We start from the raw sequence: 115343 nt of genomic DNA on the forward strand, positions 1-115343 counted from the left end.
CAGGGCGTGTCCTTCCAGATCGCCGACCTCGCCGTCATGGTCGAGGCGTCGCGCCAGCTGACCTACAGGGCCGCCTGGCTCAAGGACGAGCTCGAGCACGGCCGCCGCTCGGTCAAGGAGGTCAAGCAGGCAGCTGCGATCTGCAAGCTCTACTCCACCGAGGCTGCCGTCACCGCGACCCGCATCGCCACCCAGGTCTTCGGCGGCAACGGCTTCATGGAGGAGTACCCCGTGGCCCGCTTCTACCGCGACGCCAAGATCCTCGAGATCGGCGAGGGCACCTCCGAGGTGCAGCGCATGGTCATCGCCCGCCACCTCGGCCTGCCGAGCGCCTGAGCCCCATGCCTGCTGACCGCCTGTCCACTGATGAGCCAAGCGCCGCAGAGTTCGGCGCCGACCTGCGAGAGGGTATGCCGGTGACCTCCACCTCGCCGTCCGTCCCGTCCACGTCCACGCAGCCCCCGTTCGCCGTGGGCGGCGACAGCGGCTCCGACCCCAAGGTGACCGACGTCCGGGAGCGGCTCGCGGCGGCATACCTGGCCTCGGCGGTCGCGCCGGAGAAGGCGCAGGCCAAGCTGGACTCGCAGGGCAAGCTCTATGTCCGCGACCGGATCGCGATGCTGTTCGACGAGGGGAGCTTCGTCGAGGACGCGAGGTATGCCAACGCCACGGCGAAGGGCCTCCCGGCCGATGGCGTCGTCACGGGACGCGGCACGGTCGACGGGCGACCCGCGATCGTCATCGCCAACGACCCGACGGTCAAGGCCGGGTCGTGGGGGGCGCGGACGGTCGAGAAGATCGTGCGGGCCACCGAGATGGCGCTGCGCGAGGAGCTGCCCGTCTTCTGGTTCGTCGACTCCGCGGGTGCCCGGATCACCGACCAGGTCGAGATGTTCCCCGGACGCCGCGGCGCCGGTCGCATCTTCCACAACCAGGTCGCGCTGTCGGGCAAGGTGCCCCAGATCTGCTGCCTGTTCGGGCCGAGCGCTGCGGGCGGTGCCTACATCCCGTCCTTCACCGACCTGATCATCATGGTCGAGGGCAACGCGTCGATGTACCTCGGCAGCCCGCGCATGGCGGAAATGGTTGTGGGAGAGAAGGTTTCGCTCGAGGACATGGGTGGTGCGCGGATGCACTGCACGGTCTCCGGTGTGGGTGACCTACTCGTCGCCGACGACACCGAGGCCATCGAGATGGCGCGGCTGTACTTCTCCTACCTGCCCGCCAACTGGCGCTCGGACCTGCCGTCGTACGCGCCGGAGGAGCCCTCGACGCCGCTCACGCGGCATACCGTGCCCGAGCGCGAGAGCCAGCCGTTCGACATCCACGAGGTCATCGACGGCCTGGTCGACGACGAGTCGTTCTTCGAGGTCAAGCCGCTGTTCGCCCCCGAGCTGGTCATCGGGTTCGGCCGGATGGCGGGTGAGACCGTCGGCATCGTCGCCAACAACTCCATGGTCAAGGGCGGGGTGCTGTTCACCGACAGCGCCGACAAGGCCACGCGGTTCATCTGGCTGTGCGACGCCTACTCGATCCCGCTGATCTACCTCGCCGACGTCCCGGGCTTCATGATCGGGTCGGAGGTCGAGCGCGGGGGCATCATCCGGCACGGCGCCAAGATGGTGCACGCGGTGTCCTCGGCCACCGTGCCGCAGTTCTGCGTGATCGTCCGCAAGGCCTACGGCGCCGGGCTCTACGCCATGGGCGGTCCCGGCTTCGGTCCCGACGCGACCATCGCGCTGCCGACCGCACGGATCGCCGTGATGGGCCCGGAAGCGGCCGTCAATGCCGTCTACGCGAACAAGATCGCGGCGATCGACGACCCGGCCGAGCGCGAGCAGTTCGTGCAGGACATGCGGCGCGAGTACGAAGAGGACGTCGACCTCGAGCGGCTTGCCGCCGACCTGGTGCTCGACCAGATCATCGAGGCCGACGCGCTGCGTGCCGAGCTGCTGCTGCGGCTGCGGTACGCCAAGGCTCGCGGGCGGCACTTCGCCACCAAGCGGCGCGACATCCCCCCGGTCTGACCTGCTCGGCACGAGTTGACCCGCCGAGATCCCAGCTCTCGGGCTTCCGGACCCTCCCGAACGCCGAGAGCTGGGATCTCGGCGGCTGGCTCAGCCGCGCTCGCCCTGGGCGCCCCGGTGGGCTGACGAACGCAGGTCGTGCCACGCGAGCCCGACCTCCATGAGCAGCTCGCGCAGCAGTGGCAGCGAGAGGCCGACGACGTTGCTCGGGTCGCCTTCGATGCCGGTGACGTAGGGCCCGCCGAGCCCGTCGAGGGTGAAGGCCCCGGCCACTCGCAGGGGCTCACCGGTCTCGACGTAGGCCTCGATCTCGTCGTCGGTCAGCTTGGCGAAGTGCACCGTGGTGGACGCGGTGGCCCCGAGCGTGGCGCCGGTCCCGCCGTCGGCCTCTTCGCGGGTGTCGACGACCCAGTGACCGGTGTGCAGGATGCCCGAGCGTCCGCGCATCTGGCGCCACCGCGAGGTCGCCTCCGCCGCGGACGCCGGCTTGCCGTGGATGGCGCCGTCGAGGTCGAGGACCGAGTCACACCCGATGATGATCGCGGCGTCGATCTGGTCGGCCACGTCCTCGGCCTTGGCGCGAGCAAGGACCAGCGCGACGTCCTCGGCGACGAGCTCGCCATAGGTCTCCCGGGCCGCTGCGGTCACTGCTGCCTCGTCGACCGAGCTCACGACGACGCTGGGCTCCAACCCCGCGGCGGCGAGCAGTCGGCGGCGGGCGGGGGAGGCGGAAGCGAGCACAAGGGACGTCACGAGGCGAGGCTACCCACCCCAGGCGCCCCGGCGGCATACCCCGACCCCAGCGCTATCTCATGCAAAAGGCGAGTGAGCGCCGCCCTATCCCGGCGCTCACTCGCCTTTTGCATGAGTGAGCGCCGCCCCCGCGCGCCGCGTCAGCCGAGCTGGTCGTCGACGAAGCACCAGCGCCAGGACTCGCCCGGCTCGAAGCTGCGCATCACGGGGTGGTCGGTCTCGCGGAAGTGGGCTGAGGCGTGCTTGTGGGGCGAGGAGTCGCAGCACCCGACGTGGCCGCAGTCCAGGCACAGCCGCAGGTGCACCCACGTCGTGCCGTCGCGGAGGCACTCCTCGCACCCGTGCGGGCTGGTCGGTGCCACGAACCGGTCGTGGTGGTCGGCGAGGTGCTCGCACTCGTCCTCGGGGCGCTCGGGGGGCAGCAGCGGGTCCTCACGCAGCTCGTCGGAGCGTTCCTCGATCCGGTCGAGCATGGACTCCTCGATGTCGAGCTGGGCGAAGACGTGCGCCAGCACCTCCTGGTCGACGGTGCCCGCGTCGCGGATCCGCAGGAGCTCGGCGCGCTCGGCACCGAGCATGATGAGCCGCACGCGGCGGTAGGTCGCGCTCGGCGTCTCGACCGCGTCGGCTCGCCCCTGGCCGAGCCGTTCCCAGACGATGTTGGTGCGGTTCTCGGCGCGCCTGCGCAGGGTCTCGATGACGTCGTCCTCGACGTCGTGGTGCTCCTCGAGCGCCTTGAGGCCGGCCGCGACCGACGACTGGAGGATGGTCGCCTCCTGCAGCGCGTCCTCCCGCGGATCGGGGCCGCGCACACCGAGAGTGCGCGCGAGCCAGGGCAGCGAGAGTCCTTGCAGGAGCAGGGTTGCCACGGTCACCGTCATAGCGGTCAGCACGAGGGTGGAGCGCTCGGGGGTGCCCTCCGGCAAGGTGAAGGCCGCGGCGAGGGTCACGACACCGCGCATCCCGGCCCACGAGATGACCGCGGCTGCCTTGGGGTGGAACTTGCCCTCGCCCTTGGTGAGCTTGGCCTGCAGCAGCTTGAACGGGAAGACCCAGATCGGGCGCAGGATCACCACCGTGGCGAGGACGGCCAGGCAGACCAGGATGACCCGGCCCCAGCCCGGGCCGGTCTGGCCGGCATCCTCGACCAGCCGACGCATCTGCATGCCGAGCATGAGGAACACGACGTTCTCGAGGATGAACTGGATCGTCGTCCAGTTGATCCGCTCGCTCAGCCGCGACGAGGCGTTCTGGACGATTGGCGACTTGTGCCCCAGGAGCAGGCCCGCGACGACGACGGCCAGCACGCCGGAGCCGTGGTAGTGCTCAGCCGGCAGGTAGGCGAGGTAGGGGACGATGAACGAGATCGACGTGTCGATGGCCGACTCGGTGACCTTGCGCCGGACGAAGGCGATCACGACCGCCACGAGCACGCCGAAGCCCACTCCCAGCACGACCGCGCGGCTGAAGTCGAAGGCCACCGAGCCCATCGTCACCTTGTCGGCGTGCGTGCCGGACGCGACCACGCCCGCGGCGAGCGGGAAGGCCGAAAAGGCAGTGCGCAGCGACACCAGGGCAGTCGCGTCGTTGACCAGCGACTCGCCCTCGAGGATGGTCACGATCCGCCTCGGCAGCCCGATCCGTCTCGCCACTGCTGTCGCGGCGACCGCATCCGGCGGCGCCACGATCGCACCGAGGGCGAACGCCACCGCGAAGGGCACACCGAGCAGCCACCACGTCACGAGGCCGACGCCCGCGGCGGTGAACAGGACGAGCCCGACGGACAGGCCCAGGATGGGTTGCCAGTTGGCGCGGAAGTCCACGAGCGACGTGCGGATCGCCGCGGCATACAGCAGGGGCGGCAGCAGGCCGACCAGCACGACCTCGGAGCTCAGCTCCGGCTCGGGGATGAACGTGACGTAGCTGACCGCGACACCCACGACGAGCAGCGCGAGGGGCGCGGCGACGCGCCACCGCTGCGCGAACCCCGCGACGACGATGACGGTGGCGATGATGGCGACGATCGCGCCGGCAGTTTCCACGGGCACATCCTCGCAGGCAGCCCCGGGTATGCCGGGTGGCGGGCGTGGGCAGGCGGCCCACCACCCGCGGTGGGCCGCCGCTCAGAAACCCTCGCCCGGCGTGCGATCAGCCGAGCTCGCCCAGCACCGCCTCGCGCAGGGTGTCCAGGCCGACACCACCGATGTCGAGGGCACGGCGGTGGAAGTCCTTGAGGGAGAACGACTCTCCCTCGCGCTCCTCGACCTGCTCGCGCAGCTGCATCCACAGCCGCTCGCCGATCTTGTAGGACGGCGCCTGGCCGGGCCAGCCGAGATAGCGGTCGAGCTCGAACCGCAGCCACGCCTCGCCCTGGTTGGCGTGGTCGGTGAGGTACTGCCAGGCCTTGTCGTAGGTCCACTCGCCGCCGCCGACCTCGGCCGGTGCCTCGAACCCGCAGTGCACGCCGATGTCGATCACGACGCGGGCGGCGCGCAGCGACTGGCTGTCGAGGAGCCCCATCTTGGTGCCCGGGTCGTCCATGTAGCCGAGCTCGTCCATGAGCCGCTCGGCATACAGGGCCCAGCCCTCGCCGTGACCGGACGTCCAGGCGAACATCCGCCGCCACTTGTTGAGCAGCTCGGAGCGGAACACCGTCTGGGCGACCTGGAGGTGATGCCCCGGCACGCCCTCGTGGTAGACGGTCGTGAGCTCCTTCCAGGTGCCGAACTCGGTCACGCCCTTGGGAACCGACCACCACATGCGTCCCGGACGGGAGAAGTCCTCGGAGGGGCCGGTGTAGTAGATGCCACCCGTCTGGGTGGGGGCGATGAGGCACTCGATGGTGCGCACCGGGTCGGGGATGTCGAAGTGCGTGGCGGCAAGGTTGGCGATCGCCTCGTCGGCCCGCTCCTGCATCCACGCCTTGAGCTCGTCGGTGCCGTGCAGCTGGTATGCCGGGTCGGCATCGAGCGCGGCGATGGCCTCCTTGACCGTGCTGCCCGGCTTGATCTGGTCGGCGACCTGCTCCATCTGAGCCGTGATCCGCTCGACCTCCTGCTGACCCCAGGCGTAGGTCTCGGCCAGGTCGACCCTGGCGCCGAGGAACGAGCGGGAGAGCAGCGCGTAGCGCTCCTGACCGCAGGCGTCCTCCCTGGGGGCGTCGTCGAGCAGGTGGTCCTTGAGCCAGGTGCCCAGCTCGGCATACGCCGCCGAGGCGCGCTCGGCAGCCGTCGCGAGCGAGTCCCGGGTCGACTCGGCGAGCTCCCCGGCCCCGTCGTCGCCGCTGAGCTTGGCGTCCTCGACGAGCTTGGCGAAGTAGCCGTCGTCCGCGACGAGGTCGACGCACTGCTGGATGCAGGCCTCGACCTGGCGACGCGGCGCGACGTTGCCCTTGGCCGAGGCGGCGAGCAGGCTCTCCTGCCACCCGGCGAGCGCGTCGGGCACGCGCTGCAGGCGGCGGCTGACGACTCCCCAGTCCTCGTCCGTGGCCGTGGGCATCAGGTCGAAGCAGCCGCGGACCTCCTGCAGAGGGGAGGCGATGACGTTGAGGGACATCTCGTCGAGCCCGGCCCGGTGGGTCTCCTCCGCGAGGCCGAGGCGCTCGCGCATGGCGGCCAGGGTGACCCGGTCGATCTCGTCGACGGGGTCCACTCCGTCGAGCTGCGCGAGGGTGTCGGTCCGCAGCGCGGCGTGGGCCTCGTGACCGGCGGGGGAGAAGTCGTCGAGCTCCTCGTCGTGGCCGGCGATGCCGAGGTAGGTCGCCGTGATCGGGCTGAGGGCCACGAACTTCGCCAGGAAGTCGTCGGCGATGCGGTCGATGTCGGTGGCGGGTCGGGCCGCGGGAGTCGTCTCTGTGCTCACGCGAGCGAAGGTACCCCAGCGTCCTGACGGCGGCACCGCAATAACCCGGCGGCGGCGCCCACTCACCTGCTGGCGGCACGGCATACCTCGACGCCACCGCAACAACTCGTTGCCCTCCTCCCTAGGCTGGGCGCATGGCTGCACACCTGCTGTCGCTCAACGTCGGGCGCGCCGAACCCAGCACCGCCAAGAACGTCGGCGTGACCGGCATCGCGAAGCGCCCCGTCGAGTCCGCCCACCTGCGTGCCCCCGGGCCCAAGCACGGCGGGATGGGCAGCGGTGTCGAGGGCGACTTCCTCGGCGACACCCAGCACCACGGCGGCGACTACCAGGCGGTGTATGCCTTCGCCCGTGAGGAGCTCGACTGGTGGGCGGGGCAGCTGGGGCGGGACCTGCCGAACGGCATGTTCGGCGAGAACCTCACGACGAGCGGGCTGGACGTCGACGGGGCGCTCGTCGGGGAGCGCTGGGCCGTCGGCGACGAGGTCGTGCTCGAGGTCTGCGGCCCCCGGATCCCGTGCGCCACGTTCGCCGCGCGGATGGGCGAGCGGGGCTGGGTCAAGCGGTTCAGCCGTGTCGGCCGCACCGGCGCCTATCTGTCCGTCGTGACGGGCGGGACGGTGCGACCGGGGGAGGCGATCGAGCTGGTGTCCCGGCCGGCGCACGACATCACCGTGCCCGACACGTTCCGGGCGTTCATGGGTGACCTCGAGATCGCCGAGCGCGTGCTGGCGGCCAACTGCCTGGTCGAGGTCGAGGCCGCGGAGCTGCGCGAAACCGTCACCCGCCGCCGGGCAGCAGGGTCCGAGCTCGACTGAGCAACCCGACACCTGACCCGTGTCGGTATCCCATGCAAAAGGCGAATTAGCGCCGCCTGACTCCCGTCGCTAACTCGCCTTTTGCATGGGATCGCGCCGTCGCCCATCCCAGCTGGCTGGGCGTGCCACACTTGCAGCTGTGGATAACCGCCGGTCCGCGGTCGGCGCCGGGGCAGAGTCGGGTCATGAAGTCGTTCTTCGACCCGCGACAGCCGTTCACCCACGCTGAGGCACGGGCGGCGGGAGTCAGCGATCGGGCCCTGAGGGGACCCTCCATCCGCAAGATCTTCCCGAATGTGTACGTTGCAGCAACCATTCCCGACACTCTCGTCGTTCGATGTCGAGCAGCCTTGCGGATCCTTCCGTCGGACACGGTCTTCAGCCACTACACGGCCGCCAAGCTCTGGGGTGGAACCGTCCCCGACAATCCCAACGTGCATGTGGCCTTCGCGCGGCCGGTCTCGTGCGCCGTACCGGGGATCAAAGTCCACAGGTTCACCTACCCGTTCGCCACCGATGCGCGAAGGCACGGCCTCGCGGCAACCACTCCGGAGCAGACTCTGCTGCACCTGGCCCGGCCGCTCGACCTGGTCGAACTGGTGGCGTGCGGCGACCAGCTGGTTCGGCGGAGACTCACCACGCCGGCCGATCTGGTCAGAGCCGCGGAGAACTACCTCGGTCAAGGTGGGCAACTTGCCCGCCGAGCGGGGTTGTTGTGTCGCGACCACGTGGACTCCAGCACGGAGACGCGGGTCCGCCTGCTCATGGTTCTCGCAGGGCTTCCTGAGCCAACGGTCAACCACACCATCCGGCGCCCCGACGGCAGCGTCCAGTACCGCTTGGATCTTTCGTTCCCGGAGTACAAGCTCGCGATCGAGTACGACGGTCGCTGGCACGACGACCCCATGCAGCAGGCGCGCGACGAAGCTCGCCGGACAGACCTGCGAGAGCGCGGCTGGCGGATCGTCGTGCTTCATGCCGAGGACCTCTTCGAGACTCCCGAAGCCACCTTGGTGGGTTTGCACGAGGAGCTGGCGCGCTGCGGCATACCAGTGCCTGCCGTGGTGGACGACGGTTGGCGACTGCACTTCCCACTGCGGGGTCTGGTTGCTTGAGCTGCAACCGCGGCGCTAACTCGCCTTTTGCATGGGTTAGCGCCAGGCGGAGGCGCGCCAGGCGCCCCGACCAGGGGTGAGCGGGCGGCGCACCGCCCGAGCGGGGGAGGACCACTGCGAGGTATGCCGCGGGGCCGGCGCCTCGTCGCCGCCCGAGGTCGCGGACAGCACCGCCAACAGCGCTGCCACTTCCTCCGGGGTCGCGTCGCCGCGCACCAGCCGCAGCGGCGGTCGGTCGCGGTCCTCGCCGGCGTCGCCGGTGGTGTCGGAGGCCATCAGAGGGGGATGTTTCCGTGCTTCTTGGGGGGCAGGGTCTCGCGCTTGGTGCGCAGTGCCCTGAGCGCCTTGCTGACGTTCATGCGCGTGTTCGAGGGGGTGATGACGGTGTCGATGTAGCCGCGCTCGGCCGCGATGTAGGGGTTGGCGAGGGTGTCTTCGTACTCGGCGATGAACCGTGCCCGGGCCTCGTCGACGTTCTCGCCGGCCTCGGCCGCCGCGGCGAGCTGCTTGCGGTAGAGGATGTTCACCGCGCCCTGGGCGCCCATGACGGCGATCTGCGCGGTGGGCCACGCGAGGTTGATGTCGGCCCCGAGGTGCTTGGACCCCATCACGTCGTAGGCGCCGCCGTAGGCCTTGCGGGTGATCACGGTGACGAGCGGGACCGTGGCCTCGGCATAGGCGTAGATGAGCTTGGCGCCGCGGCGGATGATGCCGTCCCACTCCTGGTCCGTGCCGGGCAGGAAGCCGGGCACGTCGACGAAGGTCAGCACCGGCACGTTGAACGCGTCGCAGGTGCGCACGAACCGGGCGGCCTTCTCGGACGCGTCGATGTCGAGCGTGCCGGCGAACTGCATCGGCTGGTTGGCCACCACGCCCACAGACCGGCCCTCGACCCGCCCGTAGCCCACGATGAGGTTGGGCGCGAACAGCGGCTGGACCTCGAGGAACTCCCCGTCGTCGAGAACGTGCTCGATGACGGTCAGCATGTCGTAGGGCTGGTTGGCGTTGTCCGGGATCAGCGTGTCGAGCTCACGGTCCTCGTCGGTGACCTCGAGCGAAGGCAGCTCGGCGCCCTCGTCAGAGAACGAGGGCGGCTCCTCCAGGTTGTTCGACGGCAGATAGGACAGCAGCGCCTTGACGTACTCGATGGCGTCTTCCTCGTCGCTGCCCATGTAGTGCGCGACACCGGACTTGGTGTTGTGGGTCCGCGCGCCGCCGAGGTCCTCGAACGACACGTCCTCCCCGGTCACGGTCTTGATGACCTCCGGGCCGGTGATGAACATGTGCGAGGTCTGGTCGACCATCACGGTGAAGTCGGTGACCGCGGGGGAGTAGACGGCCCCGCCCGCGCACGGGCCCATGATCAGCGAGATCTGGGGGATCACACCGGACGCGTGCACGTTGCGGCGGAAGATCTCGCCATAGAGCCCCAGGGAGACCACGCCCTCCTGGATGCGGGCACCGCCGGAGTCGTTGAGACCCACCACCGGACAGCCGACCTTCATCGCGAAGTCCATGACCTTGCAGATCTTCTCCCCGAACACCTCGCCCAGCGAGCCGCCGAACACGGTGAAGTCCTGCGCGAACACCGCCACGGTCCGCCCGTCCACCGTGCCGTAGCCGGTGACGACGCCGTCACCGTAGGGGCGGTTGGCCTCCTGGCCGAACGCCACGGACCGGTGCCGGGCGTACTTGTCCATCTCGATGAACGAGCCCTCGTCGAGCAGCAGCTCGAGCCGCTCGCGAGCCGTCTTCTTGCCCCGCGCGTGCTGCTTCTCGACGGCCCGCTCGGACCCCGCGTGGGCGACCTCGGCGACGCGCCGCTTGAGGTCGGCCAGCTTGCCGGCCGTGGAGTGGATGTCGATCCCCGAGTCGGGGGCGGGAACGTCGGTGCCGCCGACCGAGAGCGGATCAGCGACGGAATCGGTGGTCTGCGCCATGCTGTCGAGCCTAGCCTTGCCTCCATGCGCGAATCGCTCGACCGTGAGGCATTGCACGAGGCGTTGGTCACGCCGCGTCAGCCGTGGACGGGGGTCGACGTCCACCCGGCGCTCGGCTCCACCAACCTCGAGGCGGCCCGCCTCGCCCAGCTCTGGCGCTTGGTGGTGACCGACCACCAGCAGGCGGGCCGAGGGCGACTCGGCCGTTCCTGGGACACCCCGGCCAACACCTCCGTCACGCTCTCGGTGCTGCTGCCCGCCCCCGAGCAGGGGCGCGGCTGGCTGCCGCTGGCCACCGGTCTGGCGGTCCGCGACGCCCTGACCGAGGTCGCCGGCGTCGACAGCACGCTCAAGTGGCCGAACGACGTCCTGCTGCCCGCGGACGACGACCGCAAGGTCTGCGGCATCCTCTGCGAGCTCCAGCCGACCGGGATCGTGGTCGGTCTGGGCATCAACGTCGACCAGGACCGCGACGAGCTCCCGGTCGACACGGCCACCTCGTTGCGCCTCGCGGGTGCCCCCGAGGTGAGCCGGGAGCGCCTCGTCGTGGCCGTGCTGACCCACCTGGCCCGCTGGCACGGTGAGCTCTGCGGTGCCGCGGCGGCGCGCGCCGACGTCCACGCGGCATACCGGAAGGCGTGCGCGACCATCGGGCGCGAGATCGAGCTCCACGTGGCCGGCGGTGACGTGCGTCGCGTGCGGGCCGTCGGCGTGGACGACGAGGGTCGCCTGGTCGTCAGCAGCGCGGGCAGCGAGTATGCCGTGGCGGCAGGTGACGTGGTCCACGTGCGGTCAACCACGCCCTAGGGTGACCGCATGAGCGAGGTTGGCCGGCACCGGGTGGTGCGCCCGGAGGACTTCGCGGCGCTGCGCCCGGACGACCTCGAGGCGCGACTGCTCGGCAAGCCGGCCACCATGGCCCGCCGCGACGTCTCCCGCGGCGCCGAGGTGTCGCTGCTGTCGGCCCGGAAGTTCTGGCACGCGCTGGGCTTCCCGAACGTCGAGGACGACGACGCCATGTTCACCGAGGCCGACCAGATGGCCCTGGTGGCCACCGCGCGACTGGTACGCGAGCAGGAGCTCGACGAGGCGACGGCCCTGGCGATGACCCGGGCCTTCGCCCGCACCACCGACCGTCTCGCCGTCTGGCAGACCCAGCTGATGGCCGAGGCGCTCGCCGATCCCGATCTCGAGGCGGCGCTGGACGAGGCTGACGCCCGAGCCGTGCCCGACCTCGCTGCTGCCGAGGCCGCCGCCCGCAAGCTCACCGACATGGCCGACCAGCTCGAGCCCCTGCTCATCTACGCCTGGCGGCGCCACCTCACCGCCGCCATCTCGCGCATGCTGGCCGATGCCGACCCCCAGCAGTCCTCCCAGGGCGTGCGCCGGGTCGTCGGGTTCGCCGACCTGGTCAACTTCACCTCGCTGGTCCGGCGGATGACCGAGCGCCAGCTGGCCGTGGTGGTGCAGCGGTTCGAGGCGCTGGCGACCGACATCGTCACGGCGCACGGGGGACGCGTCATCAAGACCGTGGGCGACGAGATCCTGTTCGTCACCATCGACGCGGCGCCGGCGGCGGCGGTGGCGCTCGACCTGGTGGAGACGATGGCCGAGGACGACCTGCTGCCCGACGTGAGGGTGGGCATGGCCGTCGGACCGGTCCTGTCGCGCCTCGGCGACGTCTTCGGCACGACGGTCAACCGCGCCAGCCGACTGACCAGCGTGGCACCTGGTGGGGGAGTGCTGGTCGACGATGCCCTCGCCTCGGCACTCGCGGCCCTGTCGGGGTTCGAGACGACCGCGCTGCGTCGTCGCACGCTCCGCGGCATCGGTCCGGTCACCCCCAGCGAACTGCGCCGGGCCGCCGGCGGACGCCAGCCGACCCCGCAGGCCGTCACCACCACCCGAAAGGCGTCCTCATGAGCACAGAGCTCGTCCGTATCGAGCGCCACGGCGACGGCGGCCACGTGGCCGAGCTCGTCCTCGACCGCCCCGAGGCCATGAACGCCGTCTCGACCGCGATGGCACAGGCCCTCGCCGCGGCGACCGCCGAGCTCGCCGAGGACCCCGGCGTCCGCGCGGTCGTGCTGTCGTCCACCCATCCGCGGGCCTTCTGCGTCGGCGCCGACCTCAAGGAGCGCAACTCCTTCACCGACGACGACCTGCGCGCCCAGCGGCCGCTGGCGCAGGCGGCATACCGGGGGGTCCTGGACCTTCCTGTGCCCGCGATCGCCGCGGTGGACGGCTTCGCGCTGGGAGGCGGCTTCGAGATCGCGCTCTCCTGCGACCTGGTCGTGTGCGGTGAGGACGCGGTCGTGGGCCTGCCCGAGGTGAGTGTCGGCGTGATCCCCGGCGGTGGCGGCACCCAGCTGCTGACCCGCCGCGTGGGCTGGTCCCGGGCGGCGCAGATGATCTTCACCGCCCAGCGGTATGCCGCCCACGACGCGTGCCGCCTGGGCGCCGTGGACGAGGTCGTGGCGGCGGGAACTGCGCGTGACCGCGCCCTCGAGCTGGCTACCACGATCGCCTCCCACTCACCCGTCGGCGTGCGCAACGCCAAGGCCGCCATGCGGCGCGGCTTCGACACCGATCTGGACTCCGGCCTGCGCATCGAGGACGAGATGTGGGCGGCCACGGCCTTCTCCGGGGACCGTGCTGAGGGGGTCGCGGCGTTCAACGAGAAACGCCGTCCCGAGTGGCCTGGTCGCTGAGATGGGTCCGTTCTACATAGCATCACCCTCATGACCCGTGTGCTCCTCGCTGAGGACGACCCTGCCATCTCCGAGCCGCTAGCTCGCGCCCTCCGCCGTGAGGGGTATGACGTGGACGTCCGCGCCGACGGACGAGCGGCACTCGAAGCGTCCGCGGAGAACCCAGATCTGGTCGTGCTCGACCTCGGTCTGCCGTACGTCGACGGGCTCGAGGTGTGTCGCCGGATCCGTGCCGAGGGTCGCACCGTGCCCGTGCTGATCCTCACCGCCCGGGCCGACGAGGTCGACACGGTCGTGGGCCTCGATGCGGGGGCCGACGACTACGTCACCAAGCCGTTCCGGCTCGCCGAGCTGCTGGCCCGGGTGCGGGCGCTGTTGCGGCGCAACCCCACCGACGCCCCTTCCGCCCACGAGCTCGTCCGCATCGACCCCGAGGGTCGGCGGGCGTGGTTCAAGGAGGAGGAGCTCCAGCTGACCGCCAAGGAGTTCGACCTCCTGCGCGTGCTGGTGCGTGAGCAGGGCAAGGTCGTCTCGCGTGAGCAGCTGATGCGCGAGATCTGGGAGACCGCCTGGTTCGGGTCGACCAAGACCCTCGACATGCACATCTCCGTCCTGCGCCGAAAGCTCGGTGACGACGCCGCGCAGCCTCGCTACATCGCCACCGTCCGTGGAGTCGGGTTCCGGTTCGAGCGCGGCGACGAGATCTGACCGCTGACGATGCGGCAACAGCTGATCCGCTCGACCGTTCTTGCGGTGGCGCTGGCGATCCTGATCACCATGACCCCGGTGGCGTTCGCCATCTGGAACGCCACGGTCCACGGCAAGGGGATCGTGGCGACCTGGCTCGAGGAGGGCACCCCCGCCTCGACCTCGATGCGGCTGGTCCTCGTGGTCATCGGCCTCGGCGTGGTGGCCCTGGGGGTGGGGGTCCTGGTGGCCATCCGACAGGCGCACAGCATGTCGCGTCCGATGACCCTCCTCGCCGAGCGAGCCGAGCGGCTGGGTGCGGGCGAGTCCCGGATCCAACCCATCAACTCAGGCATCGCCGAGCTTGACCAGGTGTCGGAGGTGCTGTCGCGCAGCGCCCAGCGACTGACCAAGTCACTCGCGTCGGAACGAGACTTCGCCGCGGACGCCTCCCACCAGCTGCGGACGCCGTTGACCGCGCTGTTGATGCGGCTGGAGGAGATCGCCGCCACCGACGACCTCGATGTCGTGCAGGAGGAGGCCAACATCGCGATCGACCAGGTCGAACGCCTCACGCGCGTGGTCGACGACCTGATGTCCCGCACCCGTCGCGGTGGCGACGAGTCCAAGGCCACCGTCTCGCTCGACTCCGTCATCGCGGCTCTCCAGCGGGAGTGGCAACCGGCCTTCGAGCAGGCTCGACGCAGCGTCCGGGTCCACGGTGAACGTGGCCTGGTCGTCCAGGCCAAACCGGTCGACCTGTCGCAGGTGCTCTCGACCCTGCTCGAGAACGCGCTCGCCCACGGCCGGGGCACGGTCGACGTCCATGCCCGGCGGAGCGGCCCGTCGGTCGTCGTCGAGGTGAGCGACCAGGGCGAGGGGGTCCCGTCCTCGATCGCACCCCACATCTTCGAGCGCTCGGTGACCACGACCGGCACCGGCCTCGGGCTGGCGCTCGCGCGCGACCTGGCCGAGTCCAACGGTGGCCGGCTCGAGCTCATCCAGGCCCAGCCGGCGATCTTCGCGCTGTTCCTCAGCGAGTCCGACGCCTGACGGCCGGAGCTGTCGCACCTTTATCGGGTTACCCGATAAAGGCGCCACGGAGCCGAGAATCAGCCCTGGGTCTCGGTCAGGGGTGAGGTGTCGGTGAGGGGCTCCTCGCTGAAGACGAACCTGCGGTAGGCCCAGAACCGGAACAGCGTGCCGAGTGCGATGCCGACGAGCTTGGCGACGTTCTCGGCCACCAGGCTCTCCTGCCCGAGGAAGTGGTGCGAGAAGCCGACGCAGGCCGCCTGGATGAGCAGCGCCACGCCGTTGGTGAGGGCGAAGAGGAGGGCTTCGTAGTGGACGGGCCGGTTGCGGCGGTGCCGGAACGTCCACATCCGGTTGCCGATCCAGGCGACACACGTGGCGACCGCCGCCGAGATGATCGTGGCGACGACCGCGCGGGAGAGGGGCCCGTTGCCGTAGCCCGACAGCACGGTGTTGCGCAAGATGTTGAACAGGCCGAGGTCCACGACGAAGGCCACCGCTCCGACGATCCCGAACTTGATCATCTCGCGGTACAGGACGTCGATCGTGCCGCGCAGGCGGGCGACGACGGAGTGGTTCTCGGACACCAGAGGAGCCTATCGGCGGATGCCCGCGGCCCGTCGGCGACTGCGGCCGATATCCTCGCCGCGTGACGTCACCGCAGCGCGCCCCCGGAGGATTCCCGGTCGTCGGCATCGTCGGCGGCGGGCAGCTGGCGCGGATGTGCGCCGCCCCAGCGGCAGAGCTGGCGATCACCCTCAGCGTCCTGGCCGAGGCGCCGGACGCGGCCGCAGCCCAGGTCATCCCGTCATCACCGGTCGGTGACCACACCGACGTCGACGCGGTGCTGGCCTTCGCCAGGGAGTGTGACGTCGTCACCTTCGACCACGAGCACGTCCCTGCCAATGTGCTGGAAGCCCTTGTCGCAGAGGGCATCCCGCTGCACCCCACGCCCGAGGCCCTGCGTTTCGCCCAGGACAAGCTGGCGATGCGTGAGCGGCTCACCGAGATCGGCGTCGCCTGCCCTGCGTGGGCGAGCGCTCGCACGGCGGCCGAGGTCGAGGCCTTTGCGGAGCGGGTCGGCTGGCCGATCGTCGCCAAGACACCGCGCGGCGGGTATGACGGCAAGGGAGTTCGCGTCATCGACTCCACCGCTGAGGTCGACGACTGGCTGGCCCTCGTCGCGCAGCAGCAGGGGACGACCGGTCTGCTCTCCGACGGGATCCTGGTGGAGGAGAAGGTCGACTTCGTCCGCGAGCTGGCCGTGCTCATCGCCCGCAGCCCCTCCAACCAGGCCGCTGCCTGGCCGGTCGTCGAGACGGTCCAGACCGACAGCATCTGCACCGAGGTGCTGGCGCCCGCCCCGGGCCTCGACCCGGCCCTCGCCGCGGTGGCCACCGAAGCCGGGCTGCGCATCGCCGAGAACCTCGGCGTCACAGGAGTCTTCGCCGTCGAGATGTTCGAGGTGAGGGACCCGGGGACCGGCGCCCCGGCATACGTCGTCAACGAGCTGGCCATGCGCCCGCACAACAGCGGGCACTGGTCGATGGACGGCGCGGTGACCGGTCAGTTCGAGCAGCACCTGCGCGCGGTCCTCGACCTGCCGCTCGGGGCGCCCACCCAGCGTGAGCCGCACACCGTGATGGCCAACGTCCTCGGCGGCGACTACCCCGAGCTCTACCCGGCCTACCGCCACATCATGGCGCGGGACCCCGGGCTCAAGGTGCACCTCTACGGCAAGGGCGTCCGCCCGGGTCGCAAGATCGGCCACGTCAACGTCTCCGGCTCCGACCTCGCGCAGCTGCGCGAGCGCGCCGGCCACGCGGCCGACTACCTCGCAGGAGTGATCACCGAATGAGCGACCCCACCACAGCTCGCACGACCACCGAGACGTCGCCGCTGGTCGGGCTGGTCATGGGCAGCGACAGCGACTGGCCGGTCATGGAGCTGGCCGCGCAGGCGCTCGAGGAGTTCGGCGTCGCCTACGAAGCCGACGTGGTCTCCGCGCACCGGATGCCCGAGGAGATGATCGCCTACGGCCAGAACGCAGCTGGGCGCGGTCTGCGTGTGGTGATCGCAGGTGCCGGCGGTGCGGCGCACCTGCCCGGCATGCTCGCGTCGGTGACGCCGTTGCCGGTGATCGGCGTGCCCGTGCCCCTGAAGTACCTCGACGGCATGGACTCGCTGCTCTCGATCGTCCAGATGCCCGCGGGTGTCCCGGTCGCGACCGTCTCCATCGGCGGGGCCCGCAACGCGGGGCTGCTGGCCGCCCGCATCCTCGCCGCCGGCGAGGGGGAGTATGCCGCGGGGCTGCGTGCGCGGATGACGGCCTTCCAGGCGGCGCTGCGGGACCAGGCCCACGCCAAGGGTGCCGCGTTGCGCGAGCGGCGCGGCGGCTCCTAGCCGGCCATCGCTGGCTCCTAACGGGCCATGCCGGCCGACCGCACCCCTCGCCACTCGATCCGCGGGCAGGTGTCCATGACGACGTCCATCCCGGCGGCGCGAGCGCGGTCGGCGGCGGCCTCGTCCACGACACCGAGCTGCATCCAGATGGCGTCGATCAACAGCCGGTCCTTGTTGGCGATGGCCTCGTCCACCACGGGCCCGACGTGTTCGGAGTTGACGAAGCAGTCGACGACCTTGATGTCCGTGCCGTCGGGGATGTCGGACAGCGACGCGTAACCCTGTTCGCCGTGCACGGTCTCTGCCTTGGGGTGCACGGGGATCAGACCCTTGCCGAGCTCGACCTTGAGCCAGCGGGAGACCCCGAACGCCTCACGCTCCAGGTTGTTCGAGAGGCCGACGACGACCCAGATGCCGGGGTCGATGAGGAGCTCGCGGATGAGGTCGGGATCGTTCTGGTGGCGAAAGCTCATGACCTCAGCATCACACGGTGAGGACGCCTTGGGGAGGGGTGCACGGGAGAGGCAGAGGGAGAGGCAGAGGGAGAGCCAGAGGGAGAGGCAGAGGGGTGTGGCAGCGGAAGGCAGTAACGTCGGCCCCATGAAGTTCGGACTGTTCGTGCCACAGGGCTGGCGCATGGATCTCGTCGGGATCGACCCCAGCCAGCACTGGGGCGTGATGGCGGGTCTGGCGCGCCGAGCCGACGCCAACGATGACTGGTCCTCGATCTGGGTCTTCGACCACTTCCACACCGTGCCGATCCCCAGCGAGGAGGCGACGCACGAGGCGTGGACCCTGATGGCCGCCTTCGCCGCTGTCACCGGGCGGGTGCGGCTGGGACAGATGTGCACCTGCATGGCCTATCGCAACCCGGCCTACCTCGCGAAGGTCGCCGCCACGGTCGACATCATCTCCGAGGGTCGGCTCGAGATGGGCATCGGCGCGGGCTGGTACGAGCATGAGTGGCGCGCCTACGGCTACGGCTTCCCGCGCGCCGGGGAGCGCCTGCGGGCCCTCGACGAGGGCGTCCAGATCTTCCGCCAGATGTGGACGACCGGCACGGCAACCTTCGAGGGCAAGCACTTCCAGGTCGACGGCGCCCGCTGCTATCCGCAGCCGCTCCAGGGCACGACGGCCCCGGGGTCGAAGCACAACGGCATCCCCATGTGGATCGCCGGTGGGGGCGAGAAGAAGACGTTGCGCATTGCTGCCCAGTACGCCGACTACACCAACTTCGACCCCAGCCCCGAGGGCTTCGCCGCCAAGAGCGCGATCCTCAAGGGCCACTGCGACGACGTGGGCCGTGACTTCGGTGAGATCGTCCGCAGCGGCAACCTCAACGTCTTCATCGGCGCCTCCGAGCGCGAGGTCGACGACCGGTTCGCGAGCCTGCGGGCGCGGCTGCTCTCGGTGGGGACGCCGGAGACCCGCGTCGACCACCTCCTCGCGGACTACCGCCATGCCGCGACGGTCGGTACCCCCGAGCAGATCGTGGAGAAGCTCGGCGGCCTGGAGAAGCTCGGGCTGACCTACGCGATCCTCAACTTCCCCGAGGCGGCCTACGACACGACCGGCATGGCGATGTTCGAGCGCGACGTGATGCCCGAGCTGCTCGACCGCGAGGAGCACGGCCACCTCTGGCACCTGCCGCGTCGTCGCTGAGCCGGCTGACGGCGCGTCAGGCGGAGGGCGCGCTGGTCGGCCGCGCCGGGAACAGTGTCTGCCAGACACGGGTGCGGCGCAGGCCCCTGCGTACCGAGGGGTAGTGGCGCTCGATCAGGAACCAGAAGCCGAACGCGACGACGTTGGTGACAAGGAAGCCGAACACGATCGCCGCAGCGGGGTGGGCGCGCACTGAGGGCACGGTCTGCAGGTAGATGAGCAGGCTGAAGTGGACCAGGTAGAGCGAGTACGAGTAGTCCGACACGTACTTGACGATCGTGCGTACGGGAGCGGGGATGTGTGACTGACCGGTCGGCATCACCGCTGCACCGGTCCCACCCTTCGCTGCCGCCGCTGCTGCCGGGCTGGCCGGGCCTGTCGCCGGCGCCGGGCGGCCGAACCCGGCATACAAGGACATCACTGCAACCGACAGTGAGAGCGCGACGAATTCGTCATACACGTTCCAGTGCGTGCGAAGCAGGCACAGGGGGGTCGCCACGAGCCCGACCACGCCCAGAACCTGGTGGAGGCGGCGATGGCTGAACCAGGCGCGCCCATGTCCGATGGCGTAGGCCATGCCCATCACCCATGCCAGGACGAGGCCTTGGCTCGCGACCATCGTCTGGGCCACGACAGCGAGGGAGAAGAGCAGGGCTAGCAGGCCGACAACCCCAATTCGCCGGTCTCGGAACAGTCGCAGCAGGATCAGGCCGAAGGTGATGTAGATCCAGAACTCGATGACCACCGACCAGAACGGGTCGGCGGTCCCGATCGGGCTCGTCCGCAGGGGTAGTCCGGTGAGGTCGCCGACCTCCCGCAGGACTGGGTTGTTGTAGAGCATCGTGACGTTCGTGATGGTGGTCCACACGTCGAGGGGAACCTTCGTGAACGGGTTCGGCCGCCCCTGCAGGACTACCCGGTCCGCGATGGCGACGAGGAGGACCGCAGGGACGAACGGGACGAAGATCCGCGCGAACCGCTCGAGGAAGAACTCGCCGAAGGTGTAGCCCGGGGAGGCCATCTTGGTCAGCGCCGACCGGCTGACGAGGAAGCCGGACAGGACGAAGAACAGCAGCACGCCGAGGCTCTGCATGTAGAACATGCCGGGCATGGTGCGGTAGGTGCCGTTGGAACGCTGGACCATGAAGACGGCGGGCAGGAAGAGGTTGAGGGAGTGCCCGACCACGACCATCTGGGCGGACAGGCCGCGGACCGCGTCGAAGTAGAAGAGCTGGTGCTTGCTCGCCGCCTGCAGGTGTGGGTGGGCGACGGTCGTGCCCGGTTCTACCACGCGGTCCACCCGCCATCCACGGCCACCATCTGACCGGTGACGTATGCCGAGTCGTCGCCGGCCAGCCAGGTCACCACCCCGGCGAAGTCGTGCTCCGTCGCCATCCGTCCGAGGGGGGTGAGCCGGCTGTACCGGTCGAGGAACGCAGGGTCCTGCCCACGTTCGATGCCGCCGGGGGCAAAGCCGTTGACGCGGATGTCGGGCGCCAGAACGGTCGCGAGGTAGCGAGTGAGCTGGACGAGGCCACCCTTGGTGGCGCCGTAGGCCGCAGGGTTGCCCATTCGGGTGCCTTCGTAGAGACCCATGTTGGGCCCGACGAGCCCGTAGATCGAGGACACCGTGATGACGCTGCCGTGCCCACCGGCGCGCAGCAGCGGCGCCAGCCGCCGCGTGAGGGAGAAGGGCACGGTGAGGTTGAGCCAGGTCGCCATCGCGAAGGCCTCGTCGGTCTGCTCGTCGAACGGCACGGCATACCCGGCGATCCCGGAGGTCCCCGTGAAGGCGGCGTTGTGCACCAGGATGTCGCAGGCCCCGAGCTCGGTGACGCGCTGCTCCACTGCCGCGAGTCCTTGGGTGGTCATCAGGTCGGCGGTGACGCCGAGGTGACCATCCCCCAGCGCTGCCACGGTCTCGTCGACGCCTGCACGGTCGACGACGACCACCTTGGCTCCGGCAATGACGAGCGCGCCCGCGAGAACGCGGCCCAGAGGGCCGGCGCCACCGGTGACCACGGCGGTGCGTCCAGCGAGGCTGGCGGTCATGCGTGGTCCTCCATCCAGGGAAAGGTGATCAGCCCGGCGTCGATGAGCGCCTCGATGAGCCGGAACTCGTACTCATCGTCGATCGAGAAGGCCTGGGCCTCGGGGATCTCGATGCCGGCATAGGTCCCTTCATCGAACCACGAGCGCTCCAACGCCCGGGCCGAGGCGGCACGCCAGATGTAGAAGTTGCCGTTGATCCGAAGGTAGCGGCCGGCGTCCTGACGTCGAACCACGCCGGTGCCGCTGGCGAAGTAGCGCTCGAGCGCTCCATTCGCGCCCACTTCCCGGACCCCGACCCACTCCGGCTGGAACGTCGGCTCGGACACCGAGATCACGCCGTCCAGGTCGGGGTTGCTCCAGAGGAGCTCAGCGGCCGCGTCGAGCTGCTGGGGCAGTCGAGCCGGGCTCGTGGGGTCGAGCAGCAGCACTGCGTCGTAGGACTGACCCTCCTCCCGCTCGACCGAAGCCAGCGCGTGGGCCACCACGGGGGCCATCGGCGTGTCGTCACCGGCGAGCTCGACGGGGCGCATGAAGGGGACGTCTCCCCCAAACCGTCTAGCGACGTCGGCGATCTCCTCCGAGTCGGTGGTCAGGATCGTGCGGGTGACGCTGGGCGTCATCGCGGCCGCGCGGATCGCGTGGCCGACCAGGGGGATGCCGCACAGCGGGCGGACGTTCTTGCCCGGCAGTCCGCGCGAGCCGCCTCTGGCGGGGATGACGGCCAGCACTCGGGGTGCAGCGCTCATGGGGACTTCGCTCCTCGTGGGCGGGGACGAAACGTCTCGACGGGGTCGTCCGACCCTCTGGCGTTGTCGCAGATGCGCACGGCGAGGGCGCCCTCGGCGAGGGTCGCGGGCGCCCCTGCGCGCAGGAGCAGCTCAGCATCTGCCGTCGGGGCCAATGCCAGTGCGGCCTGCGCCTGCCGTGCCATCACCCCGTTGCGCTCGAGATCTTCGGGAAAGGCCACCACGTCGACGGACCCGTCGGGCGCCGTGGACGACACCGACCCGGTCACCGGGTCCCACGCGACACTGCCGTCGGCGGTGGTGACCAGAGCCCCTCGGCGAGCGGGGCGAGTCGTGTAGTCCAGCCGGAGCGTGACCGTCGCAGACGGCGTCCGCCAGAGCATCGTTGCCCCTTGTTCGGCGGCGATCTCAAGGGGCCCGTCCCACTCGACGACGGCCTGGATGCTGTCCTCCGCGGGCGGGCCGAAGACCGCGACGGCGTAGTCGATCTCGTGCACGAGGTCGCGCAGCACGCCGCCCTCGTCGGCGCGTGCCGAGTAGGACTGGCGGTAGTCGCGTTCCGGTCGCCAGTCGGGCAGCCAGGACTGCGAGTAGACGTGCGCGCTGGCCGGGGTAGGCAGGGCGAGTGCACGGTCGCGGAACTCGAGGAAGCCGAGGTGCGCTCGCAGGGGGGCCGCCACGAAGACCCTGTGCGCGGCCTCCGGGTGGTGCAAGAGACGCCCTGCGTCATCGGCCGTCGGCGCGACCGGTTTCTCCAGCAGCACCCGCGCCGCGCCCGCGTCGAGTGCGGCGAGTGCGTCGTCGACGTGCCTGGCCGTGTCCGTGGCGATGACCACCAGGTCGGCGCGCCCGCTCAGCTCGGTGCCCTGGATGTCGTCGAGCAGCGGTATGCCGTCCAGGTCGCCTTCGCGTGGGCGAACCGGCCAACCGTGGACGTCGGCGCCGAGATCCCGGAGGACGGCCGCGTGCCGGCGGCCGATGGAGCCCAAGCCCCTGACGACGACGGTGCCGCTCATGGGAGCTCCTCCTCGCCTCGGTGCAACGACTCGAGCAGTCATAGTGCCATGACGTCGGGCCCCGTCACGCACCATGGGGCGTCGGTCGTCCCTCGGGCTGGAGGGCGGGTAGTTTCTCCCCATGACCTCCCCCCCGACGTGGATCGTGCTGGGTGCAGGTGGACACGCGCGCAGCGTCTGCGACGTGATCGAGCGGGCGGGTGGCCTGGTGGTCGCCGTGGCTGGCGACTTCGAGGGTTCGCCCTGGGCGGTTCCGGTGCTTGCCGATGACCACACCGCCATAGCCAGGGCACTGGAGGAGGGGCACCGGGTTGCGCTGGGAGTCGGTGCGAACGCCGCCCGCGCTGCCCTCGTCGAGCTCGTGGTGCAACGTCAGGCGTCCGTGCCTCCGGTGCTCGCGCTCACGGCGTCAATGGCGCGTGATGCCGAGGTCGGCATTGCGTGCGTCATCCACGAGCATGCGCACATCGGACCGTTGGCGCGGGTGGGCCGCGGTGTCATCGTCAACACCGCCGCGGTCGTCGAGCACGACTGCGTCATCGGGGATGCTGCCCACATCGCCCCGGGGGCCGTGCTGCTCGGAGCGGCACGCGTCGGGGCCGGTGCCATGGTCGGTTCGGGTGCGCGCATCCTGCCGGGCCGCACCGTGGGCGCGGGTGCGGTGGTGGGCGCTGGTGCCGTCGTGCGGGACAATGTGGCGGCTGGCCGGACGGTAGCCGGTGTCCCGGCAGTCGAGCTCGGCCAGACGAACCACGGCTAGCACCGACCGACCACGAGCCGACCACCACCACGAGCCCACCGCGAGCTGACCACGACCACGAGGAGAGGGCACTCATGCGCACTGCCGAGATCGCAGGCCGAAGCATTCCCACCGCAGGGGACGTCTTCGTCATCGCCGAGGCGGGGGTCAACCACAACGGCGACCTCCAGCTCGCCCACGAGCTGATCGACGTGGCGGCCGAGTCCGGCGCGGATGCGGTCAAGTTCCAGACCTTCGACCCCGCCATGCTCGTGTCGAGCACTGCGTCGTCGACGCCCTACCAGCGCGCCCGCGGGGGCGCACAGGACCAGCGCTCGCTGCTCGAGGCGCTCACCCTGCCGCAGACGGCGTGGGCCGAGCTCCAGGCTCACGCCGCGGAGCGCAGCATCACCTTCCTCAGCACGCCGTTCGACACCGCCAGTGCGGAGATGCTCGTCGCCCTCGGCCTTCCCGCCCTCAAGGTGTCGTCGGGGGAGCTCACCAACATTCCCTACCTGCGCGCACTGGCCTCGCTCGGCGTCACCCTGCTCGTCTCGACGGGGATGGGCACGGCGCAGGAGGTCGCGGATGCCGTGAGCGCCTGCGAGCAGGCGCCCGGCCTGATCCTCTTCCACTGCGTCTCGGCCTATCCCGCGCCGATCGAGGAGTGCAACCTCCGGGCCATCCCCGCGATGCAGGAAGCACACGGCATACCGGTGGGTTGGTCCGATCACACACCCGGCCTGACCACCGCGTTGGGCGCGGTTGCGCTCGGGGCGAGCATCCTCGAGAAGCACTACACGACTGACCGCACCCTGCCCGGCCCGGACCACCGGGCCTCGCTCGAGCCCGCGGAGCTGACCGACTACGTGACCCAGACCAAGGTGCTGGCGCTCGGGCTCGGCGACGGGATCAAGCGGAGGATGCCGTCGGAGGAGGAGAATGCGGCGCTGGTTCGGCGCAGCTGGCACGCGGCCGCAGACCTGCCGGAGGGCACCGTCCTCGGTGACGAGCACCTGCTCCTGCTGCGGCCAGAGGGTGGCGTCAGCCCTGCCGTCGACATCCGAGGCCGTGGTCTCGGCCGGTCGGTGCCGGCGGGCGCTCCCATCGGCGAGGACGACCTGTCACCCGCGGGAGCCCGATGACCGCCACGCGGCAACGGCTGCGCGTAGCAGTCTTCGTCGGCACACGGGCAGACCTCGGACCGCTGTCGCCCGTGATCACGGCGCTCGCCGACGCGGCGGACATCGATCTGCACTTGTTCACCGGTGTGGCCTACGCCGGTGACGAGCTCGCCGCCGCGCTCCCGGCCACCAGCCGGGTGGACGGCTGGCGCGACGCCGTCCACGAGCTCGCCGAGCCGATCGGCACGATCACCGTCGAGGCGATGCTCGAGCACGGTCCGCGGCTGGCGGCCGGCGCATCCCGGCTGCTGCGCGAGGTCGCGCCTGACGTTTTCGTCGTGCTCGGCGACCGGTGGGAGCTGTTGTATGCCGTGCCGCCAGCTTTCTTTGCCGGCGTCCCCATCGTGCACCTGCACGGGGGCGAGGTGACCGAGGGCGCTCTGGACGAACGCGTCCGGCACGCTGTCAGCAAGCTCGCCGACCAGCATTGCGTCGCCTCCGAGGACGCGGCCGCGAGACTGCGCCAGATGGGTGAGCCCGCCGACCGGGTGCACGTGACCGGCGCGCCCGGGCTGGACCGGCTGGCCAGGGCCGAGCCGTACTCCGACGCCGAGCTGGGTGAGCAGCTGGGTGTGCCCGTGCGCCGCCCTGTCGCGCTCTTCACCTACCACCCTCCGACCGCCGAGGCGGGCGCGCCGGTGGGCGCGTGGGCGGCCGAGGCGCTGGCGGCGACTCTCGAGCACTGCGGCACCGTGGTGGCCACCTATCCCGGGATGGACGCCGGCCGCGAGGAGATCATCGCCGCCCTCACCAAGGCGGCCGACGGCGAACCCGGGGTCGTCGTCGTCGAGGCTCTCGGCGCGCGTTTCCCGCGCGTCCTGGCGAGCGTCGACGTCGTGGTCGGCAACTCGTCCTCGGGGATCATCGAGGCCGCTGCGGCGCACCTCCCCGCGGTCAACATCGGCGCGCGGCAGCAGGGCAGGCTGCGCGGCGCCAACGTCGTGGACGTGGCCGAGGGCAGCGCAGCCGTGAGCAAGGGCCTCGCCGTCGCGCTCAGCCCGGAGTTCGGAGCCCAGGCTCGCACAGTGGTCAACCCCTACGGGAGCGGAGACGCCAGTCACCGCATCCTCGATATCGTGCGGCAGGCGCCCGCATCGCCTCGCGTGAAACCTTTCGTCGACCTTGGGTCGGCGCTCCAGCTCGAGGAGGACCGGTGACCCAGCGCCAGCTGCAGGAGGCCTGCGCCCCGACCACCGCAAGCCTCCGTGACGTTGCGATCGTCATCGACACGTTGGCTTCGTCGTTGTGCATGCTCACCGAGCCCGACGGCCGGCTGGCCGGGCTGCTGACCGACGGCGACGTCCGTCGGGCCCTGCTCCGTGGGGCGCATCTCGACGATCCTGCGCTCGAGCACGCCACGACGACTCCTCAGACCGTCGCCGCGGGCTCGCCTCGCGCCCTGGTTCTCGACCTCATGCGTGCCCTGCGCATCTCGGCTGTCCCCGAGGTGGAGGAGGACGGCACCGTGGTCGGGCTGCACACCCTCTCGGACGTCGTGGGAGCCGACCCCCTGCCCAACGTCGCCGTGATCATGGCCGGCGGCAAGGGCACCCGGCTCGGCGACCTCACCAAGCACACCCCCAAGCCCCTGATGACGGTGGCGGGCCGGTCGATCATCGAGTGGATCATCCTCAACCTCGTCGGCGACGGCATCCGCGAGGTCTACGTCAGCGTCAACCACCTCGCCGACCAGATCGAAGCGCACCTCGGCGACGGCACCCGGCTCGGGTGTTCTGTTCGCTACCTCCGTGAGGAGCCCGACCGCCCCCTCGGCACAGCGGGTTCGCTCACCCTGCTGCGCCAGGAGCGTGGCGACCTCGCCGACCCGGTCATCGTCATGAACGGCGACCTCATGGTCGAGTTCGACACCGGCCAGCTGCTGGAGTTCCACCGGCGCCGCGGGGCCCAGGTCACGATGGGGGTGCGCAGCTACCAGCACGAGGTTCCCTTCGGTGTCGTCGAGAGCGACGGCCACCTCGTCACCGCGGTGACCGAGAAACCGACCATCCGCTTCAACATCAACGCGGCCGTGTATGCCGTGGAGCCGGCGGCGCTGGCTCTGCTCCCCGAGGGGGAGGCCAGTACGATGCCGGGACTGGTCCAGCTTTGTCTGGACCGCGGTGACCGTGTTGCCGCATGGACGATTTCCTCCGACTGGATCGATGTGGGCACCCCCGTGGACCTCGCCCGCGCGAAAGGACAGGCGTGACCGACGCTGAGCTCACCCCCCTGGCAATGCAGGGGAGCCTCCGGGGCAAGACCGTGCTCGTGACCGGCTCGGACGGCTTCATCGGCAGCCATCTGGTCGAGCGCCTCGTGGCCGACGGTGCGCACGTCCGCGCTTTCTGCCTGTACAACTCCAACGGGTCGACGGGGTGGCTCGACGAGTCCGAACCGTTCAAGCAGGCGGTCCGTGACGGTCAGGCGGAGGTCATCCTCGGAGACATCCGCGACCCCGAGCATGTGCTTGCCTCCGTCGAGGGAGCCGATGCGGTGCTGCACCTCGCCGCCCTCATCGCGATCCCCTTCTCGTACGTCGCACCCCGGTCCTACGTCGAGACCAACATCATCGGCACGCTCAACGTCCTCGAGGCCGTGCGTCGCCACGGGACGCCCCGCATGGTCAACACCTCGACCTCGGAGGTCTACGGCACACCCGAGGAGGTGCCGATCACCGAGGCCCACCCCTTGCGGGGTCAGTCGCCCTACTCGGCCACCAAGATCGGTGCCGACAAGATGTGCGAGTCCTACGCGCTGTCCTTCGACACCCCCGTGACGACGCTGCGCCCGTTCAACACCTTCGGGCCGCGACAGTCGTTCCGGGCGGTCATCCCCACCGTGCTGTCCCAGCTGCTTGCCGGCGCCACCCAGGTCAAGCTCGGTGCCATCTCGCCCAAGCGCGACTTCACCTACGTCACCGACACCGCTGACGGGTTCGTGCGCGCCGCCCTCGCGGAGGTCGCCCCCGGCACCACGGTGCAGCTCGGCACCGGCCGCACCGTGTCGGTCGGTGAGGTCGTCGACCTGTGCAAGAAGGTCACCGGGTCCACCGCGGAGATCGTCACGGACGAGGCGCGGCTCCGGCCCGACGGGTCCGAGGTCGAGATCTTGTTGTCCGATCCGTCGAATGCGCACGCCACCTTCGGGTGGGCCCCCACCGTCTCGCTGGAGGAGGGCCTGTCCCGGACCGCCGAGTGGCTGCGGCCACGGGTCGACGCGGAGACCGCGGGGCACTACCACCGATGAGCATCCCTGCCGGAGAGGCCCACGCACCGGGCGCCCGTGGCCCGGAGGGCACTATTCCCCTCGCCGTTCCCAACATCGGCGCACTCGAACGCCGCTACGTGCTCGAGGCGGTTGAGTCGGGTTTCGTCTCGTCGGTCGGCCCGTTCGTCAACGAGTTCGAGCTGCGGTTCGCCGAGCGCGTCGGCAGCCGGTTCGCCGTCGCCTGCTCGACCGGCACCGCCGCCATCCACATCGCGCTCCTCCTGCTCGACGTGGGACCGGGCGACGAGGTCTTCTGCTCGGACTTCACCTTCGTGGGTTCGGTCAACCCCATCGCCTACACGGGCGCGACGGCCGTCTTCATCGACTCCGAGACCGACACCTGGAACATGGACCCGGTCCTGCTCGAGAGCGAGCTGGCGCGCCGTCAGCAGGCCGGAGAGCCGATGCCCAAGGCGGTCGAGGTGGTCCACGTCCTGGGCCAGCCAGCCGACCTGGAGGCGATCGCCCCGATCTGCGAGCGCTACGGCGTTCCGATCCTCGAGGACGCCGCCGAGTCGCTCGGCGCCTCCTACGCCGGGACCGGAACGTTGGCGGGCAAGCACACCGGCAGCGTGGGCCGGGTCGGCGCGTTCTCGTTCAACGGCAACAAGATCGCCACGACGGGTGGCGGCGGGATGCTGGTCACGGACGACGAGGAGCTGGCCCGTCGGGCCCGTCACCTCACCACCCAGGCCAAGGTTCCGGACGTCGGCTACCTCCACGACGAGGTGGGGTACAACTACCGGCTCACGAACATCGCTGCCGGCCTGGGGTTGGCCCAGCTCGAGCGGCTGGACGAGTTCGTGTCGCGCAAGCACGAGATCGCTGCGCGCTACGACGAGGCGTTGCGTGACACCCCGCTCGTCCTGCCGCCCAGGCTCGAGGGCTACGACGCCACGTACTGGCTCTACTCCGTCCTGACCCCCGAGGCGGACGGCCGCGACGCCTTCCTGGCCCACCTCAACGACCACGGTGTGGGGGCGAGGGCGCTCTGGCGACCCCTGCACCTGCAGCCGCCGTTCGCGGACCTGGCCGTCCTCGGGGGAGAGGTGGGCACGAGCCTGTTCACTCGGGGTGTCTCACTGCCGTGCGCGACCGAGCTGACCCAGGCCGACCAGCAGCGGGTCATCGACGCGGTCCTCGCCTACTTCGGCTGATCCCAGCCGTGTTGCGCTTCTCCCACTGCTCTGCCGACGGGTGCCTGGCGAGCAGCGGGGTGGCCGGCGACACACACAGGGGCGGGGACGCCACGGCATACCAGCGGGTAACCTGAAGTCCGTGAGCACCGGTAACCGCGACTTCGACCTGTTCAAGATCTCCGAGGACCACGAGGCCCTGCGTGAGGCGGTGCGCGCCGTCGCCGAGGACAAGATCGCTCCGTATGCCGCGGCCGTGGACGAAGAGGCGCGGTACCCCCAGGAGGCGCATGACGCCCTGGTGGCCTCCGACTTCTTCGCCCCCCACATCGCCGAGGAGTACGGCGGTGTGGGCGCCGACGCCCTCGCGACGTGCATCGTCATCGAGGAGGTCGCCCGGGTCGACGCGTCCGCCTCGCTCATCCCGGCCGTCAACAAGCTCGGCACGATGCCGCTGATCATCGCGGCGAACGACGACGTGAAGAAGCGCTACCTCACGCCCCTCGCGGAGGGGAGGACGACGTTCTCCTACGGGCTGTCGGAGCGCGAGGCCGGCTCGGACACCGCGGCCATGAAGACCCGCGCCAAGCGGGCCGGTGACGACTGGATCGTCAACGGGCAGAAGTCCTGGATCACCAACGCCGGCGTCTCTGAGTACTACACCGTCCTGGCGGTCACCGACCCCGACGGCAAGCGCGGCAACAACGTCACGGCGTTCGTGCTGGAGAAGTCGGACGAGGGCTTCACGTTCGGTGAGAAGGAGCGCAAGCTCGGCATCAAGGGCAGCCCCACCCGCGAGCTGCACTTCGACAACGTCCGCATCCCCGGCGACCGCATCGTCGGCGCCGAGGGTGAGGGTCTCAAGATCGCGCTCGCGACCCTCGACCACACCCGCGTGACCATCGGGGCGCAGGCCGTCGGGATCGCCCAGGGGGCACTGGATTTCGCAGTCGGCTACGTCAAGGAGCGCAAGCAGTTCGGCAAGCACATCGCCGAGTTCCAGGGCATCCAGTTCATGCTCGCCGACATGGCCATGGCCGTCGAGGCCGCGCGCCAGATGGTCTACGTCGCGGCGGCCAAGTCCGAGCGGGGCGACAAGGACCTGCCCTTCTTCGGAGCGGCCGCCAAGTGCTACGCCTCCGACGTCGCGATGCAGGTGACCACCGACGCCGTCCAGCTGCTCGGTGGGGCGGGCTACGTCCGCGACTTCCCGCTCGAGCGGATGATGCGCGACGCCAAGATCACCCAGATCTACGAAGGCACCAACCAGATCCAGCGCGTCGTGATGGCCCGCCAGATCCTCGCGTGACGGCGAGGTGTGCCGCCCACGCGGCATACCTCGCCGGAGAAGGTTGCGCTTCGCCCCGGAACGGTTCCCGGGTGAAGCGCACCCTTGTCCCTAGACCCGATAAAGGTGTGGTCAGCCGCCGGAGGGTTTGCCGTCGGTGCCCGCCGGAGGCGCCTCGAGGGGCTCGTCGTTGCGCAGCATGGTGAACAGCGCCTTGGCGCGCTGGGAGTTCCACTTGACCGAGCTGCCGGCCGACGTCTGGTAGTTCACGCTCTGGATCGGGACCACGAGGCTGAGCCCCTCGTCGTTGGAGACGGCCCGCATCGCGAGCAGCACCCGGCTGGCGTCACGCAGGGAGGTGTCCTCCCCGACGATGAGGCCCTTCGCCGAGGCGTGCGTGAACCCCCAGTAGCGCGTCGGCACGAGCACCGTGGAGGGGGTGGCGGCCTTCTTCATGATGGCGGCCAGGAACTGGCGCTGGCGTTCGGCGCGACCGATGTCGCCGCGCGGGTCGGAGTAGCGGGCGCGGACGAAGCCGAGGGCGTTCTTGCCGTCGAGGACCTGACACCCCTTCTTCAGGTTGATGCCGGCCTTCTTGTCGTTCATCCGGAACGGCACGCAGATGTTGACCCCGTCGACGCTGTCGACGACGGACGCGAAGCCCGCGAAACCGATCTCGACGTACCCGTCGATGTGCAGGTCGGTGACCTGCTCCACGGTCTGGACCAGCAGGTTCGGGCCGCCGAAGGCGAAGGCTGCGTTGATCTTGTTGCTGCCGTGCCCGGGGATCGGCACGTAGGAGTCGCGCGGGATCGAGATGAGGGCGGGTTTGCCACCGCTCTGGGAGACGTGCACCAGGATGATCGAGTCGGTCCGGCGGCCCGCGGCGTTGCCGGTGGCGTACTCCTTGCGCTGGGCGGCGGTGAGCCCCTCGCGACTGTCCGACCCCACGAGCAGGTAGGTGAACCCCTTGCTCTCCGGGGGTCGGGTGCCGGCGGGCGTGGTGTCGACCTTGGTCACCGAGTTCCATGCGTGCAGTGGGGTGAAGACCATGAATGCCACCCACGCCACGACCAGGAGCAGGACGACCCGCACGATGGGGAACCCGCGACGGCGCCGCGGGGGCGACGGGTCGTCATACGAGGGCCCTGCTGGTGCCCCGGCCGAGCCGGATGGCCGCCCCGCGGTGGCGACCGGGGCCGGGCGAGCCGACTCGGCCGCGCGGGCTGCCTTGTCGCGCCGCCGACCACGCACGTCGACGGTGTAGACGCCTTCGCCGTCGGGCGTCCCCTCGCCGTCGGGCACCCCCCCGGCGTCGGCGCCGCTGCCACCGCCACCCTGGGGGATGGGGCGTGCATCGTCGGGGCCTTGGGGGCGTCCACTCATGCGGCAAGTCTGCTGGGAGGGGGTGGTCCGGGCAAAACGCCGCACGGAAGTCGCCTAGACGCAGAACCGCCGATTCCATGACGAACCGACCCTGCGACACGACACTCTGGAATCCCACGCGTCACAGAATTCTCACCCGTTGCGTCCCATACTGATGCACCATGAGCCGCCCGACCGTCGCCGATCCGGGATTGGTCGTCCCTCGCCGCGCGACCGGCTCCCGGCCGTCGCCCTCCGGCTGGCCGGCTGACGGCGTCTACCTGTCGGGAGGCCCCGGTCGTCGACTGGGCGATGCCACCCCGGCCAGCCCCAGGATGCGGCGGCGGCGTGCGTTCACCCTGGTCGCCCTGACGTTGGTGCTCCCCGGCGCCGCACAGCTCGTGGCAGGGAACCGTCGCCTCGGACGCGTCGGCCTGCGGGTCTGGCTGACGATGCTGGCGCTCCTGCTCGCGGTGGGACTGCTCTTCCTGGCCAGCCGGTCGACGGCCCTCGGGCTGGTCGGCCGTCCCTGGCTGATGCTGGGCCTGCAGTGGGTGCTCACCGGCTTCGCAGCCCTGTGGGCGGTGCTCTTCGTCGACGCGTGGCGGCTGGGCCGCCCGGGCGGGCTCGTCGCCGCCTCGCGGCGCTGGCTCACCGGGCTGACCGCAGCGCTGCTCGTGGTCACCTCGGGCGGCCTCGTGTATGCCGCGCAGACCGTGGGTGCCGGGCGCGAGGCCCTGGGGGCGATGTTCCAGGGCAACAGCGCCATCGCCTCCACCAACGGCCGCTACAACATCCTGCTGCTCGGGGCCGACTCCGGTCGCGACCGGGTCGGCACCCGGCCCGACAGCATCCAGCTGGTCAGCCTCGACGAGAAGACCGGCCGCGCGGTGACGTTCGGCTTCTCCCGCGACACGGAGAACATCAACTTCCGCCCCGGTTCCACCATGGCCCGGCTGATGCCCGAGGGCTGGAACTGCGGCGACGAGTGCCTGCTCAACGGCCTCTACACCTGGGGGCAGGAGCACGCCGCACTGTTTCCCGCAGGCACCCGCGACCCGGGCCTCGTCGCCACTCGTGAGGCGGTCGAAGCCCTCAGCGGTCTCAACGTTCACTACTACGTGATGATCGACCTCAAGGGCTTCCGCAAGATGGTCGACGCCGTCGGCGGCCTGGACATCACGGTCAAGCACCGCACGCCGATCGGCGGGGGCACGTCGCCCATCATCGGGTGGATCGAGCCCGGTCACCAGCACCTCGACGGCTACCACGCCCTGTGGTACGCCCGCTCCCGCCAGGGGTCGACCAACTACGAGCGGATGGCCAGGCAGCGGTGCGTCACCACGGCCATGGCGAGCCAGCTCGACCCCCAGACGGTGCTGCTGCGGTTCCAGAAGATCGCCACGGCCAGCGCCGGGCTGATCGAGACCGACCTGCCCCAGTCCGAGCTCGGACGCTTCGCCGACCTGGCCATCAAGACGCGCTCGCAGAAGATCCGCGGCGTCAACTTCGTCCCGCCGCTGATCAAGCCGTGGGACTACGACCCCTCGGTGGTCACCTCGACGGTCCGGTCCACCATCGCCGCGTCGGAGAAGGCGGGCAGCACCAGCTCGAAGAGCCAGGCACCGGCCTCGGCCCGGCCGGTCGTGAAGCCCAAGCGCCAGCCGGGCACTGCCGTGCAGGACCCGGCCAAGGCGGCGGGGAACGCGGCGGAGAGCGACCTCTCCTCCGTATGCTCGTCCTCCTCATGACCAGCACTCCTCCTGACGAACCCCTCCCCACGCCCCCATCGCCGCCGCTGCCGTCGCTGCCGTCATTGCCGGCGCTGCCCAGCGTGGGAGTGGTGATGCCGATCCTCAACGAGGAGCGTCACCTCGAGGAAGCGGTGGACGCCGTGCTGGGGCAGGACTACGACGGCCCGATCCACCTGGTCCTCGCGCTCGGACCCAGCCACGACCGCACCGACGAGATCGCGCGGGGCATCACCGACCGCGAGTCCCGCGTGCGGAGCGTGGCCAACCCCTCGGGTCGCACCCCGGAGGCGCTGAACGCCGCCCTGGACGCGCTCGACGAGGTCGACGTCGTCGTCCGGGTCGACGGGCACGGCGTGCTGGACCGAGACTACGTCAGCACCGCGGTGAGCCTGCTGACCGAGACCGGGGCCGCCAACGTCGGCGGCCTGATGGACGCCGAGGGCGTCACGTCGTTCGAGCGGGCCGTCGCGGCAGCCATGACCTCGAAGCTCGGCGTGGGAGCCGCACGGTTCCACACCGGTGGCGAGGCCGGAGCGGCCGACACGGTCTACCTCGGCGTGTTCCGGCGTGAGTGGCTCAGCAGGTTGGGCGGCTACGACCCGCGTTTCGTGCGCGCCCAGGACTGGGAGCTCAACCACCGGATCCGCGAGGCCGGCGGGCTCGTCTGGTTCTCGCCCAGGCTCCGGGTGGCCTACCGTCCGCGGCCGACCCTGGCCGCCCTGGCCCGGCAGTACCGCGACTACGGCCGGTGGCGACGGGTCGTGGCCCGCACCCACGCGGGCACGATCAACGCGCGCTACCTCGCCCCGCCGGCGGCGCTCGTCGGGTTCCTCGCCGGACTGGTCGGGGGCTTCGTCTGGTGGCCCCTGTGGCTGGTCCCCGCGGCATACCTCGCCCTCACCACCGTGGGTGGGCTGACGGTGCGCGACGCGCGGCTGCACGCGGCGGACCGCCTGTGGCTGCCGGTCATCCTGCCCACCATGCACCTGAGCTGGGGCTGGGGCTTCCTGTCGAGCAGGGTGCGGATCGACACCTGAGCATCAACGTATGCCGCCGCGTCGCGCCCTCGCGGCGTCCCAGCGGCCCGCGCGGTGGCGGGGTCCTTCAGCGGCAGGCGTCGAGGCGGTAGAGGGTGTAGTCGCCGGCCTTGCCGACCTCGGTGAACCCGGCGGCCTTGGGCACGTCGTCGATGCCTGCGTAGCGTCGTTTCTGGAACGCGCTCCCCGTCTTGGAAGCCCCGCCGACCAGCACGTGGGAGACGCCCAGCCGTCGTGCCGCCGCGCACACCGCAGGGTCTTCCGCGGCCCGGTCGAGGTCGAGGCCGAGCAGCTCGCGGTCGCCTTCGGTCCACGACTTCTCGGTCGGGAAAAGCAGTGACCGGTCACTCGTGAGGTAGAGGTAGGTGCCCCCTCGCCACGGGTTGGCCGCGACCACGTCGCCCGCGGGCACCTGGGCCCCCAGCGTGCGCAGGGCGTCGAGGTTGGACTCACTGACCCAGGCGCCGCGACCGCTGGTGACGAAGAAGGGTCGCAGGGCTTGGCGATGGGAGTGCATCCCGAGCCCTGCCGTCCCGGCCACGAAGGCGATGGCCACGAGGGCAGCTATCGCCGGCGCCGGGTGGGTGCGTGGCCGGCGATGCCGGATGACCGCGACGACGAGCTCGGTGACCCCGGTCAACGCAGCCGCGGCCAGGACCGCGCCCGTGAGCACCATCAGGGCCCCCAGCCGAGGCGAGTTGTTGTACCAGGGCCACGTGAACCATCGCGTGTGCGGGGTGTCGACCAGGGTGATCGCGAGGTAGAGCGCCAACACGCCGCCGTGCGCGAGCACCAGCCACAGCTGCGACCTGCGCACCAGGAGCACGAGGCCGCCCACTGCCACCGTCAGACCCACGCCCCACACAGGCAGCAGGTCCCTCGGGGCGAAGAAGGCGGCGTCGATCAGCCCGTCGTGCACGGACATCTCCGGGCCGGGCCCGTTCGAGGCGCGCATCGCCGTGGACACCCGGGTCGCGGCGACCCAGCTGACTCCGGCCATGAGCAACACCGCGAGGGCCGCGCCGACGAGGCCCACGGCGGCACGGGTGTCCTTCCGGCGCAGTCGCCAGGCGCCGCGCACGAGTCCGGCAACCCCGACCAGGGTGCCGAGGAGGAAGAAGGCGATCAACGCGCTCGGATGCGCCGCCGCGAGGCCCGGCAGTGCGCCGATCACCACGAGTGCCGAGCGGGCACGGACCGGCCCGTCGACCACGACGACCAGAAGCGCGAGGACACCCGGCAGCAGGGCCTGGCCGTAGAGGTTGGGCCACAGGACGCCGTAGCCCTCCATCCAGAACGGAAATCCGGAGAACGCCACTGCGGCCAGCGACGCGGCCAGGGTCGGCCACCATCCGGTGCCCAGCACCCGCCGGGCCAGCAGCATGAGTCCGAGGGGCCAGACGACTGCTGCCAGGACCAGGCTCGTCGCGGACGCCGCCACGACGGGGGTGCTGCCGGTCAGCTGGGCCACCGTGGCGGCGACCGCGTGGAAGGCCGCGGGGTAGAAGCCACCGGTGCCGGAGGCGGCGAAACCGCCGGCGTGGAGCGTGGAGACGTCGCCCCGCTCGAGCATCCACTGGATGGTCCCCAGGTGAAAGATCGTGTCGGGGCTCTGGGGGAACCTCGTCGGCCGACCGCTGACCGGCAGGACGACGAGGGCAACGACGACGGCCGACAACGCGGTTCCGGCCAGCAACGACCACAGGCTGCCGTCGTCGGCGGCCTCGGGGCGGGACCGCAGGAGGCGACCCACGAGGGCGCACGCGCCGATCAGGAGGAGGACCCCCGCCGCCAGGGGCAGCGCGCCCCACGAGACGCCGGCCATCGCCGCCGCGGCGCCGGCCAGGGCGATGGTCGTCGTGCCGAGCAGCGGCCCGACCGCGAGGGCGGTGGGCCACCGCAGGCCGGTGATCCGGGCGCCCAGGGCTCCGGGGACGACCAGCAGCACAGCGGCGACCAGGACGACCGGGAGGGCCTCCAGCCAGGTGGTGCTTCCGAGCCCCATCAGGGTCGCGTCGCCCGGTCGACGAGTCCGTGGCTCAGGTCGACGGGCCCGCGGCTTCGGAGGGCGTGGCGGCCGGGCTGGCGCAACGGTCGGGTCATGGCGGACAGCATACGAGCGGGTTCTGGCCGAGTTCGTCGCCACCCGGGCGAGGGCGGCGGAGGCTATGCTGCATTGCTCCTGCTGCCCCCCTCGAGGAAGAACCGCATGCCCGACGCGCCTCGCGGCGACTGGTGCCTTCGATGAGGACCATGCGCGCCATCCTGCGCACCGCGGTCGCGAGCGGTCCCTCGTCCAGTCCGTCCATCCCGGGATGGCTCGCCACGACCCGGTTGCTGGTCGTCGTCGCGCTCACCGTGGGCTACGTCGCGAGGCGCCCCGACGACGCCGTGGTCTGGTGGCCGGTGGCCCTCATGCTTCTCAGCACGGCTGGCGAGACGGTGGCCCGTCGGCTGCTCCCGACTCCCCGGGCGGTCCACCTGCCCGGCTACGCCGACCCCGGGGTTCCGCTGGTGAGGGCCGTCGTCCCGGCCGCCGGCTTCGCGCTGCTCCTGCTGGCGCTCGCCGCCGCTGCCAGCTGGTCCCCGGCCGTGGTGGCCGTGGGCGCGGGTGTGCAGGCGGCTCTGTTGCTGGCTGCCGGGCTGCAGCTCGTGGCTGCGTATGCCGGGCGGCGGGCCAGGGGCGTCGCCGTGCGGGAGGCGCTGGCCGCCTATGCGCCCGAGTTCGTCCTCTACACCGCCCGCCGGGGCGGGGCCTACCAGCTCGACATGTGGGTGCCGCACCTGCGCGCCCTCGGTCGCCCTTTCGTGGTGGCGACCCGCGACCCGGTGGCCCTGTCGGCGCTGGGGGGAGCGGTCGATGTGCCGGTGGTCGCCTGTCCCGCATGGCGTGACCTCGACAACCTCGTCGTGCCGAGCCTGCGAGCGGCCTTCTACGTCAACAGCGTCGCGGCCAACGCAGACTTCGTCACCTACCGCCAGCTCACCCACGTCTACCTGGGGCACGGCGAGTCCGACAAGGCGCTGTCCCACCACCCGGCGCACGCGATGTACGACCGGATCTTCGTCTCGGGCCAGGCCGCCGTCGAGCGGTACGCCAGGCACGGCATCCAGGTGCCCGCCGACAAGTTCGTCGTCGTGGGCAGCCCCCAGTCGGCCGCCGTCGCGAGCGCCGCACGGCCGATCGCGGAGGTCGCCGCGCCGACGATCCTCTACGCGCCAACCTGGCAGGGCTACAACGACCACTCGTCCTACTCGTCCCTGCGACAGGGGGTCCGACTCGTCACGAGCCTGCTGCAACGGCCGGGCGCCGTCGTCTTCCGCCCCCATCCCTTCTCGCGTTCGCGTCCCGACGAGGCCACCTTGGTCACGGCGATCGAGCAGGTGCTCCTCGAGGACGCCCGCGCGACCGGACGGCCCCACGTGGTCGGCCCCGACGAGCCGTTCGCCCAGTCGGCCAACCGCGCCGACGCCATGGTGGCCGATCTGTCCAGCGTGGTGACCGAGTTCCTCGCCACCGACAAGCCGTTGGCGATCATCGCCGACGCCGACGTCGCGACCTTCCGGCAGCGCAACCCGGTCGCCGACGCGGTATACCTGGTTGACTCCGACCTCGGCAACCTCGACGACGTCCTCACGGACCTGCTCGGGGCCGACCCGCTGCAGGCGGCGCGCGGCGCCGTGCGCGCCCGCTACGTGGGCGCGGACGGGGACCTGGCCTTCGGCGAGGCGGTGCTGGAAATCCTCGATCGAGCCCAACCGCCTGCCGGTCAGATCTCAGCCAGCCGGTAGGGTCGCGTCCGTGACAGAGTTGCGCACGGTGGCCGTGGTCCTTGCGGGTGGAGTCGGCAGCAGGGTCGGACTCAGCATCCCCAAACAGCTCATCAAGATCGCTGGTCGGCCGATCATCGAGCACACGATCGAGGCGCTCGACAGCAGCCCCCTGGTCGACGAGATCATCGTGATGATGACGCCCGGCCACCTCGACCCGGTGCGCGCGATCGTCGCCACCGGCGGCTACTCCAAGGTGACCCAGATCCTCGAGGGTGCCGACACCCGCAACGGCACCACGGGGCGGGCCCTGCAGGCCCTGGGCTCCGAGGAGTGCAACGTCCTGTTCCACGACGCAGTGCGGCCGCTGCTCAGCCAGCGCATCATCGCCGACTGCGTGGCCGCCCTGAAGACCCACGAGGCGGTCGACACCGCCATCCCCTCGGCGGACACGATCATCTCCGTCACCGACGACAGCGAGATCAGCGACGTCCTCAAGCGCTCGGAGCTGCGTCGCGGCCAGACGCCCCAGGGATTCCGCCGGTCGGTCATCTCCCGCGCCTACGAGCTGGCGTCGCGCGACCCGAACTTCGCCGCCACCGACGACTGCACCGTCGTGCTGCGCTACCTGCCCGACGTGCCCATCGCCGTGGTGGCGGGCGACGAGCGCAACATGAAGGTCACCGAGCCGATCGACGTCTACCTCGCCGACAAGCTCTTCCAGCTCACCAGCCACGACCTGCCCGAGGACCACACCGACGACGAGTTCGGTGAGGTGTTGCGCGGCAAGACGATGGTCGTCTTCGGCGGCAGCTATGGCATCGGCGCCGACATCGTGGCGCTGGCGGAGCGCTTCGGGGCGACGGTGCGTTCGTTCAGCCGCTCCGGCACCCGCACCCACGTGGAGCGCAGGGCCGACGTCGTGGCCGCGCGCCAGAAGGTCCTCGAGGAGACCGGCCGGGTGGACTTCGTGGTCAACACTGCCGGCGTTCTGCCACGCGGGACCCTGGAGGAGACGACCGAGGAGACGATCTACGCGGCCACCGAGGTCAACTACATCGCGCCGATCCTGATCGCCCAGGAGTTCTACCCCTACCTGCGCGAGGCGGGGGGAGCGCTGCTGCTGTTCACCTCCAGCTCCTACACCCGCGGTCGTTCGGGCTACAGCCTCTACTCCTCGGCCAAGGCCGCCACGGTCAACCTGACCCAGGCGCTGTCGGACGAGTGGGCCTCCAGCGGCGTGCGGGTCAACTGCGTCAACCCGGAACGCACCGGAACTCCCATGCGCACCAAGGCTTTCGGTCAGGAGCCGGCAGACAGCCTCCTCGACTCCGAGACCGTCGCGAGGGCTGCCCTCCGGGTGCTGGTGTCCGAGCTCACGGGGCACGTCATCGACATCCGTCGCGCCGACCCGTTCTCGACCCACGAGCTGACGGCGGCCCTGGCCGACGACATGCACCAGACAGAACCGCATGACGAAATGCCCGAGAACGCCGAGTCGGCGAGCGGTAGCGACCGCAACTAGGGCCACGAACCCGTTGCAACGAGAGGGAATTCAGTGTCGGTCAAGGTGAGCGTGGTCGTACCGGTCTACAATCCGGGACCCTATATCGATCCCTGCATCGAATCCTTGCTCGGACAGACGCTGCCCGCCGAGGAGCTCGAGCTCATCTTCGTCGATGACGGTTCGACCGACGACTCCCTCGCCAAGCTGCGCGCGGTCGCGGCCAAGCACCCGCAGGTGACGGTGATCCCGATCCCCAACTCGGGCTGGCCGGGGAAGCCGCGCAACATCGGGGCCGACGCGGCCAGGGGTGACTACGTCATGTTCGTCGACCAGGACGACACGATGGAGCCCGAGGCGCTCGAGCGGATGCACACCCTGGCTGCAGGCAACGGCGCTGACGTCGTGCTGGGCAAGGTCATCAGCGACTTCCGTGGGGTCAACCACGAGGTCTACCGCACCCAGCGCCCGTCCTGCACGGTGTTCGACGCGCCCCTCATGGAGAGCCTCACCCCGCACAAGATGTTCCGCGCAGACTTCCTGCGGGAGAAGGGGATTCGCTACCCCGAGGGCGCGCGACGCCTCGAGGACCAGCTCTACATGGCGAAGGCCTACTTCCAGGCCAAGGCGGCGACCATCGTGGGCGACTACGTCTGCTACCGCTACCTGCGCCGACCCGACGGCGGAAACGCCGGTTCCAAGCGGTTCGACCCGGCCATCTACTACGCCAACCTCCGCGAGGTGCTCGACGTCGTCGACGCCCACACCGAGCCCGGCGAGGAACGCGACCACGTCTACCGCCGGTTCCTGCGCGTCGAGCTGCTCGGTCGCATGGGTGGCGGCAAGGTGCTCAAGCACCCTGAGGACTTCTTCGAGCCGCTGCTGCGTGAGGTCCGTGCCCTGCTCGACGAGCGTTTCCCGCTCTCGGTCGACCAGGGCATGGGGGCCGCCATGCGGGTGCGAGCGGGCATCGTCCGCCGGGGAGACCGGGAGGAGATCCTCGCCCTCGCCCGGGAGTACAACGCCGTCAAGGCGCTCGCGGTCCTTACGGGGATGCGGACGGTCGGGTCCACCTTCGAGGTGGACGTCGAGGTGCGACTGACCCACCGGGGCAGTCCCCTCGTCCTCGAGTCCCGGGACGGCAAGCTCTACCTTCCGAAGGCGGTGGTCGGCGACGCCGCCACCGACGAGGAGCGGCGCGTCGACGACCAGGTCGACGCGGCATACGGCGACGTGGTCCTGCGCCACCGCGACCTGCGGGACGAATGGTTCCTGCCCGCTCCGCTGGAGGTCTCCCTGGAGCCGAGTGGAAACGGCCAGGAGGTGGTCTGGAGGGGAACGGCGACCGTCGACCCCGCGACGGCCGCCGGTGGCTCGCCGCTGCGCTCCGGCAAGCAGGACTTCTACCTCCGGCTCGGCTGCTTCGGGTGGGCCCGGCAGCAGCGGATCGGGGCAGACCGCCGCGATGGACTCCGCGTGCCCGACCTGTTCGTCGAGCCCGGCGGACGGCTCGTCGAGCGGTTCGACACCGACCCGCACGGCAACCTCAGCCTCAACGTGGGCATCCCCAAGGACCGCGCGCGGACCCTGCTCGCCAAGTCCTCCGTGCGGTCGGCCTCACGCACCAGCGTCGAGCTCGCCCCCAACGTCCACCTCTCCGGGGCCAGCGGCCAGGGAAGCCTGGGGTTGCGTCGCGCCGACGGTCACCGCACCTCGTGGAAGGTCGCCACGGAGGGTGGCGCCACCTGGGTGGCGAACGCTCCAGACGGTGAACAGCTGCGCCCGGGGACGTACGAGCTGACCCTGTCGGCACCGGGACCGTGGGGGGCCGTGCGACTGCTCGAAGTGGTCGTGGTCTCCCCGCTGGGAGTCAGCACCCGCAGGGCCACCGCGGGACCGACGCCCGCGGAGCGACTGACCAGGCTGGCAGCCCGCGCCCGCCGATCCCTCAAGCGCTGACGCGGCCCCAGGCGGCGACGGCCTCGTCGAAGGCTCGGTCGAAGCGGGCCACGGGGTCACCGGACTGGTCGCCGAGCAGGTAGGCGGCGGTCGTCGCGCGGGCGGCGCTGAGCGAGTCGACGTCGCGGGCGTCTCGCACCTGTTCGGCGACGTCGCTGCCGTCGCCGCTGAGGATGTAGGCACCGCCCGCCGAGGGGAACTCGAGCCGGAAGCGGTCGTCCGAGGCGGTCCCGAAGCGGGTCACGACGTACGGCTTGCCCGAGGCGAGGAAGTCGGTGATGACGCTCGAGATGTCGCTCACCAGGAGGTCGGCGCGGTTGAAGGCCTGGTAGAGGCCCTCCGAGCCGGTGACGACCTCGTGCGGCGCCCCGGCGTCCGTGACCAGGTCCTTGAGTGCCTCGACCTCGTCCCCGAAGGCCGGATCGTCGGTGCCGGTGCCGGGGTGCGGCTTGAACAGCACGCGCACGCCGGGCATGGCCAGCAGGGTCTCGAGGATGACGCGACCTTGGCTGAGGATCGAGGAGTACTCCCACTGGGCGAAGAATCCTTCGCGAGTGGGCGCGTAGAGCACGGTGTACTCCCACGTGCTGGCGCCGTCGTCGCCGTGGTGGTCCTCGGCGAGGGGCGCGGCGACGCGGCGGATCTCCGCCAGCTGAGGACGGCCGATCTCTCGCACCTGCTCGTCGCGCACGCCGACGTCGGCCACCCGGTAACGGTCGCGGGCAGCGGGCCCGCTCACCCACGCCTCGTCGAAGATCCTCGTGAGGACCGTGGCGCTGCCGCCCTTGTCGCTGTCGCCGTGGCCGACGAAGACGTCCACGATGCCGGGGAGACGGAGCAGGTGGTTGTTGGTGGCGACGTTGGACGGGTAGAGAGCGATTCGGACCGACGACGGCACGACTCGCTCGATGTCACCGGGGCGGCTGACCATGACGACGGGGAGGGTGTCGGTCGCCACGAGCGGCTCGTTGTAGGGCTCGCGCACGATGATGACGACCTTGCGGTCGATGCGCTCGAGGGTCGGCACCCACACGTTGGCGATGTAGCCGATGGCCTCGGGTCGGCTGTAGTAGAACACCGCCTCGGGTGCGGCCTCGCGGAGTGCGGCGGCGAGCAGGTCGACGGTCTTCTCGTGGGGCGTGTCACGGCGCGCCCGCAAGGCATCGACCAGTGCGAACGACACGAACACCCCGCAGGTCAGGACTGCCACGGCTGCGGCGACGCGCGCAGCGCCGACCGAGCCACCGCTGAGCGGCACCAGCACCCCGACCACCAGGGCCAGGGTGGCCGCCGAGATCCACCGCGGGGCCTCCGCGAGCAGACCCGGTGCCAGGGGTGGGTGGCGGACGACACCGGGCACCTCGAAGTTGCGCCAGGTTACGGGGGACAGGCGGTGGCCGACGGCGTCGGCGACCAGCACCTGCAGGGTGAGCCGCCCCAGCCAGATCACGACGAGGGTGACCGCCACGACGACGAAGGCGTCGGCGTCGGAGCGCACCGCCGACACGGCGAGACCGCCCAGGAGCAGTCCCCGCAGTCCGGTGCGGACGGACAGTCCGGCCCCGAAACCCTCCAGCGCCTCCGCCACGTCGTCACGCTCGCGCACGAGTGCCTCGCCCGCGAGACCGACGAGCGTGCCGGTGGCGAAGAGTGCCGCGGCGACGCGGGGGAGTGCCTCGGCGATGGGCAGCGCCAACCCGAGGAGGGCGAAACCCGCCCCGAGAAGGCCGATGACCGACAGGTACTTCCTCACGCGTCCTCCTCCTGCGCCGCGACCTGAGCTGCCGCCGCCGTCCGGGCGAGGGCTTCCTCACTGCGCCGACAGGCACGGGTCACCTCGTCGGCGAAGCGGGCCATCGGGTCGCTGACGGGGTCGCCGAGGAAGTATGTCGCGAGCTCGAGGCGGCGGGGGCGCAGGGTGTCCGGCCCCGCCGCGTCCTCGATCGCGGCGACCACCGAGGCGGGGTCGAGGGTGACGACCCCACCTCCCGCCGTGCTGGGGAAGTCCCGGTGGAACTCTTCGAGCGGGGTGTTCTTCGGGTTGGTGACCAGGTAGGGCTTGCGCGAGGCGAGGAAGTCGGCGACGACGCTCGAGATGTCGGCAACGAGGACGTCGGCCTCGTTGAACGCCCGGTAGAGGGCGTCGGGTTCGTTTCCCACGACCTCGTGTGGACCCGCGCCGGACAGCCGGCGCTCGATGGCGGCACGGGCCGTGCCGGCAGCGTCCAGACGGGTGCCGGTCGCGGGGTGGGCCTTGAACAGCACCCGGATGTCGCGGTCGGACTTCAGCAGGGCATCGACCAGGGCCACCCCCATCGGGGCGACCGAGGAGTAGTTGACCCCCTCGAAGTTGCCCTCCCAGGTGGGGGCGTAGAGGACGGTGACCGGGGAGGCCTGACGGGCCCCGTCAGGGACCGCCTGGATGTGGGCCAGCTGAGGTCGTCCGACGGTGACCAGCTGCTCGGCCCGGACGCCCTCGCCGCGCTGCAGGTAGCGGTCACGCGCAGCCGCACCGGCCACCCAGATCTCGTCGAAGACCCGGTGCAGGGGGCTGTAGGTCACCGACTTGTCGCCGTCACCGTGGTTGATGAACACGTGCCGCAGCCCGCGCAGCCGGATCATGTGGTTGTTCTTGATGACGGTCGTCGGGTAGAGCGCCACTCGCATCGACGGCAGCTGGAAGGCTTCGACGTCCTGCGCCCTGGGCAGCACCAGGACGGGAGTGCGAGTCGGCAGCAGGGCGTCGAGGTGGAGGCTCTCGCGGATGAAGATGACGGTCGGCTGCTCGATGCGCTCGATGGTCTCGAGCCACACGTTGAGCTGGTAGGTCGTGTCGGGTCCGCCGCTGAAGTAGACGACCACCTCGGGCGCCAGCTCCTGCAGGGCGGCGAAGACTCCGGACCGCTCCTCGGCCGGTGTGGCGAGCCGACCGACCAGACGACGGCGGGCCAACCCGCGCAGCACGACGAACGCCGCCCCGCCCAGCACGAGCACGAAGGCTGCCCACACCGGCCACCCCGCGCCGAGGGTCCACGACAGCCACAGCCCGACGACGAGCGGAACGTCCACGTGGAGCGCGAACTGCGCACCTTCGACCGGCCCCAGCCGGGGCAGGGTGGGCGGCAGGATCTCGGGTCCGCTGTCCGCACCGCCGACGTCCAGTCCGCGCCACCACACCCGACCGCGCCGCCGCCGCCGGTTGCGGGCCCCGATGACGCGGTATGCCGTGTGGCCCCCGTGGACGACCGCCACGCCGGCCAGGGCGACGGTCACCTCGAGGGCCGAGGGGCTGCGCAGCATGGCCCAGCCGAGGACCGCTGCGCCCTCTCGGAGCAGGTGCCGCTGGACGGGTGCCATCTCGCGGTCGTTGAACCACGTCACAGCGCGCTCGTCGACTCGGTAGAACCTTGCGTCGGCCAGGTAGTTGACGACCAGGGCCACCGCAAGCACCCAGCCCCACGCGAGCACCGCCGCCAGCACCATGACGACCGTGCTCAGCACCCATGCGAGGCTGACCTGGACGTCGGGCCTGCGCAAGGCGGAGGTCAAGCGCGTCATGGTGTCCGTTCGTCGGTGGCGGCGGGGAGTCGGAAGGTGTTGGCAGTTGGCGGGCGCTGGCAGTTGGGGGGCGCTGGGGGCGTCCCAGGCGCTGCGCCGAGGATACCGGGGCCGCGGGCCATCCCCTCGCGGCGGCGTGACTCAAGGGGCCGTGCGGTGTGGCGTACCCTCGGTCGTCGGATCGCACGCGAGATGATGCGAACGGATCGTGCCGACACCCCCCGCATCCACGACAGGCAGGACACATGAGGATCATCACGCGTACGCAGGCCATCCTGGCCAGGCGCAGCGTGCTGTGGACCCTCGTCATCCGCGACCTTCGCGTGCGCTATGCGCGCAGCGTCCTCGGGTACCTCTGGACGATCCTCGACCCCCTGCTGATGTCGCTGATCTACTTCCTCGTCTTCGTCTACATCTTCAAGCGCGACGATCTCGGCCACGAGCCGTACTTCCTCTTCCTGGTCGTGGGGCTGTTGTCGTGGCAATGGTTCTCGGGCTCCCTCACGGACACGTCGCGCTCCCTCATCCAGGAGGCGAAGCTGGTGCGGTCCACCAACCTGCCTCGCGAGATGTGGGTGCTCCGCGTGGTGCTGTCCAAGGGGATCGAGTACCTGCTGTCCCTGCCGGTGCTGCTGTTCTTCCTCGTCGTGTACATGGTCAAGGGCGACGTCCACCTCAACGGCTGGCTGGTGTTGTTCCCGGTCGGCATCGTCATCCAGGCGATCGCGCTCGTCGGCATCGGCCTGATCCTGGCTCCGGTGACTGCCCTGGTGACCGACACCCAGCGGGTCATCCGCATCGTCATCCGGATGCTCTTCTACGCCACCCCGGTGATCTATGCCAGCCGCCTGGTGCCCAAGCCCTACGACATGATCACGTGGCTCAACCCCATGACCGGGATCCTCGAGATCATGCGGGCCGGCCTGTTCCCGCACGACAAGCACCCCATCGTGTGGCCAGCCGTCGGGGTGTCCGCGGTGATGTCGGTCATCCTCCTCTTCGTCGGGGTCTCGGTCTTCGGCCGACTCGAGCGCGCCGTCCTCAAGGAGATCTGATGGTCGATCCCGTGATCTCCGTGCACGACCTCGGAATCGAGTTCTACCGGTCCCGGCGGCGGCGGATGCAGCTGCGCGAGATGCTCTTCCACGGTCGCAGCGGAGCCGCCAAGGAGACCTTCTGGGCGCTTCGCAACGTCAGCTTCGACATCCAGGCCGGTGAGGCCGTGGGACTCGTGGGCGGCAATGGTGGCGGCAAGAGCACGTTGCTCAAGATGATCGCCGGTGTCCTGCTCCCTGACGAGGGTTCGGTCGACGTTCGTGGTGGTGTCGCGCCCCTGATCGAGCTGACGGGAGGCTTTGTCGGCGAGCTGTCCGCCCGCGACAACATCTACCTCACCGCCGGTCTGCACGGCCTGTCCAAGTCCGAAGTCGAGGCACGCTTCGACGACATCGTCGACTTCGCCGGTCCCGAGGTGCGCGCTGGCCTCGACACGCCATACCGGCACTTCTCATCGGGCATGAAGGTGCGCCTCGGGTTCTCGGTGGTCACCACCCTCGACGAACCCATCGTCCTGGTCGACGAGGTGCTCGCGGTGGGGGACCGGGCCTTTCGCGAGAAGTGCTACCAGCGCATGGAGTCGCTGCTGGCCGATGGCCGCACGCTGTTCCTCGTCTCCCACTCCGAGGGCGACCTCAAGCGGTTCAGCACCCGAGGCCTCTACCTCAAGCGCGGCGAGCTGCTCATGGACGGGCCGATGCTCGACGTCCTCGACCGCTACAACCACGACCTGGACGCCGGGGCGTGAGCCCAACCTCGCCTCCATCGGTCGGCGACGACGCAGCCCGCAGCGTCCACGGTTACTCGGCCGGGGCATCGGCTGTGCTCCTGGGCGCGGGGACGGGGGAGGGTGTCGCGGAAGTCTTTGCGGCACTGGGGATCTCGGCGCCGGTTCGGGTGTCGGAGGGCTCGCTCGCGACACGGTTCGAGGCGCTCGCTGACGTGCTGGGGCAGTCGCACGATGCGCCCGCCGTCATCGCGGCGGCCGACCTCGAGATCTCCCATGTCGCATTGCTCGACCTGCTCGACCGGCCCGGAGTGCGCACGGCCGCGCTGGTCGCCGACCCCCTCGCCATCGTCGAGGGCGCAGCGGTCGCAACCCCCGCCCGCGTCGGCCGCGACGGCAAGCTGGTCGAGTCGGTCGGCACGTCGGCGCACACCGTGGGCAACCCCACCTCCGCGCTTCCGGGAATCCTGCGCGTCGGGGCCGCCGACCGCTCCGGGGCGGCTGCGCTGCTCCGGGCCGCCGCACCGTTGACCGACTCGGGCTGGGGCGCCGACCACGTTGCGGCGGTCACCCTCGTGCTCGTCCGCGGCGGCCTCGCCGTGCAGGCCAGTGCGCTGGGCCCCTTCGACTGGGCGCGCACCGGTGTGCGCGCAACGGGTGCCGCCGGCGACCCGTGGCGCCAGCGACTGCGAGGTGCCTCTCGCGGGGGCGACGGCTTCTTCTCCACGTTCGTGGTGCGGCCGCTGTCCCGGCGCCTCACCGGCGTGGGCCTCGGCCTGGGCTGGACACCCAACGTCGTCACGGTCGTGTCACTGGCCTTCGGCATCCTCGCCGCGCTCCTCGTCGCCACCGGCGAGTGGTGGGCGTGGGTCGTGGCCGCAGTGCTGCTGCTGGTCGCCCTCGTGGTCGACTGCGTTGACGGGGAGATCGCCCGGTTCACCAGGCGGTTCAGCCCGCTCGGAGCGTTCCTCGATGCCGTCGGCGACCGGGTCAAGGAGTATGCCGTGCTGGCCGCAGTCGCCCTGGTCGCGGTGCGTGAGGGGGCCGACGGCTGGCCCGTTGCCCTGGCCGCGATGGCAGTGGTCACGCTCCGCCACCTCGAGGACTACGCCTACGAGGACAGACTTCGTGGTTCGCGCCGCAGCAGTGCCGACGTCCTCCCTGTCACGTCACCCCACGACCTGTCGCGTGAGGGGGCGCGGACGACCTTCGCGGGGGCCCCCACGGGCAGCACCCAGGCGGTGCACTGGGCCAAGAAGGTCGTGCACATGCCCATTGCCGAGCGCTACCTGCTCCTGTCCCTCACGTTGCTGACCCGCCGTCCGATGCTGGTCCTGTGGACGCTCGCCGTCGCCGTCGGCATCGCTGTCGCGTGGACCCAGGGCGGTCGGCTCGCCGCCGTCCTCGCCCGCCGCGACCCGACCTGGTCGGTGGCCGAGCGTGCCGCGGGCAGAGGCCGCCTCGACGAACAGCTCGACCTCGGTCCGGTCGCCGTCCTCGTGGGCAGGTTGTGGCGAGCTCCTTTCGCGGTGGGCCTCCTCGGTGCCACCGTCCTGGTCGTGGTGGTGCCCGTCCTGCTGTGGACCGACAGGGTCGGCAGCGCGGCGGCGGTGGCGGTCCTCGGCGGTGCCCTCGTGGCCGGTGGCTGGCAGCCGCCGGTCCACCACCCGTTGGCCTGGCAGGCGCCCGCGGCGCTGTGGGTGGCTGAGGTCCTGGCCGTCGGCGTGCTCGTGCACCACACGCTGGGCGAGCAGACGGCTGCTGGCTTCGCCTACCTCGCCGCGGTGGCCTACCACCGCTACGACGTGGTCTACCGGCTGCGCGACACGGGCACTGCGCCTGCCGAGTGGCTGGCGCGCGTCGGGCTGGGCACCGACGGCCGACTGGTCGTCCTGCTCCTCGTCGCCGCGGTTGCACCCTCGGCGGTGGTGCCCCTGCTGTGGCTGGCCGCGGCGGTGCTGGCCGCGACCTACCTCACCGAGTCGTTCTTCGGCTGGCGTCGATGGATCGGCGCCCAGGTCGACCCGCTGCGTGGAGGGACCCCGACATGAGCCAGCTCGCCCACGACCCCACGGACAACCGGCCGACGATGGCCGAGCTGCGCGCGGTGGCCCAGCCTCCGGAGCACATCGCCCGCTACAACGCCGAGCACTGGTCCGGAGCCCTCTACATCCGGCACCTCTCGATCTACGCCACCAGGGCGATGCTGCCGACCGGGATCACTCCGAACGGCGTCACCTGGCTGATGATCGCCGTGGGCGTGCTGGGTGCCCTGGCCCTGCCCCTCGGCGGGCTGCTCGGGCCGCTGCTGTGCGTTCTCGCGATGCAGCTGCAGATCCTGCTCGACTGCAGTGACGGCGAGGTCGCTCGATGGCGACAGCGGTTCTCCCCGGCCGGGATCTACCTCGACCGGGTCGGGCACTACCTCACGGAGGGCTCGATCCCCGTGGCCCTGGGCCTGCGCGCCGACGGCTGGTCACTGGCCGATCCGCTCGACGTCGGTGGCTGGACGGTCCTGGGTCTGCTCGTCGCGGTCCTCGTCCTGCTGAACAAGGCCTTCACCGACCTCGTGCACGTGGCCCGGGCCAAGACCGGCCGTCCCATGCTCGAGGATGTCGCCACGACGACCCGGTCCAAGGTCTCGGGCGTGGCTGCGGTCCGCCGGGCCATGGGATACCTGCCGATCTTCCGCGCCTTTGTCGCAGTCGAGGCGTCGCTGCTCGCCCTCGCGGCCGGCCTCGTGGACGTCGTGCGAGGCGATCTGGTCGGCACCCAGGTCCTGGTGGTCGTCATGGTTCCGCTGGCAGTCGTCACGGCTGGCGGTCACCTCTTGGGAGTTCTCACCAGCTCGCGGCTCGACTGAGGCTGCGCTGCCATGATGAGATCCACTGGGACACAAGGGGTTCTGGTGCTCCAGTGGGCCCAGGAAGACGGCGAGGTCGGTGGCGTGCTCACCAGCCACCGCCAGCTCACGAGACAGCTGAGAGCGGCCGGCCATCGGGTGCGCTATGTCGACACCGGGTCAGCGGCACGGGCCGCGGCAGCCCTCCCGCACCTGTGGCGGCGACGGGCCCTGCACCTGTTCCACATCACCAGGCTGTGGCGCGCGATCATCCTCGGACCGCTCTTCGCAGTGCTCCCGGGACGCACCGTCCTCGTGCTCCACTCCGGTTCGGTCGGTGGCCAGCTCGATGCCATGCGCCCCTCGGAGGCGCGGCTGCTGAGGCTCGCCCTCCGCGCCTACGACGAGATCTGGGCCGTCAACGACGAGATCGGCCAGCGCCTGCCGGCGTCCCTGGCCCGTCGGGTCAGGGTCGTGGCACCGTTCGCGGCTGAGCCACCGCCTGCCAGCGAGCGCGACCCGCAGGCCTCGGCTCGCGACCCGCACCTGCTCGCCGTGGCGACCAATGCCGGCCTCGCGCACTACCGCGCCGACCTCGCCGTCGACGCCGTGGCACTGGTCCGTGACGCCTGGCCCGATGCCCGCCTCCGTGTCCTGGCCTACGGTCACGACGGGGTCGAGCTCGCGGCCCTCCGCGCCCGCCTGGTCGGGCTGCCCTGGGTCGAGCTGAGCTTCGACTCCACGCCGGACGCGGTCCACGAGGTGCTGCGCCGCACCGGCGTGTTCCTGCGGCCGACGGCCTGGGACGGCGACTCGGTCGTCGTGCGCGAGGCCCTCGCGGCGGGGGCCCGAGTGGTGGCCACGGACTCGTCCCCCAGGCCCGTTGGCGTGGAGCTCAGCAGCTCGGGGGCGGCAGAGGTTGCCGCCGCTGTGCTGCACGGCGGCCGGGTCAGCGACGGTGCCGGGTTGGCGGCCACGACGTTGCTGGACGCCGCCCAGGACGCGATGGCGCGGTTGCGCGTCCGTCAGGCTTCGTCGGAGGGCTGACCGGGCCCACCGCCACGACCACCCTCGGGGGACTGCGGGAAGTCCCGCTGGGTCTCGTCCAGGGCCAGGCGGCGCGCGAGCCGCGTGTAGCGCGACTCGAACTCGCGGAATCGCAGGTACGTGGTCACCGTGAAGCTGAGGAAGGCGACGACGAGCGCATAGAGCACCATGTCCGTGCCGCGCCCGACACCAGCCACCCGGGCGATCTTGTTCCACAGGTCGGGGAACAGGATGGAGACGACGGCGAACGCGGCGAAGAGCAGGAGCCCGAGTCTGCGCACGGCCTGGGCGCGGGCACCGCGCGAGCGGAACAGACGCGCGGCCACGGCCACCACCACCAGGATCAGCAGAACCTGGATCAGCACGATCTTCATGTCAGCGGCTCCTGGTCGACGGGCTCATCGGAGAATCAGCTCGGCGAGGATGTTCACGGCGTTCCACAGCGACTGCCCCTTGGCGCGGGAGTAGTCGGTGTAGAGGATGTGCACCGGGCTCTCGGCGTAGCGCACGTCGAGGGCGCCGATCTGCTGGACCAGCTCCGAGGCGTGCGCCATGCGGTTCTGGGTGATCTCGATGCGCTCCACCACGTCGCGCGACAGGACGCGCAGTCCGTTGTGGGCGTCCGTGAGGCGAGTGTGGGTGGTGAGGTTGGTGTAGCCCACTGCCATGCGGAGGACGAGCTTCTTCAGGGCGCCGGCATCGGTGCGGTCGTCGAGGAACCGCGACCCGAACACGACGTCGAGTCCTTCGCCGCGGGCCTTCGCGAGCATCTCCACCACGTCGGAGGTCTGGTGCTGCCCGTCGGCGTCGAAGGTGACCACCCAACGCATCCCAGGAACACTGCGCGCATATTCGAAGCCCGTCTGCAGGGCCGCACCCTGACCGAGGTTGACGGGGTGCCGCACCACGACCGCCCCGGCGGCTGCGGCCTCCTGAGCGCTGTTGTCCTTGGACCCGTCGTCGACGCACACGACGTGCGGAAAGGTCTCACGGGCATGACGGACTACGTCCCCGATGACCTGCGCCTCGTTGAAGAGGGGGACCACGAGCCAGACGTCATCATTCTCCATCGCAGCCCAGCGTATCGGCTCGGTTCACCGCCCGATCCCGCGCCACGCTGGCCTATTGCGGGTCGGCGGCGAGGTGGCTGGCTGCACGCCCTCGGCGGACATGCCGATAGCCTCTTCGACATGGAGTCCCAGAACCATTTCTACGGACACAGCGCAGGCCTGGCGGCCTACCTGAACCGTGCCCGGCCGAGCCACATCAACGGGCTGGTCCAGCATGGCTGGACGGCCGTGTCGCCGGTCGGATCGCATTTCAGGGACTTCCCGAACCTGCACGGTGGCGGTCGCCGCAAGCTTCTCGTCTGGTCCCACTCGTCTCGAGCCTGGTCGCCGTCGGAGGAGACCCATGAGACGACGGCCATCGGCGCCCAGTTCGCCTATCTCGCCGCCGCGGCGGGCCCGACACCGGAGCCGCGCCACGAACACGACCGCGTCGTGCTCATGCCTCTGCACGGCATCCAGACCCAGCGGGTCCGTGGCGATCATGCGGGCCTGGCGCGGATGTGGCGCGAGAAGGAGGGACCCGCGACGGCCTGCCTGTATGCCGCGGACGCGCAGGATCCGGAGATCGTCTCCGCCTACCGTTCGGCGGGGCACCGCATCGTGATGCTCGGGGAGCGACTCGACCCTGCCTTCCTGTGGCGGGTGTGGACCATGCTCGGTCGAGCCGAGCGCGTGGTCTCGAACCGACTCTCGACCCCTGTTCTGTATGCCGCCCACCTCGGTGCCGACATTGCCATCTACGGCGACGGGCTGCGAGTGGACGGCGAGCAGACGACGACGGCCAACGAGTACCGGCGGGTCTGGCCCGAGCTCTACGGAGAGCACCTGGACCGCGCGGCCGCCAAGGCACTGTGCGAGCTCGAGCTCGGAGTCCAGCACCTGAGGTCGCCGCAGGAGCTGGAGCACATCCTGGGGTGGGACGGTTCCACCGCCGTGGCCGCCGTGGAGTACTGGACCACCTCTCCGGCGCAGCGCGCCATCATCAACTTGCGCAGGCGCGCGGCGCCCGCGACCCCGGTGGCCGACACCCATGAGTCCATGCGCTTCAGCGCCTGGCTGCGGGCCGCGACCAGCTACCTGCCCGGACGTATGCCGGCGTCGATCCCGGCCCCGGGGGAAACGCGCGAACCGATCGCCGTCGCCTGAGCGAACCGTCCGCGCGTCAGGACGCGAAGGCGCGGCGGAAGACGAGCAGGCTGAATCCCACCGTGCCGGCGGTGAGGACGATCCGGGCGATCATGGCCGCGCCCGTGGTCGGCAGGACGGCGCCCAGCGCGCACAGGGCGAAACCGAGCAGAGTGGGAGTCACGAGCACCCGGTAGTGCCAGCGGGTGCTCGAGACCCTCCGTGCCAGCACGCCCGTGCCGAGCGCCATGAGGGAGTACGTGACGGGCATGCCCACGCCGATCCCCGACAAACCGAACGCCTCGGCGCCCACCCATGCTGCCAGGGTTCCCACGACGAGGCTGAACGGCGTCACCACGGCCAGGCCCCCGATCCGACCGGAGACGAAGACCAGGTGCACGTTGCACAGGTAGGGAACCGAGAGCACCGTTCCCGCCGCCACCACGCCCACGGCGGCCGTCAGCGCTCCGGGGTCGTAGGAGGGCGGCGCGACCATCGCGAGCAGGAAGGGTGCGGCGCATGCGACGAACCCCGCGGCCAGGGCGGTCAGGAAGGCGATGTTCTGACCGGTGTGCTCGAGGACATCGGCCCGGTCACTCTCCGGTGCCCGGTAGACGATGGGGGCCCAGGCGTTGTTCAGGGATGCGGAGACGATTCCCGGCGCGGAGCCGATGAGCACCGCCAGCTGGAACCGACCTGCCTGGGTGCTGTCGAACAAGCGTCCGGCGACGAGCACGAGCGCACCACTGGCAAGGAAGATCGCGACCTGGTGCGGCACCGTGGGCAGCCCGATGCGCAGGGCTCGTCGGGTGTCGCCCTTGGCGTGCTGCAGATGCCCTTCGCGCAGTGCCATTGCGAGTCCGGCCAGACCCGACACCACCAGGCCAAGGGCCAGTCCCGTGACGTACGCCTCCGCAGTCCGGGAGACCAGCCGCACCAGTAGCAGGCCGAGCAGGGGGCCGCCCAGGGCACTCGTGAGGGACAAGGACACGAACAGGCCCGGGCGGTCGATGACGCGCAGGTAGGACTGCACATTGACGACCGTCGCGAAACCCGCGGAGGCGGCCAGCGCGAGCGCCAGGACGGCGGGTTCCTGCAGGGCGAACACGTGGTGGGCCCAGGGAGCTGCGGCGGCGGCGATCCCGCACAGGACCGCGGAGGCGAAGGCGCCCCTGAGCAGCAGGCTTCGCGCACCCTCGACGCCGGTGCGCTCGAGGATGCCGTGCCGCATGATTGCGGCGGCAAGGCCGAGGCCGGCGACGATCATCCCGACCTGGATGATGACCAAGGCCGTGGCGACGGCTCCGTAGGCCTGAGAGCCCACGCTGCGCGTCACGGCAGGCGTGACCACGGCGTTGCTCAGGATCGGGGCCGCGGCGCCGATCGTGTAGATCAGTCCCCGGCCCAGCACGCTCCGCGACGCGTCGGCGCCTGGGGAGCGGACCTCTGCCTCCCATGCGGGCTCAGACACGGTGGGATCCCCACGGTGAGTTGCGCGTGGCAGGGGGGTGGCTCATCACTGCTCCGGTTCGAAGGGGCGTCGTGTGGAACTGCAGCCCTGGGCAGTCCAGCGCCAGCAGCCTAGGCGACGTTCCACACGGGAGGGTCGTCGGGCGTCCTGGGGGTTGCGGGTGGGTAACGATCTGTGGTGCCAGTGGGGAAGTTGGTGCGTTTGTGTGGCATTGCGCCTGCCTTTGGTGCACCGTGTGAGGACTGCGATTCCCGATCACGTCTGAGAGCCCTGCCGTGCTGACCGCGAAGACACGCCGGACCACCGTCGCGCCCGCTGCGCTCCTCGCCATCTTCTCTACCGTCGTGGCCGCACCCCTGATGACACCCGGACTCGTCGACCTCGCAAGCGGCCCGACGCCGCACCAGGTCAAGGCCACCACGAAGGTTCATGCCCTCCGGACGGCGCCACGCAGCGCGCTGGAACGAGCGCAGTCGACCCCCGACGCCAGGTCGAGCTTCGACGACCGCGATGCGACGCCCGGGTCCGGCAGCACTGGAGGCGCAGGCGAGCTGGCCGCGGCCAGGGCTGGCGGCCTGAGCGACCCTGCCGCAGTGCCGTCGGGGCTGGCGGTGGCCGGCGTGACGTGGCGGCCCGGCGACCTCGCGAGGGGCGACCACGTCGAGCTCCGGGTACAGCGCGAAGGGGTGTGGGGGGCTTGGGAAGAGGTGCATGCCGAGGCGGACCACGGTCCCGATCCGGGCACGGCCGAGGCCGAGGCGGCACGCGGGCACCGGGCCGGCAGCGACCCGTTCGTCGTGCAGGGCGACGAGGTGCAGGCTCGCGTGCTCAGCTCGGATGCCATCGTCCCCACGAGCCTGTCGCTCACCGTCGTCGACCCGGGCACGTCTGCTGCGGACGCCAGCGTGGGAACCACTCCGGCTGGTGGTGCCGTTGCGGCGACAGCCAAGCCCACGATCTACACACGGGCACAGTGGGGAGCCGACGAGTCGATCCGTCAGGGCAGCCCCGGGTACTCCCAGGCGCACGTCGCCTTCGTGCACCACACGGCTGGCTCCAACAGCTACTCGCAGGCACAGGTCCCGGCAATCATCCGGGGCATCTACGCGTACCACGTGAACGGCAACGGCTGGTCCGACATCGGCTACAACTTCCTCGTCGACCAGTTCGGTCGGACCTGGGAGGGCCGCTACGGCGGGGTGGACAAGGCCGTCATCGGCGCACACACACTTGGGTACAACTCCTGGTCCTTCGGCACCAGTGTCATCGGGGACTACAACACCGTTGCGGTGCCCTCGGCCGTGACCACGGCACTCACGAACGTCATCGCCTGGAAGATGTCCCTCGACGGTATGCCGGCCACGGGCACCGTCTTCGCCAAGGATAAGTACTTCAACCGGATCTCTGGGCACCGCGACGCTGTCAATACCGCGTGTCCGGGAGCCAAGCTCTATGCCCTGCTCCCCACCATTCGCAAGAACGTTGCCGCTCGCATGGGGAGCCTTGCGACCACGAGGTTGTCGCGAGACGTCGACCGGGCGGGGCAGGCCGACCTGTTGACGTACGCGACACCCGTGGCTGGGGCACCACTGGGCCCGGTGACCCTCCTCACCTCGGCGACCACGAACCCCTTCACCGCCCAGCGAACCTTGGGCAGCAACTGGAACTCGCTGCGACTCGCGACCCTGTCCCCCGACTTCACCGGTGACGGCCGGCCCGACATCGTCGCCCAGTACCCTGCGGGCGGCAACCTGCGCATCTACAGCGGTGATGGCCGTGGCGGGATCGCGGGGATGACTTCGACCGGCAGCGGCTGGAACTCCGTCCGGTCGCTCATCGCGGCCGGCGACCAGAACGGCGACGGCCGTGCAGACCTCATGGCTATCAGCAGCACCGGCCAGCTGGTGCTTTACCCGGGCACCGGGCGGGGCACCTTCACCGCGCGCACCGTCGTGGCCACTGGGTGGGGTGCCTACCGGTACGTCAGCGGCGCCGGCGACGTCACCGGCGACGGGCACCCTGATCTCCTGGCCGTGCGGGTCAGCGACGGGGCCCTGGTGCTGGCGCCAGGCGATGGTCACGGAGGCCTCGGCACGCTGCGCTGGCTTGCGGGAGGATGGGGCGGCCTCACCGCTGTCTTCGCGGCAGGCGATCTCGACGGCGACGGCCACGACGACATCCTCGGTCGTGATCCGAGCGGCGCGATGCGGGTGTACTACGGCGACGGGAGCAACCCCGGCGCGCGGTGGAACCGTTGGGGCAGTGGATGGAACAGCATGGCGCAGATGACCAGCGGGGTGGACTTCACCGGCGATGGCCACCCGGATCTGCTGGGCGTCGCAACGACTGTCAGCAAGGGCGGCCTGCGGGTCTATCCCGGTACCGGACGCCGAGATCTCCAGGTCGGCACGACGTTCGAGGCCCCCGGTGGAGCAGACCTGATCCAGCTCGTGGGTGACGTCAACGCAGACGGCTACGTTGACGCCGTTGTTCGCGTGGGCGACGCACTGCAGGCCCTGCCCGGTCGCAGTGGCGGAGGTTTCGGGGCCCCGATCCTCATCGGTGCGCGGGGCTGGGCGGCCATGCGTCAGATCGTCGCTGGCGGCGACCAGGACTACGACGGAATCCCTGACGTCCTGGTTATCACGAAAGCCGGACTCACCCTCCGGTACTCGTTCAAGCGCGACTTCACCATGCCGCGGGTCGAGGAGCTCGAACAGGGCTGGGGTGATGTCGTGAGCCTCGCAGGTGTGGGCGCCTTCAATGCCGACGCGAACGGCGATGTCGTCGCTCTCCGCTCGGACGGCACGCTGCAGCTCTTCCGCGGTTCGGGCCCCAACCCTCTGTTCGACTTCACGGTGCTGCGGTCGGGTCAGACCGATCTGACCCAGATCATCGGCGTGGGCGACTACAACGGTGACGGCACAGCCGACATCATGGCGGCAGCGAGCTCCGGGCGACTGTGGCTCTATGCGGGCAGAGGGGATGGCACGCTGTACGCCGGACGGATGCCGCTCTCGGGCGGCCTTGGTGCAGGACAGGAACTGGGGTGACCATGGAAGCCATGAGGAGCGTGCTGCGCATGCCGTTGGTGGGGAGGCGTCGTGGCTGGGCGACAGGTGCACTCGTCGCCCTGACCGGCGCCGCGGTGCTGGCGACTGCCGGGTCTGCTGGTGCCGAGGCCCTGCCGATCCCACTGACGGGACCGTCCTTGATCTCGGGACACGGCTACGGCCACGGCCACGGCATGTCGCAGTGGGGCGCCTACGGCGCGGCCACAAAGGGTCTGACCCACCAGCAGATCCTGGCCTTCTACTACCCGGGTACCACTCAGGTGACCACGTCTCCCGGCCCGCTCCGGGCCCGCCTGAGCGGGGTGTCCACCTCCAGCCTCACCGTCGCCATGCGACCGGGTCTGAAGTTCGTCATCGGCAGCAAGGTCCTCGCCCTGGGGGGCGGTACGACAAGCCAGCCCGTCGACCGCTGGAGACTGCTGGTCAGTGGCGGTGCGCTCAACCTCCAGTGGCGCGCGGGTGGGGCGTGGAGCACCAGCAGCACCTACAGGGGTCTGACCGGCACGCCTGGCTTCACGAACCCGACGGCCACCACGGTGCGCGTCGAGCGCACCGACGGCACGCTGCGCGACTACCCGGACCGGGTCCAGGGGACGCTGAGCGGATCATCGCTCGTGACCGTCAATGCGACCTACATGGAGAACTATCTGCGCGGCGTCGTCCCCAACGAGATGCCGGCGTCCTGGCCGGCGGCCGCGTTGCGCAGCCAGTCCGTCGCGGCCCGAACCTATGCGGCGTATGAGCAGCAGCACTCCACGAGTTCCCTCTACGACGTCTGCGACACGACGTCGTGCCAGGTCTACTTCGGCTACGCCGACTACAGCGCAAGCGGCACCCTGACCGCCACACGGACGCATCCCAACTCGGACGCAGCCATCAAGGCGACCAAAGCAGTGATGATCGCCTACCAGCACTATGTGGCTTTCACGCAGTTCTCGGCTGCCAACGGTGGGTGGATGGCAGCCGGAAGCGTTCCCTACCTCGTTGCCAAGGCTGACCCGTACGACGGGGTGGTGCCAAACAACGCCAACGCCTGGACAGTCTCCGACACCACGTTGCGCACCGACCTGCAGAACGCCCGCCCGGCTGTCGGGACTCTCCACAGCGTGGTCGTCACCCGGGACGGGCACGGCGAGTGGGGTGGCCGGATCCGCGGCGTGACCCTGGTGGGCAGCAGTGGCACGGCAACCCTTCCCTGGGACGAGCTGCGGAGCCGGCTTGGCCTCAAGTCGGAGTGGTTCACCGTGACGAATGGTGACTTCCTGCGCAGGGACACGACCGGGACCGCGAAGCCGAGCGTGTTCGGCCGCACCGCCACGGGCACGCTCTCGCGCATGACCCTCTCTGGAACGGCCCTCAGCGCGCCGACGTCGGTGGCAACCGGCTGGAGCACGATGAAGCTCCTCGGCTACGCGGGTGACCTCAACGGGAACGGCTCGGGCGACCTGCTCGCCCGGGACTCCTCCGACCGGCTGTGGTGCTACCCCGTTCCCCAGACCGGAACGCTGGGGACCCGCACGGAGCTGACCAACGTCCCGGCGACCCTGGACCGCATCACTGGTGTCGGCGACGTGACCTCCGACGGGCGCAGCGACATCGTGGGCGTCGACCCCGCCACCGGCACGCTGTGGCTGTATCCCGGCAACGGCGCCTGCGGCGTGGCGTCGTCACGCAAGAGTCTCGGGGGGAACTTCAACCCCTTCGGCATCATCGTCGGGGCCGCGGACGCGAACCGCGACGGATGGGCCGACATCTGGGCTCGCGACGCGAGTGGTGTGCTCTGGACCTACAAGTTCGACGGTGCCGGTCGGATCACGGGTCGCACCAACGCCGGCGGTGGCTGGAACGCCATGACAGACCTCGTGGCCGTGGGCGATGTCAACGGTGGTGGCGGAGCCGATCTGCTCGCCCGCGACAACGCCGGCAAAACCTGGTTGTACCCGGGCAAGGGAGACGGGACGTTCGGAGCCCGCCTGAGCGTGTCCGGCGACGTCTCCGCCATGACGATGCTGCGCTGACGATCCTGCGCCGACGATCTCCGACGATTGCCCCGGATTCAGCTCCAGGTCAGCCTGGGGGCTGCGCCTGGGGGGCGCGCAGGCGCACCACGGTGACTCCGCCACCGCTGTACTCCACCGTTCCGTAGTCCCCCAGGCGTGCTGAGACCGGACCGACGGCCTGGTCGGCCAGGATCCAGCGCACCCCCCTCGCCCAGGCTTGGGTGGCGAGGGCTGGACTGGGCGCCGTGATGAGCTCCTGCTCGGAGCGGAGGCGAGCAGGATCCCAGAAGGGCATGCGCGAATAGCCACCGCGCGTGGTCCAGGCGTTTGCAAGGGAGCGGTCGGCGTAGGCCCATCCGCTGACGTCTACGCGCAGACCGGTGTAGGCGGCGACCGTGAAGTCGGTGGGGTTGCAGAGCCGGGTCTTGCTGATGATCCGCCACTGCTGGGCGCACACGTGGTTGGTGGCGACGACGTCGTCAGGTTGGGCAGCAGTGCGGATGCGCTGCGCGCCCTCGATGAAGGCGGCCGTGGTCAGGCTGGCCTTCCGGGAGACAGCGCTCTTCTCCCAGGAGTGCTGGCGCTCGCCCGGGGACTGGTGGTGGGCGCCCGTGACCGCGAGCCAGGTCGGCACGAGGCCACACGCGACGAGCCCGAAGGCGAAGACCGTGGCGACGCGCCCGAGGACCGGCTGAGGAGGACCCATCCGCGGGGAGCGTACCACGAGCACCACTACGGCGGTGATCGCGGACAGAAGACCAGCCAGCGCCAGCACGGGGCCACCCCAGGCGAGGACCTGGTCGCGCACGGCGATCCCGAAGCCGAGCGGGTGTCCACCCGGCGGCCTCGTCTCGCGCCACACCGCGAGGGGCGAACGCAGCCCGGCCCAGTGCGTCACGGCCGCCGTGGCCGCGACGGCCGCGACGGCGGTAGCCGTCACGACGACGACAGTTCGGCGCACGCCTGCGCTGGCCCAGCGGGCCAGGGCGTCGGAGAATCCTGCTGCGGACCCCGCCAGCCCCAACGGGTAGGCCCCCACGATGAAGAACACCTCGCTCTGCCCGGGGTGGCGGGTCAGGAAGGTTCCCGCGAGGCCGGCGAGGACCACCCCGCTACAGAGGACCCCGGCCGGGTCCTGCGGCCGAAGCCGACTGAGCCACCACAGCCCGGCCAAGCGGGGAAGGAGGGGCAGGATCGACACGGCGGCCGCAGCCAGGGCGACGGGAAGGCTGGCGGCCACCGCGCGGTTCTGTGCGTCCCACGTGGCCAGGTCCGGCATCATCAGGCCCACCAGGAAGGCCGCGTGGACGCCGGGCTGCAGCCGCAACCCGTAGGACCCTCCCGGGTAGACGAACAGCACGGCGAACACCCAAGTGGCTGCAGTCACCGCGGCAGCAGAGGCGCCTCGCAGCACCCACGACCACTCGCGACGCACGAGGCCGTATGCCGCCGCTCCCGCAAGTCCGCAGATGATGACCGGGGGTACCGATGACTTCGACCCCGCGGCGACCAGCGACATCACGGTGAGGCCCCCCAGCGCGGGGACCCAGCGTTTGCCGGTCGCCCGGAACACCTCGATCGCCAGGCCCAGACAGGCGACGCCGAAGACCCAGCTCATCGTCTGGGTCGGGCTGACCTGCCAGTAGAGCCGGAGGGGGTCGGGGGTCAGCCCCCCTCCATCTGCGTCGTACCGGCCTGCGATACCGGTCGGCTGGACCCACGCGGTGGTCAGGGTGTTGCCCACTACACCGACCAGGAGGGCGGCGATCGCTGCTGCCGAGCTGCGTCCGGCGATCTGGCGCGCGACCGAGGCCGTGATGAGGACCAGGGCGAGAAGGAGGCACACGGGAAACAACCTGGTGACGACCGTCGTGGTGTCCAGTCCCTGCCCGAGGTGGGCGGACGCGGCGTGGAAGAACCAGTGGTAGCTGCTGGACGCGCCGGCGACCATCGGATACGACGGCGAGACGCCCCGGGTGAGCTCGCCCGTCATGGCGACCTGGAACACCGAGTCAGGTGTGTAGGCAAACCCGGCGCCCGACGGCACGACCGGCATGGCAGCCAGCAGCGTCGTCGCGGTCCACAAGACCGTGACCAGCATCGACACCACCACGACGAAGCCAGCGCCAAGGCCCCAGCCCGGGGCGGGTCGGCCGAACAGCCGCCGGCGGGTGCGGGGGATCGCGAGGACGACCGCGAGGACCACCACGGCCCCCCCAGCCGGATGGACCTCCCGCGCGAGGATCTGCCCTGCCAGCCATCCGAGGAGCGCGACCACCAGACCGACCGGAGTCGACCAGGCCACGTCGTCGAGGAGGGCGGAGGGCCGTGGGCGCCCCGCCCGAACCAGGGCAAAGCCCGGGAGCATGACGGTCCCGACGAAGATCCCCAGCCACCGCAGGACCACGGCAAGGTCGACGCCTGTCGCCACCTGGGCCCAGGCGAATGCGATGAGGGGGAGGACCAGCCCTACCCCCAGGAGCGCGTGGCGGGTGGGCTGCGATCTCGACCAGACAGACACGCCCCGAGTATCCCCCGGGGTGGTGGCCGGGTCGCGGAGGACCGAGGACGACCCGCCGGGCACGTCATGTCCCGACGCGACCGGGGTATCGCTCACGGCAAGCTGGTGGTGAAGTCCGGCTCCGTCTTCTCGCGGACCTCGTCCTCGGTGACACCCTCGGCGAGCTCGCGCAGGACCAGACCGTCGGCGGTCACGTCGAAGACGCACAGGTCGGTGATGATCCGCTGCACGACCCCGCGACCGGTGTAGGGCAGCGAGCACTCGTCGACGATCTTGTAGGACCCGTCCTTGGCGTTGTGCTCCATCAGGACGATGACCCTCTTGGCGCCGTGGACGAGGTCCATCGCGCCGCCCATGCCCTTGACCATCTTGCCGGGGATCATCCAGTTGGCGATGTCGCCCTTGGCCGAGACCTGCATCGCGCCGAGGATGGCGGCGTCGACCTTGCCGCCGCGGATCATCCCGAAGCTGGTGGCGGAGTCGAAGAAGGACGACCCGCGACGCAGCGTCACGGTCTCCTTGCCGGCGTTGATCAGGTCCGGATCCTCTTGTCCGTCAATGGGATACGCGCCGACGCCGAGGATGCCGTTCTCGGACTGGAGCACGATCTCGACGTCGTCGGGGACATAGTTGGGGACCAGGGTCGGCAGGCCGATGCCGAGGTTGACGTAGGAGCCGTCGGACAGCTCGGCGGCCGCGCGGGCGGCCATCTGCTCACGGGTCAGTGCCATCTCAGGCCTCCCTGGTCTTGGTGTCGGTGGTGGTCGCGGGGCGGACGGTCCGGCGCTCGATGCGCTTGTCCTTGGCCTGGTCGGCCGTCAGGGGCAGCACCCGGTGCACGTAGATCCCCGGCAGGTGGACCTGGTCGGGGTCGAGCTCACCGGGCTCGACCAGCTCCTCGACCTCGGCGATCGTGATCCGGCCGGCCATGGCGGCCAGCGGGTTGAAGTTGCGGGCGCTCTGGTTGAACACCAGGTTGCCGTGGCGGTCGCCCTTCCAGGCCCGGACCAGCCCGAAGTCGGCGACGATGGCGCGCTCGAGGACGAACTCCTTGTCGACGCCGTCGACCTCGAAGACCTTGACCTCCTTGGGAGGTGAAGACTTCGCGACGGTGCCGTCCGCGGCATACAGCCAGGGCAGTCCACCGTCGGCGACCTGGGTGCCAGCGCCGGTCACGGTGTAGAAGGCCGGGATCCCCGAGCCTCCCGCACGCAGCCGCTCCGCCAGCGTGCCCTGCGGCGTCAGCTCCACCTCGAGCTCTCCGGAGAGGTACTGGCGCTCGAACTCCTTGTTCTCCCCGACGTAGGAGGAGACCATCCGCCGGATCCGCTTGTCCTTCAGCAGGATGCCCAGGCCCCAGTCGTCGACGCCACAGTTGTTGGAGATGGCTTCGAGGTCCTGCACCCCCGCATCGTGGATCGCCGCGATGAGCACGCTCGGGATGCCGCAGAGCCCGAACCCGCCCACCGAGAGGGAGGAGCCGTCGACGATCCCGTCGATGGCTGCGGCCGCGGTGGAGACGACTTTGTCCATGGCGTGGACTCTAGCCGGACGTCTGCGGCCAGCTTGCGTGGTCCCTCCCCATCGTTCTGGGTATGCCGCGTGGTGGCCCCACATGAGCCGTCGCACCGGGGTGGCGGGCGTGGCCATCAGCCGATCGGGGGAGGGGAAAGCGAATTCCGTGGTTGTAGTTCACCCGTTGCCCTTGTGACGGCTGTGCACTGGTGGGACAAATGTCCTGCCTGCTGCAGGAAGTGACCCCTGGGGCTGGTGTCCAACTCGTACCGCGGCTCGGGATCCGAGGCGCCATCCCCCATGGAGTGTTCTGTGTCGCGTGTCGTGCGTGCCTTTGGAGTCCTGGCCATCCCCGTGCTCACCGTGCCCGTCGGCGCGGCGACCGCGGATGCCGCGACGTCCGTGACGTCGCCGAAGCCGCCGACCAGGGCGCTCCCCTCGGCGCTGGACATCGCCTCGCCGTACCAGGCTCAGCGGCTGTGCGACCCCAACGCCAAGCCCGGGGTCGTGTCCTTCGCGAAGCTCATGTCGAGCCACTACAAGCTCGGCAGTGCGGACTGGGGCATCGTCCGCAACTGCAACAGCGGCCTCACCGAGCATTCCGAGGGGCGTGCCTGGGACTGGATGCTCAGCGTCAACAAGCCGAACGAGAAGGCCGTTGCCGACGCCGTGACCCAGTGGCTGTCGGCACCGGATGCCCAGGGTCGTCCGGGCGCGATGGCCCGCCGGTTCGGGATCATGTACATCATCTGGAACCACAAGATGTGGCGCGCCTACGACCCCGCGAGGGGCTGGGCGACCTACACCGGACCGGTCCCGCACACCGACCACATCCACTTCTCCTTCTCCTGGGACGGCGCCTACGGCCGCACGTCGTGGTGGACGGGCAAGGCGCTGACCACCGTGGACCCCGGCCCGCCCTCGGCGCCGAAGCCCACGACCCCGCCCCAGCCGCCGTCGGCGGTCTACTCGCTGCTCATGCCGGGAGCGACGGGCCCTGACGTGGCCCTGGCCCAGAAGGTCATCGGGACCACGCCGGACGGAGTGTTCGGGCCGAAGACGGCAGCAGCGCTGAGCGTCTGGCAGGGCAGGAACGGCCTCAAGGTGACGGGGCAGCTCGACCTCGCCACGTGGGCGAAGATGGTTGCCCTCAAGCTGATCCCGGCTCGGGGCGCAGCGACCACGCCCACCCCGCCGGCCACGCCCGCCAAGCCGACCACACCGACCACACCTGCCAAGCCGCCGACGTCGACGCCCTCCAGCCCGCTCGCTCCCTACGCGAAGCTCACCCTGGCGCTGGGTGCCAAGGGCTCCGCCGTCGTGGCGCTGCAGAAGGCCCTCGGCGTCACCCCGCCCGACGGGGCGTTCGGCGTCAAGACCCTGGCGGCCGTCAAGGCGTTCCAGACCCGTCGCAACCTGCCGGCGACCGGCATCGTCGGTCCGACCACCTGGGCGGCTCTGATGACGACCAACGCGGCGACGACGACGGCCTCGCGGAGCACCTCGACCCCGCGAGGCACGACCCCCTACACCGCCCTGATGTCGACCGTCCTCAAGTCCGGCTCCCGGGGCACGGCGGTCAAGACCCTGCAGCGTGCCCTCGGCGGTCTCTCCGTCGACGGGGCTTTCGGGGCACGGACCACCGCTGCGGTCAAGGCTTTCCAGAAGGGCAGGCACCTGCCGCAGACCGGGGTCGTGGACGTCAAGGTCTGGCAGGCGCTGGAGAACCGGGACTACCCGTTGCGGGCCTACTACGGCACGGTCCTGCGCTCAGGCTCGCGAGGGACTGCAGTGACGGCCCTGCAGAAGGCCCTGCGGATCCCCGCGGACGGCACGTTCGGACCGAGTGACGAGTCGGCCGTCAAGGCCCTGCAGGGGCGGGCGAAGCTGGCCCGCACCGGCGTGGTCGCGACGCTGACCTGGCAGGCGCTCGAAGCAGAGCTGCGTCGCCGCTAGGGCTCGCTAGAGCTCGAGGGTGACGCCCTCCGAGGCCAGCCGACCCGCGCGACCCGACGCCGGCTCGGGTCCGCGGGAGAGCACCACCGAGCCACCGGACGCCCAGGCCGCGAGTGCCAGCTCGAGCGCCGTCCGCAGGTCGTCGGTGGACGTGTGGATGCGGACGCCGCGCGCCCAGTTGCGTTGCGGCACGACGTCCTCGTATGCCGTGTCCGTTCCCCGGTCGCTCAGGGCGGCGTCGCTGGGAGCGGGCTCCTCCCACGGGCTGAACTGGTCGGCATACGTGGACAGCTCGCGGGCCTCGTCCATGGCGCCGAGAGGGACGGGGTCGCTCGCGCCGCGCGCCAGGGCGGCGAGGGTGACGAGGACGGTGGGGCCAGATCTGGCCGCCGCCACGGCGACATCGTCGGTCACCACGAGGTCGAACGGGAGGTCGGACGGGTCGTCGGCGGTGTCTTCGGACGTGTCGTCGAGGACGACCGTCGCGCCCACGGACCAGACGGCGAGCGCCCAGTAGAGCGAACGCCAGTGCGGGGGGAGAGCCAGGCGCACCCGCGAACCGGGAGCGATGTCCCACTCCTCCTGCAAGGCGTTGGCGGCCTTGTTGACCCAGTTCGCGAGCACCTTGGCGCTCAGCTCGATGCGTTCACCCTGGGTGGGTCCGGGGGTGTCCTCGTAGAAGGTGACCCGCGGGCCGGCCGGGTCCGAGCCCAGCATCGCCGCAAGAACCTCCCCGGGTGTGGCGGGCATCAGGCCGTGTTGGCGATGTGCTCGATGAGCTCGGTCGTGGACACCGAGGGCGTGCGGGGGAAGTACACGACCTCGCACAGGTCCGAGACGAAGTCGAAGCGGCCCTTCCAGTCGTCACCCATCGCGAGGACGTCGGCCCGGTGCTCGATGATGTAGTCGCGCTTCAGCTCGAGACTTTCCTCGATGAAGACCGCGTCGACGAACTTCAGGCTGCTGATGATCTCGACCCGCTCCTCCTGCGAGAAGACCGGCGCGCGACCCTTCTTGGCCTCGTTGAGCGCGTCGGCGGAGACGCCCACGACCAGCCGGTCGCCGAGCGAGGCAGCCCGTTTGAGGATCCGGATGTGCCCGACGTGCAGCACGTCGAAGGTCCCGAAGGTGATCACGGTGCGGGGGGTGGCGTCGTCCTCGGCGCTGTCGGCAGCAGGCATGGCCGTGAGGTTATCGCGAGACCCGTGCTGGGCTCGCATCGTCGACCAGCACCGGTGCACTGGTTGCGGGCGCGAGAGCAGTACGGTTGCCGACTGTGAGCAGCCGCGAGTCCCGCAGCTACCCGTATGCCCCCGACCCCGGCGACCTCCCGCTCCTCCGGGGTGAGGCCTGGGGCGGCTGGTTGGTCACGCACACGGTCGTCTGGTCGGGTCTGTGGCTGGTGCTCGGGTCGATCGCCGCGGCCCTGCTCGCGCTCGGCGGACTCTGGTCACCGGTCGTCGCCATCCCCGTCCTGCTGGTGCTGGCGGTCGCGGCGGGGCTCGCCACGTCGCTCGTGCCGGTGCGTCCGCTACCCGTCTGGTCGGCCGCCCTGCTCGTGGTGCTTTCGCTGGCCGCCGTGGCCTGGGCCGGGGCCACGCATTCGGAGCAGGTGCTGCCCCGGCGCGACTCGGGCTCCTACCTGCAGTCGGCCGTCCAGCTGGCGTCCGGGCACGCGCGGCCCATCGTCGTGCCGCCCGAGTCCGTCGGGGGCGCCGACGTGCTCGCCATCGACGGCATCACCCTGGCGAGTCCCGCGTTCTACGCGACCGGGACCGCCCAGGACCCCAGCATCCAGCCGCAGTTCCCCATCGGGGCCTCCGCCTGGTACTCCGTCGCCTGGTGGGTCGGAGGGCCAGCCGCGATGGCGTGGGCGCCGGCCATCCTGTTCGGCCTCATCGTGCTGGGCGTCGGCTTGCTGGCCTCGACGGTCGTCGGCCCCCGGTGGGGGCCGCTCGCGGCACTGGGCACCGCTGCGCTGTTCCCCCTGGTCCACGTCGCCCGCGCGACCTACTCCGAACCGGTCGCCCTTCCCGTCTTGGCGGCCGGGCTCCTGACGATGGTGCTGGCCGCTCGGAGCGCCGCGGTCCCTGACGTCGTCGCCGCGCGCCGCACTGCCCTCCTCGCCGGTGTCCTCATGGGCGGGGCGGTCCTCATCCGGGTCGACGCCCTGCGCGAGGTGGTCCTGGTCGTGCCGGTCGTCGTCCTGGCAGCGCTGCAGCGGCAGGCCCATGCCCGGGTGCTCGGTGTGGCCACGGCCGTCTCCGGCGCCGTCGCCCTCGGGCTCACCTGGCTGACGTCGAGCGAGTACCTCGGCAGCATTGCCGCGTCGCTCCTGCCACTCGTGGCCCTCGGAGCTGCGGTGTGCGGCCTCGGGGCTCTCCTGCTGCTCGGAGCTCGGCGAGGCTGGACCATGCCCGCTCTGGTCCAGGCCTGGCTGCCGCGGGTGCTGGCGGCCGGCGTCGTGCTGCTGGGCCTCGCGCTGGCCAGCCGGCCGTGGTGGCAGGTCGTGCGCCAGTCCGCCGCCGACCCCGGGGCGCGCGTCGTCGCGGGCCTGCAGGCGCGTCAGGGACTGGCCGTCGACGGTGGCCGCACCTACGCCGAGCAGGCGGTCGGGTGGCTGTCATGGTGGCTCGGTCCGGTCGCCCTGGCCCTCGCGCTGCTGGCGACAGGGGTGCTCGCCCACCGCGCCGCGTCAGCCTGGGTCGACGGCCGAGAACTGCCGGGCTGGACCGGCCCGGCCGTCGTCGGGATCGGCTCCACCCTGCTCATGCTCTACCGTCCGGGCATCACCCCCGACCACCCGTGGGCGGACCGGCGCCTCGTGATCGCCCTGCCCACGGTCGTCCTGCTCACCGTCGCCTGTGCCGCGGTGGTGTCACGCTGGTCCACCCGCCGGCTCCCGTATGCCGTGAACGTCGCCGTCAGCTGTGGCGTCGCCCTGGCCCTGCTGGTCCCGACTGGTCTGGCGACCTGGCCCCACGCCGACGAGCGGGTGGAACGAGGGGAGTGGGCGGCCGTCGACCACGTGTGTGCGGCCCTGCGACCTGGAGACGTGGCACTCATGGTCGACTCGCGGGCGGCGAACGAGTGGCCCCAGGTGCTGCGCGGCTACTGCGGCGTGGCGGCTCTGTCGACCACGTCGGCGCTCCGCAACGACCCGGTCCGACTGGCCGCCGCCGTCGACCAGGTGCGTCGCGCGGTGGACGCCCGCGGAGGGCGTCTGGTCCTGGTGGCAGCCGACTCGACCGAGGCGCTCAGCCGGCTGGGACTGACCTCCGCGGTGGTGGCGGTCGACGCGCGGATCGAGGAGGACGCCCGGTTGCTCGAACAACGCCCCGACTCGTTGGTGCAGCTGCCGATCCGCGTCTACCTCGGCCGCCTCGGCTGAGACCTCGCCCCTGCCTCAGGACTCGACGGTCCAGGTGGTGGTCGTGCCGTCGGGACCGAACAGGGAGCCCGCGGCCAGCGCTGACCGGATGAGCCCTCGCACCTGCTGCTCGTCCTCGGAGCCGGCGTCGAAGTGGACCGTGACCACCGCGCCACCACCGTCCACCTCAGGGCTGGTGTGGTGCGGCCAGCGACACGGACCGTCATGCTCCCAGTGGCCGCAGAGCGCGCCACGGTCACCGCACCACCCAGGGCGGCGGGGTCGCCGACGAGGGTGACCACGCGGCATACCTCGATGTGGTCCCACGTCCGCGAGGTCATGGGAGGAGGCTACGGCGAGCGCTCGTCAGCTGCGCTTCGCGAAGGCGTCGGCGGCGTGGCGACGAACCGCGGCATACGTGCCCTGGTCGGCGGCCACGATGATGCCTGGCGTGAGAACCATTGGTGCGTAAGGCGTTCCGTCAGTGTGGCCGACGAAACCGCCGGCCTCGGTGACCATTAGAGAACCAGGCGCGTGGTCCCACGGACTGTTGCGGGCGTAGAGGATGTAGTCGGTCGCCCCCTCCATGAGCCGGGGGTAGTCGACGCCGCAGCAGACCCACGAGCCGACCAGGGCGGGAAGCTTTCCGAGCGAGTGACCGCGCAGCGGCCAGATCGAGGTGACGCCGTGCGGGGGGACCCCGTCCTCCACCGGCTCGCGGATGATGCGCTCGCCGTTGCGATAGACGCCGGCGCCCTTCTCGGCAACCCACGCGACCTCGTGCTCTGGCTGCCAGATCCAGGCGCGCACCGTCTCGCCACGCACGACTTCGCTGACCATGACGGCATGGTCGGGGGAGCCGTGGACGAAGTTCTTGGTGCCGTCGACCGGGTCGACCGTGAAGGCGTGCTCCGCCTCGACGTAGCGGTCGAGGGTCGTCGGGTCGGCGGAGGTCAGCTCCTCGCCGAGGACGAACGCCCCGGGGAACGCCGCCGACAGCTCGCGGGTGAGGATCGCCTCGGACTCGTGGTCGGCGATCGTGACGAGGTCACCGGGGTTCTTCTCCATCACCTCGCCGTCGGCCAGCGCCCGGAACCGCGGCGTGATGACCTCGGCTGCGACGGTCTTCATCAGGTCCAGCACCTGTTGGGTGTCCACGGGTCCCACCGTTCCACACCGGGGCCGCGGGCGGTCACCCGGTCTCATCCCACCGGGACCCGCGACTCTGAAGGATCCTCCGGACCCAGACGCGGATGATCCTTCAGAGTCGTGAGGCTGTGGATGGCCGACGGGCTGCGCAACCCGATCGGTCAGAGTGGGCGGATGCCGATCGACTGGTCAATGCTGCATCAGCACGCCAACCGCCAGTACGACCTGCTGACCCGTCGGCAGTGCCTGGGGGCAGGGATGACGGACGACGCGGTGCAGTGGCGTGTCTCGTCGGGGAGGTGGGTCCGCCTGCGCGATGGCGTGTTCCTCACCAAGCCGGGTCGAGACGACTGGAACGTCACAGCGACCGCGGAGCTGCTGGGCTGCCTGTCCGGCGCGCCAGCCGCCGATGCGGCTTTCTGCGGTCGCTCCGCTCTCTACCTCTGGGGCCTGGAGCGCACGCCACCGACCGTCACCGAGGTGGTGGTTCCCTACGAGCGGGCCATCGCCTCCGGTCCGACCCTGAGGGTGCGCCGGTCGGTCCGCTGGGAAGACCTCGTGGATGAACGCGCCTTTCCATGGCGGACCACCCTCCCCGCGACGCTGCTGGACGTAGCCGCCAAGGGGACCCCGATCGACGCGCTCTCGACCGTCGCTCTTGCAGTACAGAAGGAGGTCGTCTCGGTCGGCCAGCTCCGAGCCGAGCTGGCCAGGCGCCAAGGGCATCGTCACAGTCGCGTCCTCGGTCCCGCCCTGGCCGAGGTCGAGGACGGTGCTCAGAGTGGGGCGGAGGTGCTCTACGTCCGCGATGTCGAGCGCGCCCACGGGCTGCCCGTCGGGTCACGTCAGGCGCCGTCTGACGCCGGTCGTCGACGGTTCCACGACAACGAGTACGAGGACTACAGCCTGATCGTCGAGGTTGACGGACGGTTGGGGCACGAACGGTGGGCAGACCGGGTGAAGGACGGCCGTCGCGACCGCCAGCTGCTGTCCAGCGCGCGGGCCACGACGAGGGTCTTCTGGGCCGATGTCGCGGCCACGCCGTGCGACACCGCCGTGGACATCGGGGCGATCCTCCGGGCTCGAGGGTGGCCGGGGCGGGCACGTCGCTGCCGACGGAACGGCTGCACCGTCCCGGGCCGCTGACCGTCCCTTGCACGTGGCGACTCTGAGGATCGTCCGGACCCGGGCGCCGAGGATCCTTCAGAGTCGCGGACAGCTGCAACGCCGGAGGGGGAACAACGAGGGTGAGCACGGGGGAGGTTCCCGGCGGGTAGGCTCCTCGCGAGATGAATGAGCACCCCAGCACCGGTCCAGCCGCCCCCGCCACGGAGCGCATTCCCACCGACCCCCGGCAGACGGACAGCCCCGTCACTGAGCGCTTTCCCGTCGCGCCCGAGCCGAGCCCCAGCGCCACGGAGCGTGTGTCCGTCGCGCCGCAGCAGGTCATTGCTCCCGCGACCGAGATGATGAGCACCGGTCAGCAGGCGGCCCCAACCACCCCGGTGGGTGAGGCGTCCGTGCACCCGGCTGACGCGGCATACCTGCCGGCGGTCGCGCCCAGCGCCGCCCCACTCCCCGGCCAACCCGGCCACGGCAAGCCGTTCGTCACCATCGTCCTGCCGTGCTTCAACGAGGCGGCGCACGTCCTCAAGGAGATCGACCGGATCACCGAGGCGATGAACGCCAGCGAGTTCACCTACGAGGTGCTCTGCATCGACGACGCCTCCACCGACGACACCCTCGAGGTGCTCCAGCAGGCCAGCCGCGACTATGCCAACCTGCGCGTGATGCCGTTCCGCCGCAACGGCGGCAGTGGCACCGCCCGCCGGATCGGCACCCAGCAGGCCCATGGCGAGATCGTGGTGTGGACCGACGCCGACATGACCTACGAGAACGAGCGCATCCCCGAGCTGGTCCGGATCCTGCGCGACGACGACTCCTACGACCAGGTCGTGGGCGCCCGGACCACCGAGGAGGGCACCCACAAGTGGGCCCGCGTCCCGGCGAAGTGGTTGATCCGCAAGATCGCCGAGAAGCTCACCAACCAGACCATCCCCGACCTCAACAGCGGGCTGCGGGCGTTCCGGCGCGAGGTGTCGCTGCCCTACCTGCGTCTGCTGCCACCGGGATTCAGCTGCGTCACCACGATCACGCTGGCGTTCCTGAGCAACCAGCACGACATCAAGTACGTGCCCACGAGCTATGCCAAGCGCGCGGGCGTCAGCAAGTTCCACTTCGTCCGCGACGCCTACCGCTACATCCTCCAGGTGCTGCGCATGGTCATGTACTTCGACCCGCTCAAGGTGCTCATGCCGCCGGCCCTGTGGCTCATCGTCATCGGGCTGCTCAAGGGCGTCGTGGACATGGTGCGACACCCGTTCTACTTCCCGGCGAGCACGGTGCTGCTCATCGTCAGCGGCATCATGATCGGCTCGCTGGCGTTGCTGTCCGACCTCGTCGTGCGTTCCCGGACGGGCGTGTGAGCAGGCTCCGGTATGCCGCGTGGCCGGGGCAGCTGCCGGGGCGCCTTCAGGCGCGTGTCAGGTGACGCCCAACGCCGCGCTCAGGGTCGCGGTCGTGGGGCCGACCCATCCCTACAAGGGCGGGGTCGCGTCCCACACGACGAGCCTGGCGCACGAGCTGGCCGAGGCCGGTCACGACGTCACGCTGGTGTCCTGGTCGCACCTCTACCCGTCCAAGCTCTATCCCGGTGAGCAGGCCGTCCCGGGCGGCGCTCCCGACGTCGAACCCTTTCCCCGCACGGTCCGCGCCCTGAGCTGGGCCCGCCCGGACACCTGGGTACGCACCGGTCGCCGGCTGCGCGGCTTCGACGTCGTGGTCGTGGTGCACGTCATCCCGGCCGTCGTCCCGGCCCACCTGGCACTGCTCCGGGCGGCCGGCGTCGGTCGTCGCAACGCCCAGCGGGGGGTCGCCCACGCGGGGCCCCGCAGCGTCGTCATCGCCCACAACGTGCTGCCACACGAGACGCACCTGGGCGACCGCGAGCTGATGCAGCGCTTCTTCGAACGCGTGGACTCCGTTCTCGTGCACAGCGATTCGCAAGCCAGGATCGCCTACGAGCTCGGCGCCCCCCGCGTCTCGGTCACCGACCTCCCCCCTCACCTGCCCGGCGGCGCACCCGTGGAGCGCGTGGCCCACGACGGCCCGCCGCGCCTGTTGGCACTGGGGATCGTGCGCGACTACAAGGGTGTCGACCTGCTGATGGAGGCGCTCGCGGAGGTGCCCGGCCCGACCCTGACCGTGGCCGGTGAGATGTGGGGATCCAGCGGCGAGCGGGTCAAGGAGCTGGCCCAGGATCCTCGGCTGCGCGACCGGGTCGAGGTCCACGGCGGCTATGTGCCGGCCGACCGGTTGGCGCCGCTGCTCGCGACCCACGACGTCCTGGCGCTGACCTATCGCAGTGCCACGGCCTCACAGAACGCCTTGCTCGGCCAGCACCACGGACTTCCGGTCCTGGCCTCCGACGTCGGCACGTTCGGCGGCCAGGTGCGAGACGGCGTCGACGGGCTCCTGGTGCCGCCCGGAGACAAGCAGGCGCTCGTCGAGGCGCTGCAGCGCCKCGCGGAACCCGGCTGCACGGACCGGCTGCGCGCCCAGGTCCGTCCGCCCGACCTGTCCGGGCCCTGGGCGCGGTACGTCGGGACGATCGAGGCCCTCGCCGCCGTCGAGCCCGCCGCCGAGGCTGATGAGCCCGGGGCCGAGTCGGGAGCCGGGCCCTCCGGCGCGGCTGCCGTCGTCGGGCACCTGAGGCACCGGGCGGCGAGCGCCGCACGGACCGTCATCGCCGCCTCGCGGCCCGAGGTGGAGCTCGGCCGTGGCGACCTGCCCGAATGGATCCACGCGTCCGACATCCTCGCCGACGGCCACGACGCCGACGAGGCGAAAGCCTTCGCCCGCAGCCTCGGACTCCCTCGCTGCAGCGACGCGCTCGCGGCCTGGGCAGCCCTGGGGGCGCTCGCTGCCATCGTCCGGGTCCGCGACGACGGCCGGCGCAGCGCCGTCATCGTCGACGAGTCGGGCAGCCGCTCCCCACTGTCCAAGTGGGCCCGCGCCATCGGGTTCGTGCCGGTCGAGCTGGAGCTCACCGGCCGTCGGTCCTCGGTGGAGGTGCTCGACGTCGACACCGCGTCGCTCGACGTCATCGTGCGGTTGCACCCTGGCGGATGCGACGCCGACGACATCGACGAGGCGATGAGCCAGGCGTCGTGGGCGCTGAAGTCCGGCGGGTTGCTCTGCGTGACCCTGCCCATCGGCCACCCCGGAGCCGAGGGTGCCCTGGGTCCCGCCGACGTCCGCGCGGTCCTGGCCCGTTCCCACGACTTCGGGTTCGTCCTGGTGGGCGACCTGGACGGCGACATCGCGGGGCGCATCCGGATGGCGTCGGACACCTCCACGCGCACCGACGCGGCATACGGGCTGCTCCGTCTGACCCTGCGGAGACGCTGAGATGCCGACCTTCGGAGACGCTGACCTGACGGAGAGCCCACGATGACCCGATCCCGCGTCTTCACCCTGCTGCGGAGCCTGTTGGCCCTGCTCGTGGTCGCGGCGGTGTCGATCGCCGTCGCGCGCAACTGGCGAGCCGTGTCGGCCGACATCGACCGGATCGACGCGGGGTCCTTCGCGCTCGCGGCGGTGCTGGTCTGCCTGCCCCCGCTGCTCACCGTGCTCGCGTGGCGCATCCTGCTGGCCGATCTCGGGTCGCCGCTGCATGTCGCGCCTGCCGGCGGCGTGTTCTTCGTCGGCCAGCTCGGGAAGTACGTTCCCGGTGCCGTGTGGAGCATCGTCGCGCAGGCCGAGATCGGGGCGAGGCTGCACATCCCTCGCCGCCGGTCGGCCGTGGTGGCGTTCGTGACGGTCGCGATCGCCGCGATCTGCGGGCTCATCGTCGGCGTGCCGGCCCTGCCCCTGCTCATCACGCGCGACGACTCGTCGGCGGCGACTGGCTGGATGGTCCTGCTCGCCATGCCGCTGCTGGCCGTCGTGCTGTGGCCCCGGCTGCTCAACTGGGCCATCGCGACAGTCCTGAAGATCCTGCGTCGCGAGCCCCTGGAGCGCGAGCTCTCAGGTCGCGCCGTGCTGTCGGCGACGCTGCTGCTCATCGGCGCGTGGTTGTGCTCCGGCCTGCACGTGCTCGTCCTCGCACGGGCCACGAGCACCGACTACGAGAGCGGCCAGCTGCTGCTCGCGACGCTGTCCGGCTTCGCGCTCGCGTCGTCGCTGGCGATGTTCAGCGTCATCCTGCCCGCCGGTGTGGGTGTCCGCGAGGGGGTGCTGGTGCTCATCCTCGCGCCGGTCACCTCGACCTCCGCGGCGACGGCGGTCGTGGTGATCTCGAGGTTCCTCACCGTGGCGGCCGACGTCCTCTTCGCCCTCCTCGGCTGGGCCTACGCACGGTCGCACCACCTCCTGACCTCGGCCCAGGAACGCGAGCACGACCACATCGTCGTCGACTCCGTGGGCGAGGTTGCCAGCGACGGTGCTCCCGGGGAGCAGGCGCCCGGCCCGAGGCAGGCCCGACCATGAGCGGCGAGCCCACCGGACGCGAGGAGCAGCTCGCCTACTCCGAGCTCATGGACGCCATGCTCGACGAGCGCAAGAGGCGGCAGAAGGCCCAGAAGATCCTGGCCGTCGTCCGGCACGCCCTGGGCCGCGAGGACCTGGCTGGTCTGCGTGCCCTCGACGTCGGCTGCTCCGCGGGTTTCATCGCGGACGAGCTCGCCCTGGCGGGCGCGCACACGACGGGCGTCGACATCGACGAGCCCGGACTCGTGGCCGCCCGTGAGCGTTTCGGCGAGCGGGTCGAGTTCAGCCTCGCCCGCGGGGAGGCCCTGCCCTTCGAGGACGGCTCGATGGACGTGGTGGTGTTCAACCACATCTACGAGCACGTGGTCGACCCCGAGTCCGTCGTCGCCGACATCCACCGGGTGCTCAGCCCCACCGGAGTCCTCTACCTCGGCATCGGTCACCGACACCAGGTCATCGAACCGCACTACAAGCTCCCCTTCCTGTCCTGGCTGCCACAGGCGGCGGCCGACCGCTACATGCGGCTCACCGGACGGGGGGAGCACTACTACGAGCACTACTACTCCCGGGCCGGGCTGCGGCGGCTCTTCGGCGCCTTCGACGTCTGGGACTACACGCTCCCGGTGCTCGCGGACAGCAAGGCCTTCGCCGGGACCGACCAGATCCCGCAGTGGGTGTCGCGCGTGCCCGCCCCCGTGTTGGAGCGGGCGGCGCCGATGGCACCGACGTACATCTGGGCGGCCTTCAAGGACGCCTCCCCCTCGGGCCCTGCGCTGCGGGTCAGCCCCGTCCACCTCGGCTGAGACACAGGTATGCCGCCTGCTCAGGCGAGCGGGCGGCCTACCTCGTGCTGGTGGTCGGTTCGGAAACCTCGCGGTCAGGCCGCGCCGGGCTCCTGGGTGTCGGTCTTGGGGTACTTCTTGACGAAGTCGACGATGACCTGGCCGGAGACGTCGCCGCAGAGCTGGCGGTGACCGGCGTCCTTGGCCCAGTGGGCGAGGGCGTACGGCTTGTCCGCGGGGAAGGCGCCGCGGTTGGCATCCCACTCGACGACCTTGAACTTGCCGCTGGTCTCGGGGAGCTTGTTGGCCTGGTCCGCGATGTCCTTGAGGAGCGTGGTGTCCTTCACCTTGGCGCCGTCGTACCAGAGGATCGTGTAGCCGTGCTCGAGGTTGTGGACCAGGGTCTCGAGGACGGGACGGTCGGTCGCGGTGTAGAAGTCACGGCCGCTGACGTCGGGGCTGACGAAGTGGGGGCCGTTGCTCGGCGGGACGGTGGAGTACGTCACCGAGGTCTGGTCGGGCTTCTGGGTGCCGGGCCCCACGTGCTCGCCCGAACCGGTCGAGGCATCCGTCGTGACCGCGTCGCACTTGGCCGCCGCAACGGAGGCGCCGAGGTGGGGCAGCTGCTTGGCCTTGGCGTCGTTGATCGCATAGAGGACAACGCCGGTGAGACCCGCGAGCAGGACGAAGCAGCCGACGACGATGCCGGCGACGACCTTGCGTTCCTTCGCCTTCTGCTGGTTCTGGATCTCGGCCAGTCGGGCCTTGCGGTCCTGGCTCACGCGCTTGTTTGCCACGGGTTCCTCGGGTGGTTCGGGGTCGGGACGCGCAGAGTCTACGTGGCCCGCCTGCGGACTCTGTCACCACTACGCGCAACACTGACGGCATGTCCCCGACGGCCGAGACGACGCGTGTCTGGCAGCCCGGGCGCCCGACTGCGGTCGGCCTGATCGTCTCGGCATTCCGTCGTGGGGGCGCAGATCCGACGTTCCAGTCCGACCGCGGTGACGGCTGGTGGCTCGGCCTTCCCACGCCCTCGGGGCCGGCGACGTTGCGGCTCGTGCAGCGCAGCGAGATCGGTGAGGTGGTCGCGACGGCTTGGGGGGAGGGCGCGCAGTGGGCCCTCGACCAGGTGCCTGCCCTCCTCGGTGACGGCGACGACGACAGCGATTTCGTGGCGCACCACCCGCAGGTGGCGAGGGCGTGGAAGAGGTATGCCGCCTGGCACGTGCCGCGGTCGGGGCTGGTGATGCACGCCTTGGTGCCGGCGGCGATCGAACAGAAGGTCACCGGGCAGGAGGCCTTCGGTGGCTACCGCAGGCTCGTCCACCGGTTCGGCTCACGAGCGCCGGGGCCGGGGGAGCAGCGGCAGCTCTGGGTGGCGCCGACGGCCCAGGAGTGGGCCGGTATTCCCTCGTGGGAGTGGTTGGCCGCGTCGGTCGACGGCGCCCGGTCGGCGACGGTGGTGCGGGCTGCCCGGGTGGCCGGCCGGTTGGAGGAGAGCGCCTCGCTGCCGCTCATCGAGGCCCGCCGACGCCTGCGGTCGGTGCCCGGCGTGGGGGTGTGGACGGCCGCCGAGGTGGCCCAGCGCGCCCTCGGCGACCCCGACGCGGTGAGCTTCGGCGACTACCACGTGGCCAAGGACCTCACCTGGGCGCTGCTGGGCGAGGTGCGCGACGACGACGTGCTGGCCGAGCTGCTCGAGCCCTACCGTGGCCACCGCTACCGGGTGCAGCACCTCCTCGAGCTGTCCGGGGCAAGCCGGCCACGACGCGGCCCGCGGATGGCGCCGCGCACCCACCTGCCCACCCGGCGCTAGACCTCAGCACCCCGGACCTGTTGCTCGCTCGTGGTCACCGCGGCCCCGATTCGACCTCTCCGTGACCACCAGCCGGCAACACGTCGGAGATGAGGCGGGTGCGGTCAGCGGGGGTGCACCTCGAGCCGCACGTCCAGCCCGTCCACCTCATCGGGCACCGCGGTCGCCAGCCCCTCGCCCCACAGCGCGACCTGCAGGCGGCTCACCGCCACCCCCAGCTGGTATGCCGTGGGCGCACTGACGTGGACCACGTCACCACCGACGTCCACGCCGGCATCGGGGGCTCCGCGCAGGGCCACCGCCACCGCCCGGCGCAGTCGCGACCCCACGTCCTCGGGGCCGATAGCCGCGATCCCGTCCTCGATCGCCTCGGGGCTGCCCGGGGCGGTGCCGAGGGCAGCGCGGATGGACTCGGCGCGCCCGTGGTCGAACCAGTCCTCCCGGCCGACTCGGACCAGCGCCCGCGCCCCGGCTCCCCGTCGGTCGAGGGCCAGATCGGTGCCGCGGATGACGGCGGCCGGGATCGCGTCCGCCTTGCCCTTCACGAGGTCGGCCGCGGCGGCCAGCTCGTCGGCGAGAGCCCTCGCCGTGACCGACAGCGGTTTGCCGTCGGCGTCGACAGATCCCCTCAGGTCGTCGACGACCGCCACTCCCGCAGCCCCCAGGGCGAAGTCCGTCTGCCCGAACCGCCAGGGCCGTCCGGCCGTGTCACTCAGGACCACCCCCAGACGCCGCAGCCCGGTCGCCGCGAGCAGGGCCACCCGCAGGTGCTCCGCCTCTGCGTCGGGGTCGGCAGGGAGGAGCAGCACGTCGTCGCGACTCCCCGTGTTGGAGGTGTCCACTCCGGCCGCAGCCATGATCGGACCCGCCGTCGACTGCACGATGCGGGTGATCCGGTCGTCGGACATGCGCTCGGCGACCACCCTGACCGTCTGGCTCACCACGGCGGCACTCCTGTCGGCCGAATCTGCCCACAGGCCAAGGGATTTGGAGACGACCTTGCTGGAGACGACCAGCACGTCGCCGTCCACCAGCGAGACGTCGACCGAGGCCGCTGCGTCGAGCAGGAGGGTGACCAGGACGTCGCCCGCCGCCACCTCGGGCATCCCCGTCAGGGGGATGAGCGACACCGACACGGTCAGGCGTCCTTGAGCTCGAGAGCGAGTTCCAGTGCGGCGCCAGCGATGTCGGCCGCCGCGTCGGCGTCGGTCATGAGCAGCGGCCGACTGCGCACCGTGGCCCGTGGCAGGCGCACGGACGCCTCGTCCTCCGCTGACACCAGCCATCCGTCGAGGAAGTCCTCGTACAGCCCGGCGACGGCCGCGGCTGTGGACTCCACCCCGATGGCCCGGAGGCACGCGTCCGCGTGGCCGCGCACCGGCATACCTCCGATGAGCGGTGAGACGCCGACGACGGGGGCTGCGCTGCCCCGCAACGCATCTCGCACCCCGGGCACGCCCAGGATGATGCCGATCGAGACCACGGGGTTGCTCGGAGGGAGGAGCACGACATCCGCGGTCCGGATGGCGTCGAGAACGCCCGGTGCCGCAGTCGCACGGTCCATGCCCACGGCCTGGAACCGCTGCGCCGGGATCGAGGCCTGGTGACGAACCCACCACTCCTGGAAGTGGATGGCGCGCTGACCCTCCTCGTCCTCGACGACGACGTGCGTCTCCACGGGTGAGTCGCTCATCGGCAACAGGGTGATCCGCTGGTCTGGGAGGCCCCATCGGGCCGCCAGGCGCGCCGTGACCTCGGTGAGCGACAGCCCCTGCCCGAGCCACTGCGAACGGATGATGTGGGTCCCGAAGTCGAGGTCGCCGAGGGCGAACCACTGCGGCACGGCACCGTAGGCCGCGAGCTCACCCTGGACCCGGTGGCTCTCGTCGGCCCGGCCCCAGCCCTGGCCCTCGTGGATGCCGCCGCCCAGGGTGTAGAGCAGCGTGTCGAGGTCGGGGCAGACCCGCAGCCCGAACAGGCTGATGTCGTCGCCGGTGTTGCCGATGATGGTCAGCTCGGTGTCCGAGAGGCCGGGGGAGCGGTCCAGGTGAGCGCGGAGGCCACGCAGGAAGCGGGCACCTCCGACGCCGCCGGCCAGTGCCGTGATGCGCATGCTCCGCAGTCTTGCAGCCCGCCACCGGAGACGGGCCTGCGGGCCCCCGTCGCGGCCCGCAGGCTTCTAGCGCACCTCTAGCGTCCTGTGAAGCGGCGTTATCAAGGTTCATCCGATCGGGCAAATATCAGACTTCCGCTTGACGAACCACGTATGACACGCGTGTAATTCCATTGTTGTGACCAAGCAAGGTCACACGCAGCGGCGAACCGGGTCGAGGAGGAAGCCGTGCAGGAACTTCAGTTGGTCACCTTCGAAGGTGGCGAAGAGGTGGAGGTGTCGTGGCAGGAGCGCTCGCTCTGTGCCCAGACCGATCCCGAGGCGTTCTTCCCTGAGAAGGGCGGGTCGACGCGTGAGGCCAAGAAGGTCTGCGTCGGCTGTGAGGTGCGGGCCGAGTGCCTGGAGTACGCCCTCGCCCACGACGAGCGGTTCGGCATCTGGGGTGGGCTGTCCGAGCGGGAGCGCCGCAAGCTCAAGAAGCGTGCGGTCTAGTCGCCCGCGCGGCGACTCCGTGACCAGCGCATGACGCTTGCCCCGCCCCACGGCCTGACCGACCCCGCAGGATCGCCTGCGGCGGTCGCGACGGTGACGGCGGTTCTGGTCCTCCGTGGCCCGACCTCGGCGCTCCGCGAGACCCTCGACTCCCTTGCGCGCCAGACGCGCAGCCCTGAGCGCCTCATCGTCGTGGACCCCGGCAGGGACGAGCGCGACGGCAATGCCGTCGAGACGGTGCGGGCCCACCGAGGTGTGGCCGAAGCCATCGACTCGATCTCCTTCGTCACCGTCCCCGGCGCAGCCTCCCTCGCCCATGCCGTGCGCTTCGCCCTCGCCCAAGCCGACCGGGCCGCGACGGCCGAGGGCGCTTCCGCGCCCGGTGCCACCCATGTCTGGGTGCTCACCTGCGACAGTGCCTCCGCCCCCATGACGCTGGCGCGCCTGCTCGACGCGGTGCGACGTAGTCCGTCGGTCGGTGCCGCCGGCCCCAAGCTGCTCGACTGGACACGTCCGGGCGCGCTGCGATCGGTCGGCCTGCAGCTGACCCGCAGTGGCCGGGTCATTCCATCGCCGGCCTCCGGTGAGCCCGACCAGGGGCAGTACGACCGCCGCACCGACGTCCTGGCCATCCCGGCGACCGGCATGCTCGTGGAGCGCGGAATGCTCGAGGAGCTCGGTGGCCCCGAGCGCGCCTTCGGGGACTTCGGCGCCGATGTGGACTTCTCGTGGCGTGCCCAGCAGTCCGGCCGCCGCGTCGTCGTCGTGCCCCGCGCGACCCTGCGCACCGGTGCCCAGGCGGAGCTGGACGACGTCGTCCGCGGCGACTCGACCCCCCGGATGCGTCGTCAGGCCAGGCGCGTGGCCCTGGCCAGGTGCGCCTGGTGGGCGCTGCCGCTGCTCGCGGCCTGGATCGTCGTGTCGAGCACCCTTGCCGCCCTCGCGCTGCTGCTGGCCAAGCGACCCCGAGCCGCGTGGGCAGAGTTCGCCGACGTCGGGGCGGTGCTGACCCCGGGCCGAGTGCTCGGGGCGCGGTGGCGCTCACGCGGCACCCGACAGGTCCGTCGGCGCGACCTGCAGGGCCTGTTCGTCCCCTCGCGCACCGTGCTGCGACACACCACCGACCTCATCCACGACCAGGTCGCGCTCGAGCCCGGGCAGGCCGATGCCCGCGCCGACGCCGTCGAGTCCGGTCCGGTCGCCGACGAGGCCCAGGACCTCAACGTCCTGGGTGCGACGTGGGCGTCCCACGCCGCACGGAACCCCGGCCTGCTGGCGACCCTGGTCATGACCGTGGTCGCAGCCCTGGCCAGCCGTCACCTCGGAGGCAGCTTCGTCGACCGGCTGGACAACGGCGTGACTGGCGGCGAGACCCTCGGGGTCCGGGCCGACGCGAGCACCATGTGGCACGCCTGGTTCGACGGCTGGCACGGCGCGGGGCTCGGCAGTGCCGGCGAGCAGGGCCCGCACCTCGTCATCCTGTCGGGTCTGTCGTGGCTGGTGGCCCACCTCCCTCTTCTCAGTGCGCCCGCCTCGCCGGTCGGCGCCGTGACGACCCTGCTGGTCACCTTCGCCCTGCCGATGGCGACCCTCACGGCATACCTCGGCGCCCGGGTCGTCACGCACTCACGGTGGCCGCGGGCCATCGCCGCCCTGGCTTGGTCGACCACCGCCGTGCTGGCCACGGCGGTGAGCTCGGGTCGCGTGGGCGGGATCGTCGCCGCGATCCTCCTCCCGCTGGTGGCCGCGGGAGTGACGCTGGCCGGTCGCCGCAGCGGCACCGCCACGGTCACCGCCGCCACCGTCCTGGCCGCCACCGCCCTCGGAGCCTTCGCTCCTGCTCTCCTCGTCCTCGTTCTCGTTGCCGGGCTGACCGTCCTGCTCGTCGGCCATGGCTGGGCTCGCGTGCGGGGCCTGGCCCTCGTCGTCGGCCCGGTCCTGCTGCTGGGGTCCTGGGTGCCCGCGCTGGTCGCGCGCCCTGCGCTGCTCTTCACCGGCCCTGGCCTGTCGGTCTGGGGGACGACCCAGGCGCAGCCCTGGCAGATCGCGCTCCTGCACCCCGGCGGCCCCGGGTCCTACCCCGTGCTGCTCTCGGCGCCGTTGGTCCTCGGCGGGCTCCTCGGCCTCTTGCGTGCCGGCGGGCGTGGTCGCGCCGCGAGCGTCCTCGGTGCCGTGGCCCTGCTCGGCCTCGCCTATGCCGTCGCGGCACCCCGGATCCAGCTCGGCGTCGTGCCGCAAGGCCTGCCCGACGCCGGAGCACCGGTGACCGCGTGGTCGGGTGTCGGCCTGCTCGTCCTCACCCTCGCGCTCGTGGCCGCAGCCCTGCTGGGCGCCGATGGGCTCGCCGTGAGCCGGGCGCGCGGCGGGTGGCAGGCGTTGGCCCGCTGGCCCGTGGCAGCCGCGCTGATCGGGGCCGTGCTGCTCAGTTCCGGGTGGCTGACCGTCCGCACCGTGGGCGACCAGCTGCAGGCCTGGCAGGACCCCCGCCCGGCCGTGGCCATCGACCAGGCCGAGAGCGGCCTCGGCAACCGCATGCTGCTGCTGCGGCCCGAGGGCGATGCCCTGACCTATGAGCTGCTCGGCCGCGAGGTCGGGGATGTCGTCCGGACCCTGCCCCCGCTGACCGCAGACCGACCGGCGGCGGCGGCGCTTGCCGCCTCCGTGAGTGCGCTGTTCGAGCAGGGGGCCGCGCCCGGCGCGCTCACCCCTGCAGCCGACCTGGCGGACCAGGCGGTCGGGTTCATCGGCCTGAGCGCCGAACCCACCGACCCCAGGATCCGCTCCCTCGACGCCACTGCCGGGCTCAGTCGGCTCGGCGAGCATGACGGCGTGCTGTTCTGGCGGGTCCTGCCCGGAGGCGGCGGCGCGAGCGACGACGCAGTCGCACCGTCCCGCGCCCGGCTAGTGACCCGGGCGTCCGAGCAGGCCATCCCCGTCTCCGGTCCTCACTCGCAGCTTGAGGTGAAATCCGTTGTCCCGCAAGGGGCGTCGCTCGTGCTGTCCGAGCCGGGAGAGTGGGTCCGGCACGCGCGGGTCACCGTCGACGGCCAGGTGCTCGCACCCAACGGCGACGCCGCGGCATACGCGCTGCCGGCGGGGCCGGCCACGATCTCGGTGGACGTTCTCCCGACCAACGCCATCTGGCGGTACGCCCAAGGCATCCTGCTGCTCCTGGTCGTCTTCCTCGCCGTGCCGTTCGGCAACCGCTCCTCGAGGCGGAGGCGCCCGTGAACCTCTCCGTCAGCGGCATCGTCCGCACCTCGCTCGTGGCTGCCGCAGGCGTCGGCATCGTCGCCGCAGCCATGCACGGCCAGGGAGCCTTCGCGTTCGCGTCGACCGGAGTCGTGGACACCGCCACCATCTCTGCCACGAACCCGGTCCGCAGCTCCTCGCTGTTGTGCCCGGGTCCCGAGCTCAAGGGCGTCAAGGGTGTCGACGACCTCGACGTCGGTGTGCGGGTTGCCGCGGCTGCGGCCCCGGTCCGGGCCCTGACCGGCACCACGCCCGCCACCGCCCCGGGTCAGCTCAGCCTCAGCCGTATGCCGCGCGGGAACCTCGGCACGGCCGCGACCGTCCGCGGTGGCACCGTGGTCGGTGACCAGTCCGGCGCGGAAGGCGTGCTGGTGTCCGGAACGCAGTCCATGGCCGCCGGTGTCGCCGCCGCACAGAGCTGGCTGGTGCCCTCGGGCGACCAGCGCTCGCTGGGCTCGGCCGCGTGCGGGCCGCCCGGTGCCGAGTTCTGGATGATGGCCGGCGGGGGAGCCCCCGGACGACAGGAACGCCTCCTCCTGACCAACCCCGGCGGCAACGCCGTCACCGTCGACGTCACGCTGTACGGCGCCAAGGGGGCGGTCTCGTCCCCGAACGGCAAGGGCATCGTCGTCCCGGCGCACGGACGCACCGCGTTCCTGCTGGACTCCATCAACAGCGAGCTGGCCAATCCCGTGGTGCACGTCGTCGCCGACGGTGGTGTGGTCGGTGCGGTCGTCAACGACCTGTGGCTCGACGGCACTCGTGCGGGTGGGTCCGACGACTCGCTGCCCACTGCTGCCCCGTCGCGGGACCAGGTGATCCCGGCGGTCGCCGTGGACGGGCAGTCCGTCCTGCGGGTCGCGGTGCCCGGTGGCGACGAGGCCGTGGTCCAGGCGCGGGTGCTGACCGCCCAGGGGCCGCGCGCGTTGCCTGCCGGTGGAGTGATCCGGATCGACGGGGGTGCCGTGCGCGACATCGACATCTCGGCGCTCCCGGCCGGCGTCGTGGGCCTCCAGGTGCGAGCGGACGTGCCGGTCGTGGCGGCGGCCGTGGTGACCCGGGCTGCCCCGGGCAAGCCCGGAGACTTCGCTTGGACGTCCTCCACGCCTGCGATCACCGGCGTCGCGGGTATGCCGCTCGCCGACCCTGCGGGCACGACCACCCCCATCAAGCGGTTGCTCTCGTTGACGTCGTCAGGCGACACCGCCGGCGTCGAGGTGGTCACGGTCGACGCGGCCGGAGTGGAGACCTCGCGCCGTCCGGAACTCGGGGTCGACGCCTCTGCGGTCGTCGACATCACCGGCGCGACCTCGGTGTGGGTGCACCGCGTGTCCGGGAAGGGCCAGGTGCGGGCCGGTGTCGTCGCGACGGTGGCCGACGCCCAGGGCACGCTGATCACGACGACCCCCTTGCACGACGCTGCGCTGCGCACCACCACCGTGGGCCTGCGCGAGGTCACCCGCTAGCTCGACGCGGGGTCACCCGCTCAGCGCCGTAGCCGCTCGACGCCGGCTCAGCAGCCCGTCGCCGGCTCAGGGTCTGCGCCGCCTCAGGAGCTCGACGCCGACTCAGGAGCCGTCGTCGTAGCGCGGGTCGAGGTCTCCGGGCGGCAGGTTGAACAGCGCCGCCACCTGCTCCACCACCACGTCCTGGACGATGGCGGTGAGCTCGCGCTGGTTGTCGGCGCGGGCCTCGATCGGCCGGCGGTAGATGACGATCCGCGCCGGAGACCTGCCGTGCGAGGGAAAGGCCCGCGCGAGCGGCGCCCCCTCACGCTCCCAGGGGGCGGGGTCGGTCGGCGGGACGTCCTCGACGGCGAACTCGACGTCCTGGAAGCGGGTGCCCAGCCGCGTCTCCAGGCGGGCAGCGCTGTCGAGGACGAGGTCGTCGAACTGCTGCCGGCGGGTGGCCATCGCGGGGACGGCGGGCCACGCCAGCGGACCTCGGACACCTCGGCCGCGACGGTCCCGTCGCGCCGGCCGGGAGCGCCCTGCCTGCGGGCCGGTCGAAGTCACCAGACCAGCCTACGGCGTGCCGAACCGGGGGGTTTGCCTTGCTGGCATAGAGTCCGCGACGTGAGTCTGTCCAGGAGGTGTTCCCGCACCGCGTGCTCGAAGCCCGCCATCGCGACGCTCACCTATGTCTACGGCGACCAGACCGCTGTGGTCGGACCCCTGGCGACGTATGCCGAACCGCACACCTATGACCTGTGCGCGATCCACGCCGAGGGCCTGACCGCCCCCCGGGGCTGGGAGATCGTGCGGCTGTCGGGGGAGTACGTCGAGCCCGAACCGTCACACGACGACTTGCTGGCCCTGGCCAACGCCGTGCGTGAGGCTGGCCGACCGCGACTCGGTGAGGCTCCCAGGCCGACGCCGGCCGCCGCGCAGAGCAGGCGCCAACCTGCCGACGAGGACGCCTCCGGCGCGATCGAGACGGGTCGCCGCGGGCACCTGCGCGTCCTGCGCGACAACTGACACCGCTAGGGTTTCGGGCGTGCCCTCGCCCGTCCTCTCCGACTTCGTCAAGGCCTACGACGTCCGTGGCCTCGTGCCCGAACAGCTCAACGTCGACGTGGCGTGGGCCCTCGGCGCGGCCTTCGCCCGGACCGTGATCGGGCCGGAGGGAGCACCAGGTGTCGTCATCGGACACGACATGCGGCCCTCGTCGCCCGAGCTGTCCCGCGCGTTCGCCGCAGGGGTCACCGCCCACGGCCTCGACGCGACCCTCATCGGGCTGTGCAGCACCGACGGCCTCTACTACGCCAGTGGCGCCCTCGACCTCCCGGGCGCCATGTTCACCGCGTCGCACAACCCGGCCCAGTACAACGGCATCAAGCTGTGTCGCTCGGGGGCGCGCCCCGTGGGTCAGGACTCGGGCCTCGCCGACATCAGCGCCCTGGCCCAGGAGCTGCTCGACGCGGGCGTCAGCGCCGGGCCCCCGGCCACGACGCCGGGACAGGTGCGCGAGCAGGACCTCCTGGGCGACTACGCGGCCTTCCTGCGCGGCCTGGTCGACCTCTCCGGTGGTCGTCGGCTCCGTGTCGTCGTCGATGCCGGCAACGGCATGGGTGGCCACACCGTGCCTGCGGTCCTCGGCACGGGCACCGGGCTGCCCGAGCTGCCGCTGGAGGTCGTCCCCCTCTACTTCGAGCTGGACGGCACCTTCCCCAACCACGAGGCCAACCCCCTCGAACCCGAGAACCTGCGTGACCTCCAGGCCGCCGTGGTCGAGCACGGTGCCGACCTCGGGCTGGCGTTCGACGGCGACGCCGACCGTTGTTTCGTCATCGACGAGCGGGGCGAAGCCGTGAGCCCGAGCGCGGTCACCGCCCTGGTGGCCACCCGTGAGATCGCCAAGCACGTCGCGGCGGGCGCCTCCGCGGCCGACGTCGCCGTCGTCTACAACGTCATCTCCTCGGCCGCGGTCCCCGAGATCATCGCCGAGCAGGGCGCTCGCGGGGTGCGGACCCGGGTCGGCCACTCCTTCATCAAGGCCGAGATGGCCCGCGAGGACGCGGTCTTCGGCGGCGAGCACAGCGCGCACTACTACTTCCGCGACTTCTGGTTCGCCGACACGGGCATGCTCGCCGCGATGCACGTTCTCGCCGCCCTCGGAGAGCAGGGTGAGCCGCTGAGCCGGCTCACCGCGGCATACAGCCGGTATGCCGCGTCCGGCGAGATCAACTCGACGGTCACCGACGCGCCGGCCGCGACCGCGACCGTGCGTCAGTGGGCTGCCGAGCGCGGGGCCGAGTTCGACGAGCTCGACGGGCTCACGGCGACCCACAGGGGCACCGGCGATGCCCCGATGTGGTGGCTCAACCTGCGCGCCTCCAACACCGAACCCCTGCTTCGGCTCAATGTCGAGGCGGCTGACCAAGACACGATGACCCAGGTGCGGGACGATGTTCTCGCGCTGGTGAGAGGAGAACGCTGATGTCGCAAGGACAGGGGCATGACGTCCGGATCGAGCCGTGGCTGCGGGAGATCCTGAGGTGCCCGGCCTGCCGTTCGGAGCTCGTCGACGCCACTGTCGAGGGCAAGTCCGAGCTGCATTGCACCGGCACGGCATGCGGCCTGCAGTACCGCATCGACGACGGTGTGCCCGTGCTGCTGGTCGACGAAGCCCGCAAGCCGGTCTGACGGACTGCGGGGGTCGCCACGATGGCACAGTTCTTCGACGAGTCGCGGATCGACAGCGACGAGACGCTGGCCACCCTCGACTCCCGGCAGACCCTGAGGGGGCTGGCCACGGCCGGTGCCCAGGTGCGCGAGGCGATCGAGCTGTCCGCCGAGGGCGGGATCCAGCGGGTGGCCGGTGGCGAGCGGCCGCGGTCGGTCCTGGTGGCCTCGCTCGGCGGGTCGGCGGTGGTGTGTGACGTGCTCGAGCTGCTCGCCGAGCCGGGCTCGCCCGTCCCCGTCAGCGTGCGGCGCAACCTGCCGTTGCCCGGCTGGGTCGGCCCGCTCGACCTCGTCATCGCCGTCTCCCTGTCCGGGCGTGCTCCTGGCCCTCTCGCGCTCGCGGCGGAGGCGGCTCGCCGAGGAGCTGCGCTGCTCACGGTCGGGGCCGTCGACTCACCGCTGGCGGACGTCGCAGCCCAGGCGAGGGGAGTCCACATCGGCATCGGCCGCGGTCGCACCACCTCCCGCACCTCCCTGTGGTCGCTGCTCGCCCCGGTGCTGCTGGGTGCTGGCCGCCTGGGCATCGTCGACGTCGACGACCGCGTGCTGACCGAGGCCGCCGACCGCCTCGACGAGATCGCGGAGTCCTGCCGTCCGTCGTCGGAGTCCTTCGTCAACCCGGCCAAGGTGCTGGCGGCCGATCTCGCCGAAGGCGTCCCCGTGATCCTGGGCGACGGCCCCCTGAACGGAGTGGCCGCGGGGCGTGCCACGTCGATGCTCGCCCGCACCGCGCGGGTGCCGGCGACGTCCGGCGAGCTCCCCGACGACGCGGCCCAGGTGGTCGCCTGCTTTGACGGTCCGTTCACCGCCGCCTACTCCGGTGGAGCAGCCGCCCGTCGCGGTGGCCAGGGCTCCGGGTCGGTGGACGACATCTTCACCGATCCCTTCCTCGACGGCCCGGCCGCGCCCCGGCTGTCCTTGCTGATGCTGCGCGACGTCCTGCCCGACCCGATGACCCGAGAGGCCGACGAGGCGCGCGCGCTGGCCGAAACCGTGACCTCGGCGGCTCGTGAGGTGGGAGTGCGGGTCAGCGAGGTGACGGCGCAGCCGGGGCACCCCCTGACCCGTCTTGCGGGTCAGATCGCGACCACGGACTTCGCGGCGACCTACCTTGCCCTGGGCCTGGGGCTGGATCCTGCGGTCTCGCCGCACGTGGCGGACCTGCGAGGCCGAGCCGGCGGCTGACCCTGACCCCAGCCGCCTGCGAGGGGCCTGCGAGGCGCCAGCGAGGCCAGCGGGGGGCCCAGCGAGGGCCGGTCAGGCGCCTGCCGGTCGCCTCAGGGCCGCACCGAGCGGATCAGGGCGACGACGTCGCCGACCACGCCCCGCATGCCGGGCAGCCGGCTGAGCCGGACGAGCTTGTCGACGAGGGGGACGACCTGGCGCACCAGAGCGCGGGTGCGCTTCTGGCCGGCGCTCGAGTCGTGCACCCAGAACAGCACGACTCCCATCTGGAGCAGCCACAGCAGCTCGGGCAGCTCCGCCCGGATGGCTGCCGGCACCTTGAGGTCCGACCCATCCACCACGCGGCGGAACAGGTCGATGCTGGCCTCCCTCGCGCCGCGAGACTCGCTGCTGAACGGTGACAGCGGGCTGGTCGGCTCGGCTGCGATCTTGAAGAACTTGCCCGCGAACCCGTGGAACGGCTCGGCCACGTCCACCCAGCTGGTCAGCACCTCACCCAGCCGGTCGGCGAACTTGTCGTTGCTGGCCAGGACCTGTTCCGCAGCCGACGCGTGGGCGACCTGGATCTGGTCGTAGAAGGCCTGGACCAGGTGCTCCTTCGAGGCGAAGTAGTAGTAGGCGTTGCCGATGCTGACGCCGGCCCGGTCGGCGACGGCGCGCATGGTGGTCTTGTCGTAGCCGCGTTCGAGGAAGAGCTCCTGGGCCGCCGCCGCGATGGCCGTGCGGGTCTGCTCGCCACGGTCGGACCGGTTGGCAGGGTCAGACCGGTTGGCAGAGTCCGTCACAGTCGTCAGCGTAACCACCCCCTTCGGTGACACCGGGACTGCGCGCCTCGGGACTGCGCAGCTCGGGTACGTCCGTCGTGGTGAGGGACGCGCGCAGCCCGGCCGCGGCATACGCCATCGCCCGGGCAACCGGCAGGCCGAGCGGGGTGGACAGACGCAGGGCGAGGTCGCGGTGCTCGACGGTGGCCCACAGGCAGGTGACCCACGCGCTGGCACCGGTCCACATCGCCCCGGTGTCGGCCACGACGGTGATCTCACGGAGGGTGGCGGCGTGGTCGAGCTCGGGGAGAAGCTCGCGCGCGGCGTTGGAGCCAGCCGGGATGGCAACGACCGGCACGAGGTGTTGTTGCTCGACGAGCCAGGACCGGAACCGCGAGCACATCGGGCAGCCCGCGTCGTAAAGGACGACCAGCCGGTTCACGCGCTGTCCCACCGACGCGGCGGGGCGAGGACCGCGGCGACCAGCAGCACGGCGACGGGCACGAGGAACAGCCCGATGAAGTACGCGAGGAAGAGGAGGCCGGTCCAGAGGACCACCAGGGCGGTGATGCCGGCGGCCCACCCCGTCTGGCCGTGCCGCAGCAGCGCTCCCACCGCCAGGACGCCGCACAGCACCGGCAGTGCCACGACCAGCAGCACGCCCAGCTCTGTGTCCACCAGGGCCCGCCCGACGAGTCCGCCGGAGTACGCGACGGCTAGTCCCAGCAGGGACCAGGTCACGGTCGTGGGGTCGCCGGCGCGGCTCATGCCGGGACCTGGCGGCGGTCGGCCGAGGCGACGGCGACGACGAGGGCCACCGTCGCCGGGAGCACGAAGATCCCAATGCTCAGCATCGCGAGCAGGGTGCCTAGGCCCAGCAGCCCCACGACCACCACGGCGGCGACCTTGGCCGCGCGCCCGCCCGGTCCGAGCAGCAACGCCCCGACGACCAGGCAGGCGACCAGCGGGACTCCCGCCACGACCAGCCCCCACCACCCGTTCTCCTCGACGAGGGTGGCGGAGGTGGCGGTGTTGACGGTCGCGCCCGTCGAGTCCGTGCCCTCCGACTCCCCGGAGTAGACCGGCACGGTGAGCGCCGCCACCACCAGCGCCGCACTCCACAGTGAGGCGGCGACGAGCGCGATCCGGACCGTCCTCACGACCGTCAGCCCTGCGGGGCAGCGAAGGGCTGGGTCCAGCCCTGGGGCGGCAGCGGGGGAGCAGCCATCGCGTCGAGGCGACCACGGCGGCGGATCTTGTTGAAGACGTAGACGTTGGTGAGGTGCACGAAGCCGAGCATCAGCAGGACGACTCCCATCTTGACGCTCAGTGCCTCGACGATGGCGCGGGCGTCCGCGAGGGTGTCACCGATCCGCAGGTAGAGCGCGACGACCCCGAGGTTGAGCAGGTAGAAGCCCACGACGAGCAGCTTGTTGACCGCCTCGGCGAGCTCACCGTTGCCGTCGAAGACGTCGACGAGGAAGACGCGGCCGTTGCGCGACAACGTCGAGCCGACCCAGATGGTGAGCGGGATGGCGATGAGCAGGTACAGGACGTAGGCGATGACTGCGTTGTCCACGAGGACTCCTTCATGAGAGACGTTCTTTGAACGTGTTCAAGTTGATGGCTCGACGGTAGCAGGCGACTTGAACATGTTCAAGTATGTGCATGGGCCAGGGTGAATTGCCGCCCCCGCGGACCTCCAGGCACTAGGGTCACCGCACGTGACCACCACCCGACGCCACCCTGCGTGGTTGCTGCCGACGATCGTCGGCGTGGTGGCGGTCGTTCTCGCCTGGCTGCGGTGGATCGACCCGACGACGTGGAACCTCGTCGACCTCGAGGTCTTCATGCGGGGCGGACAGGCGGTGCTCGACGGCACCACTCCCTACGCCAGCACCGCCGGTGGCCTGGAGTTCACCTACCCGCCGTTCGCCGCGGTCGCGTTCGTGCCACTGGCGCTGCTGGGCGGGGCCGCAGGGTGGGTGATGTCGGCACTCTCGCTCGCGGCGCTCGTGGTGGTGGCCCAGCTCTCCCTGCGCCCAGGGTCCCGCCCGGGCCGGACGCGCCCCATCCAGCTCGTCTGGCTGGTGGCGCTGCTCCTCGTGGCCTGGGCGCTCGAACCCGTCCAGCGCACGCTGATCTTCGGCCAGGTCAACCTCATCCTCGCTGCCCTCGTGATGCTGGACGTTTTTGTCGTCCCGGCGCGGTTCAGGGGAGTTCTCACGGGGCTGGCCGCGGGGATCAAGCTGACCCCCGCCTTCTTCCTCGTCTACTTTCTCGTGCGCCGCGACTGGGCGGCCGCTGCGCGCTGCGCGGTCTCCGGGGCCCTCACGGTGCTCGTGGCATGGCTGGTCCTGCCGGCCGAGTCCTCGCGCTACTGGCTCCACGACCTGACGACGATGAACAAGTTCGGCGGCTACGCACTGGAGCCCACCAACCAGTCTGTGCGGGCGACATGGGTCCGGCTCCTCGACGGTGACCCGGGGCCCTGGTACGCCGTCAGTGCGGTACTCGTCGTGGTGCTCTCAGGCTTTGCAGCGCAGCGCCTCGAACGCGCCGGGGACCACCTGGCCGCGCTCACCGCCGTCGCCGCCGGCGCACTGCTCGTCTCGCCGATCTCGTGGACCCACCACTGGGTCTGGGTCGTGCCGGCGCTGGTGGTCATGGCCCGCCGGGGCTGGCGGGTCGCGACAGTCGTGGTCGTGCTCCTCATGTTCCTGCCGCCGATGTGGGCGGCCGACGGTGACCCCCTTCGGCTGTCCGCGGCCGAGCAGGTGGTCGCCTCGACGTACGTGTTGTTGGCCCTGGTCTACCTCGCCGTGCTGGCGCTGCCGCCGCGGGGAGCGCGCCGGGCAGGCCTCATTGAGCCAGGTTGAGCACCTCGGTCGCTGACAGCGCCAGAAGGACGGCCGCGCAGCGACCGCCACTGCAGCGGCCGGTGCGAGCGGGCACGAACCAGCTGGCGGTGTTCGGTTGCGGAGTGCTGGTCATGTCGTACGAACGGCTGAGATCCTCGTGACAAACGTGCTGAACCGGCCAGCGTGACCCCTCCCTCGGCCTTGCGTGGGCATTCTTGCGTGATGCCCCGATGGAATGAGAGGAAGGTCCGTTATGTTCCAACGCTTCGAGTCTGACGTCGTCGTCGTCGGAGGCGCTGGACACGTCGGTCTCCCGCTGGCCATCGCGTTCGCATCCACGGGGCTTCGCGTGACGATCTTTGACATTGACGCCGCCGCCGTCGCCAGGATCAGTTCCGGGGAACTGCCCTTCAAGGAGGACGGCGCTGACGACATGCTGGTGGAGGCGCTCGCCAACAGGACCCTGCAGGTCAGCACCGATCCCACTGTCGTCTCTTCAGCCGAGACCGTGGTGATCGTCGTCGGGACGCCGGTGGATTCCCACTTGAGCCCGGACCCGAGTGCTGTGCCTGGAGCGTTGCGATCGCTCAAGCCGTTCCTGCGTGACGGTCAACTCATCGTCCTTCGAAGCACGGTGTATCCAGGGGTGACGGCGAAGGTCGAGGCGTTGCTCAGTGACATGCAACTTGATGTGGCCTTCTGCCCTGAGCGAATCGCCGAAGGAAGGGCGATGCAAGAGCTCTTCGAATTGCCGCAGTTGGTGGGCGCACGCTCGGCCCAGGCCAGGCAGCGCGCCGCGTCCCTGTTCGGGAAGCTCACCAACACGGTCGTCGAGCTGCAACCCGAAGAGGCAGAGCTCGCGAAGCTCTTCACCAACTCGTGGCGGTACATCAAGTTCGCGGCCGCCAACCAGTTCTTCATGATGGCCACCGACCACGGCGTGGACTACGAGACCGTCCGTTCGGCGCTGATGCTCGACTACCCCCGGGCTGCAGACCTCCCTGGCGCCGGGTTCGCGGCTGGCCCGTGCCTCTTCAAGGACACCATGCAGCTTGCTGCATTCGCCGAAAGCTCTTTCGGGCTCGGGCATTCGGCAATGCTGGTGAATGAAGGGCTGCCGAAGTACGTGGTTGGTCGCATGGCCAGGTCCTACCCGCTTCACTCGATGAGGGTCGGCATCCTCGGAATGGCGTTCAAGGGCGAGAGCGACGACACGCGCTCGAGCCTCAGCTATGCCCTGAAGCGATCGCTCGGCTTCCTGGCTCACGAGGTGATGACGACAGACCCGTATGTGACGACCGACGCGGAGATTCGACCTCTTGCCGAGGTTCTGGATCGGGCAGACCTGCTCGTCATCGGTGCTCCTCACGACTCGTACCGCGACCTCTGCACGGATAAGCCCGTCGTCGACATCTGGAACCTGACCCCGAACGGCGTGGTGCCGTGACGCTCGGCGTCTCCGTCGTCATCCCGGCACATGAGGAGCACGAGAATGTGGTTGCCGTCCTTGATCGGATCTTCCGCGAGGTCACCATCGAGTGCGAGGTGCTCGTGGTCGTGGACACGGCCGACGATTCCACGCTCCCTGTCCTGCGTGAGTACGAGCGGGGAGACTCTCGTCTGAGGCCACTGGTGAGCTCCTACGGTCGCGGTCCGGCCGAGGCCATCCGGTTCGGCTTCGACCAGGCAACGATGCCGGTGGTGGTGGTCACGATGGCCGATGGCAGTGATGACCCACGACAAATCGACGATCTCGCGCGGCTCGTCGACCGCGGCGTGGTGATTGCGGCCGCCTCGCGGTACTGCGCCGGAGGGCAACAGATCGGCGGTCCACTGTTCAAGACTCTGTTGTCCCGGACCGCAGGCGTGTCCCTGTCGCTCCTTGGTCGAGTGGGGACGAGGGATGCCACCAACAGCTTCAAGGCGTACTCGGCGGACTTCGTCCGGCGCGTGGGAATCGACAGCCGCAGTGGCTTCGAGATCGGGATCGAGCTGACGGCCAAGGCTCGCCGTCTTCGCCTGCCCGTTGCGGAACTCCCCACGATCTGGTTGGAGCGAGGGGCCGGTCACTCCAAGTTCCAGCTGGCGGTCTGGGTGCCCAAGTACCTGCACTGGTACGCCTTCGCATTCGGTCCCCAGCTCACGACACAAGAAGTCCGCGGTCGATCTGCGGACATCGTCCGGATGGACGACCTACAGGAAAGGCCACCCGCGTGAGTCCCGCTCAGCAACGTGTTCTCGTCACCGGATCTGCCGGCTTCATCGGCGGCTACGTGGTGGAGGAACTCCTCGGCCGTGGCTACCACGTGACTGGCCTGGACAACTTCTCCAAGTACGGTCCGGTGCGTAGGGCCTACGACGGCCATGAGCGCTACCGCTTCGTCGAGGGGGACGCCCGCGATGTCGAGCTCATGACGACGCTGGCCGCCGACTGCGACCACCTGATTGCGGGCGCCGCGATGATCGGTGGAATCTCGTACTTCCACACCTACGCGTACGACCTGCTGGCCACGAACGAGCGGATCATGGCATCGACCTGCGACGCTGCGATCGAGGCCATGCGGGCTGGCCGCCTGAGAAAGGTCACTTACCTCAGTTCATCGATGGTCTACGAATCGACGGACTCATGGCCGTCGGTCGAAGGGGATGAACTGCGGGTACCGCCGCCGCACTCTTCCTATGGCTTCCAGAAGCTTGCCGTGGAGTACTACGCCCGTGCTGCGTGGAGCCAGCACTCGCTGCCCTACACCATCGTTCGTCCCTTCAACTGTGTCGGGACCGGTGAGCAGCGCGCGCTCGGCGACGTCGAGATCCTCAGTGGGAATGTCAGCCTCGCCATGAGTCACGTCGTGCCGGATCTGGTTCAGAAAGTCCTCAAGGGACAGGATCCCCTGCACGTACTCGGAGACGGAGATCAAATCCGGCACTACACGTACGCAGGGGATTTGGCGACGGGAATCGTCGAAGCCATGGCGAATCCTGCTGCCAGGAACGAAGACTTCAACCTTTCCACCGATGAGTCGACGACGGTGCGTGACCTCGCGGCCCTCATCTGGCGCAAGATCCACGGGGACCACCACCCCCTGCGCCTGGTGCACGACGACCCCTACGAGCATGACGTGCAGAGGCGAGTGCCGAGCGTGTCCAAGGCATCGGAGGTACTGGGCTTCCGGGCCGAAACCCGCCTTGATGACATGCTCGACGTGGTGATCCCCTGGGTCCGCAAGGCGATCGAGGAGGGCACCCTGTGAGTCGCTGGACGTTTCGCCTCAATGGGTGCAAACACAATTAGTGCAAAACGGCCTCAGCCGACGTCTCGGCTAACACGCCGACGGGAGTGGCATGCACTCCTCCTTCTGATAACCGCAGGCAGTGTCATGCGCCTTCCGCAACTGTCTCATGGCCTGTACGGGGATCATGCCTTCAGGCAGACCCAGACCAGCTTCGCCGTTCGCGAGTACAGCCGCCATGGCATCGACCTTCTGAGAACGCCACTACCTATCTTCGGCTCACACGCAAACGTCCCGTTCGAGTTCCCGCTATTGCAGACTCTCGCCGCCCTCCTGACGCACTTGGGGACGAGTCCTGAGATGGCTGCGCGGATGATCGGTCTTGTGACGTTCCAAATCTCCGTTGCGTTGACCTGGGCGTTGGCGCGACGCTGGTTCGGAGTCACCACTGCCCACGTCAGCGCATTCGTCATGGAGCTGTTGCCGTTTGGTCTGGAGTGGGGTGCCGCCGCATTGATCGACTTTGGCTCCGTCGCCATGGCGATGGCCATGGTGCTGTCACTTGACAACTACTTCCGACGGGGCGGTCGCCACGCGTTAGCGCTAGTTTGTGCCTTCTCCTGCCTGACAGGACTTGTCAAGGTAACCACCCTGATCCCATGGAGCATCGCGGCCGGCGTCGCCGCACTTGCCTTGCCAAGAACCCGAATCCTGCTCCAGCGGGCGGCTGTTGGGCTTGGCGCCGGACCCGTGAGTGGATTTGCGGCCGCCGTCCTCTGGACCCACTACGCGGACTCGGTGAAGGCGACCGATCCGGCGACACGATTCATCACCAGCGAAGCCTTACGCGACTGGAACTTCGGGACTCTGTCCGAGCGGCTGTCCATCGAATCCTATCTAGCGCTCAGCCATCACGCCCTCTTGGAAGTCGGCAGCCCAGTCGGGATCTCGGTGGCCATCGCGGGCGCCGGCGCGTTGTGGGGTGCGGGCAACTTGTGGCACCGCTTGGCGCTGGCGGTGGGATTCATCAGCGCACCCCTCGTGCTCTTCAACCTCTATGCAGTGCACTCTTACTATTGGATCGCCGTCTTTCCAGCTTTCGTGATCTTGTGCGCACTCGGCATAGTGACCATGGCCGCACGGCTGCAACCCGCCGGGCGCCCAGAGGCGGGAGTCGTGGCAGCGCTCGCCGGACTCCTTGTGGTCACCGCAGCCGTACTTCCCCTCGGCTCCTCCGAGACATCACAATTCATGTACGACAAAGCACCGCCGGTCTTAGCTGCGGACTTGGCGAGACGAACGTCGCCTTTGGAAGAAGTCCTGGTTATTGGTTGCGACTGGGATCCAACACTTCTCTACGCGGCGGACCGTCAGGGATTCATGGTTCGCGGCGCCGAAAGCGCATCCCTACCTCCTGCCGACTCCCTAAGCAGGTACCGCGTTCTCGTTCGTTGCTCGCTCTCCCTGAATCCTGACGACTACCTCCCTCGCGGGTGGCACTCAACCCCCACAGACGATCCACACTTCTACACGATCGCGCGAGCAAGTTGACCCAATCCGCGGCCTAGTGGGCGAGCCGAAACACGGTGGCCGTGGTCAGGTCGGCCAGCTCTACGGCTGGGACGAGGAGCTTGCTCGCGCGGATGCCGCTACCGATCACGACCAGGCCCGCCGCGACGACTGCCTCGTCGACGAGGACCGGCCAGTCCGCCGGGAGCCCGATCGGCGTGATACCGCCGTACTCCATCAGGGTCAGCTCGACCGCCCGGTCCATCGGAGCGAAGCTGATCTTGCGCACGTCCAGGTGCCGGCGCACCGCGCCGTTGATGTCGGCGCGCATCGAGGCCAGCACCAGCACCGCGGCATACCGCACCTCGCCACCGCGCTTGCCGGCGACGACCACGCAGTTGGCCGAGCTCTCCATCGCCACCTCGTAGGCCTCGCAGAACGCCGCCGTGTCGGCGAGCTCGGCATCGATCGGCGCGACCCTCGCCGACGGTGTGGTGGCGATCGCCTGCGCCACCGGCGCCGCCAACAGCTCGGTATGCCGCGTGGCCGGCTCCCAGTTCAGGTTTCCTTCGGCGGTGCCCATGTCGCTGACGGTAGCGCCCACACCGATACGCTGTCGGCCATGTCGACTGAGGGTGGGACCAGAGCCGTCGTGGCCGCACTGCTGGCCAACCTCGGGATCGCGATCACGAAGTTCATCGCGTTCTTCCTGACCGGCTTCAGCTCGATGCTGGCCGAGGCGATCCACTCGCTGGCCGACTCCGGCAACCAGCTGCTGCTGCTCACCGGAGGCCGCAGGGCCAAGCGGGCGGCGACGCCCGAGCACCCCTTCGGGTTCGGCCGCGAACGCTACGTCTACGCGTTCATCGTCTCGATCGTCCTGTTCAGCATCGGTGGCCTGTTCGCCCTGTACGAGGCGTACCACAAGTGGCACGAGACCCACGACCTGCACGACTTCGACCCGTTCAGCGACGAGCACGGTGGCAGCGCCCAGTGGTGGTGGGTCCCGGTGGTCGTGCTGGCCGTCGCGATCGTCCTCGAGTCGTTCTCGTTCCGCACCGCGATCCTGGAGTCCAACAAGGTCCGCGGTCGCCGCAAGTGGCTCGAGTTCGTCCGCGGGGCCAAGGCTCCCGAGCTGCCCGTCATCCTGTTGGAGGACCTCGCCGCGTTGTTCGGCCTCGTCTTCGCCTTCCTCGGGGTGGGGCTCATGCTGCTCACCAAGAACCCTCTCTTCGACGTCATCGGCACCGGCCTGATCGGTCTGCTCCTCGTGGCGGTCGCGATCTTCCTCGCCATCGAGATGAAGTCACTGCTGCTCGGCGAGTCGGCGTCGCCGGAGCACATCGGACGGATCGTCGCCGCCATCGAGTCCGTCGACGGCATCGACCGGGTCATCCACCAGCGCACCCTGCACGTGGGCCCGGAGGAGGTCGTCGTCGCCGCGAAGGTGGCGGTCCCCGCAGGCACGACGGCGCAGGACATCGCCGACGCGATCAACGCGGCTGAGGTCAGGGCCCGCGAGGCGGCTCCCGACCTCACGCTGCTGATGTACCTCGAGCCGGACATCGACGTCGGCACGGGCGAGCGCCCCGTGTGGCAGCACAGCGAAGCCACCCTCACCGACGCGGCCGACGACCCGCTGCCGACGACCGACGCCTCGGCACCGGGATCGCCCCAGCACGACTGACGACTGACGAACGTGGGGCGGCGTTGAGGGCGTCGGCCCGCGTCGGCGTGGTCGCAAACCATGGCCAAACGGACGATGCCTGCGCGTGTGCCGCGGTTCATGCTGGATTGCTGTCGCCGCCCGAAGGGAACCCACCGTCATGCCTCGCCCCAGCCGTCTGGAGATGTTCAGACAGGCCCTCTGGGTCGCCTTGATACCCGGCGCGGTCCTCTTCCTCGTCATGCAGGTGGTCGTGCACATCTCGCACGGGATGGTCGGTGCCGACTCGCACGCGTACTGGGCGGCTGCTCGCTGGCCGGAGACGTGGTACACCCGACCGCCGGCGCACTGGGACGCCTATCTCTACTCGCCGGCCTTCGCGCAGGCCCTGTGGCCGGTGGGTCGGCTGCCATGGCACGTCTTCCAGGTGCTTTGGGCAGGTGCCCAGGTCGCCACGCTGTGGTGGCTCCTGCGCCCGCTCGGGACACGCCGCGCGCTGACCTTGGCGCCGTTCCTCGTCACCGAGGTGCTGTTGGGCAACGTCTACATCTTCTTCGCTGGTGCGCTTGCCCTCGCGATCGGCCGGGCGCCAGGTGCGCTGGCGCTCCCGATCCTGACCAAGATCGCTCCGGGCGTCGTGGGGCTCTGGCTCGTCGTTCGTGGGGAGTGGCGTGGCGTCGTCAAGGCTGCGACGGTGACCCTGGCAGTTGCGGCGGTGTCGGTGCTGATTGCGCCCGGCGCGTGGGTGGCCTGGGGCCGTTTCATCATCGACAACTCGACGACGTCGCGGGGAGGCTTCGCCGCCCTGAGACTCGTGGTCGCCGTGCTCGTGATCGTCTGGGCTGCTCGGCGCAGCCAGGCGTGGCTGCTCGCGCCGGCCATGATCCTGGCTTGCCCGGTGCTCGGCGGGTATGGCCCGTTGGCCTTGCTTGCTGCGGTGCCACGGCTGCTGGAGTGGCAGCGTGCGCAGTCAGCCCGTGACGGGTCGGAGCAGGACGAAGCCCTGGTCTCGAGCGACGGGGACCCAGTGAAGGTCGCGCTGTAGCGCAGCTGCCAGGGGAGCAGTCTCGCGGATCAGCGCGGCCGCTGGACGCTGGCTGCTGAACGACTCCTGCCAGCCGTTCCTCGCTTCCATGCCGCTGAGATAGGACCGCGCGTGGGCCGCTCCGTAGAGCTCCGCCCTCGTGTCCACGGTGTGCTCGAGATCCGGGAACGACCACATGAGCCACCCGCCGAGCGAGTCGTCGTTGTAGACCACCGAGTGGGGCGGCAGGGACCGCAGCGCGGCCGTCAGGCCGGTCGGGACGCCGACAGGTTCCCGTGGACCTGACCATGCCGCCAGGGCGCTGACGACGATGCTCAGGGCGAGCAGACCTGCCACCAGCTGCGGCTCGCGGCCCAGGCGGGGCCGGGGTCTCCCGAGCACGCGGTCGAGAGCCTGGGCAGCCAGTGGCGCGACGATGATGGCCCCGAGGGCCACGCTCCGGGAGTAGGTGCACCCCCAGGCAAGACCGACCAGCAGTATCGAGGCGGTGCTCCAGGTGGGAAGGTCGCGCCGGACGACCCAGATGCTGACGACGACCAGCACCAGACCCGCCAGTGCCATGGTGGAAGGATCGCTCAGCTCAGGTCTGCGCCACTCCTGGATGTAGGGGCTGACCGCGCGCACGGTCCCGAAGGTCTCGAGCAGTCGCGGCCCCACCGGTGTCACCAGTGCTGCCGCGGCGGACAGCAGGGACACGGCGAGCAGCTTGAAGCCCGCCCTGAGGTCCACCCTCCGGTCCGCGAGCAGGCCGACGGTGGTGGCGACGCCGAGCATGATGCCGACGACCCAGGTGCCATGGCTGCTCGCCCAGACCCAGGTCAGGGGGATGAGCCACCACCGGACGCGCAGGTCGCGCACGGTGGAGAGCCACGCGCTGGTGGTGACGGCCAGCAGGGCGAACCCCACGAGCTGCGGGCGAGGGCTGAGGCTCGCGGCGGTCCCCAGGACGGTGATCGCACTGATCAGCGTCGCCCCCAGTGGCCCGCTCTCGCGACGACAGCTGACGTAGACGGCGACGCAGACGGCGAGCCGACCCAGCTCCGTCAGGAGCACGACGGCCGGGAGCCCGCCGACCGCGTTGGCGAGGGAGAGCCCCAGCTCGGGAAGCCACTGGGTGAGGACCCATGGCTCGGTGGTGAAGTGGGAGAGGGGGTCTGGCCCGGCGAACTGCCAGGTGGCCCGGAGGTGGTCGCCCGCCAGGACGTGCCACAGGGTGTCCGGGTCCGAGATTCCCTTGCCGGCCGGTCTGGTCAGGGCCAGCAGGAGCAGTCCGAAGCCCACCACCGGCCCCCATCGGATGAGCCCGGGTTGGTGTTCTGCCTCCGCCTCTGCAGGGCGGGCCGACTGCTGCTCCTCGTCGGTCACCTGTGGCGTCCCCACTGCGGTGACCCTAGCGTCCGGACGGCGGCGAGTCGGCCGCGAAACGTTGACCCGTGGAGGCGTTTGCCGCACCAGCGGCGTCGGTGGCCCGGACGTCCTCGATCCTCAGGGCCGCGAAGCCACCGGTCCCACCGGGGATGCGGGTGACTGCAACGGTGCTGACGAGGTTCACGTCCGTCAGCCCGGGTTGGGCCGCGATCTCGAGGACGACTGGGGTGACCCCGGTGGTCATCGTGATGGTCGACGCCGAGACCCCGGGACCGCTCACGGTGACAGTGCCCGGGCGCCCATCCAGAGCCTCGATGCCGAAGCTGATGCGCAGCCGGCGCGGGGCATCGCCCATGTTGGCGACCTGCAGCATCGTGGTCGGGCCGGTCCACTGGCCCGGGGTGCCCTCATCGTCGATCGTGACGAGCGAGGCGGGGACCGTGACCAGCGAGGGTTGCAGGACGTCGTTTCGCTCAGTGGCCTGTTGCTCGGCTGACAGGGCGCGGAACGACGCCCGCAGCGGTTCCAGGCTGTATGCCGTGAGGTTGCCGTCCGTGGTCTGCGCCGCGACCGGGCCGAGGAGCCTGCTGATCTCCTGGGTGGGGTCCGTGCCGGCGGCGTACCCGGCGCGATTGACCTCGACGGCGCAGAAGCCGGCGGCCGTCAGGTTGTCGAGGAGCTTCGCGGTGTCGGCGACCGGCAGGGCGAGCTGCCAGTCGGCCCGCGTCGTGCCGCGGATGGCGCCGTAGCTCCACGTCAGGCCGGTCGGTCCAGCAAGGCCCGGTAGGAGGTGGTCGTAGTCGTCCATCCGGCCGGGTGGTGGCTCCTCGGGGAAGGCCACCACCGGCAGCTGGAACACCGTGCAGTTGCCCACTGCGTCGTGCAGGCTGGTGCCGAAGGCAGCCAGCTCCGACTGCTCCGCCTTCAGGGCGCGGTAGTCCGGCGCGGCCGCCGGATTGGTCTGGTCGAGCACTCCCAGGACGGCGATGGCCACGGCGACCGGCCACGCGAACCGGCGACGGCGAAGGCGAGGGCGCGAGGTCAGCCAGAGTCCCACCGCGAGCAGGCCGATGAGCTCGATGAAGACGACGAGCCGCGACCAGGTCCGGATCTGCGGTGTGATGAACAGGGCCACCATCGAGCCGAGGCCGGCGCGCGTGTAGAAGGCGAGGCAGGCGAGGAGGGCGATGGAGAGCCAGCCCGAGATGACCCCCGCGGGTCTGCGCGTTGCCAAGGCCGCCAGGGTGGCCCAGACCAAGCCAGCCACACCAGCCAGAGCCACCACGCCGAGGGCAGGTCGCTCGACACTGGGAGGAGCTGCGGCAACGGAGTAGGCCCAGCTGAGGAACTGCAGCGGCCCCGCCCGGTGCTGGTACCACGGCAGCACCAGCTCGATCAGCTTGCCGGCATAGGTCTCCGACTCACCGATGACGCGGTGTGCGGGGAGGGCGCCTGAAACCGCGTCAGCAGTCCTGCCGCGCGACGCGACGAGGAGCGATGCCACGCACAGCGTCGCTGTGACCGCCGCGACCCCGATGCCGGGCAGCAGGTGCAGCGGGCGCGTGCGGGTCCCCAGGCGCACCAGCAGCGCCACGGCGAGGAGGATCAGGCTGAAGACCACGTAGTAGACGTCCGACAGCCCGACCGCCAGCAGGACGGCGCCGGTGCGCGCGGCCGTGGCGAAGGCCAGTCGTCGGCGTCGACCGGTGGACAGGAGCGCCTCACGCGTCGGCCGCAGGGCCTCGCCTCGGCCGACACGCAGCACCAGCCACAGGGCAAGCGGCACCGTCCAGTAGCCGGCCAGCCACAGGTGCCCGAACCAGAGCTGGTGGCCCGGCATCACGGCGAACAGCACGCCGACACACGCCGACATCGGCCGGCTGACTCCCAGCTGCCGCGCCAGCCAGTACGCACTGAGAGCGGCAAGGGGGAACTGGAGAACGAAGAAGACGGTGGCAACAGTGGCGGGGGAGTCGGAGAACAGCGCCAGGAGGCGGATGAGGGGCAGGTGTACGGCGTTTCCAGTGGGAAACCACGCACTGTTGAAGCCGAAGGGAGCCCCCAGGGCGGAATCCACCCCGAACCAGCTGCCGCCCATGAACTCGCGCACCTGGACGAGCACGGGCGGCGCGTCCCCCGACAGTGACAGTGGAAGCCCGGGCCTCCAGTCCCACAGTCGCAACGCCTGGATGGCGGCGGCCAGCGCGGCCAGCGCAGTGACCACGGGCCCGGCTGCAGCGCGCCCTGCGCGTCCCGCTCGCCCCGCCCACGCGCGCCGCGGCCACGCGCGCACCGCGACATCGACGCGCGCAGCGAGGTGTGGCGTCTCCGTCGTCAGGGTGTTGGTCACTGGCAGGAGTATGACGGGCGACCGGTGGGTCGGTCCGTGAGCACGCCGAGGATGAACCAAACGTACGAGATCGCATCTGCCTACAAACGTCTACCCGATCTCGCACCGAACGGCTGATGTTTGCGCACCGCACCTGCGGCAGTCTCCTTGGAGAATCGGCGCCTGCTGTCAGCGGGGGCGGTGACAACCACCCAAGGAGGGGACGTGGCAGGGACGAGCCTGGTGGGTGCCGTGACGGCCCCGCGATCGGCGCCCGCCCGTCCGGAGTCCGCCGCAAGGTCGTTCCTGCGCAGGGTGCTCGGGGACAAGAGGATCCGGTTCGTGCTCGCCGGAGGACTGAACACGGCATTCGGCTTTGCCTGCTTCGTCGCCTACCAGCACACGGTCGGTACCCACTGGGGCTACATGTGGACGCTGGCGCTCACGCACGTCACGAGTGTGCTGTTCGCGTTCGCGACCCATCGATCCTTCGTCTTCCAGGTCTCGGGGCGCCTCCTTGCCGATCTCTGGCGGTTCGAGTCCGTCTACCTCACGGCGCTGGGCCTCAATGCCGTGCTCCTGCCCTCGCTGGTGGAGCTGGGCGGCGTGCCGGTACTGGTGGCGCAAGCCGCCATCACCTGTCTCAACGTCCTCGTGAGTTGGCTCGGACACAGCCGATTCTCCTTCCGCCGGCCCTCGGCGCTGTCATGAGGGGAACCCCGATTTCCACCCAGCCACTCGTCTCGGTCGTGGTGCCCAGCTACAACAACGGCTCCTTCATCCGCGAGACGATGACCAGCATCCTGAACCAGACGTATCAGCACCTCGAGGTCATCGTGAGTGACCACGGGAGCACCGACGACACGTGGGCGCTGCTGCAGCCCTTCGCCCTCGACCCCCGGGTTCGACTGCTCCAGATCGCCAGGTCCGGGCGCGTCGCAGACAACTGGGCGAGCGCCAGCGATGGCGCCACCGGCAAGTACCTCAAGCTCGTGTGCGGTGACGACCTCCTCACGAGTGACTGCATCGAGTCCCAGGTGGCGGCCCTCGAGCGCAGCCCGGGTTCGGTCATGGTCGCGTCGCGGCGCAGTGTCGTCACGGCGGCCGGCGACCCGCTGATCCGGGGGTGGGGGCTGGCTGGCCTCATCGGTTCCTTCGACGGCGCGGTCGCCGTGAAGACTGCCGTGAAGTCGGGAACAAACCCGTTCGGCGAGCCAGCGTGCGTTCTCCTGTGCCGCGCGACGTTGTCGAAGGTGGGGGGCTGGGACGGCAGCATTCCCTACGTGATCGACCAGCACACCTACAGCAAGATGCTGCTGCACGGCACCTTTGTGGGACTCTCCGACTCCCTTGCGTCGTTCCGCCTCAGCGATGCCCAGTGGAGCGTCGAACTCGCGGGTCAGCAGTACCGCCAGGTCGTGCGGTTCCACCAGCTGCTGGCGGCTGCGGCCCCGGGAGTCCTGACGTGGGCCGATCGCCTGGAAGGTCGGGCGCGCGCGAGGGTGCTGTCCTACGCGCGCCGCTTCGCCTACAAGGCATTGTCGCGCAAGCTGGCGATGCCCGCGGGTTCCCCGTCCCTGTCCCCGTCTCGGATCCTTCCCGCAGGTACGCCGGCTGGTCTGGAATAGTTCGCTGACGTGAGCCATCCAGAGCAGGTCGGGTTCTTCCGCGCGGTCGCGCAGGCCAACCAGCCCCTGATCAGAGGGGGGTCGGTGCTCGAGGTCGGCTCCTACGACGTCAACGGCACCATCCGCAGCATCTTCGCCGACCACTCGCGGTACCTCGGAATCGACCTGGTGGACGGTCCGGGTGTCGACCGCGTCGGCTACGGCCACGAGTACGACGGAGCCGATGGGGCCTTCGACCTCAGCATCTCGGGCGAGTGTTTCGAACACGACCAGAACTGGGCAGCGACCTTCACGAACATGGCGCGACTGACGCGCCCGGGCGGCTTGGTGGCGTTCAGCTGTGCCTCGCGGGGTCGCCCCGAGCACGGCACGATCCGCACGGACTCGCAGCTGTCACCAGGCACCCAGGCGGTCGGGGACAACTACTACCGCAACCTCGTCGCAGCGGACTTCGAACGCGAGATCGACCTCGCCACGATGTTCACCAGCTGGAAGTTCTGGTTCGTCCCGACGCACTTCGACCTGTACTTCGCCGGTGTCCGCAGCGGTAGTGCAGCTGAAGCGCCCGAGGCCTCCCTCCCCGATGAGACCGAGGTGGCGAAGCTGGCTCAGCTCATGCCGCTTGCACATCGTGCAGCACGCCTGCCGCTGGCGGCGCTCGCTCGCACGCGCGCGAGCGAGGACAGGTTCCAGGACCTCACCTACCGCTACTGGAACCTGCTGTTGAGCCTTGCCGGCGAGGGCTCCACCCGCTGACTCGCGATCTCTACGGCAGTTGGTAGAACTCAGGGGAAATGGTGAGGCTGTACCTGATCCACCACCACTGGGTCGCCAGGCCGAGCAGTCCCACCGCACCGACGATCCAGATCCGACGGCGCCTCGGCATGGTGATGTCCGGGTCGGTCAGCGCCCAGACCCCGGGGATCGCCAGCAGGAAGTAGCGGATGGACGTGGTGTTCCAGTCGACGGCTGCCAGCAGGTACAACGTGTAGGTGCCGGCCCAGAGCTTGAGCAGCTGGTGCCGTTGACCGGCGGTCAGCACAAGCACCAACCCGACGGTTGTCGCGACGACCAGGACGACCGCGATCCACGGGCCTGAGGTATCAGGGGTCACGCGGTCGATGAAGCGCAGCACCGGCAGGGTGGCGATGTCGGGGTTCCAGGCCGCCTGGGTCAGGAGGTATGCCTTGCGTTCACCGGTTGTCAGAGCCGCGATCGCAGGCCACAGGAACGTTGTCGCCATGGCCCAGATGGCCAACGCAGCCGTCTGGATGACCTCGGCGCGGCTCGAGCCACGACGCCACCTCACCACGGCATAGATCGCGAAAACCGCCGCGAGGGGCAGCACCACCGCTCGAGTGAGCGACAGGATCAGCACCAGGACCGCGGTCAGCGCGCTTCGGCGTGCCTGGAAAGCCAGGAGCGCGGCAACGAGCAGGGCGAGCGCCAGGGCTTCGGTGTAGGCGATCTGCAACACCGGGGCGCAGACGAAGGTGTTGAGGACCACGGTCGCCAGTCGCGCCCCCAGTCGGTCGGTCACCGGTGCGATGAGGCGGTACACGAGCACGGTCGCCACACCGCCGGCGACGAGCGAGACCAGCACGGCCGCCAGCGGGAAGCCGAGGCCGGTCACCGCCATGAGGAGGCGCACGGTCATCGGGTAGAGGGGGAAGAAGGCCCAGACGTTCTGTCGGACGTTCCCGGACGCGTCCCGGGGCAGTTCGGAGGGATAGCCATTCTCCGCGATCTGCCAGTACCAGTGTCCGTCCCAGTTCGTGGCCGTCGTGAGGTACCCGGGAGGTGCTGTGAGACCGCCGTACGACTCCGCGAGAGGGGTGCCCGTGACGGGATTGATCGCGCCTCCGGCGTGCAGGCTGGCGATAGCGATCATGACGGCATCCGCCACCCTGATCAGGGCGTAGGCGACCAACGGCCACAGCCACCAGCGATGGGAGAGGGGGTGGCCCCCGTCCGGGTGGGGCCGGTGCTGGGCTTGGCCCTCGACCTCCCCGTCCTGGGTCGACGATGACAGCCCGGGCAGCCGGGGCCGACTCATCGCCATGCGTCGCTTTTCCTCACTTGGAACCGAAATGTCCTAGAGGGCAAGGCTATCGACCCGGCAGCGCTGGCGCGGCCGGTTGGCGCGAACAGCCTCAGCCAGCGTCGCCGCCGTCGCCGTCGCCGTCGCCGTCGCCGTTGTCGCGGTCGTCGCCGTGGTCGTTGTCGCCGTCGTCGCCATCGGGGTCGACCTGGTAGTCGCCCTTGACCTCATCCCAGGCCTCGAGCTTGTCCTCGTCGAGCTGCAGCTCGACGGTGGTGGGCTCCTCGCTCGGGGGGGCTTCGACCGCGGCGTCGGCGATCTCGCTGGGGACCCCGCTGCTGGGCTCGCTCATGGTGCTCCGTTCGTGGTGGGTACGCCCTTCCTAGTGCCGCAGGCCGCCCGGCGCACTCCGAAAATCGGGCTGACCGGCATACCTCCGGTAGAGTGGGGGACCGCCGGCGCGGGTGATAACCCGCTCGAATCGTGAATGCCCAGATGGGCTGCGCCGGGTCCGCAAACCACACACTCAACGGAAGCGATTTTCCATGTCCTTTGATTACAAGGTTGCCGACCTGGGCCTCGCCGAGGCCGGCCGTCACCAGATCCGCCTGGCCGAGCACGAGATGCCCGGTCTGATGTCCCTGCGTGAGGAGTTCGGGGCGGCCCAGCCGCTCCAGGGCGCCCGCATCGCCGGCTCGCTGCACATGACCGTCCAGACCGCCGTGCTCATCGAGACGCTGACCGCGCTCGGCGCCGAGGTCCGCTGGGCCTCCTGCAACATCTACTCGACCCAGGACGAGGCCGCCGCCGCGGTCGTCGTCGGCAAGGGCACCCCGCAGGACCCGCAGGGTGTCCCCGTGTTCGCCTGGAAGGGCGAGACGCTCGAGGAGTACTGGGACTGCACCGAGCAGATCCTGACCTGGCCCGGTGGCCAGGGCGCCAACATGATCCTCGACGACGGTGGCGACGCCACGATGCTCGTGCACAACGGCCGCGCGTGGGAGACCGCCGGTCAGGTGCCCCCCACCGACGAGTCGGACTCCGAGGAGGTCGGGGTCTTCAAGGAGCTCGTCCGCAAGACCCTCAAGGCCGACCCCACCAAGTGGACCAAGGTCTCCGAGGAGATCAAGGGCGTCACCGAGGAGACCACCACCGGTGTGCACCGCCTCTACGAGCTGGCCGCCACCGGTGACCTCCTCTTCCCGGCGATCAACGTCAACGACTCGGTCACCAAGTCCAAGTTCGACAACAAGTACGGCTGCCGCCACTCGGTCCTCGACGGCCTCAACCGCGCCACCGACGTCCTCATCGGCGGCAAGGTCGCCGTCGTCGCCGGCTTCGGCGACGTGGGCAAGGGCTGCGCCTCGGCGCTGGCCGGCCAGGGCGCCCGCGTCATCGTGACCGAGATCGACCCGATCTGCGCGCTGCAGGCCGCGATGGAGGGCTACCAGGTCGCCCGCCTCGACGACGTCGTGGACATCGCCGACATCTTCGTCACGACCACCGGCAACTTCAACATCATCACGGCCGAGCACATGACGAAGATGAAGAACAAGGCGATCGTGTCCAACATCGGTCACTTCGACAACGAGATCGACATGGCCGGCCTGGCCAAGGTCGCCGTCACCAAGACCGAGATCAAGCCCCAGGTCCACGAGTGGACGTTCGAGAGCGGCAACTCGATCATCGTCCTGTCCGAGGGTCGCCTGATGAACCTCGGCAACGCGACCGGCCACCCGAGCTTCGTCATGTCGAACTCGTTCGCCAACCAGACGATCGCCCAGATCGAGCTGTTCACCAAGAACGACGACTACGCCAAGCAGGTCTACGTGCTGCCCAAGCACCTCGACGAGAAGGTCGCCCGTCTGCACCTCGACGCCCTCGGCGTCCAGCTCACCGAGCTGACCAAGGAGCAGGCTTCCTACATCGGTGTCGACGTGGCCGGCCCCTACAAGCCGGAGCACTACCGCTACTGAGGCTGCGCCCTCACCGGCGGCCCGGTCCGCCACGCAGGGACATCAGAACGCAACGACAAAAGGTATGCCGCCCGCTCACGAGAGCGGGCGGCATACCTTTTGTTCGTGGTCTGGCTTGCTAGCGGACGAGCGTGACGAAGCGCCCACCGTGGTCACAGTTGGTGGTGTCGCCCAGGGCGCACTGCGGGTCACCGCTGCCGCCCGAGGTCTGGACGTTCACCAGGCGGAGCAGCAGGTAGTTGTCCTGGTTGGTCCCCGTCGCCGGGCTCAAGTTGCTGTTGTTGTAGGGCGCACCGCATTCGCCGTCCATCGGGATCGCGGCACTGTTCTGGTCGTTGTTGGTCCCGAAGTGGTAACCGCAGACGATGACGCCGGCCAGGGACTGCACGGGGTAGATGGCGTTGTTGCCCCCCGCGTTGACGACGGCGGCTGTGTCGCACGGGTTGGGCGTGCCGCAGAAGACCGGCAGGAGGATGTGCTTGCGCTCCTGGACGAGGGACGTCCACGCCTGCAGGATCGGTGTGCTGCCGAGGTTTCCGGTGTTGGCGCCCAGACACGTGCTCGAGATCGCGGGGCAGCTGTTCGTGAGGTAGGTGCGGAGCGCGGAACCGGTGCGGGGCGCCTGGAGGGGCACGATGTTGATGGGGCTGGTGCAGCCGTTCTGGGTGGCGGTGCCGAGGTAGCTGGAGCTGTTGCTGGACGCCTCGGGGCAGTCGATCGACCACCAGTTGCCGCTCGTGGCCGCACCGGGGCACAGGCTGTTGGCGGCGGACGGCAGCTGCATCTGGAAGACCTGCGAGGGGCCGCTGGCCGGCACTGCCGGGAGGAAGGACCCGCACAGCGCATAGGGCCGCACACCGATTGCGCCGTTGGGGACCGAGACGCGAGCGGTGGCGGACTTGGCGGAGTTGTAATCGCTCGTCTGTCCGAAGATCCCACCGAGGAACGACGCGGTCGACCCGGCCGAGTTGTACGTGATGTCCAGAGACAGGTTGTCCGGGGAGCAGGCGACCGACGTGATGGAGCCGGTGCTGTCCGCGCGGTTCTGCGTGCGGTAGGCCTGCACGGCGGTCTGGACCGAGGCCCGGGCCGAAGCGTCCGCAGCCAGGGTCGCGCAGCTGCCGTTCAGCTCGCCGTACTTGGACGCCGCGGCGAGCGATGCGGAGTCGGATGCGACCTGCAGCTGGCGGGTGCTGACGTAGGACACGCCGAAGTCGACCGTGAAGGCCCCGATCCCGACCAGCACGAGCATGAGGATGGCCACGGTGACGGCGACTGCGCCCCCCTCGTCGCGACGTCGGGAACGCAGTCGGCTCAGGAGTTGAACTCGCATCGGAAGGCCCCAATCGCGGAGAGGTTGAACGAGGGTTGGAAGAACGGCAGCGAGAGGGTCGAGGTGTAACGCAGGCGCACGTAGACGTTGTCGCCCACGACGCTGGTGCTGCAGGCCTGCGTCGTGTCGCCGCTGCAGAGCCCGGTCCAGCTGCTGGGACTGGTCGCCGAGACCTTGATGTCCACCGCGACGTTGGTCTTGGTGACGAAGAGTGTGGTGGCGTTGTCCTTCGCGTCACGGGTGAGCATCGTCGTCGACGTCAACGCGGTCCCAGCGGGACCACCAGTCCCGCAGTAGGAGCCCCGGACCGCGGCCGAGCGGGCGACCTGCCGGGCGGCGTTGCCCAGGGCCAGCTGCTGGGCGAGGACCACCCCGAAGCCGACGATGGCACTGATGAGCAGGACCAGGATCGGCATGACCAGGGCGAACTCGACAGCCGCGGCCCCGCCCTCAGGGCGACTGCCACGGATGGGTCGGCTCAATGCCATGCGTACTGCGCTCCCTGCGTCGTGACACGCCCACGCGGCGTGTTGCCTCCCAAATCTTGGAGGGGGGACCGCGACTCCTGAATAGTCCAAACGGCTGAATTCGTGGTCCGGCCGGTCGAGGGCAGGGTCTGCGCCGCGAGGATCGGGACATTCGGCCGGGTCGACCCTGACCGAACGGCTGAGGGCGAGTCGGCTCGTCGTGTCCGGCGGGCACACTGTCCCGGGCAGCTCCAGCGGGGCGGCCCGGTCGCCAGGTCCACCTGACCTGCGCTCCCGTGTGTGATGATTCGGGAGGGAATTCATTACTCACCGTTGGGAAGAGGGTTGACGCAGGTGAAGGGTCGCGTGCTCATCGTCGATGACGATCTGGCGCTGGCGGAGATGCTTGGCATCGTCCTGCGCAACGAGGGGCTCGAGGTCTCGCACGTGGCCGACGGGGCCGGCGCCCTGGGGGCCTTCCGAGACAGCCGGCCCGACCTGGTCCTGCTCGACGTGATGCTGCCCGGTCTGGACGGCATGGAGGTCTGCCGCCGGATCCGTGCCGAGTCCGGGGTCCCGATCGTCATGCTCACGGCGCGCACCGACACCGTCGACGTGGTCGTGGGCCTGGAGTCCGGCGCCGACGACTACGTCGTCAAGCCGTTCAAGCCGCAGGAGCTCATCGCGCGCATCCGGGCCCGGCTGCGTCGCGGCGACGAGCCGGAGCCCGAGCGTCTCGAGATCGGCGACCTCGTCATCGACGTCGCGGGGCACTCGGTCAAGCGGGACGTCACCGCGCTGTCGCTGACGCCGCTCGAGTTCGACCTCCTCGTCGCCCTGGCCCGCAAGCCGTGGCAGGTCTTCACCCGCGAGGTGCTCCTCGAGCAGGTGTGGGGCTACCGCCACGCCGGCGACACGAGGCTGGTCAACGTCCACGTGCAGCGGCTGCGCTCCAAGATCGAGCACGACCCCGAGCACCCCGAGATCGTCGTGACGGTGCGCGGCGTCGGCTACAAGGCCGGCCCGAACTAGCCATGTCCGAGTCGGCCCGTCCGAGGCCTGGTCGGACGCCGACACCGCGGTTCTCCGACCACCGCGTCAAAGGGGTGCGCGCGGTCCGCACCGCACTGGCGCGCTCGCGGCGCCAGCTGGTGCGCTGGACGCGGAGGCTGGCACACCTGTGGCGGGCGTCGCTGCAGTTCCGCGTCGTCACCTCCACGATGCTGCTGGGCCTTGCGGTCGTCGTGCTCCTCGGCTCCTACCTCTTCTCGTCCATCTCCGACGGACTCGAGCAGGACCGCATCGAGTCGGCCAAGCTCGAGTCCTCACGGCTGACGACGGAGGTGCAGGGCAGCTTCGACAACAGCGACCGCACGAGCAGTGAGGGCGACCTCAACCTGCTGGCGCGCCAGGCAGTGCAGAGCGCCGCCTCGCCGGGCGGCGACAACGAGCGCTACCTCGTGCTGACCCGCAGCCTCGCCAACACGTCGAACACGTCGGTGCAGACGCTCTCCAGCGGACGGGTGGGGCTTCCCGCGGTCCCGGTCGCCCTGCGTGAGGCCGTGCGCGCCGACCCCCGTCGCCAGCAGGTGATGCTCATCGGCATCACCGATCCGCAGGGCGGCGGCCGCGTGCCTGCCGTCATCGTCGGCTCGCAGGTCGAGGTGCCCCTCGCCGGGAACTACGACCTGTATGCCGTGTTCCCGATGCAACGCGAACAGGCGACCCTCGACCTCATCACCCGCACGTTCCTCATCGGGGGCCTGGCCTTGGTCTTCCTCGTCGGCGTGATCGCCTGGGTCGTGACCCGACAGGTCGTCAGCCCGGTCCGTCGGGCCGCGCTGGTGGCCGAGCGGCTGTCCTCGGGACGGCTCAACGAACGCATGCGCGCCCGCGGTGAGGACGACCTGGCCCGCCTCGCGAAGTCGTTCAACGAGATGGCCGACAGCCTGCAGACCCAGATCCGCCAGCTGGAGGGCCTGTCCCGGGTCCAGCAGCGGTTCGTCTCGGACGTCTCGCACGAGCTCCGCACACCGCTGACCACCATCCGGATGGCCGCAGACCTGATCCACGACTCCCGCCGAGCGTTCGACCCGGCGGTCTCGCGCTCGGCCGAGCTGCTGCACAACGAGCTCGACCGGTTCGAGGAGCTGTTGGCGGACCTGCTCGAGATCAGCCGGTTCGACGCGGGAGCGGCGGCGCTCGACTCCGAGGTCACCGACCTGCGGGCGACGGTCTCGCGGGCCGTGCAGTCGGCCCAGCCCATCGCCGACCGCTGGGGCAGCGCCATCACCGTGACCTCGGCCGGGCGGTGCGACGCCGAGGTGGACGCCCGTCGCGTCGAACGCATCCTGCGCAACCTCGTCGTCAACGCCCTCGAGCACGGGGAGGGGCGGCCGGTGGAGATCGCCATCGCCGTCAACGAGTCGGCGGCTGCCGTCACCGTGCGCGACCACGGCGTCGGCCTGCGCCCCGGTGAGGGCGCGCTGGTCTTCAACCGTTTCTGGCGTGCCGACCCGGCCCGCGCCCGCACGACCGGTGGGACCGGCCTGGGCCTGGCCATCTCGCTGGAGGACGCCCGGCTGCACGACGGCTGGCTCCAGGCCTGGGGCGAACCAGGGGAGGGGTCCTGCTTCCGGCTCACCCTGCCCCGGCACGCCGACCGGCCGATCGTCGAGGCTCCGCTGCCCTTGCGGCCGGCTGACGTCCCCGAGCCGCAGGCCGCTGCGGTGAAGCCTGCCGGCTTCACTACGCAAGGCGGCGCCTCGCCCCACGTGGTGACCACGCGGCATACCCCCACCGCGCCGGGGAGTCCCCGATGAGGCGCCGGTATGCCGCGAGCCTGGCCGTGTCTGCGGTGTTCGCCGTGGGCGCGTGCGGGGGGCTGTCCACCAGCTCGACCATCCAGCCCGGGCTCGAGGTCGGCTCGGTCCAGGAGAACGAGGTGCGGGTGGAGGTCAACCCGGTCGCGCCGGGGTCCTCACCCCAGCAGGTGGTGCAGGGCTTCATCAGGGCAGCGGCAGCCAGCGACGACGGGTACCAGGCTGCGCGGTCCTACCTCGGGTCCGGACCCCAGGGCTCCTGGCGGCCAGACTCCTCGGTCGTCGTCTTCGGCTCCGACTCCGAGCTCACCTACACGCCGTCCTCCGACAACACGGTCACGGCCGTCGCGAACGCCATCGCGCGGATCGACGGGTCGGGGCGCTACGAGGAGCTGCCGCCCAACTCGCGGGTGCAGGTCACCTTCGGGCTCGCCCGCACCAGTGGTGAGTGGCGGATCAGCACGATGCCGGACAAGTTCGGCACCTGGCTGAGCCGAGCCGACCTCGACCGGTTGTACGACCCGTTCCGCATCTACTACGTGTCGGCGGGAGATCACCGACTGGTCCCGGACATCCGCTGGCTGCCCCTCGGCACCGGGCTCGCGACCCGGCTGGCCAG

The 115343-nt window shown here is 70.5% G+C and carries 102 protein-coding genes (2 of these 102 cut by a window edge); 61 read left to right on the plus strand and 41 right to left on the minus strand.

All coding sequences use genetic code 11. The features are described from left to right. Together AC1DYG_RS12110 and AC1DYG_RS12115 are read left to right on the plus strand one after the other, a co-directional pair. Window positions 1-336, plus strand: partial view of an acyl-CoA dehydrogenase family protein gene (locus AC1DYG_RS12110; RefSeq protein WP_477640110.1) — the end only. 846 nt of this gene lie to the left of the window's left edge; the window shows 336 of its 1182 coding nt (coding positions 847-1182); the start codon falls outside the window, past its left edge; the stop codon is at window positions 334-336. Window positions 337-410: 74 nt separating this feature from the next. Then, on the plus strand, window positions 411-2027 hold the full coding sequence (locus AC1DYG_RS12115; protein WP_477640270.1) for an acyl-CoA carboxylase subunit beta: 1617 nt from the start codon (window positions 411-413) through the stop codon (window positions 2025-2027). A 90-nt stretch (window positions 2028-2117) separates the two neighbouring features. On the opposite strand, the gene AC1DYG_RS12120 is transcribed toward AC1DYG_RS12115, so the two are convergent. The 3 genes from AC1DYG_RS12120 to AC1DYG_RS12130 all read right to left on the minus strand — a co-directional run bounded on the left by AC1DYG_RS12120 (window position 2118) and on the right by AC1DYG_RS12130 (window position 6641). Beyond that, a complete protein-coding gene (locus AC1DYG_RS12120) occupies window positions 2118-2780 on the minus strand; it encodes a Maf family protein (protein ID WP_477640111.1) in 663 nt (220 codons plus the stop codon). Between the two features lie 140 nt (window positions 2781-2920). Beyond that, the gene (locus AC1DYG_RS12125) at window positions 2921-4822 is read right to left on the minus strand and encodes a Na+/H+ antiporter (RefSeq protein ID WP_477640112.1); all 1902 of its coding nucleotides are present in this window, start codon (window positions 4820-4822) and stop codon (window positions 2921-2923) included. A gap of 106 nt (window positions 4823-4928) precedes the next feature. Continuing rightward, entirely contained in the window at window positions 4929-6641 is a 1713-nt protein-coding gene (locus AC1DYG_RS12130; RefSeq protein WP_477640113.1) for a DUF885 domain-containing protein, read from the minus strand. Window positions 6642-6775: 134 nt separating this feature from the next. Here AC1DYG_RS12130 and AC1DYG_RS12135 point away from each other — a divergent pair, with 134 nt between their 5' ends. Together AC1DYG_RS12135 and AC1DYG_RS12140 are read left to right on the plus strand one after the other, a co-directional pair. Beyond that, window positions 6776-7459 (plus strand): MOSC domain-containing protein, encoded by a 684-nt coding sequence (locus AC1DYG_RS12135; RefSeq protein WP_477640114.1) that lies wholly within the window; start codon window positions 6776-6778, stop codon window positions 7457-7459. A gap of 185 nt (window positions 7460-7644) precedes the next feature. Continuing rightward, window positions 7645-8574: a DUF559 domain-containing protein gene (locus AC1DYG_RS12140; protein ID WP_477640115.1), complete on the plus strand. Its 930-nt coding sequence runs from the start codon at window positions 7645-7647 to the stop codon at window positions 8572-8574. Window positions 8575-8610: 36 nt separating this feature from the next. Here the strand turns inward: AC1DYG_RS12140 and AC1DYG_RS12145 are convergent, their stop codons facing one another. After that, entirely contained in the window at window positions 8611-8850 is a 240-nt protein-coding gene (locus tag AC1DYG_RS12145) for an acyl-CoA carboxylase subunit epsilon (RefSeq protein WP_477640116.1), read from the minus strand. Beyond that, window positions 8850-10514 carry an acyl-CoA carboxylase subunit beta gene (locus tag AC1DYG_RS12150; protein ID WP_477640117.1) on the minus strand — a complete coding sequence of 555 codons (1665 nt, stop codon included), beginning with the start codon at window positions 10512-10514 and terminating at the stop codon, window positions 8850-8852. The genes AC1DYG_RS12145 and AC1DYG_RS12150 overlap by 1 nt, the downstream gene beginning before the upstream one ends. Before the next feature lie 24 nt (window positions 10515-10538). On the opposite strand from AC1DYG_RS12150, the gene AC1DYG_RS12155 reads away from it, so the two are divergent. The 5 genes from AC1DYG_RS12155 to AC1DYG_RS12175 are packed head-to-tail and all read left to right on the plus strand — an operon-like array spanning window position 10539 to window position 14965. Beyond that, on the plus strand, window positions 10539-11321 hold the full coding sequence (locus tag AC1DYG_RS12155) for a biotin--[acetyl-CoA-carboxylase] ligase (protein ID WP_477640118.1): 783 nt from the start codon (window positions 10539-10541) through the stop codon (window positions 11319-11321). Between the two features lie 9 nt (window positions 11322-11330). Further along, entirely contained in the window at window positions 11331-12437 is a 1107-nt protein-coding gene (locus tag AC1DYG_RS12160) for an adenylate/guanylate cyclase domain-containing protein (protein ID WP_477640119.1), read from the plus strand. Then, window positions 12434-13225: an enoyl-CoA hydratase/isomerase family protein gene (locus tag AC1DYG_RS12165; protein ID WP_477640120.1), complete on the plus strand. Its 792-nt coding sequence runs from the start codon at window positions 12434-12436 to the stop codon at window positions 13223-13225. The genes AC1DYG_RS12160 and AC1DYG_RS12165 overlap by 4 nt, the downstream gene beginning before the upstream one ends. A gap of 30 nt (window positions 13226-13255) precedes the next feature. Continuing rightward, a complete protein-coding gene (locus AC1DYG_RS12170; protein ID WP_056922896.1) occupies window positions 13256-13933 on the plus strand; it encodes a response regulator transcription factor in 678 nt (225 codons plus the stop codon). A gap of 9 nt (window positions 13934-13942) precedes the next feature. Beyond that, on the plus strand, window positions 13943-14965 hold the full coding sequence (locus tag AC1DYG_RS12175) for a sensor histidine kinase (protein WP_477640121.1): 1023 nt from the start codon (window positions 13943-13945) through the stop codon (window positions 14963-14965). 59 nt (window positions 14966-15024) lie between these two features. Here the strand turns inward: AC1DYG_RS12175 and AC1DYG_RS12180 are convergent, their stop codons facing one another. Continuing rightward, a complete protein-coding gene (locus tag AC1DYG_RS12180) occupies window positions 15025-15531 on the minus strand; it encodes a GtrA family protein (RefSeq protein ID WP_477640122.1) in 507 nt (168 codons plus the stop codon). Window positions 15532-15593: 62 nt separating this feature from the next. Here AC1DYG_RS12180 and AC1DYG_RS12185 point away from each other — a divergent pair, with 62 nt between their 5' ends. Continuing rightward, complete coding sequence (locus AC1DYG_RS12185) at window positions 15594-16802, plus strand: 5-(carboxyamino)imidazole ribonucleotide synthase (protein ID WP_477640123.1); 1209 nt, start codon at window positions 15594-15596, stop codon at window positions 16800-16802. Further along, window positions 16799-17347 (plus strand): 5-(carboxyamino)imidazole ribonucleotide mutase, encoded by a 549-nt coding sequence (gene purE, locus AC1DYG_RS12190; protein WP_477640124.1) that lies wholly within the window; start codon window positions 16799-16801, stop codon window positions 17345-17347. Before AC1DYG_RS12185 ends, purE begins: the two co-directional genes overlap by 4 nt. 17 nt (window positions 17348-17364) lie before the next feature. Here purE and AC1DYG_RS12195 read toward each other — a convergent pair whose 3' ends face one another. Further along, entirely contained in the window at window positions 17365-17820 is a 456-nt protein-coding gene (locus tag AC1DYG_RS12195; RefSeq protein ID WP_477640125.1) for a CoA-binding protein, read from the minus strand. Window positions 17821-17947: 127 nt separating this feature from the next. On the opposite strand from AC1DYG_RS12195, the gene AC1DYG_RS12200 reads away from it, so the two are divergent. Then, complete coding sequence (locus AC1DYG_RS12200; protein ID WP_477640126.1) at window positions 17948-19009, plus strand: LLM class F420-dependent oxidoreductase; 1062 nt, start codon at window positions 17948-17950, stop codon at window positions 19007-19009. Between the two features lie 16 nt (window positions 19010-19025). On the opposite strand, the gene AC1DYG_RS12205 is transcribed toward AC1DYG_RS12200, so the two are convergent. From AC1DYG_RS12205 to AC1DYG_RS12220, 4 genes are read right to left on the minus strand one after another with little or no spacing between them, the layout of a single operon-like run. Next, complete coding sequence (locus AC1DYG_RS12205; protein WP_477640127.1) at window positions 19026-20309, minus strand: acyltransferase family protein; 1284 nt, start codon at window positions 20307-20309, stop codon at window positions 19026-19028. Then, a complete protein-coding gene (locus AC1DYG_RS12210; protein ID WP_477640128.1) occupies window positions 20294-21061 on the minus strand; it encodes an SDR family oxidoreductase in 768 nt (255 codons plus the stop codon). Before AC1DYG_RS12210 ends, AC1DYG_RS12205 begins: the two co-directional genes overlap by 16 nt. Next, window positions 21058-21807, minus strand: coding sequence for an acylneuraminate cytidylyltransferase family protein (locus AC1DYG_RS12215; protein ID WP_477640129.1), 750 nt, complete (start codon window positions 21805-21807; stop codon window positions 21058-21060). The genes AC1DYG_RS12210 and AC1DYG_RS12215 overlap by 4 nt, the downstream gene beginning before the upstream one ends. Continuing rightward, complete coding sequence (locus AC1DYG_RS12220) at window positions 21804-22823, minus strand: Gfo/Idh/MocA family oxidoreductase (RefSeq protein ID WP_477640130.1); 1020 nt, start codon at window positions 22821-22823, stop codon at window positions 21804-21806. Before AC1DYG_RS12220 ends, AC1DYG_RS12215 begins: the two co-directional genes overlap by 4 nt. A gap of 121 nt (window positions 22824-22944) precedes the next feature. Between AC1DYG_RS12220 and AC1DYG_RS12225 the strand changes: the two genes are divergently transcribed. The 7 genes from AC1DYG_RS12225 to AC1DYG_RS12255 all read left to right on the plus strand — a co-directional run bounded on the left by AC1DYG_RS12225 (window position 22945) and on the right by AC1DYG_RS12255 (window position 30458). After that, on the plus strand, window positions 22945-23583 hold the full coding sequence (locus AC1DYG_RS12225; protein WP_477640131.1) for a NeuD/PglB/VioB family sugar acetyltransferase: 639 nt from the start codon (window positions 22945-22947) through the stop codon (window positions 23581-23583). 74 nt (window positions 23584-23657) lie between these two features. Beyond that, window positions 23658-24707 (plus strand): N-acetylneuraminate synthase family protein, encoded by a 1050-nt coding sequence (locus AC1DYG_RS12230; protein ID WP_477640132.1) that lies wholly within the window; start codon window positions 23658-23660, stop codon window positions 24705-24707. Further along, complete coding sequence (gene neuC, locus AC1DYG_RS12235) at window positions 24704-25903, plus strand: UDP-N-acetylglucosamine 2-epimerase (protein WP_477640133.1); 1200 nt, start codon at window positions 24704-24706, stop codon at window positions 25901-25903. The genes AC1DYG_RS12230 and neuC overlap by 4 nt, the downstream gene beginning before the upstream one ends. Beyond that, the gene (locus tag AC1DYG_RS12240) at window positions 25900-26955 is read left to right on the plus strand and encodes a nucleotidyltransferase family protein (protein ID WP_477640134.1); all 1056 of its coding nucleotides are present in this window, start codon (window positions 25900-25902) and stop codon (window positions 26953-26955) included. The genes neuC and AC1DYG_RS12240 overlap by 4 nt, the downstream gene beginning before the upstream one ends. Then, window positions 26952-27992 (plus strand): SDR family NAD(P)-dependent oxidoreductase, encoded by a 1041-nt coding sequence (locus AC1DYG_RS12245; protein WP_477640135.1) that lies wholly within the window; start codon window positions 26952-26954, stop codon window positions 27990-27992. Before AC1DYG_RS12240 ends, AC1DYG_RS12245 begins: the two co-directional genes overlap by 4 nt. Then, a complete protein-coding gene (locus AC1DYG_RS12250) occupies window positions 27989-29170 on the plus strand; it encodes a DegT/DnrJ/EryC1/StrS family aminotransferase (protein WP_477640136.1) in 1182 nt (393 codons plus the stop codon). Before AC1DYG_RS12245 ends, AC1DYG_RS12250 begins: the two co-directional genes overlap by 4 nt. Window positions 29171-29291: 121 nt before the next feature. Beyond that, window positions 29292-30458: an acyl-CoA dehydrogenase family protein gene (locus tag AC1DYG_RS12255; protein ID WP_477640137.1), complete on the plus strand. Its 1167-nt coding sequence runs from the start codon at window positions 29292-29294 to the stop codon at window positions 30456-30458. A gap of 111 nt (window positions 30459-30569) precedes the next feature. On the opposite strand, the gene AC1DYG_RS12260 is transcribed toward AC1DYG_RS12255, so the two are convergent. Further along, complete coding sequence (locus AC1DYG_RS12260) at window positions 30570-31823, minus strand: LCP family protein (protein ID WP_477640138.1); 1254 nt, start codon at window positions 31821-31823, stop codon at window positions 30570-30572. 161 nt (window positions 31824-31984) lie between these two features. Here AC1DYG_RS12260 and AC1DYG_RS12265 point away from each other — a divergent pair, with 161 nt between their 5' ends. Next, the gene (locus AC1DYG_RS12265) at window positions 31985-33553 is read left to right on the plus strand and encodes an LCP family protein (RefSeq protein ID WP_477640139.1); all 1569 of its coding nucleotides are present in this window, start codon (window positions 31985-31987) and stop codon (window positions 33551-33553) included. Further along, window positions 33550-34593 (plus strand): glycosyltransferase family 2 protein, encoded by a 1044-nt coding sequence (locus AC1DYG_RS12270; RefSeq protein WP_477640140.1) that lies wholly within the window; start codon window positions 33550-33552, stop codon window positions 34591-34593. The genes AC1DYG_RS12265 and AC1DYG_RS12270 overlap by 4 nt, the downstream gene beginning before the upstream one ends. A 67-nt stretch (window positions 34594-34660) precedes the next feature. Here the strand turns inward: AC1DYG_RS12270 and AC1DYG_RS12275 are convergent, their stop codons facing one another. Beyond that, on the minus strand, window positions 34661-36598 hold the full coding sequence (locus tag AC1DYG_RS12275) for a DUF6541 family protein (protein WP_477640141.1): 1938 nt from the start codon (window positions 36596-36598) through the stop codon (window positions 34661-34663). Between the two features lie 248 nt (window positions 36599-36846). Here AC1DYG_RS12275 and AC1DYG_RS12280 point away from each other — a divergent pair, with 248 nt between their 5' ends. The 3 genes from AC1DYG_RS12280 to AC1DYG_RS12290 are packed head-to-tail and all read left to right on the plus strand — an operon-like array spanning window position 36847 to window position 41827. Continuing rightward, complete coding sequence (locus tag AC1DYG_RS12280; protein WP_477640142.1) at window positions 36847-38385, plus strand: CDP-glycerol glycerophosphotransferase family protein; 1539 nt, start codon at window positions 36847-36849, stop codon at window positions 38383-38385. 10 nt (window positions 38386-38395) lie between these two features. Beyond that, window positions 38396-39889: an SDR family NAD(P)-dependent oxidoreductase gene (locus AC1DYG_RS12285; RefSeq protein ID WP_477640143.1), complete on the plus strand. Its 1494-nt coding sequence runs from the start codon at window positions 38396-38398 to the stop codon at window positions 39887-39889. A gap of 51 nt (window positions 39890-39940) precedes the next feature. Beyond that, window positions 39941-41827 (plus strand): glycosyltransferase family 2 protein, encoded by a 1887-nt coding sequence (locus AC1DYG_RS12290; RefSeq protein WP_477640271.1) that lies wholly within the window; start codon window positions 39941-39943, stop codon window positions 41825-41827. Here the strand turns inward: AC1DYG_RS12290 and AC1DYG_RS12295 are convergent. Beyond that, window positions 41817-43580: a CDP-glycerol glycerophosphotransferase family protein gene (locus tag AC1DYG_RS12295; protein WP_477640144.1), complete on the minus strand. Its 1764-nt coding sequence runs from the start codon at window positions 43578-43580 to the stop codon at window positions 41817-41819. The two genes, AC1DYG_RS12290 and AC1DYG_RS12295, sit on opposite strands and share 11 nt — an antisense overlap. Further along, window positions 43577-45376, minus strand: coding sequence for a CDP-glycerol glycerophosphotransferase family protein (locus AC1DYG_RS12300; RefSeq protein WP_477640145.1), 1800 nt, complete (start codon window positions 45374-45376; stop codon window positions 43577-43579). The genes AC1DYG_RS12295 and AC1DYG_RS12300 overlap by 4 nt, the downstream gene beginning before the upstream one ends. 254 nt (window positions 45377-45630) lie before the next feature. Here AC1DYG_RS12300 and AC1DYG_RS12305 point away from each other — a divergent pair, with 254 nt between their 5' ends. Genes AC1DYG_RS12305 through AC1DYG_RS12325 form a run of 5 tightly spaced genes read left to right on the plus strand, consistent with a single transcriptional unit; the run spans window position 45631 to window position 51057 of the window. Beyond that, on the plus strand, window positions 45631-46440 hold the full coding sequence (locus tag AC1DYG_RS12305; RefSeq protein ID WP_477640146.1) for an ABC transporter permease: 810 nt from the start codon (window positions 45631-45633) through the stop codon (window positions 46438-46440). Then, a complete protein-coding gene (locus AC1DYG_RS12310) occupies window positions 46440-47189 on the plus strand; it encodes an ABC transporter ATP-binding protein (RefSeq protein WP_477640147.1) in 750 nt (249 codons plus the stop codon). The genes AC1DYG_RS12305 and AC1DYG_RS12310 overlap by 1 nt, the downstream gene beginning before the upstream one ends. Beyond that, the gene (locus AC1DYG_RS12315; RefSeq protein ID WP_477640148.1) at window positions 47186-49219 is read left to right on the plus strand and encodes a DUF5941 domain-containing protein; all 2034 of its coding nucleotides are present in this window, start codon (window positions 47186-47188) and stop codon (window positions 49217-49219) included. Before AC1DYG_RS12310 ends, AC1DYG_RS12315 begins: the two co-directional genes overlap by 4 nt. Further along, window positions 49216-50031 carry a CDP-alcohol phosphatidyltransferase family protein gene (locus AC1DYG_RS12320; protein ID WP_477640149.1) on the plus strand — a complete coding sequence of 272 codons (816 nt, stop codon included), beginning with the start codon at window positions 49216-49218 and terminating at the stop codon, window positions 50029-50031. The genes AC1DYG_RS12315 and AC1DYG_RS12320 overlap by 4 nt, the downstream gene beginning before the upstream one ends. Before the next feature lie 45 nt (window positions 50032-50076). Continuing rightward, a complete protein-coding gene (locus AC1DYG_RS12325; protein WP_477640150.1) occupies window positions 50077-51057 on the plus strand; it encodes a glycosyltransferase in 981 nt (326 codons plus the stop codon). Here AC1DYG_RS12325 and AC1DYG_RS12330 read toward each other — a convergent pair. After that, window positions 51036-51431, minus strand: coding sequence for a DUF2304 family protein (locus AC1DYG_RS12330; RefSeq protein WP_477640151.1), 396 nt, complete (start codon window positions 51429-51431; stop codon window positions 51036-51038). The two genes, AC1DYG_RS12325 and AC1DYG_RS12330, sit on opposite strands and share 22 nt — an antisense overlap. A 24-nt stretch (window positions 51432-51455) precedes the next feature. Further along, entirely contained in the window at window positions 51456-52127 is a 672-nt protein-coding gene (locus AC1DYG_RS12335; protein WP_477640152.1) for a glycosyltransferase family 2 protein, read from the minus strand. A gap of 120 nt (window positions 52128-52247) precedes the next feature. On the opposite strand from AC1DYG_RS12335, the gene AC1DYG_RS12340 reads away from it, so the two are divergent. Continuing rightward, window positions 52248-53273 carry a hypothetical protein gene (locus AC1DYG_RS12340; RefSeq protein ID WP_477640153.1) on the plus strand — a complete coding sequence of 342 codons (1026 nt, stop codon included), beginning with the start codon at window positions 52248-52250 and terminating at the stop codon, window positions 53271-53273. A gap of 16 nt (window positions 53274-53289) precedes the next feature. Here the strand turns inward: AC1DYG_RS12340 and AC1DYG_RS12345 are convergent, their stop codons facing one another. Next, a complete protein-coding gene (locus AC1DYG_RS12345) occupies window positions 53290-54723 on the minus strand; it encodes a lipopolysaccharide biosynthesis protein (RefSeq protein WP_477640154.1) in 1434 nt (477 codons plus the stop codon). 275 nt (window positions 54724-54998) lie between these two features. Here AC1DYG_RS12345 and AC1DYG_RS12350 point away from each other — a divergent pair, with 275 nt between their 5' ends. Further along, window positions 54999-57776, plus strand: coding sequence for an FG-GAP-like repeat-containing protein (locus AC1DYG_RS12350; RefSeq protein ID WP_477640155.1), 2778 nt, complete (start codon window positions 54999-55001; stop codon window positions 57774-57776). A gap of 11 nt (window positions 57777-57787) precedes the next feature. After that, window positions 57788-59815 carry a SpoIID/LytB domain-containing protein gene (locus AC1DYG_RS12355; protein WP_477640156.1) on the plus strand — a complete coding sequence of 676 codons (2028 nt, stop codon included), beginning with the start codon at window positions 57788-57790 and terminating at the stop codon, window positions 59813-59815. 49 nt (window positions 59816-59864) lie between these two features. Here the strand turns inward: AC1DYG_RS12355 and AC1DYG_RS12360 are convergent, their stop codons facing one another. The 3 genes from AC1DYG_RS12360 to AC1DYG_RS12370 all read right to left on the minus strand — a co-directional run bounded on the left by AC1DYG_RS12360 (window position 59865) and on the right by AC1DYG_RS12370 (window position 63851). Beyond that, a complete protein-coding gene (locus AC1DYG_RS12360) occupies window positions 59865-62318 on the minus strand; it encodes a hypothetical protein (RefSeq protein ID WP_477640157.1) in 2454 nt (817 codons plus the stop codon). Between the two features lie 92 nt (window positions 62319-62410). After that, window positions 62411-63049: a CoA transferase subunit B gene (locus AC1DYG_RS12365; RefSeq protein WP_477640158.1), complete on the minus strand. Its 639-nt coding sequence runs from the start codon at window positions 63047-63049 to the stop codon at window positions 62411-62413. 1 nt (window position 63050) lies between these two features. Continuing rightward, complete coding sequence (locus AC1DYG_RS12370; protein ID WP_477640159.1) at window positions 63051-63851, minus strand: CoA transferase subunit A; 801 nt, start codon at window positions 63849-63851, stop codon at window positions 63051-63053. 294 nt (window positions 63852-64145) lie between these two features. On the opposite strand from AC1DYG_RS12370, the gene AC1DYG_RS12375 reads away from it, so the two are divergent. Next, a complete protein-coding gene (locus AC1DYG_RS12375; RefSeq protein WP_477640160.1) occupies window positions 64146-65789 on the plus strand; it encodes a peptidoglycan-binding domain-containing protein in 1644 nt (547 codons plus the stop codon). 6 nt (window positions 65790-65795) lie between these two features. Here AC1DYG_RS12375 and AC1DYG_RS12380 read toward each other — a convergent pair whose 3' ends face one another. After that, window positions 65796-66539, minus strand: a complete 744-nt coding sequence (locus tag AC1DYG_RS12380) for a TIGR03089 family protein (RefSeq protein ID WP_477640161.1) — start codon at window positions 66537-66539, stop codon at window positions 65796-65798. Continuing rightward, entirely contained in the window at window positions 66539-66970 is a 432-nt protein-coding gene (locus AC1DYG_RS12385) for an FAD synthase family protein (RefSeq protein ID WP_477640162.1), read from the minus strand. Before AC1DYG_RS12385 ends, AC1DYG_RS12380 begins: the two co-directional genes overlap by 1 nt. 95 nt (window positions 66971-67065) lie before the next feature. Here AC1DYG_RS12385 and AC1DYG_RS12390 point away from each other — a divergent pair, with 95 nt between their 5' ends. Next, window positions 67066-69180: a hypothetical protein gene (locus tag AC1DYG_RS12390; RefSeq protein WP_477640163.1), complete on the plus strand. Its 2115-nt coding sequence runs from the start codon at window positions 67066-67068 to the stop codon at window positions 69178-69180. Between the two features lie 15 nt (window positions 69181-69195). Here the strand turns inward: AC1DYG_RS12390 and AC1DYG_RS12395 are convergent, their stop codons facing one another. Beyond that, window positions 69196-69345, minus strand: coding sequence for a hypothetical protein (locus AC1DYG_RS12395; RefSeq protein ID WP_477640164.1), 150 nt, complete (start codon window positions 69343-69345; stop codon window positions 69196-69198). A gap of 180 nt (window positions 69346-69525) precedes the next feature. Next, entirely contained in the window at window positions 69526-70317 is a 792-nt protein-coding gene (locus tag AC1DYG_RS12400) for an inositol monophosphatase family protein (RefSeq protein ID WP_477640165.1), read from the minus strand. 111 nt (window positions 70318-70428) lie between these two features. Here AC1DYG_RS12400 and AC1DYG_RS12405 point away from each other — a divergent pair, with 111 nt between their 5' ends. From AC1DYG_RS12405 to AC1DYG_RS12425, 5 genes are all read left to right on the plus strand, one after another. After that, window positions 70429-71454: a hypothetical protein gene (locus AC1DYG_RS12405; RefSeq protein WP_477640166.1), complete on the plus strand. Its 1026-nt coding sequence runs from the start codon at window positions 70429-70431 to the stop codon at window positions 71452-71454. 143 nt (window positions 71455-71597) lie between these two features. Continuing rightward, complete coding sequence (locus tag AC1DYG_RS12410; RefSeq protein WP_477640167.1) at window positions 71598-72794, plus strand: glycosyltransferase family 2 protein; 1197 nt, start codon at window positions 71598-71600, stop codon at window positions 72792-72794. A gap of 61 nt (window positions 72795-72855) precedes the next feature. After that, entirely contained in the window at window positions 72856-74778 is a 1923-nt protein-coding gene (locus AC1DYG_RS12415; protein ID WP_477640168.1) for a glycosyltransferase, read from the plus strand. A gap of 42 nt (window positions 74779-74820) precedes the next feature. Then, window positions 74821-75858, plus strand: coding sequence for a lysylphosphatidylglycerol synthase transmembrane domain-containing protein (locus AC1DYG_RS12420; RefSeq protein ID WP_477640169.1), 1038 nt, complete (start codon window positions 74821-74823; stop codon window positions 75856-75858). After that, window positions 75855-76661, plus strand: a complete 807-nt coding sequence (locus AC1DYG_RS12425) for a class I SAM-dependent methyltransferase (protein ID WP_477640170.1) — start codon at window positions 75855-75857, stop codon at window positions 76659-76661. Before AC1DYG_RS12420 ends, AC1DYG_RS12425 begins: the two co-directional genes overlap by 4 nt. 74 nt (window positions 76662-76735) lie before the next feature. Here AC1DYG_RS12425 and AC1DYG_RS12430 read toward each other — a convergent pair whose 3' ends face one another. Next, complete coding sequence (locus tag AC1DYG_RS12430) at window positions 76736-77437, minus strand: DUF3105 domain-containing protein (protein ID WP_477640171.1); 702 nt, start codon at window positions 77435-77437, stop codon at window positions 76736-76738. Between the two features lie 89 nt (window positions 77438-77526). Here AC1DYG_RS12430 and AC1DYG_RS12435 point away from each other — a divergent pair, with 89 nt between their 5' ends. Then, window positions 77527-78459 (plus strand): DNA-3-methyladenine glycosylase family protein, encoded by a 933-nt coding sequence (locus tag AC1DYG_RS12435; protein WP_477640172.1) that lies wholly within the window; start codon window positions 77527-77529, stop codon window positions 78457-78459. Window positions 78460-78563: 104 nt separating this feature from the next. Here the strand turns inward: AC1DYG_RS12435 and AC1DYG_RS12440 are convergent, their stop codons facing one another. Then, window positions 78564-79595, minus strand: coding sequence for a coenzyme F420-0:L-glutamate ligase (locus AC1DYG_RS12440; RefSeq protein ID WP_477640173.1), 1032 nt, complete (start codon window positions 79593-79595; stop codon window positions 78564-78566). Window positions 79596-79597: 2 nt separating this feature from the next. Beyond that, window positions 79598-80572 (minus strand): 2-phospho-L-lactate transferase, encoded by a 975-nt coding sequence (cofD, locus tag AC1DYG_RS12445; protein ID WP_477640174.1) that lies wholly within the window; start codon window positions 80570-80572, stop codon window positions 79598-79600. Between the two features lie 228 nt (window positions 80573-80800). Here cofD and AC1DYG_RS12450 point away from each other — a divergent pair, with 228 nt between their 5' ends. From AC1DYG_RS12450 to AC1DYG_RS12460, 3 genes are read left to right on the plus strand one after another with little or no spacing between them, the layout of a single operon-like run. After that, window positions 80801-81064: a WhiB family transcriptional regulator gene (locus AC1DYG_RS12450; protein ID WP_477640175.1), complete on the plus strand. Its 264-nt coding sequence runs from the start codon at window positions 80801-80803 to the stop codon at window positions 81062-81064. Between the two features lie 30 nt (window positions 81065-81094). Then, window positions 81095-84295: a glycosyltransferase gene (locus tag AC1DYG_RS12455; protein WP_477640176.1), complete on the plus strand. Its 3201-nt coding sequence runs from the start codon at window positions 81095-81097 to the stop codon at window positions 84293-84295. Beyond that, window positions 84292-85782 carry a DUF5719 family protein gene (locus AC1DYG_RS12460; RefSeq protein ID WP_477640177.1) on the plus strand — a complete coding sequence of 497 codons (1491 nt, stop codon included), beginning with the start codon at window positions 84292-84294 and terminating at the stop codon, window positions 85780-85782. Before AC1DYG_RS12455 ends, AC1DYG_RS12460 begins: the two co-directional genes overlap by 4 nt. A 102-nt stretch (window positions 85783-85884) precedes the next feature. Here AC1DYG_RS12460 and AC1DYG_RS12465 read toward each other — a convergent pair whose 3' ends face one another. Then, window positions 85885-86331: a metallopeptidase family protein gene (locus tag AC1DYG_RS12465; RefSeq protein ID WP_477640178.1), complete on the minus strand. Its 447-nt coding sequence runs from the start codon at window positions 86329-86331 to the stop codon at window positions 85885-85887. 60 nt (window positions 86332-86391) lie between these two features. Between AC1DYG_RS12465 and AC1DYG_RS12470 the strand changes: the two genes are divergently transcribed. Genes AC1DYG_RS12470 through AC1DYG_RS12485 form a run of 4 tightly spaced genes read left to right on the plus strand, consistent with a single transcriptional unit; the run spans window position 86392 to window position 89685 of the window. Continuing rightward, a complete protein-coding gene (locus AC1DYG_RS12470; RefSeq protein ID WP_477640179.1) occupies window positions 86392-86793 on the plus strand; it encodes a DUF3499 domain-containing protein in 402 nt (133 codons plus the stop codon). A gap of 19 nt (window positions 86794-86812) precedes the next feature. Continuing rightward, window positions 86813-88255, plus strand: a complete 1443-nt coding sequence (locus AC1DYG_RS12475) for a phosphomannomutase/phosphoglucomutase (RefSeq protein ID WP_477640180.1) — start codon at window positions 86813-86815, stop codon at window positions 88253-88255. Continuing rightward, a complete protein-coding gene (locus tag AC1DYG_RS12480) occupies window positions 88255-88461 on the plus strand; it encodes a Trm112 family protein (protein ID WP_477640181.1) in 207 nt (68 codons plus the stop codon). Before AC1DYG_RS12475 ends, AC1DYG_RS12480 begins: the two co-directional genes overlap by 1 nt. Window positions 88462-88482: 21 nt before the next feature. Then, complete coding sequence (locus AC1DYG_RS12485) at window positions 88483-89685, plus strand: SIS domain-containing protein (protein WP_477640182.1); 1203 nt, start codon at window positions 88483-88485, stop codon at window positions 89683-89685. 92 nt (window positions 89686-89777) lie between these two features. Here AC1DYG_RS12485 and AC1DYG_RS12490 read toward each other — a convergent pair whose 3' ends face one another. From AC1DYG_RS12490 to AC1DYG_RS12510, 5 genes are read right to left on the minus strand one after another with little or no spacing between them, the layout of a single operon-like run. Continuing rightward, window positions 89778-90470: a TetR/AcrR family transcriptional regulator gene (locus AC1DYG_RS12490; RefSeq protein ID WP_477640183.1), complete on the minus strand. Its 693-nt coding sequence runs from the start codon at window positions 90468-90470 to the stop codon at window positions 89778-89780. After that, window positions 90445-90891 (minus strand): DCC1-like thiol-disulfide oxidoreductase family protein, encoded by a 447-nt coding sequence (locus tag AC1DYG_RS12495; RefSeq protein ID WP_477640184.1) that lies wholly within the window; start codon window positions 90889-90891, stop codon window positions 90445-90447. Before AC1DYG_RS12495 ends, AC1DYG_RS12490 begins: the two co-directional genes overlap by 26 nt. Then, window positions 90888-91217 carry a hypothetical protein gene (locus AC1DYG_RS12500; protein WP_477640185.1) on the minus strand — a complete coding sequence of 110 codons (330 nt, stop codon included), beginning with the start codon at window positions 91215-91217 and terminating at the stop codon, window positions 90888-90890. Before AC1DYG_RS12500 ends, AC1DYG_RS12495 begins: the two co-directional genes overlap by 4 nt. Next, window positions 91214-91609, minus strand: coding sequence for a hypothetical protein (locus tag AC1DYG_RS12505; protein WP_477640186.1), 396 nt, complete (start codon window positions 91607-91609; stop codon window positions 91214-91216). The genes AC1DYG_RS12500 and AC1DYG_RS12505 overlap by 4 nt, the downstream gene beginning before the upstream one ends. A gap of 5 nt (window positions 91610-91614) precedes the next feature. Continuing rightward, window positions 91615-92028: a hypothetical protein gene (locus AC1DYG_RS12510; protein ID WP_477640187.1), complete on the minus strand. Its 414-nt coding sequence runs from the start codon at window positions 92026-92028 to the stop codon at window positions 91615-91617. A 145-nt stretch (window positions 92029-92173) separates the two neighbouring features. On the opposite strand from AC1DYG_RS12510, the gene AC1DYG_RS12515 reads away from it, so the two are divergent. The 5 genes from AC1DYG_RS12515 to AC1DYG_RS12535 all read left to right on the plus strand — a co-directional run bounded on the left by AC1DYG_RS12515 (window position 92174) and on the right by AC1DYG_RS12535 (window position 98091). Further along, window positions 92174-93328 (plus strand): glycosyltransferase 87 family protein, encoded by a 1155-nt coding sequence (locus AC1DYG_RS12515; RefSeq protein WP_477640188.1) that lies wholly within the window; start codon window positions 92174-92176, stop codon window positions 93326-93328. Between the two features lie 235 nt (window positions 93329-93563). Next, window positions 93564-94757 (plus strand): nucleotide sugar dehydrogenase, encoded by a 1194-nt coding sequence (locus AC1DYG_RS12520; protein WP_477640189.1) that lies wholly within the window; start codon window positions 93564-93566, stop codon window positions 94755-94757. Further along, the gene (locus AC1DYG_RS12525; protein ID WP_477640190.1) at window positions 94754-95527 is read left to right on the plus strand and encodes a glycosyltransferase family 2 protein; all 774 of its coding nucleotides are present in this window, start codon (window positions 94754-94756) and stop codon (window positions 95525-95527) included. Before AC1DYG_RS12520 ends, AC1DYG_RS12525 begins: the two co-directional genes overlap by 4 nt. Then, window positions 95524-96561, plus strand: coding sequence for an NAD-dependent epimerase/dehydratase family protein (locus AC1DYG_RS12530; RefSeq protein ID WP_477640191.1), 1038 nt, complete (start codon window positions 95524-95526; stop codon window positions 96559-96561). The genes AC1DYG_RS12525 and AC1DYG_RS12530 overlap by 4 nt, the downstream gene beginning before the upstream one ends. Window positions 96562-96687: 126 nt before the next feature. Next, window positions 96688-98091, plus strand: coding sequence for a glycosyltransferase family 39 protein (locus tag AC1DYG_RS12535; RefSeq protein WP_477640192.1), 1404 nt, complete (start codon window positions 96688-96690; stop codon window positions 98089-98091). Window positions 98092-98104: 13 nt separating this feature from the next. Here AC1DYG_RS12535 and AC1DYG_RS12540 read toward each other — a convergent pair whose 3' ends face one another. Then, on the minus strand, window positions 98105-98632 hold the full coding sequence (locus AC1DYG_RS12540) for a YbaK/EbsC family protein (protein WP_477640194.1): 528 nt from the start codon (window positions 98630-98632) through the stop codon (window positions 98105-98107). Window positions 98633-98671: 39 nt separating this feature from the next. On the opposite strand from AC1DYG_RS12540, the gene AC1DYG_RS12545 reads away from it, so the two are divergent. Continuing rightward, window positions 98672-99736 (plus strand): cation diffusion facilitator family transporter, encoded by a 1065-nt coding sequence (locus AC1DYG_RS12545; RefSeq protein WP_477640195.1) that lies wholly within the window; start codon window positions 98672-98674, stop codon window positions 99734-99736. A 163-nt stretch (window positions 99737-99899) separates the two neighbouring features. Next, window positions 99900-100760 carry a glycosyltransferase 87 family protein gene (locus AC1DYG_RS12550; RefSeq protein WP_477640196.1) on the plus strand — a complete coding sequence of 287 codons (861 nt, stop codon included), beginning with the start codon at window positions 99900-99902 and terminating at the stop codon, window positions 100758-100760. Here the strand turns inward: AC1DYG_RS12550 and AC1DYG_RS12555 are convergent. After that, window positions 100686-102140 carry a hypothetical protein gene (locus AC1DYG_RS12555; RefSeq protein ID WP_477640197.1) on the minus strand — a complete coding sequence of 485 codons (1455 nt, stop codon included), beginning with the start codon at window positions 102138-102140 and terminating at the stop codon, window positions 100686-100688. The two genes, AC1DYG_RS12550 and AC1DYG_RS12555, sit on opposite strands and share 75 nt — an antisense overlap. A gap of 10 nt (window positions 102141-102150) precedes the next feature. Then, window positions 102151-104478 (minus strand): hypothetical protein, encoded by a 2328-nt coding sequence (locus AC1DYG_RS12560; protein WP_477640198.1) that lies wholly within the window; start codon window positions 104476-104478, stop codon window positions 102151-102153. 204 nt (window positions 104479-104682) lie between these two features. Between AC1DYG_RS12560 and AC1DYG_RS12565 the strand changes: the two genes are divergently transcribed. From AC1DYG_RS12565 to AC1DYG_RS12575, 3 genes are read left to right on the plus strand one after another with little or no spacing between them, the layout of a single operon-like run. Then, window positions 104683-105168 (plus strand): GtrA family protein, encoded by a 486-nt coding sequence (locus AC1DYG_RS12565; RefSeq protein ID WP_477640199.1) that lies wholly within the window; start codon window positions 104683-104685, stop codon window positions 105166-105168. Beyond that, the gene (locus AC1DYG_RS12570; protein ID WP_477640200.1) at window positions 105165-106085 is read left to right on the plus strand and encodes a glycosyltransferase family 2 protein; all 921 of its coding nucleotides are present in this window, start codon (window positions 105165-105167) and stop codon (window positions 106083-106085) included. The genes AC1DYG_RS12565 and AC1DYG_RS12570 overlap by 4 nt, the downstream gene beginning before the upstream one ends. 9 nt (window positions 106086-106094) lie before the next feature. Then, a complete protein-coding gene (locus AC1DYG_RS12575) occupies window positions 106095-106841 on the plus strand; it encodes a methyltransferase domain-containing protein (RefSeq protein ID WP_477640201.1) in 747 nt (248 codons plus the stop codon). Between the two features lie 10 nt (window positions 106842-106851). Here the strand turns inward: AC1DYG_RS12575 and AC1DYG_RS12580 are convergent, their stop codons facing one another. Both AC1DYG_RS12580 and AC1DYG_RS12585 read right to left on the minus strand, forming a co-directional pair. Next, window positions 106852-108147 (minus strand): hypothetical protein, encoded by a 1296-nt coding sequence (locus AC1DYG_RS12580; RefSeq protein WP_477640202.1) that lies wholly within the window; start codon window positions 108145-108147, stop codon window positions 106852-106854. A 91-nt stretch (window positions 108148-108238) separates the two neighbouring features. Beyond that, window positions 108239-108478 (minus strand): hypothetical protein, encoded by a 240-nt coding sequence (locus AC1DYG_RS12585; protein WP_477640203.1) that lies wholly within the window; start codon window positions 108476-108478, stop codon window positions 108239-108241. 193 nt (window positions 108479-108671) lie between these two features. Here AC1DYG_RS12585 and ahcY point away from each other — a divergent pair, with 193 nt between their 5' ends. Continuing rightward, the gene (ahcY, locus tag AC1DYG_RS12590; protein ID WP_477640204.1) at window positions 108672-110102 is read left to right on the plus strand and encodes an adenosylhomocysteinase; all 1431 of its coding nucleotides are present in this window, start codon (window positions 108672-108674) and stop codon (window positions 110100-110102) included. 118 nt (window positions 110103-110220) lie between these two features. On the opposite strand, the gene AC1DYG_RS12595 is transcribed toward ahcY, so the two are convergent. Continuing rightward, window positions 110221-111435 carry a pilus assembly protein TadG-related protein gene (locus AC1DYG_RS12595; RefSeq protein WP_477640205.1) on the minus strand — a complete coding sequence of 405 codons (1215 nt, stop codon included), beginning with the start codon at window positions 111433-111435 and terminating at the stop codon, window positions 110221-110223. Then, window positions 111417-111923 carry a TadE/TadG family type IV pilus assembly protein gene (locus AC1DYG_RS12600; protein WP_477640206.1) on the minus strand — a complete coding sequence of 169 codons (507 nt, stop codon included), beginning with the start codon at window positions 111921-111923 and terminating at the stop codon, window positions 111417-111419. Before AC1DYG_RS12600 ends, AC1DYG_RS12595 begins: the two co-directional genes overlap by 19 nt. 333 nt (window positions 111924-112256) lie before the next feature. On the opposite strand from AC1DYG_RS12600, the gene mtrA reads away from it, so the two are divergent. From mtrA to AC1DYG_RS12615, 3 genes are all read left to right on the plus strand, one after another. Then, window positions 112257-112934 carry an MtrAB system response regulator MtrA gene (gene mtrA, locus AC1DYG_RS12605; RefSeq protein WP_477615010.1) on the plus strand — a complete coding sequence of 226 codons (678 nt, stop codon included), beginning with the start codon at window positions 112257-112259 and terminating at the stop codon, window positions 112932-112934. Between the two features lie 74 nt (window positions 112935-113008). Further along, window positions 113009-114724 carry an MtrAB system histidine kinase MtrB gene (gene mtrB, locus AC1DYG_RS12610; protein ID WP_477640207.1) on the plus strand — a complete coding sequence of 572 codons (1716 nt, stop codon included), beginning with the start codon at window positions 113009-113011 and terminating at the stop codon, window positions 114722-114724. Further along, window positions 114721-115343 carry the 5' end (the start) of an LpqB family beta-propeller domain-containing protein gene (locus AC1DYG_RS12615; RefSeq protein WP_477640208.1) on the plus strand. Its footprint extends 1144 nt past the window's final position, so the window shows 623 of its 1767 coding nt (coding positions 1-623); it begins with the start codon at window positions 114721-114723; its stop codon lies beyond the right edge, outside the window. Before mtrB ends, AC1DYG_RS12615 begins: the two co-directional genes overlap by 4 nt.

The organism is Pedococcus sp. P1_H8 (assembly GCF_056405175.1).

Excerpts from the sequence above, each read along its gene's own strand:
- AC1DYG_RS12115 (WP_477640270.1), top strand. The coding sequence starts at position 411 with ATGCCGGTGACCTCCACCTCGCCGTCCGTCCCGTCCACGTCCACGCAG.
- AC1DYG_RS12135 (WP_477640114.1), top strand. The coding sequence starts at position 6,776 with ATGGCTGCACACCTGCTGTCGCTCAACGTCGGGCGCGCCGAACCCAGC.
- AC1DYG_RS12140 (WP_477640115.1), top strand. The coding sequence starts at position 7,645 with ATGAAGTCGTTCTTCGACCCGCGACAGCCGTTCACCCACGCTGAGGCA.
- AC1DYG_RS12145 (WP_477640116.1), bottom strand. The coding sequence starts at position 8,850 with ATGGCCTCCGACACCACCGGCGACGCCGGCGAGGACCGCGACCGACCG.
- AC1DYG_RS12150 (WP_477640117.1), bottom strand. The coding sequence starts at position 10,514 with ATGGCGCAGACCACCGATTCCGTCGCTGATCCGCTCTCGGTCGGCGGC.
- AC1DYG_RS12155 (WP_477640118.1), top strand. The coding sequence starts at position 10,539 with ATGCGCGAATCGCTCGACCGTGAGGCATTGCACGAGGCGTTGGTCACG.
- AC1DYG_RS12160 (WP_477640119.1), top strand. The coding sequence starts at position 11,331 with ATGAGCGAGGTTGGCCGGCACCGGGTGGTGCGCCCGGAGGACTTCGCG.
- AC1DYG_RS12165 (WP_477640120.1), top strand. The coding sequence starts at position 12,434 with ATGAGCACAGAGCTCGTCCGTATCGAGCGCCACGGCGACGGCGGCCAC.
- AC1DYG_RS12170 (WP_056922896.1), top strand. The coding sequence starts at position 13,256 with ATGACCCGTGTGCTCCTCGCTGAGGACGACCCTGCCATCTCCGAGCCG.
- AC1DYG_RS12175 (WP_477640121.1), top strand. The coding sequence starts at position 13,943 with ATGCGGCAACAGCTGATCCGCTCGACCGTTCTTGCGGTGGCGCTGGCG.
- purE (WP_477640124.1), top strand. The coding sequence starts at position 16,799 with ATGAGCGACCCCACCACAGCTCGCACGACCACCGAGACGTCGCCGCTG.
- AC1DYG_RS12195 (WP_477640125.1), bottom strand. The coding sequence starts at position 17,820 with ATGAGCTTTCGCCACCAGAACGATCCCGACCTCATCCGCGAGCTCCTC.
- AC1DYG_RS12200 (WP_477640126.1), top strand. The coding sequence starts at position 17,948 with ATGAAGTTCGGACTGTTCGTGCCACAGGGCTGGCGCATGGATCTCGTC.
- AC1DYG_RS12210 (WP_477640128.1), bottom strand. The coding sequence starts at position 21,061 with ATGACCGCCAGCCTCGCTGGACGCACCGCCGTGGTCACCGGTGGCGCC.
- AC1DYG_RS12215 (WP_477640129.1), bottom strand. The coding sequence starts at position 21,807 with ATGAGCGCTGCACCCCGAGTGCTGGCCGTCATCCCCGCCAGAGGCGGC.
- AC1DYG_RS12220 (WP_477640130.1), bottom strand. The coding sequence starts at position 22,823 with ATGAGCGGCACCGTCGTCGTCAGGGGCTTGGGCTCCATCGGCCGCCGG.
- AC1DYG_RS12225 (WP_477640131.1), top strand. The coding sequence starts at position 22,945 with ATGACCTCCCCCCCGACGTGGATCGTGCTGGGTGCAGGTGGACACGCG.
- AC1DYG_RS12230 (WP_477640132.1), top strand. The coding sequence starts at position 23,658 with ATGCGCACTGCCGAGATCGCAGGCCGAAGCATTCCCACCGCAGGGGAC.
- neuC (WP_477640133.1), top strand. The coding sequence starts at position 24,704 with ATGACCGCCACGCGGCAACGGCTGCGCGTAGCAGTCTTCGTCGGCACA.
- AC1DYG_RS12250 (WP_477640136.1), top strand. The coding sequence starts at position 27,989 with ATGAGCATCCCTGCCGGAGAGGCCCACGCACCGGGCGCCCGTGGCCCG.
- AC1DYG_RS12260 (WP_477640138.1), bottom strand. The coding sequence starts at position 31,823 with ATGAGTGGACGCCCCCAAGGCCCCGACGATGCACGCCCCATCCCCCAG.
- AC1DYG_RS12265 (WP_477640139.1), top strand. The coding sequence starts at position 31,985 with ATGAGCCGCCCGACCGTCGCCGATCCGGGATTGGTCGTCCCTCGCCGC.
- AC1DYG_RS12270 (WP_477640140.1), top strand. The coding sequence starts at position 33,550 with ATGACCAGCACTCCTCCTGACGAACCCCTCCCCACGCCCCCATCGCCG.
- AC1DYG_RS12275 (WP_477640141.1), bottom strand. The coding sequence starts at position 36,598 with ATGGGGCTCGGAAGCACCACCTGGCTGGAGGCCCTCCCGGTCGTCCTG.
- AC1DYG_RS12280 (WP_477640142.1), top strand. The coding sequence starts at position 36,847 with ATGCGCGCCATCCTGCGCACCGCGGTCGCGAGCGGTCCCTCGTCCAGT.
- AC1DYG_RS12305 (WP_477640146.1), top strand. The coding sequence starts at position 45,631 with ATGAGGATCATCACGCGTACGCAGGCCATCCTGGCCAGGCGCAGCGTG.
- AC1DYG_RS12310 (WP_477640147.1), top strand. The coding sequence starts at position 46,440 with ATGGTCGATCCCGTGATCTCCGTGCACGACCTCGGAATCGAGTTCTAC.
- AC1DYG_RS12320 (WP_477640149.1), top strand. The coding sequence starts at position 49,216 with ATGAGCCAGCTCGCCCACGACCCCACGGACAACCGGCCGACGATGGCC.
- AC1DYG_RS12330 (WP_477640151.1), bottom strand. The coding sequence starts at position 51,431 with ATGAAGATCGTGCTGATCCAGGTTCTGCTGATCCTGGTGGTGGTGGCC.
- AC1DYG_RS12335 (WP_477640152.1), bottom strand. The coding sequence starts at position 52,127 with ATGGAGAATGATGACGTCTGGCTCGTGGTCCCCCTCTTCAACGAGGCG.
- AC1DYG_RS12340 (WP_477640153.1), top strand. The coding sequence starts at position 52,248 with ATGGAGTCCCAGAACCATTTCTACGGACACAGCGCAGGCCTGGCGGCC.
- AC1DYG_RS12355 (WP_477640156.1), top strand. The coding sequence starts at position 57,788 with ATGAGGAGCGTGCTGCGCATGCCGTTGGTGGGGAGGCGTCGTGGCTGG.
- AC1DYG_RS12365 (WP_477640158.1), bottom strand. The coding sequence starts at position 63,049 with ATGGCACTGACCCGTGAGCAGATGGCCGCCCGCGCGGCCGCCGAGCTG.
- AC1DYG_RS12370 (WP_477640159.1), bottom strand. The coding sequence starts at position 63,851 with ATGGACAAAGTCGTCTCCACCGCGGCCGCAGCCATCGACGGGATCGTC.
- AC1DYG_RS12380 (WP_477640161.1), bottom strand. The coding sequence starts at position 66,539 with ATGCCCGCCACACCCGGGGAGGTTCTTGCGGCGATGCTGGGCTCGGAC.
- AC1DYG_RS12385 (WP_477640162.1), bottom strand. The coding sequence starts at position 66,970 with ATGCCTGCTGCCGACAGCGCCGAGGACGACGCCACCCCCCGCACCGTG.
- AC1DYG_RS12410 (WP_477640167.1), top strand. The coding sequence starts at position 71,598 with ATGAATGAGCACCCCAGCACCGGTCCAGCCGCCCCCGCCACGGAGCGC.
- AC1DYG_RS12420 (WP_477640169.1), top strand. The coding sequence starts at position 74,821 with ATGACCCGATCCCGCGTCTTCACCCTGCTGCGGAGCCTGTTGGCCCTG.
- AC1DYG_RS12425 (WP_477640170.1), top strand. The coding sequence starts at position 75,855 with ATGAGCGGCGAGCCCACCGGACGCGAGGAGCAGCTCGCCTACTCCGAG.
- AC1DYG_RS12435 (WP_477640172.1), top strand. The coding sequence starts at position 77,527 with ATGTCCCCGACGGCCGAGACGACGCGTGTCTGGCAGCCCGGGCGCCCG.
- cofD (WP_477640174.1), bottom strand. The coding sequence starts at position 80,572 with ATGCGCATCACGGCACTGGCCGGCGGCGTCGGAGGTGCCCGCTTCCTG.
- AC1DYG_RS12455 (WP_477640176.1), top strand. The coding sequence starts at position 81,095 with ATGACGCTTGCCCCGCCCCACGGCCTGACCGACCCCGCAGGATCGCCT.
- AC1DYG_RS12480 (WP_477640181.1), top strand. The coding sequence starts at position 88,255 with ATGTCGCAAGGACAGGGGCATGACGTCCGGATCGAGCCGTGGCTGCGG.
- AC1DYG_RS12485 (WP_477640182.1), top strand. The coding sequence starts at position 88,483 with ATGGCACAGTTCTTCGACGAGTCGCGGATCGACAGCGACGAGACGCTG.
- AC1DYG_RS12500 (WP_477640185.1), bottom strand. The coding sequence starts at position 91,217 with ATGAGCCGCGCCGGCGACCCCACGACCGTGACCTGGTCCCTGCTGGGA.
- AC1DYG_RS12520 (WP_477640189.1), top strand. The coding sequence starts at position 93,564 with ATGTTCCAACGCTTCGAGTCTGACGTCGTCGTCGTCGGAGGCGCTGGA.
- AC1DYG_RS12535 (WP_477640192.1), top strand. The coding sequence starts at position 96,688 with ATGCGCCTTCCGCAACTGTCTCATGGCCTGTACGGGGATCATGCCTTC.
- AC1DYG_RS12540 (WP_477640194.1), bottom strand. The coding sequence starts at position 98,632 with ATGGGCACCGCCGAAGGAAACCTGAACTGGGAGCCGGCCACGCGGCAT.
- AC1DYG_RS12545 (WP_477640195.1), top strand. The coding sequence starts at position 98,672 with ATGTCGACTGAGGGTGGGACCAGAGCCGTCGTGGCCGCACTGCTGGCC.
- AC1DYG_RS12550 (WP_477640196.1), top strand. The coding sequence starts at position 99,900 with ATGTTCAGACAGGCCCTCTGGGTCGCCTTGATACCCGGCGCGGTCCTC.
- AC1DYG_RS12570 (WP_477640200.1), top strand. The coding sequence starts at position 105,165 with ATGAGGGGAACCCCGATTTCCACCCAGCCACTCGTCTCGGTCGTGGTG.
- AC1DYG_RS12580 (WP_477640202.1), bottom strand. The coding sequence starts at position 108,147 with ATGGCGATGAGTCGGCCCCGGCTGCCCGGGCTGTCATCGTCGACCCAG.
- AC1DYG_RS12585 (WP_477640203.1), bottom strand. The coding sequence starts at position 108,478 with ATGAGCGAGCCCAGCAGCGGGGTCCCCAGCGAGATCGCCGACGCCGCG.
- ahcY (WP_477640204.1), top strand. The coding sequence starts at position 108,672 with ATGTCCTTTGATTACAAGGTTGCCGACCTGGGCCTCGCCGAGGCCGGC.
- AC1DYG_RS12595 (WP_477640205.1), bottom strand. The coding sequence starts at position 111,435 with ATGCGAGTTCAACTCCTGAGCCGACTGCGTTCCCGACGTCGCGACGAG.
- AC1DYG_RS12600 (WP_477640206.1), bottom strand. The coding sequence starts at position 111,923 with ATGGCATTGAGCCGACCCATCCGTGGCAGTCGCCCTGAGGGCGGGGCC.